General features: G+C 60.7%; 96 protein-coding genes, 1 tRNA gene, 1 other RNA gene, 1 pseudogene and 1 riboswitch (2 of these 100 only partly in view). Of the genes and pseudogenes, 39 read left to right on the top strand and 60 right to left on the bottom strand.

Features of this window, described 5'->3' with window-relative positions; translation table 11 throughout:
* From J7I86_RS09975 to argS, 13 genes are all read right to left on the bottom strand, one after another.
* Positions 1-38 carry the beginning of a hypothetical protein gene (locus J7I86_RS09975; RefSeq protein ID WP_214819312.1) on the bottom strand. 454 nt of this gene lie to the left of the window's left edge, so only the first 38 of its 492 coding nucleotides appear in the window; it begins with the start codon at positions 36-38; its stop codon lies off the left edge, out of view.
* A gap of 119 nt (positions 39-157) precedes the next feature.
* Positions 158-1,270, bottom strand: coding sequence for an MraY family glycosyltransferase (locus tag J7I86_RS09970; RefSeq protein ID WP_214819653.1), 1,113 nt, complete (start codon positions 1,268-1,270; stop codon positions 158-160).
* A 280-nt stretch (positions 1,271-1,550) separates the two neighbouring features.
* A complete protein-coding gene (locus J7I86_RS09965) occupies positions 1,551-2,507 on the bottom strand; it encodes a glycosyltransferase (RefSeq protein ID WP_214819310.1) in 957 nt (318 codons plus the stop codon).
* Positions 2,508-3,293, bottom strand: a complete 786-nt coding sequence (locus tag J7I86_RS09960) for a WecB/TagA/CpsF family glycosyltransferase (protein ID WP_214819308.1) — start codon at positions 3,291-3,293, stop codon at positions 2,508-2,510.
* Positions 3,290-4,207 (bottom strand): L-threonylcarbamoyladenylate synthase, encoded by a 918-nt coding sequence (locus J7I86_RS09955; protein WP_214819306.1) that lies wholly within the window; start codon positions 4,205-4,207, stop codon positions 3,290-3,292. The genes J7I86_RS09960 and J7I86_RS09955 overlap by 4 nt, the downstream gene beginning before the upstream one ends.
* Before the next feature lie 12 nt (positions 4,208-4,219).
* Positions 4,220-5,092, bottom strand: a complete 873-nt coding sequence (gene prmC / locus J7I86_RS09950; protein WP_214819304.1) for a peptide chain release factor N(5)-glutamine methyltransferase — start codon at positions 5,090-5,092, stop codon at positions 4,220-4,222.
* A gap of 46 nt (positions 5,093-5,138) precedes the next feature.
* Positions 5,139-6,212, bottom strand: a complete 1,074-nt coding sequence (gene prfA / locus J7I86_RS09945) for a peptide chain release factor 1 (protein ID WP_214819302.1) — start codon at positions 6,210-6,212, stop codon at positions 5,139-5,141.
* Positions 6,213-6,465: 253 nt separating this feature from the next.
* Entirely contained in the window at positions 6,466-8,667 is a 2,202-nt protein-coding gene (gene rho / locus J7I86_RS09940; RefSeq protein ID WP_214819300.1) for a transcription termination factor Rho, read from the bottom strand.
* Positions 8,668-8,972: 305 nt separating this feature from the next.
* Entirely contained in the window at positions 8,973-9,947 is a 975-nt protein-coding gene (gene thrB / locus J7I86_RS09935) for a homoserine kinase (protein WP_214819298.1), read from the bottom strand.
* A gap of 2 nt (positions 9,948-9,949) precedes the next feature.
* Entirely contained in the window at positions 9,950-11,053 is a 1,104-nt protein-coding gene (gene thrC / locus J7I86_RS09930; protein WP_214819296.1) for a threonine synthase, read from the bottom strand.
* On the bottom strand, positions 11,054-12,370 hold the full coding sequence (locus tag J7I86_RS09925; protein WP_214819294.1) for a homoserine dehydrogenase: 1,317 nt from the start codon (positions 12,368-12,370) through the stop codon (positions 11,054-11,056).
* Positions 12,363-13,835: a diaminopimelate decarboxylase gene (gene lysA / locus J7I86_RS09920; RefSeq protein WP_214819292.1), complete on the bottom strand. Its 1,473-nt coding sequence runs from the start codon at positions 13,833-13,835 to the stop codon at positions 12,363-12,365. The genes J7I86_RS09925 and lysA overlap by 8 nt, the downstream gene beginning before the upstream one ends.
* 4 nt (positions 13,836-13,839) lie before the next feature.
* The gene (gene argS, locus J7I86_RS09915) at positions 13,840-15,504 is read right to left on the bottom strand and encodes an arginine--tRNA ligase (protein WP_214819290.1); all 1,665 of its coding nucleotides are present in this window, start codon (positions 15,502-15,504) and stop codon (positions 13,840-13,842) included.
* Positions 15,505-15,738: 234 nt separating this feature from the next.
* Between argS and J7I86_RS09910 the strand changes: the two genes are divergently transcribed.
* From J7I86_RS09910 to J7I86_RS09885, 6 genes are all read left to right on the top strand, one after another.
* Positions 15,739-16,233, top strand: a complete 495-nt coding sequence (locus J7I86_RS09910; protein ID WP_214819288.1) for a hypothetical protein — start codon at positions 15,739-15,741, stop codon at positions 16,231-16,233.
* Positions 16,234-16,238: 5 nt separating this feature from the next.
* The gene (locus J7I86_RS09905; protein WP_214819286.1) at positions 16,239-17,111 is read left to right on the top strand and encodes an FAD:protein FMN transferase; all 873 of its coding nucleotides are present in this window, start codon (positions 16,239-16,241) and stop codon (positions 17,109-17,111) included.
* Positions 17,108-18,610: an FAD-dependent oxidoreductase gene (locus tag J7I86_RS09900; protein WP_214819285.1), complete on the top strand. Its 1,503-nt coding sequence runs from the start codon at positions 17,108-17,110 to the stop codon at positions 18,608-18,610. Before J7I86_RS09905 ends, J7I86_RS09900 begins: the two co-directional genes overlap by 4 nt.
* Positions 18,611-18,718: 108 nt before the next feature.
* A tRNA-Arg gene (locus J7I86_RS09895) sits at positions 18,719-18,791 on the top strand.
* A gap of 180 nt (positions 18,792-18,971) precedes the next feature.
* Entirely contained in the window at positions 18,972-19,988 is a 1,017-nt protein-coding gene (locus J7I86_RS09890) for a M4 family metallopeptidase (protein WP_214819651.1), read from the top strand.
* An 81-nt stretch (positions 19,989-20,069) separates the two neighbouring features.
* Positions 20,070-20,372: a protealysin inhibitor emfourin gene (locus tag J7I86_RS09885; RefSeq protein ID WP_214819283.1), complete on the top strand. Its 303-nt coding sequence runs from the start codon at positions 20,070-20,072 to the stop codon at positions 20,370-20,372.
* A gap of 109 nt (positions 20,373-20,481) precedes the next feature.
* Here J7I86_RS09885 and J7I86_RS09880 read toward each other — a convergent pair whose 3' ends face one another.
* Positions 20,482-21,450, bottom strand: coding sequence for a GlxA family transcriptional regulator (locus J7I86_RS09880; protein ID WP_214819281.1), 969 nt, complete (start codon positions 21,448-21,450; stop codon positions 20,482-20,484).
* A gap of 81 nt (positions 21,451-21,531) precedes the next feature.
* Here J7I86_RS09880 and J7I86_RS09875 point away from each other — a divergent pair, with 81 nt between their 5' ends.
* The 3 genes from J7I86_RS09875 (at position 21,532) to hrpA (ending at position 26,824) form a co-directional block, all read left to right on the top strand.
* Complete coding sequence (locus J7I86_RS09875; RefSeq protein WP_214819279.1) at positions 21,532-21,702, top strand: hypothetical protein; 171 nt, start codon at positions 21,532-21,534, stop codon at positions 21,700-21,702.
* A 177-nt stretch (positions 21,703-21,879) separates the two neighbouring features.
* Positions 21,880-22,872, top strand: coding sequence for a YafY family protein (locus tag J7I86_RS09870; protein WP_214819277.1), 993 nt, complete (start codon positions 21,880-21,882; stop codon positions 22,870-22,872).
* 13 nt (positions 22,873-22,885) lie between these two features.
* Positions 22,886-26,824 (top strand): ATP-dependent RNA helicase HrpA, encoded by a 3,939-nt coding sequence (gene hrpA, locus J7I86_RS09865; RefSeq protein ID WP_214819275.1) that lies wholly within the window; start codon positions 22,886-22,888, stop codon positions 26,822-26,824.
* A 100-nt stretch (positions 26,825-26,924) separates the two neighbouring features.
* On the opposite strand, the gene J7I86_RS09860 is transcribed toward hrpA, so the two are convergent.
* The 3 genes and pseudogenes from J7I86_RS09860 to J7I86_RS09850 all read right to left on the bottom strand — a co-directional run bounded on the left by J7I86_RS09860 (position 26,925) and on the right by J7I86_RS09850 (position 29,394).
* Positions 26,925-27,353: an HIT family protein gene (locus tag J7I86_RS09860; protein ID WP_214819273.1), complete on the bottom strand. Its 429-nt coding sequence runs from the start codon at positions 27,351-27,353 to the stop codon at positions 26,925-26,927.
* Positions 27,350-28,498, bottom strand: coding sequence for an NAD(P)-dependent alcohol dehydrogenase (locus tag J7I86_RS09855; protein ID WP_286179513.1), 1,149 nt, complete (start codon positions 28,496-28,498; stop codon positions 27,350-27,352). Before J7I86_RS09855 ends, J7I86_RS09860 begins: the two co-directional genes overlap by 4 nt.
* A pseudogene (locus J7I86_RS09850) lies at positions 28,495-29,394 on the bottom strand (sulfurtransferase). The gene J7I86_RS09855 and the pseudogene J7I86_RS09850 overlap by 4 nt, the downstream one beginning before the upstream one ends.
* Before the next feature lie 71 nt (positions 29,395-29,465).
* Between J7I86_RS09850 and J7I86_RS09845 the strand changes: the two are divergent.
* The gene (locus J7I86_RS09845; RefSeq protein ID WP_214819271.1) at positions 29,466-30,548 is read left to right on the top strand and encodes a PLP-dependent cysteine synthase family protein; all 1,083 of its coding nucleotides are present in this window, start codon (positions 29,466-29,468) and stop codon (positions 30,546-30,548) included.
* On the opposite strand, the gene J7I86_RS09840 is transcribed toward J7I86_RS09845, so the two are convergent.
* Positions 30,545-31,198 carry an MBL fold metallo-hydrolase gene (locus tag J7I86_RS09840; protein WP_214819269.1) on the bottom strand — a complete coding sequence of 218 codons (654 nt, stop codon included), beginning with the start codon at positions 31,196-31,198 and terminating at the stop codon, positions 30,545-30,547. The genes J7I86_RS09845 and J7I86_RS09840 overlap by 4 nt on opposite strands.
* Positions 31,199-31,292: 94 nt before the next feature.
* Between J7I86_RS09840 and J7I86_RS09835 the strand changes: the two genes are divergently transcribed.
* Positions 31,293-31,760, top strand: a complete 468-nt coding sequence (locus J7I86_RS09835; protein WP_214819267.1) for a Fur family transcriptional regulator — start codon at positions 31,293-31,295, stop codon at positions 31,758-31,760.
* On the opposite strand, the gene J7I86_RS09830 is transcribed toward J7I86_RS09835, so the two are convergent.
* The 5 genes from J7I86_RS09830 to J7I86_RS09810 all read right to left on the bottom strand — a co-directional run bounded on the left by J7I86_RS09830 (position 31,757) and on the right by J7I86_RS09810 (position 37,129).
* Positions 31,757-32,647: a metal ABC transporter permease gene (locus J7I86_RS09830; RefSeq protein WP_214819265.1), complete on the bottom strand. Its 891-nt coding sequence runs from the start codon at positions 32,645-32,647 to the stop codon at positions 31,757-31,759. The genes J7I86_RS09835 and J7I86_RS09830 overlap by 4 nt on opposite strands.
* A 1-nt stretch (position 32,648) precedes the next feature.
* Positions 32,649-33,482: a metal ABC transporter ATP-binding protein gene (locus J7I86_RS09825; protein WP_214819263.1), complete on the bottom strand. Its 834-nt coding sequence runs from the start codon at positions 33,480-33,482 to the stop codon at positions 32,649-32,651.
* Between the two features lie 134 nt (positions 33,483-33,616).
* Positions 33,617-34,603 carry a metal ABC transporter solute-binding protein, Zn/Mn family gene (locus tag J7I86_RS09820; protein WP_214819261.1) on the bottom strand — a complete coding sequence of 329 codons (987 nt, stop codon included), beginning with the start codon at positions 34,601-34,603 and terminating at the stop codon, positions 33,617-33,619.
* A gap of 106 nt (positions 34,604-34,709) precedes the next feature.
* The gene (locus J7I86_RS09815; protein WP_214819259.1) at positions 34,710-35,780 is read right to left on the bottom strand and encodes a hemolysin family protein; all 1,071 of its coding nucleotides are present in this window, start codon (positions 35,778-35,780) and stop codon (positions 34,710-34,712) included.
* On the bottom strand, positions 35,777-37,129 hold the full coding sequence (locus tag J7I86_RS09810; RefSeq protein WP_214819257.1) for a hemolysin family protein: 1,353 nt from the start codon (positions 37,127-37,129) through the stop codon (positions 35,777-35,779). The genes J7I86_RS09815 and J7I86_RS09810 overlap by 4 nt, the downstream gene beginning before the upstream one ends.
* Positions 37,130-37,615: 486 nt before the next feature.
* Between J7I86_RS09810 and J7I86_RS09805 the strand changes: the two genes are divergently transcribed.
* The 6 genes from J7I86_RS09805 to J7I86_RS23255 all read left to right on the top strand — a co-directional run bounded on the left by J7I86_RS09805 (position 37,616) and on the right by J7I86_RS23255 (position 45,174).
* Positions 37,616-41,410 carry a multifunctional oxoglutarate decarboxylase/oxoglutarate dehydrogenase thiamine pyrophosphate-binding subunit/dihydrolipoyllysine-residue succinyltransferase subunit gene (locus J7I86_RS09805; RefSeq protein ID WP_214819255.1) on the top strand — a complete coding sequence of 1,265 codons (3,795 nt, stop codon included), beginning with the start codon at positions 37,616-37,618 and terminating at the stop codon, positions 41,408-41,410.
* 139 nt (positions 41,411-41,549) lie between these two features.
* Positions 41,550-42,149 carry a GDSL-type esterase/lipase family protein gene (locus J7I86_RS09800; RefSeq protein ID WP_141282482.1) on the top strand — a complete coding sequence of 200 codons (600 nt, stop codon included), beginning with the start codon at positions 41,550-41,552 and terminating at the stop codon, positions 42,147-42,149.
* A 2-nt stretch (positions 42,150-42,151) separates the two neighbouring features.
* Entirely contained in the window at positions 42,152-43,441 is a 1,290-nt protein-coding gene (locus tag J7I86_RS09795) for a serine hydrolase (protein ID WP_214819253.1), read from the top strand.
* Positions 43,442-43,523: 82 nt separating this feature from the next.
* On the top strand, positions 43,524-44,372 hold the full coding sequence (locus J7I86_RS09790; protein ID WP_214819250.1) for a DUF4097 family beta strand repeat-containing protein: 849 nt from the start codon (positions 43,524-43,526) through the stop codon (positions 44,370-44,372).
* Positions 44,372-44,986 carry a PadR family transcriptional regulator gene (locus tag J7I86_RS09785; RefSeq protein WP_214819248.1) on the top strand — a complete coding sequence of 205 codons (615 nt, stop codon included), beginning with the start codon at positions 44,372-44,374 and terminating at the stop codon, positions 44,984-44,986. Before J7I86_RS09790 ends, J7I86_RS09785 begins: the two co-directional genes overlap by 1 nt.
* Positions 44,987-45,099: 113 nt before the next feature.
* Positions 45,100-45,174 (top strand): 50S ribosomal protein bL37, encoded by a 75-nt coding sequence (locus J7I86_RS23255; protein WP_369299106.1) that lies wholly within the window; start codon positions 45,100-45,102, stop codon positions 45,172-45,174.
* Positions 45,175-45,288: 114 nt separating this feature from the next.
* Here the strand turns inward: J7I86_RS23255 and rsrA are convergent, their stop codons facing one another.
* Both rsrA and J7I86_RS09775 read right to left on the bottom strand, forming a co-directional pair.
* On the bottom strand, positions 45,289-45,549 hold the full coding sequence (gene rsrA, locus J7I86_RS09780) for a mycothiol system anti-sigma-R factor (RefSeq protein WP_214819246.1): 261 nt from the start codon (positions 45,547-45,549) through the stop codon (positions 45,289-45,291).
* Positions 45,546-46,343, bottom strand: a complete 798-nt coding sequence (locus J7I86_RS09775; protein ID WP_214819244.1) for a sigma-70 family RNA polymerase sigma factor — start codon at positions 46,341-46,343, stop codon at positions 45,546-45,548. Before J7I86_RS09775 ends, rsrA begins: the two co-directional genes overlap by 4 nt.
* A 180-nt stretch (positions 46,344-46,523) precedes the next feature.
* Between J7I86_RS09775 and J7I86_RS09770 the strand changes: the two genes are divergently transcribed.
* From J7I86_RS09770 to J7I86_RS09740, 7 genes are all read left to right on the top strand, one after another.
* Positions 46,524-47,039 carry a DoxX family membrane protein gene (locus J7I86_RS09770; protein WP_214819242.1) on the top strand — a complete coding sequence of 172 codons (516 nt, stop codon included), beginning with the start codon at positions 46,524-46,526 and terminating at the stop codon, positions 47,037-47,039.
* Positions 47,040-47,045: 6 nt separating this feature from the next.
* Positions 47,046-48,428: a 3-phosphoshikimate 1-carboxyvinyltransferase gene (gene aroA, locus J7I86_RS09765; protein WP_214819240.1), complete on the top strand. Its 1,383-nt coding sequence runs from the start codon at positions 47,046-47,048 to the stop codon at positions 48,426-48,428.
* Positions 48,429-48,430: 2 nt separating this feature from the next.
* Positions 48,431-49,546 (top strand): ribosome small subunit-dependent GTPase A, encoded by a 1,116-nt coding sequence (locus J7I86_RS09760; protein WP_214819238.1) that lies wholly within the window; start codon positions 48,431-48,433, stop codon positions 49,544-49,546.
* A 55-nt stretch (positions 49,547-49,601) separates the two neighbouring features.
* Positions 49,602-50,414, top strand: a complete 813-nt coding sequence (gene hisN, locus J7I86_RS09755; RefSeq protein WP_214819236.1) for a histidinol-phosphatase — start codon at positions 49,602-49,604, stop codon at positions 50,412-50,414.
* A 182-nt stretch (positions 50,415-50,596) separates the two neighbouring features.
* Positions 50,597-50,710: riboswitch (SAM riboswitch) on the top strand.
* Between the two features lie 32 nt (positions 50,711-50,742).
* On the top strand, positions 50,743-52,152 hold the full coding sequence (locus J7I86_RS09750) for an aminotransferase class V-fold PLP-dependent enzyme (RefSeq protein ID WP_214819234.1): 1,410 nt from the start codon (positions 50,743-50,745) through the stop codon (positions 52,150-52,152).
* A gap of 90 nt (positions 52,153-52,242) precedes the next feature.
* A complete protein-coding gene (locus tag J7I86_RS09745) occupies positions 52,243-53,067 on the top strand; it encodes a class I SAM-dependent methyltransferase (protein WP_286179626.1) in 825 nt (274 codons plus the stop codon).
* A gap of 9 nt (positions 53,068-53,076) precedes the next feature.
* Positions 53,077-53,790 carry a metal-dependent transcriptional regulator gene (locus J7I86_RS09740; protein WP_214819232.1) on the top strand — a complete coding sequence of 238 codons (714 nt, stop codon included), beginning with the start codon at positions 53,077-53,079 and terminating at the stop codon, positions 53,788-53,790.
* A gap of 18 nt (positions 53,791-53,808) precedes the next feature.
* Here the strand turns inward: J7I86_RS09740 and J7I86_RS09735 are convergent, their stop codons facing one another.
* The gene (locus tag J7I86_RS09735; protein WP_214819230.1) at positions 53,809-55,263 is read right to left on the bottom strand and encodes an MFS transporter; all 1,455 of its coding nucleotides are present in this window, start codon (positions 55,261-55,263) and stop codon (positions 53,809-53,811) included.
* A 31-nt stretch (positions 55,264-55,294) separates the two neighbouring features.
* On the opposite strand from J7I86_RS09735, the gene J7I86_RS09730 reads away from it, so the two are divergent.
* Entirely contained in the window at positions 55,295-55,663 is a 369-nt protein-coding gene (locus tag J7I86_RS09730) for a hypothetical protein (protein ID WP_257613859.1), read from the top strand.
* A gap of 15 nt (positions 55,664-55,678) precedes the next feature.
* Here J7I86_RS09730 and J7I86_RS09725 read toward each other — a convergent pair whose 3' ends face one another.
* The 14 genes from J7I86_RS09725 to J7I86_RS09660 form a co-directional block, all read right to left on the bottom strand.
* Entirely contained in the window at positions 55,679-56,668 is a 990-nt protein-coding gene (locus J7I86_RS09725) for a S1C family serine protease (RefSeq protein ID WP_214819228.1), read from the bottom strand.
* 177 nt (positions 56,669-56,845) lie between these two features.
* Positions 56,846-57,214: a transfer-messenger RNA gene (gene ssrA, locus J7I86_RS09720) on the bottom strand.
* Positions 57,215-57,312: 98 nt separating this feature from the next.
* Positions 57,313-57,783, bottom strand: a complete 471-nt coding sequence (gene smpB, locus J7I86_RS09715) for an SsrA-binding protein SmpB (RefSeq protein WP_017198498.1) — start codon at positions 57,781-57,783, stop codon at positions 57,313-57,315.
* A 74-nt stretch (positions 57,784-57,857) separates the two neighbouring features.
* The gene (locus J7I86_RS09710) at positions 57,858-59,273 is read right to left on the bottom strand and encodes a M23 family metallopeptidase (RefSeq protein WP_214819226.1); all 1,416 of its coding nucleotides are present in this window, start codon (positions 59,271-59,273) and stop codon (positions 57,858-57,860) included.
* A 55-nt stretch (positions 59,274-59,328) separates the two neighbouring features.
* On the bottom strand, positions 59,329-60,243 hold the full coding sequence (gene ftsX, locus J7I86_RS09705) for a permease-like cell division protein FtsX (protein WP_214819224.1): 915 nt from the start codon (positions 60,241-60,243) through the stop codon (positions 59,329-59,331).
* Positions 60,240-61,004, bottom strand: a complete 765-nt coding sequence (gene ftsE / locus J7I86_RS09700) for a cell division ATP-binding protein FtsE (RefSeq protein WP_017198501.1) — start codon at positions 61,002-61,004, stop codon at positions 60,240-60,242. The genes ftsX and ftsE overlap by 4 nt, the downstream gene beginning before the upstream one ends.
* Positions 61,005-61,189: 185 nt before the next feature.
* Complete coding sequence (gene prfB / locus J7I86_RS09695) at positions 61,190-62,308, bottom strand: peptide chain release factor 2 (RefSeq protein ID WP_214819221.1); 1,119 nt, start codon at positions 62,306-62,308, stop codon at positions 61,190-61,192.
* Positions 62,309-62,401: 93 nt separating this feature from the next.
* Positions 62,402-62,788 carry a pilus assembly protein TadG-related protein gene (locus tag J7I86_RS09690; RefSeq protein WP_396019860.1) on the bottom strand — a complete coding sequence of 129 codons (387 nt, stop codon included), beginning with the start codon at positions 62,786-62,788 and terminating at the stop codon, positions 62,402-62,404.
* Between the two features lie 65 nt (positions 62,789-62,853).
* A complete protein-coding gene (locus J7I86_RS09685; RefSeq protein ID WP_214819219.1) occupies positions 62,854-63,390 on the bottom strand; it encodes a hypothetical protein in 537 nt (178 codons plus the stop codon).
* Positions 63,371-63,799 carry a TadE family protein gene (locus tag J7I86_RS09680; RefSeq protein WP_214819217.1) on the bottom strand — a complete coding sequence of 143 codons (429 nt, stop codon included), beginning with the start codon at positions 63,797-63,799 and terminating at the stop codon, positions 63,371-63,373. The genes J7I86_RS09685 and J7I86_RS09680 overlap by 20 nt, the downstream gene beginning before the upstream one ends.
* A gap of 7 nt (positions 63,800-63,806) precedes the next feature.
* Positions 63,807-64,046 (bottom strand): hypothetical protein, encoded by a 240-nt coding sequence (locus tag J7I86_RS09675; RefSeq protein WP_214819215.1) that lies wholly within the window; start codon positions 64,044-64,046, stop codon positions 63,807-63,809.
* 83 nt (positions 64,047-64,129) lie between these two features.
* Positions 64,130-65,071, bottom strand: coding sequence for a type II secretion system F family protein (locus tag J7I86_RS09670; protein ID WP_214819213.1), 942 nt, complete (start codon positions 65,069-65,071; stop codon positions 64,130-64,132).
* Positions 65,068-65,922 (bottom strand): type II secretion system F family protein, encoded by an 855-nt coding sequence (locus tag J7I86_RS09665; RefSeq protein WP_214819211.1) that lies wholly within the window; start codon positions 65,920-65,922, stop codon positions 65,068-65,070. The genes J7I86_RS09670 and J7I86_RS09665 overlap by 4 nt, the downstream gene beginning before the upstream one ends.
* Positions 65,922-67,145, bottom strand: a complete 1,224-nt coding sequence (locus J7I86_RS09660) for a CpaF family protein (RefSeq protein ID WP_214819209.1) — start codon at positions 67,143-67,145, stop codon at positions 65,922-65,924. The genes J7I86_RS09665 and J7I86_RS09660 overlap by 1 nt, the downstream gene beginning before the upstream one ends.
* A 524-nt stretch (positions 67,146-67,669) precedes the next feature.
* Here J7I86_RS09660 and J7I86_RS09655 point away from each other — a divergent pair.
* From J7I86_RS09655 to J7I86_RS09620, 8 genes are all read left to right on the top strand, one after another.
* A complete protein-coding gene (locus tag J7I86_RS09655) occupies positions 67,670-70,171 on the top strand; it encodes a GH25 family lysozyme (RefSeq protein ID WP_396019859.1) in 2,502 nt (833 codons plus the stop codon).
* 256 nt (positions 70,172-70,427) lie between these two features.
* Positions 70,428-71,774, top strand: a complete 1,347-nt coding sequence (locus tag J7I86_RS09650; RefSeq protein WP_214819205.1) for a hypothetical protein — start codon at positions 70,428-70,430, stop codon at positions 71,772-71,774.
* Positions 71,775-71,878: 104 nt separating this feature from the next.
* Positions 71,879-72,721: a hypothetical protein gene (locus tag J7I86_RS09645; protein ID WP_286179509.1), complete on the top strand. Its 843-nt coding sequence runs from the start codon at positions 71,879-71,881 to the stop codon at positions 72,719-72,721.
* An 84-nt stretch (positions 72,722-72,805) separates the two neighbouring features.
* Positions 72,806-73,333, top strand: coding sequence for a hypothetical protein (locus J7I86_RS09640; RefSeq protein WP_214819643.1), 528 nt, complete (start codon positions 72,806-72,808; stop codon positions 73,331-73,333).
* Positions 73,333-76,416: a chitobiase/beta-hexosaminidase C-terminal domain-containing protein gene (locus tag J7I86_RS09635; RefSeq protein ID WP_214819201.1), complete on the top strand. Its 3,084-nt coding sequence runs from the start codon at positions 73,333-73,335 to the stop codon at positions 76,414-76,416. Before J7I86_RS09640 ends, J7I86_RS09635 begins: the two co-directional genes overlap by 1 nt.
* Before the next feature lie 213 nt (positions 76,417-76,629).
* Positions 76,630-77,385, top strand: a complete 756-nt coding sequence (locus J7I86_RS09630) for a glycosyltransferase (protein WP_286179508.1) — start codon at positions 76,630-76,632, stop codon at positions 77,383-77,385.
* Positions 77,382-78,410, top strand: coding sequence for a lysylphosphatidylglycerol synthase domain-containing protein (locus J7I86_RS09625; protein WP_214819198.1), 1,029 nt, complete (start codon positions 77,382-77,384; stop codon positions 78,408-78,410). The genes J7I86_RS09630 and J7I86_RS09625 overlap by 4 nt, the downstream gene beginning before the upstream one ends.
* 92 nt (positions 78,411-78,502) lie before the next feature.
* Positions 78,503-80,746 (top strand): YfhO family protein, encoded by a 2,244-nt coding sequence (locus J7I86_RS09620; RefSeq protein WP_214819196.1) that lies wholly within the window; start codon positions 78,503-78,505, stop codon positions 80,744-80,746.
* A gap of 278 nt (positions 80,747-81,024) precedes the next feature.
* Here J7I86_RS09620 and J7I86_RS09615 read toward each other — a convergent pair whose 3' ends face one another.
* The 7 genes from J7I86_RS09615 to J7I86_RS09585 form a co-directional block, all read right to left on the bottom strand.
* Complete coding sequence (locus J7I86_RS09615; RefSeq protein ID WP_141282427.1) at positions 81,025-81,756, bottom strand: ABC transporter ATP-binding protein; 732 nt, start codon at positions 81,754-81,756, stop codon at positions 81,025-81,027.
* Positions 81,757-82,614, bottom strand: coding sequence for an ABC transporter permease (locus tag J7I86_RS09610; protein ID WP_201296529.1), 858 nt, complete (start codon positions 82,612-82,614; stop codon positions 81,757-81,759).
* 2 nt (positions 82,615-82,616) lie between these two features.
* Complete coding sequence (locus tag J7I86_RS09605) at positions 82,617-84,623, bottom strand: glycosyltransferase (protein ID WP_214819194.1); 2,007 nt, start codon at positions 84,621-84,623, stop codon at positions 82,617-82,619.
* Entirely contained in the window at positions 84,620-85,804 is a 1,185-nt protein-coding gene (gene glf / locus J7I86_RS09600) for a UDP-galactopyranose mutase (protein ID WP_214819192.1), read from the bottom strand. Before glf ends, J7I86_RS09605 begins: the two co-directional genes overlap by 4 nt.
* 186 nt (positions 85,805-85,990) lie before the next feature.
* Positions 85,991-86,977 (bottom strand): Gfo/Idh/MocA family protein, encoded by a 987-nt coding sequence (locus J7I86_RS09595; protein ID WP_214819190.1) that lies wholly within the window; start codon positions 86,975-86,977, stop codon positions 85,991-85,993.
* Complete coding sequence (locus J7I86_RS09590) at positions 86,977-88,068, bottom strand: DegT/DnrJ/EryC1/StrS aminotransferase family protein (protein WP_214819188.1); 1,092 nt, start codon at positions 88,066-88,068, stop codon at positions 86,977-86,979. The genes J7I86_RS09595 and J7I86_RS09590 overlap by 1 nt, the downstream gene beginning before the upstream one ends.
* Complete coding sequence (locus J7I86_RS09585; protein ID WP_214819641.1) at positions 88,065-88,682, bottom strand: acyltransferase; 618 nt, start codon at positions 88,680-88,682, stop codon at positions 88,065-88,067. The genes J7I86_RS09590 and J7I86_RS09585 overlap by 4 nt, the downstream gene beginning before the upstream one ends.
* Before the next feature lie 183 nt (positions 88,683-88,865).
* On the opposite strand from J7I86_RS09585, the gene J7I86_RS09580 reads away from it, so the two are divergent.
* The gene (locus J7I86_RS09580; protein WP_286179505.1) at positions 88,866-92,270 is read left to right on the top strand and encodes an FtsK/SpoIIIE domain-containing protein; all 3,405 of its coding nucleotides are present in this window, start codon (positions 88,866-88,868) and stop codon (positions 92,268-92,270) included.
* Between the two features lie 177 nt (positions 92,271-92,447).
* On the top strand, positions 92,448-93,023 hold the full coding sequence (locus J7I86_RS22755) for a hypothetical protein (protein WP_286179504.1): 576 nt from the start codon (positions 92,448-92,450) through the stop codon (positions 93,021-93,023).
* A 32-nt stretch (positions 93,024-93,055) separates the two neighbouring features.
* On the opposite strand, the gene J7I86_RS09575 is transcribed toward J7I86_RS22755, so the two are convergent.
* Positions 93,056-93,556 carry a hypothetical protein gene (locus J7I86_RS09575; RefSeq protein WP_214819186.1) on the bottom strand — a complete coding sequence of 167 codons (501 nt, stop codon included), beginning with the start codon at positions 93,554-93,556 and terminating at the stop codon, positions 93,056-93,058.
* Positions 93,557-93,794: 238 nt separating this feature from the next.
* Between J7I86_RS09575 and J7I86_RS09570 the strand changes: the two genes are divergently transcribed.
* Complete coding sequence (locus J7I86_RS09570; RefSeq protein WP_003804966.1) at positions 93,795-94,043, top strand: WhiB family transcriptional regulator; 249 nt, start codon at positions 93,795-93,797, stop codon at positions 94,041-94,043.
* An 89-nt stretch (positions 94,044-94,132) separates the two neighbouring features.
* On the opposite strand, the gene J7I86_RS09565 is transcribed toward J7I86_RS09570, so the two are convergent.
* From J7I86_RS09565 to J7I86_RS09550, 4 genes are read right to left on the bottom strand one after another with little or no spacing between them, the layout of a single operon-like run.
* Positions 94,133-95,602, bottom strand: coding sequence for a sensor histidine kinase (locus J7I86_RS09565; RefSeq protein ID WP_214819184.1), 1,470 nt, complete (start codon positions 95,600-95,602; stop codon positions 94,133-94,135).
* Between the two features lie 31 nt (positions 95,603-95,633).
* Positions 95,634-100,490, bottom strand: a complete 4,857-nt coding sequence (locus tag J7I86_RS09560; protein WP_214819182.1) for an NAD-glutamate dehydrogenase — start codon at positions 100,488-100,490, stop codon at positions 95,634-95,636.
* Between the two features lie 58 nt (positions 100,491-100,548).
* Positions 100,549-101,862: a P-loop NTPase gene (locus tag J7I86_RS09555; RefSeq protein ID WP_214819180.1), complete on the bottom strand. Its 1,314-nt coding sequence runs from the start codon at positions 101,860-101,862 to the stop codon at positions 100,549-100,551.
* Positions 101,859-102,503: an SAF domain-containing protein gene (locus tag J7I86_RS09550; RefSeq protein ID WP_214819179.1), complete on the bottom strand. Its 645-nt coding sequence runs from the start codon at positions 102,501-102,503 to the stop codon at positions 101,859-101,861. Before J7I86_RS09550 ends, J7I86_RS09555 begins: the two co-directional genes overlap by 4 nt.
* 154 nt (positions 102,504-102,657) lie before the next feature.
* On the opposite strand from J7I86_RS09550, the gene J7I86_RS09545 reads away from it, so the two are divergent.
* Positions 102,658-102,879, top strand: a complete 222-nt coding sequence (locus J7I86_RS09545; RefSeq protein WP_214819639.1) for a helix-turn-helix domain-containing protein — start codon at positions 102,658-102,660, stop codon at positions 102,877-102,879.
* Here J7I86_RS09545 and J7I86_RS09540 read toward each other — a convergent pair.
* Positions 102,876-103,463, bottom strand: coding sequence for a hypothetical protein (locus J7I86_RS09540; protein WP_214819178.1), 588 nt, complete (start codon positions 103,461-103,463; stop codon positions 102,876-102,878). The genes J7I86_RS09545 and J7I86_RS09540 overlap by 4 nt on opposite strands.
* 150 nt (positions 103,464-103,613) lie before the next feature.
* Between J7I86_RS09540 and J7I86_RS09535 the strand changes: the two genes are divergently transcribed.
* Both J7I86_RS09535 and J7I86_RS09530 read left to right on the top strand, forming a co-directional pair.
* Positions 103,614-104,390, top strand: coding sequence for a LysM peptidoglycan-binding domain-containing protein (locus J7I86_RS09535; protein ID WP_214819177.1), 777 nt, complete (start codon positions 103,614-103,616; stop codon positions 104,388-104,390).
* Positions 104,391-104,548: 158 nt separating this feature from the next.
* Positions 104,549-104,971 carry an Rv3235 family protein gene (locus J7I86_RS09530; protein WP_286179503.1) on the top strand — a complete coding sequence of 141 codons (423 nt, stop codon included), beginning with the start codon at positions 104,549-104,551 and terminating at the stop codon, positions 104,969-104,971.
* 96 nt (positions 104,972-105,067) lie between these two features.
* On the opposite strand, the gene secA is transcribed toward J7I86_RS09530, so the two are convergent.
* The 7 genes from secA to mtrA form a co-directional block, all read right to left on the bottom strand.
* Positions 105,068-107,809, bottom strand: a complete 2,742-nt coding sequence (secA, locus tag J7I86_RS09525; protein ID WP_214819175.1) for a preprotein translocase subunit SecA — start codon at positions 107,807-107,809, stop codon at positions 105,068-105,070.
* A gap of 42 nt (positions 107,810-107,851) precedes the next feature.
* Entirely contained in the window at positions 107,852-109,141 is a 1,290-nt protein-coding gene (locus tag J7I86_RS09520) for a winged helix-turn-helix domain-containing protein (protein ID WP_214819174.1), read from the bottom strand.
* 29 nt (positions 109,142-109,170) lie between these two features.
* Entirely contained in the window at positions 109,171-109,899 is a 729-nt protein-coding gene (gene hpf / locus J7I86_RS09515; protein ID WP_214819173.1) for a ribosome hibernation-promoting factor, HPF/YfiA family, read from the bottom strand.
* A 143-nt stretch (positions 109,900-110,042) separates the two neighbouring features.
* The gene (locus J7I86_RS09510; protein WP_214819172.1) at positions 110,043-111,071 is read right to left on the bottom strand and encodes a ComF family protein; all 1,029 of its coding nucleotides are present in this window, start codon (positions 111,069-111,071) and stop codon (positions 110,043-110,045) included.
* Positions 111,072-111,155: 84 nt separating this feature from the next.
* The gene (locus tag J7I86_RS09505; RefSeq protein ID WP_214819171.1) at positions 111,156-112,874 is read right to left on the bottom strand and encodes an LpqB family beta-propeller domain-containing protein; all 1,719 of its coding nucleotides are present in this window, start codon (positions 112,872-112,874) and stop codon (positions 111,156-111,158) included.
* Entirely contained in the window at positions 112,871-114,880 is a 2,010-nt protein-coding gene (gene mtrB, locus J7I86_RS09500) for an MtrAB system histidine kinase MtrB (protein ID WP_214819170.1), read from the bottom strand. Before mtrB ends, J7I86_RS09505 begins: the two co-directional genes overlap by 4 nt.
* Positions 114,852-115,343, bottom strand: the 3' portion of a protein-coding gene (mtrA, locus tag J7I86_RS09495) for an MtrAB system response regulator MtrA (RefSeq protein WP_014922244.1). The gene runs 183 nt beyond the window's last position; the window shows 492 of its 675 coding nt (coding positions 184-675); its start codon lies beyond the right edge, outside the window — the gene reads right to left on this strand; it ends in the stop codon at positions 114,852-114,854. Before mtrA ends, mtrB begins: the two co-directional genes overlap by 29 nt.

Here is a 115,343-nt window from a genome sequence, read left to right as displayed (position 1 = left end):
CTACCGGACGGGCGTCCGGTTTCGGCGTTGGATGTCATGGGGATACCAATCCTCGTGGCACAGGTGCCATATTCTCAAAGTGGGGTTACGGGCGAGTGACTGTCCGCAGAAAGAATTCTACATGAGATAGAACTGTGACCATAACCGGCCGTCACAACTACTCCCCCGGCCGCGCCGATTTCCGGGTGAAGTAGGGCCACGCGGTCACGGCAGCCATGACAAGCGCTGCCACTATGAGGACAATGAGCACGATTTGCCAGGGGAACACAGCAAAGGCAACGCCGCCGAACGCGAGAATGCACGTCCAGACATAGAGCATGACGACGGCGCTGCGGTGTGAGTATCCAAGGTCAACCAATTTGTGGTGGAGGTGCCCGCGGTCAGCGGACCAGGGCGACTGGCCCCGGGCCGTTCTTCGCACAACGGCCATCCCCAAATCAAGGAGGGGAAGAGACAACACGGCGAAGGGCAGCAAGATGGGGACGATGGTGGGGATACCGTTGGCGCGGTCATAAAGGCCGGAGCCGATCTGCCCCGTGGCCACCACACCGGCGGAAGCCATGAGCAAACCAATAAGCATGGCCCCTGAGTCGCCCATGAAGATCTTGGCCGGGAACCAGTTGTGCGGCAGGAACCCGATGCAACTGCCCACGAGAATGGCCATCAGGAGTGTTGCGAGATCTGAGTTGTCGGTGGATGGGTTGTTCCGGTGAACCCAGTACGCCGTGAGGAAGAAGGCTCCGCCCCCGATGATTGCCACTCCGGCTGCCAATCCGTCCAGTCCATCAATGAAGTTGACGGCATTCATGGTGGTGACAATGAGCATGGCGGTCAGCACAATCTGGACTACTTCGGACTCAAGGAAAATCGGTTCCGGGATGAAGGGCACAACAGACATCCGCACGCCCCAGACGGCCACAATGAAGGCAGCTGCGGCCTGGCCCAACAGTTTGATCCACCAACGGATGTCCAGGATGTCATCCGCCACCCCCACGGCGACGATCACCACGGCACCGGCCAGGATCCCCCAAGGGGCATCGTTGTGCCGGAAAATGTCCTTGACGAAGAAGGAATTGCTCGCCACCACCAGCGCGGCGAAGAAGCCCACAAAAATGCCCAACCCGCCGAGTTTGGAGATCAAGGCCGAGTGCATGTCACGGCTACGGATGGGTTGGTACAACCGCAGCTTGTTTCCCACCACGCGGGCGCCCCACGTCCCGGCATATGACACAACAGCCGCCGTGAGGGCCATCAGCATGTACATGATCATGAGGCGGCCCCGGAGAGCAGCCTGCACACCAGATGGTAAGAATGGGCCTTCGAATGCAGCCGGCGGGATTGAATGCCGTCGGGTTGTGGGCAGCTCAAGGTGTGGAAATCTGTCTTTGGATAAATGGAACTACTCCGTCGCCATGCCTGCACCGGCTGTGCCGAATGTTGCGGGATTTCTGTGGACTCTAGTCACGATACTAATGCCAATGGCCGTGACCACCCTGTGACGCAGCCGCCAAGCCCCAGCGTGTTTGGCTGGGATTCAAGCCGCGAAACTGCTACCTGACAGGCTCTTGGACGTTACGCAGTGCGTAGATCCCGTTCAGCACCTGGGCGTTGGAGCGTGGGGCTTTCAGGCTGTGGCGCAGGCCTTTGAGAAGCCCGGCCAACAGCACTTTGCGATTTGGCGAGGCAGCAATCGTGCGGGTCCAGTTGCGCAGTGAAGCGCCTGTAAACAAGATCTTCTCCCACGGCGCCAAAGCGTTCGAGCGGGTGTAGACCCAGAGCTTGTTTCGCACTTCGTAGTAGAAGCGCGGACCCGGATCCGCACCGGCGTCGCCGAACACCTTCGTGTGGTGATTGGCCACCGACGCGTTGGTGGCCAATGCGGTCCCCCGACGGGAAATCCTGGCGGTGTATTCCAGGTCGTCGTTCCAGATGAAGTAGTCCGCTATGGGCAGGCCGTGCTGTCTGATCTCCTCAGCACGAATCAACACCGACACGAAAGAAGCACTCCGGATTTGGGTTGCACCCAGCCGGACTGCGGCGCTGCGCTGGTTCTCGCTTGCGCCCATCCGCGGCCGCATGCGGTTCATAGGGTGGTCGCGGCCATCAGTCCACACCACACGGCTTGCGATGAATGCCGGGGCCTCCCCTGTTTCCTTGAGGTAGGACTCGGAGATGTCCATAGCTTCGCGGAGGGCATCAGGCTGCGGTTCGGTGTCGTCGTCCATGATCCACACATGGTCCGCGCCGTGGTCGAGCAGAGCACGTTCCATGCCGACGACGAAACCACCTGCACCGCCCACGTTGGTGTTCAACGTCACCACATCCGTGGTCAGCGGACTTTGGTACTGCTGGAGGAAACCTGCGGTTCCGTCCGTGGAGGCGTTGTCCACGATGACGACGGCGTCCGGCACCTGAGTGCCTGCAGCGATGCCCTCCAGGGTGGTCTGAAGGAGTTCACGCCGGTTATAGGTCACTACGACAGCGACCACGACGGGGTGGAACGTCATTTACTTGCCTTTGGTCTTGGATGGTTGGAAGCGGCGTCCGATCAGCAGACCTGCCAGCTTCCAAGGTTCAACGAAAACTCTGTAGGCCACGCGGTCCGGGTGAAGGAGCAGGCGCCAGGCCCACTCGAGTCCTAAGCGTCCCAGCCAGCGCGGCGCAAGTTTTTGGATGCCCGCAACCTGTTCTATGGCACCACCCACGGCGCAATAAAGGGCAGGGGGCAAATGGGCGAGCCTGCGGTGAAGGACAGTCTCCTGAAGGGGCATCCCCAGTCCCATCAGCACCAGTTGCGGACGGAAATCCGTTAGCCAGTCCACTACCCCGTCTTCCAGGGCGCTGTCCCACCCCTCACCGGGCATGCCGTCCACTGTTGCACCGGGAATCATGGAGCGCAACCTCGCGACCGCCTTCGTATTGGCGGTCCGGCCGGCGCCGACTACGGCGATCCGCTCCAGCCCCTTGACCTTCCCCAGCTCCGGGATCCAGTCCATGGATCCGAGGCGATAAGCCATGGTTCCCTCATCCGGCGATTGGAGTTGACGCTTGTGGGCGAACCCCCAAAGCATCGCTACCGGAGCTCCGTCCAAGAGGACAACCGAGCTGTTCTCATACAAAGAACGGACATCCGGACGGGAGTGAAACAACGTGATGCTGTGAAGGTTGTGTCCAAGAACGGTGGCGGTTGTTCCGGCTGCGATCAGCCCGCCCATGGCATCAATAACCTCGTCGACGCGCATCGGCGTGGCGTCGACGTCAAGGACGGGGACGCGTTGGCGCTCCGGGATCATTCGGATTTTGCTTCGCTGGAGGCCTCCGGCTTTACCGTGTCTTGGGTTGGGTCCTCGACGGCGGCGGCTTCGGTCACTTCGGCCGGCGCGTCGTCCATTGTTGGGGCCTCATCCCGGGGAGCCACAGCGTCAACGGCAGACGCTGATGCACTTTCGGCAACAGCATCTCCCGCGGCTTCTTCGACTGCAGCTTCTTCAACTTGGGGTTCTTCAGCTGCCGCGTCGTCCGCAGCCGGCAACTCTGCAGGAATAGCTTCTCCAACCCCGAGGATCGAGGGAACGATCTCGCGGAGCCGCTCCAGCTCGATGGCTCCTTGGCGCACTACGCGGAAAGGAATGGAGGTAGCGTCGACGATCGTCGAGGGCAAGGCAGCAGTGCCCTTGACCGGACGGAAGCCGCCTTCAAGATAAACCTCAACGGACTCAGCCAGTTGAAGACGGGCCTCGGAGGCTGTCTGCGCCGCTTCCTGACCCGTCCGATTGGCGGAAGAAACAGCCAAGGGACCAGTGAGTCCAAGGAGTTCCAAGGCGATCTGGTCATCGGGCATCCTGAGGGCAACGGTGCCCTTGGTTTCGCCGAGGTCCCAGTCCAGGGATGGCTGCGCGTGCAGGATCAGTGTGAGACCACCGGGCCAAAAAGCCTGAGCCAGCGCCCGGGCATCCGCGGGAACGTCCGTGGCAAGTCCGTCCAAGGCGTTGATCCGGGGAATCAGGACAGGAGGGGGCATCTGCCGGCTGCGCCCTTTGGAGGCCAACAACATGGTCACGGCCAACGGCGAAAAAGCGTCTGCAGCAATACCGTAGACGGTGTCCGTTGGCAGCACGACGCACTTCTTTTCGCTGATCGCGCGTTGGGCATGCTGGAGCCCTTCAGTCCGCTGGTCCTCGGAAGTGCAGTTATAGGTTGTGGTCACAGCGCTATTCTTTCACTCATCAGGAGACGGGCTTGCCAGTATCGCGCTGGTGGCACGTTCCTTGCCGTTCAGGTCGTAGTGGGTGGTGATGTTGTTCCAACGTCCGGTTCGTTGCAGCATCCCGGCGATCCACGCAGCTTGGACTTCCGCGTGCTCCATCACAAAATAACCACCGGGTTTGAGGAGCCGGGAGGCGGAGGCCGCTGCCGCCGTCGGAAGTACCATGCCGTCCGCTCCTCCGCCGTACAACGCCTCCGGTGGATCGTGCAGAGCAACTTCAGGCTCTGTGGGGATCGCTTCGGCCGGAATGTACGGCGGATTGGACACCACGACGTCGAATGTTCCGTTGTGCTCGGGAAGGGCATCCCGCAGGTCGCCTTCAATGAGTACGACGCCAAGCGGTTCGAGGTTCCTGGCAGCCCAGGCATGCGCGAGGGTGCTGTATTCCACCGCGTGAACCTCAGCCCCCGGGACCTCATAGGCGATGGAGCCTGCGATTGCGCCGGACCCTGTGCCCAAATCCACCACTTTGGGGCCAGGAATTCCTGAGAGGTGATCGATGACCAGCTGAACAACCGATTCCGTTTCAGGACGGGGAATGAAAACGCCCGGCCCAACGCGCAACTGCAAGTGCCGGAAGTATGCGACGCCGGTGATGTGCTGCAGCGGTACGCGCCCGGCCCGCTCCTCCACCAGTTCACGGTAGCCCTCGGGTGCGGCGGTATCGCCGAGCATCATGGCGCGAAGGCGCCCGAGGCCGACGCCCAGCAGGTGATCGGCAAGCAACTCGGCGTCCACGCGCGGGCTGGGCACACCGGCTTCGGATAAGACGGCAGTAGCCTCGCGAACAGCGTCCGCGAGGCTCTGGCCTTGATAAAACGTCATGGGTGTACTCTGCTGTGTTTGTCCGGCGATGCTGTTGCGAAGGCCGTTATTCGCCGATGGCATCCAGGCGTGCCTGCTCGTCAGCCTCAATGGCTGACTGGATCACGGGTTCCAGATCACCGTTCATGACGGCATCAAGGTTGTAAGCCTTGTAGCCGGTGCGGTGGTCAGCAATGCGGTTTTCCGGGAAGTTGTAGGTCCGGATGCGCTCCGAACGGTCCATGGTGCGGATCTGTGACTTGCGCTGTTCGGAGTTGGCGGCGTCGATTTGTTCCTGCTGGTGGGCCAAGAGGCGGGCACGGAGAACACGCATGCCGGCCTCGCGGTTCTGCAGCTGTGACTTTTCATTCTGCATGGCCACCACAATGCCCGTAGGCAAGTGAGTGATGCGAACAGCGGAGTCGGTGGTGTTCACGGACTGTCCACCCGGACCCGATGAACGGTAGACATCGATCTTGAGGTCGTTCTGGCTGATCTCAAGTTCTTCGGGCTCATCAACTTCGGGAAGCACCAGCACGCCGGCGGCCGAAGTGTGGATGCGGCCCTGCGATTCCGTCACGGGTACGCGCTGCACACGGTGGACGCCGCCTTCAAACTTCAAACGGGCAAAGACGCCCTGCGCGGGGTCATTGGAGTTGCCCTTTATGGCGACGGCAACATCCTTGTATCCACCAAGATCAGATTCGGTGGCGGAGATCATTTCGGTCTTCCAACCACGCGATTCGGCGTAGCGCATGTACATCCGCAAAAGGTCACCGGCGAACAATGCAGCTTCGTCGCCACCTTCGCCACCCTTCACTTCAAGGATGACGTTGCGGGCGTCATCCGGATCACGCGGGATCAGAAGACGGCGCAGCCGCTCCTGGGCTGCGGGAATCTGCTCCTCCAACTGCACAACCTCAGCAGCGAATTCGGGATCCTCATCAGCCATCGACTGTGCGGCTTCCAGATCATCATTGAGCCCGCGCCACTTGTTGTAAGCCTCCACGATGCCCTGAAGCTGAGCAGACCGCCGCCCCAACTTCCTGGCAGCAGACTGATCGGCATAAACAGCAGGATCACTCAACTGCGCCTGAATAGCAGCATGCTCATCAAGCAATCCCTGTACGGACTCAAACATTTTCAAACCTCTTTCGACTCGCAGACAAGTCTAGTTGCGACGATTGGTGTATTAACGACCAACCGCTCAAATAAGCCGGCCAGCGAAGGTGACGGCAACGCCCAAGGTGACCTGACCGCCGTCGAGTAATTTTGCCGGCCCGGGAGTGGCATCGGGCCTGTCGTAGCGTTGCTGCCGACGTACGCAGTACGTCGGCAGCAACGCGAAGGGGCGGGGCCGGCAAAATTACTTGACGGCCCCACCCCACTTAACGCTATTTGTCGTTGTCCGACTTCGCTCCGAGCGTCGTCTTCTGTACCTGCATGAGGAACTCGACGTTGCTCTGCGTCTCCCGGATCTTGTTGGTCAGCAGTTCAAGGCTCTGCTGCTGCTCCAGACCGGAAAGGACGCGGCGCAGCTTCCACATGATCTTGACTTCTTCAGGCGAGAGCAGGTTCTCTTCGCGGCGCGTGCCGGACGCGTTGACGTCCACGGCCGGGAAGATGCGCTTGTCCGCCAGCTGGCGGGACAGGCGAAGTTCCATGTTGCCGGTGCCCTTGAACTCTTCGAAGATAACCTCGTCCATCTTGGAACCGGTCTCGACGAGCGCGGTTGCAAGGATGGTGAGCGAGCCACCGTTTTCGATGTTGCGGGCTGCACCGAAGAAGCGCTTGGGCGGGTACAGTGCTGCAGAATCCACACCACCGGACAGGATACGGCCGGAGGCCGGTGCTGCCAGGTTGTAGGCGCGGCCCAAGCGGGTCATGGAGTCCAGAAGGACTACCACGTCCATGCCCATTTCCACGAGGCGCTTGGCGCGTTCAATGGAGAGCTCGGCAACCGTGGTGTGATCGTCCGCGGGACGGTCGAAGGTAGAGGCAATGACCTCACCCTTGACGGTGCGCTGCATGTCCGTGACTTCTTCGGGACGTTCGTCAACCAGAACCATCATGAGGTGAACCTCAGGATTGTTGGTGGTGATGGCATTCGCGATGGACTGCAGGATGAGCGTCTTTCCGGCCTTCGGCGGGGAGACGATCAGACCACGCTGGCCCTTGCCGATCGGGGCCACGAGGTCGATGACTCGGGGACCGATCTTCTTGGGGTCGGTCTCGAGGCGCAGACGCTCGGACGGGTACAGCGGCACGAGCTTGGCGAACTCGACACGATCCTTGAGTTCTTCCGGCGTCTTGCCATTGACGGAAGTGACACGAACCAGTGCGTTGAACTTCTGGCGCGCAGACTGCTGGCTGCGGTCTTCACCATCACGCGGTGCGCGGATGGCACCGACGACGGCGTCGCCCTTGCGGAGGTTGTACTTCTTGACCTGTGCCAGGGAAACGTAGACGTCGTTTGCACCGGGAAGGTAGCCGGAGGTACGGATGAACGCGTAGTTTTCCAGGACATCCAGGATACCCGCTACCGGGAGCAGGACGTCGTCTTCGGTGACCTCGACGTCGTCAACGTCCGGTCCCTGCGAGCGGCCACGGCGACGTTCGTTGCGGTCGCGGAAGCGGTCGCTGCGGGTATTGCCGTCACGGCTGTCCTGACCCCCACGACGATCGCTCCGGTCAGTCTGCTCGTTGCGGTCGCGACGGTTCCGGCGGTTCCGGCGGTTGCCGGTGTCGTCGCCGTCGTTGTTGTCTTCACGGCGACCACGTGTGTTTTCGCGGCGTTCGCGCTGCTGATCGCCTGATTCGGATTGTTCCCGCTGCTCACGCTGTTCCGAACGGTCAGCACGCTGCTCACGCTGTTCCGAACGGTCAGCACGCTGCTCACGCTGTTCCGAACGGTCAGCACGCTGCTCACGCTGCTCCGAACGGTCAGCACGCTGCTCACGCTGTTCCGAACGGTCAGCACGCTGCTCACGCTGTTCCGTACGATCAGCACGCTGCTCAGTGGCGGGTGCTTCTGCCGCTTCGGCAGGCGCTGCGGCAGCTTCGCCACGGCGCCGGTTACGGGTGCGGGGCTGACGACGCTCTGTAGCGGCTTCGCCGGTTTCGGCCACTGCCGGAGCTTCAGCAACTGGTGCGGCTGCGGGCTCGGCAGGCGCAGCAACGACCTCAGCAGCTGCTACGACTCCGTCGCTGGTGGCGCGGCGGCTGCGGCCACGACCGCGGCCTCGAGGTGCTTCCTGGGCAGGTGCCTCGGCGGCGGCGGCGTCAGCAGGCGCGCTGCTTTCCTGCGCGGCCTTCGGCTCGGCTGCCGGTGCTGCCTTAACCGCAGTCGCCTTCGCCGTGGCCTTGGCAGGCGCCTTGGCGGTGGACGTTCCGGCACGATGTGCCGAAATGGCCGTTACCAAGTCCCCTTTGCGCATACGGGATCCCCCGGAAATGCCCAGCTGACTGGCAAGAGCCTGAAGCTGGGCGAGCTTAAGCCCTGCAAGGCCGCTGCTCTTGGTGGTTGCTGCAGTTGACGAATCAGCAGCAGAAGATGTTGTGTCCACAGCTGAAGCCAGCTCAGTGGTTTCTGTCACGAAGGATCCTTCCCCCTCGACGGCGTCCAGAGCGAGAGCTGGACGCGATGATTTGTTCTGGGCTGCAGTTCAGATCTGCAGCCGGTGATTTGGGCCGTGCCTGATGGATTGTGGCCAACAGGGCCGGATACTGATCGTCATCACTGGATCCAGTTGCCCGGACAGCCGGCGTAGCGTTCAGGGAACAGAGAGATTTCTGCGGCACCTGAGACAGGCCGGAAAGAGACGACACCACCAACGTTGGCACAGTTGACGAAAGGTACGGCAAAACACCGAGATCCAAAATCAGGGAACTGCCCGCGGCTTTACCGGCGGTGCTCTTCCACTCTAGCACCTTGAACGTCTACAGCCAGCGTCATCACGCGCCAACCGACCCCGGGTGTGTTGGCCGCAGTGAACGCCTCAATGAATTCAACCACCGCTGCAGCCTGGTCAGCACCGTTTGCCAGCACCATTACCGTGGGACCCGCGCCGGATACAACGGCCGCATGGCCCACACCCCGCAGAGCTGCGAGGAGGTCGGCGCTGGGGCGCATGGCCTGAGCGCGGTAGCTCTGGTGGAGGTAGTCCTCCGTGCCGGGGAGCAGCAGAGCGGGATCAGCAGTGAGCGCATGAATCAACAGGGCTGCACGTCCGGAATTCATGGCTGCTGCGTGGTGACCGACTGAAGCCGGCAGGAGTCCACGCGCAGTTTCCGTAGCCAGTTCGTAGTCCGGCACTGCCACCACAGGAATGACTGAAGATGTGACGTCAGCGCGCGTGCTGCTGTACTGCTCGCTGTCCTGCCATGACAGCGCCAGTCCACCGAAAATCGCCGGTGCGACGTTGTCCGGGTGCCCTTCCATCTCGCTGGTCAGCTGCAGGATCCAGTCACGATCCTGCCGGGATTCTGCAGGAACCAGCGCATTGGCGGCAGTAACAGCAGCCACTACAGCTGAGGCTGAGGACCCCAGTCCCCGACCATGCGGGTTCACGTTATCCGCAATGATTTTCAGGCCGGATCGCTGGTAGCCAAGGCGATCCAACGCGAGGTCAATAGCGCGCACTACCAGGTGACTGGCATCCCGTGGAAGCGAGTCAGCACCCTCACCGGAGAGCTCAAACTCAAGCTCTCCGGTGCTGTGGGTTTCCACCGTCAAGGTGTCGTAAATAGACAGGGCCAAGCCGAGGCTGTCGTAACCGGGGCCCAGGTTGGCACTCGTACCGGGGACCTTGACGGTCAGCCGCTGGCCTGCCGCGACGAGTGCACGATCGGTCGCGGTGGGCTGCGTTGATTCCACTCTTAGTTTTCTTCCAGTCCCAGTTCTGCGGCAACGGTGACGACGTCGTTCGGTACTTTGACGGGCTGGACATCGCTGCCGTCTTCGGTACGAAGGGCCCACTGCGGGTCCTTGAGTCCATGGCCGGTAACAGTGATGACAATGGTCTTGCCGGACGGAACTTCCCCTGCCGCGTGCTTCTTGATCAAGCCCGCAACACCGGCAGCGGAGCCGGGTTCAACGAAGACGCCTTCCTTGGCGGACAACCAGCGGTGGGCAGCCAGGATCTCATCATCGGTGACAGCCTCGATCAGTCCGCCCGACTCGTCACGGGCCGCAACTGCAGTCTCCCACGATGCCGGGTTGCCGATACGGATGGCGGTGGCGATCGTGTCCGGTTCAGTGATGGGGTGTCCCGCAACGAACGGTGCGGCACCTGCTGCTTGGAAGCCCCACATGACCGGTGTCTTGGTGGATACAGCCGGAAGTGTTCCATTGGCGGTCTCGAAGGGCGCGGAGTATTCCTTATAGCCCTTCCAGTAGGCAGTGATGTTACCGGCGTTGCCCACGGGCAGTACGTGGATGTCAGGGGCATCGCCCAGGCTGTCCACAACTTCGAAGGCACCGGTCTTCTGGCCCTGGATGCGCGCCGGGTTGACGGAGTTCACCAGGAACACGGGGTAAGCCTCGCCAAGTTTTCGGGCGATGTCCAAGCAGTTATCGAAGTTGCCGTCCACCTGGAGCAGCGTGGCACCGTGGGCGATGGCCTGGCTCAGCTTGCCCATGGAGATCTTGCCCTCGGGTACCAGCACCGCACACTTGAGGCCGGCGGCAGTGGCATAGGCCGCAGCCGAAGCGGACGTGTTGCCCGTGGAAGCGCAAACTACAGCCTTGGCGCCGGCCTCCACAGCAGCAGTCATGGCCATGGTCATGCCGCGGTCTTTGAACGAACCGGTGGGGTTCATGCCTTCGACCTTCAGGTAAACCTCGGAGCCGGTGAGCTCGGAAAGCTTCTGCGCGTGGACGAGCGGCGTGCCGCCCTCTCCGAGGGTGATGACCTTGGTGGCTTCCGTTACAGGCAAACGTTCAGCGTATTCGCGGATTACTCCGCGCCATTGGTGAGCCACTTAGACCCCTTCTACCCGCAGTACGGATGTTACAGAATTGATGACGTCCAGGCCTTTGACGGCCTCAACGGTTGCCGCAAGTGCAGCTTCGGACGCACGGTGCGTCACGATTTTAAGCTCGGCTGACTCAATGTTCGAGGCAGAGTCGCGGTGGATCGTTTGGCGCATTGTTTCAATGGAAACGCCATTCTCGGCAAAGATGTGCGCAATCCTGGCCAACACGCCGGCCTGGTCAGCGACATCCAGGCCGATGTAGTAACTCGTGGTGGACGCGTCGATGGCCAACGCGGGGACGTGGCCCGTGGTTGTCTCCGTGCGTCCGGGACCGCCCAGGACGAGGCGCCGCGCAGCGGACACGAGGTCGCCCAGCACGGCAGATGCGGTGGGGGTCCCACCAGCGCCCTGGCCATAAAACATGAGTTCGCCGGCGTTCTCGGCCTCGATGAACACAGCGTTGAAAGCACCTCGCACAGCTGCCAGCGGGTGTTCCCGCGGCAGGAGGGTGGGGTGGACGCGTACGGAAATGCCACTGCCGTTATCCGACGAGTCGATCTTCTCGGCAATTGCAAGCAGCTTGATCACAAAGCCGGCTTCCTTGGCGGAGGCAATATCGGCAGCGCTGACCTTGCTGATGCCTTCGCAATAGACGTCGTCCAGCGAGAAGCGCGTGTGAAAGGACAATGACGCAAGGATCGCTGCCTTCGCTGCAGCGTCGTGGCCCTCCACATCTGCAGTGGGGTCCGCTTCCGCATATCCCAGACGCTGGGCCTCGGCCAGAGCATCGGAGAACTGCGCACCGGTGGTGTCCATCTGGTCAAGAATGAAGTTGGTGGTGCCGTTGACAATGCCCAGCACGCGCGTGATGCGGTCGCCGGACAGGCTGTCGCGAATAGGGCGCAGGATGGGGATGGCTCCGGCAACGGCGGCCTCGTAAGACAGTTGGACCCCGGCCTTGTCAGCCTCTTCGTACAGCGTGGGGCCATCCTGCGCGAGCAGGGCCTTGTTGCCGGTGACGACGCATGCGCCGTTTTGGATGGCTGTGAGGATCAGCGAACGGGCCGGCTCGATACCGCCCATGAGTTCGATGACAAGGTCTGCGTCCTTGACCAACGTATGGGCATCAGTGGTGAACAGTTCCCGGGGAAGTTCGACGTCACGCGGAGATTCGATATTGCGCACGGCGATACCGGAAAGTTCCAGGCGGGCGCCACTGCGGGCAGCGAGTGCCTCGGCGTCGTCAATCAGAATCCGCGCAACCTGGGCCCCAACGTTGCCACAGCCCAGCAAGGCCACCTTTAGGGTTCGCACTTCAGACATTCGCCACTCCCATGTCGCGGTTCAAGAGATCTTCTTCGGTTTCCCCGCGGACAATCAGCCGGGCGGCTCCGTCGCGTACAGCGACAACGCCAGGCCGGGCCAGGTAGTTGTAGTTGCTGGAGAGGGCCCAGCAGTAGGCGCCGGTACCCGGTACTGCGAGCAAATCACCGGCTGCCACATCCGCGGGCAGATATACATCTCTAACAACTATGTCGCCGCTCTCGCAATGTTTGCCCACTACTCGGGACAGCTGCGGAGTCGCATCCGAGTCCCTGGAAGCCAAAATTGCTGAATAATCCGCGTCGTAAAGCACCGGGCGGGCGTTGTCGCTCATTCCGCCGTCCACCGACACATAGCGCCGCGGATACGTAACGTTCTTTTGCCCGTCTTCACTCTCAGGTGCGTCAACGCGGACCGTTTTGAGCGTCCCTACTTCGTACAGCGTGAAGGTGGTACTGCCCACGATCGCGCGTCCGGGTTCAATGGAGATGCGCGGCGGGGTTATGCCCAACTCGGCACACTTGGAGCGCACGACGGCGGCCATCGCCTCCGCGATCTCGGCCGGCGGCCGGGGAGTATCCACCGGGGTATAGGCGATTCCGTAGCCGCCACCGAGGTCCAGCTCGGGCATGACGATGGAGTATTTGGCCTGCATGGCGGCAAGGAAGCCCAGGAGCTTCTCCGCTGCAACAGCAAAGCCGTCAGGCTCAAAGATCTGCGAGCCGATGTGGCAGTGCAGTCCCAGGAGCTCGATGCTGGCGTAGGAGGTTGCTGCAGCCACTGCTTCCTCGGCTGCGGACAGGCCCGCTTCCTCAGTGGAGTCCTCGGCCATGGAGAGGCCAAACTTCTGGTCCTCGTGTGCGGTAGCGATGAACTCGTGGGTGTGCGCGTGCACACCAGGTGTCAGGCGCAGCATGACCTTGGCAACCTCGCCGCGGCTGGAAGCTATCTTGGCAACGCGCTCCAGTTCATCGATGCTGTCCACAACGATCCTGCCCAGCGACATGTCCAGGGCGCGGTTGATCTCTGCGTCAGACTTGTTGTTGCCGTGCAAGCCGAGGTTGGAGCCCTCGATTCCGGCACGGGCAGCGACGGCGAGTTCGCCGCCGGAACACGTATCCAGGCGGAGGCCCTCTTCTGCTACCCAACTGGCCACGGCGGTGCACAAGAAGGACTTCCCTGCGTAGTAGACGTCCACTCCCCCGCAGATGTCGGCAAAGGCGGCGTCGAAGGCGTCCTTGAACGCCCGCGCCCGGGATCGAAAGTCCGATTCGCTCATGACAAACAGCGGAGTTCCGAACCGTTCTTTGAGTTCACTGACGGAAAGACCTTCAACGGTGATTTCACCGGCGTCGTTCTTCCCCACGCCGGAAGCCCACATGGGCTCCTGCAATGCGTTGAGGTCCGCGGGGACGGCCAACCATTCGGGAGCAAGCGGAGATGCGTGATCGGCGGCTGTGTTCATGGCCCTACATCCGTTCCGGCGCCGAAACGCCCAGCAGTTCGAGTCCGTTGGCCAGCACTTGGCTGGTGGCGTCATTGAGCCACAGACGGGTGCGGTTTACGTCCAGTACGGGATCATCACCCTGCGGCGACACGCGGCAGGCGTCGTACCAGCGGTGGTAGGCCCCGGCAATGACCTCCAGGTGGCGCGCCACACGGTGCGGCTCTCGCAGTTCGGCGGCTTTGGCCACGATGGACGGGTAGCTTCCAAGGTAGGAAAGCAACTCGTTTTCCGTGGCGTGGTCCAGGAGTGAGGCGTCGAAGGCATCCACTCCATCAACCTGGCGCTCCACGCCGGCTTCGGCGGCGTTGCGCGCCGTGCCGCGAGACCGTGCATGGGCGTACTGCACGTAGAACACAGGGTTCTCGTTGCTGTGTTTCTTCAACAGCTCCGGGTCCAGCGTCAGCGGCGAGTCGGCCGGGAAACGGGCCAGCGAGTACCGGACAGCGTCCTTGCCAAGCCAGGAGATAAGGTCCTTGAGCTCAATGATGTTGCCGGCACGCTTGGACAACTTGGCACCGTTGACGGACACAAGCTGGCCGATAAGGACCTCGATGTTGACTTCGGGATCATCGCCCGCACAGGCCGCAATAGCCTTCAGGCGATTAATGTAACCGTGGTGGTCCGCACCGAGCAGATAGATCTTTTCGGTAAAGCCGCGGTCCTTCTTTGAGAGGTAGTACGCGGCGTCCGCAGCAAAATAGGTGGGCTCGCCATTGGCGCGGATCATGACACGGTCTTTGTCGTCGCCGAAGTCCGTGGTGCGCAACCACACTGCTCCGCCGTCGTCGAACACGTGCCCCTGCTCCCGAAGGCGGGCGACAGCGGATTCGATAGCACCGGCGTCGTGCAGTTCCTTCTCGGAGAAGAAGACATCGAACTCCACGCCGAACCCGGCCAGGGTTGTCTTGATGTCCGCCATCTGGGCCTCGTAGGCTGCGCCACGGATAACGGGCAGGGCTGCCTCGTCCGTCAGTTCGCGGATGCCGGGGTGCGCCTTGAGCACTTCGTCGCCGAGTTCACGAATGTATTCGCCCGGGTAGCCGCCCTCCGGAACACCACGGCCATGAAGCCGGGAGAGGACGGAATTGGCAAAGACGTTCATCTGCGAGCCGGCGTCGTTGATGTAGTACTCGGCGGTGACGTCTGCACCGGACGCGCGCAGAACCCGTGCAATCGCATCGCCCAAGGCCGCCCAGCGGGTGTGCCCGATGTGGAGCGGGCCGGTGGGATTCGCTGAAACGAACTCCATATTTACCACACGGCCCGCGAGCGCTTGGTTGGTGCCGTAACTGGTTCCGGCCTCAACAATGGCCTTGGCGAGGGCACCGGCCGTGGCGGCATCCACGGTGACGTTGAGGAAGCCGGGACCGGCGATTTCCACGCCGGTGACACCGGGAATGCCCTGCAGATGGTTGCTGAGGATTCCCGCGAATTCGCGCGGATTCATGCCGGCCTGCTTGGAGAGCTGCAGGGCGATGTTGGTGGCCCAGTCTCCATGATCCCGGTTCTTGGGTCGCTCCACTCGCACGGATTCGGGCACAGCAGATTCCGTCAAGGTGATTTCGCCGGTAGAGACGGCGTCCTTAAGGCAGGCGGATATGGCAGCAGAGAGTTCTTCGGGAGTCACGCTTCTAGCCTACCGGGGGCCCGCAAAGTCGCGGAATTGAGGGTCCCATATGTGGATACCGGGACCCAGGTCACTCACAGGAACGGCAACCTGGCGGCACAGACTGAACCATTACGCTGAATTCGACGTTGTGAACACGTAGGAGGTGGCCTCGTAGGTCATCCCGATACACGCAGTGACCCTGACCGAAAAATGACCTTGACGAATTCTTGTCCAGTTGAAACGAGCAGAACCATGACTACGCCACTCCGCAAGAGCCTCTACGTCGGTTTCACCGGCCTCTCCATCATAGGAACGGCCGCGGCATGCGCCCCCACGACCGAAGCCCCCGCAACCCAAACCCCTGCCAGCCAGGATGGTGGCCAAGCCGCAACCGGCAGCCCAACATCTGCAGGCACGTCGTCATCAGCGGCTGTCGCATCCACCGGCGCGTCCACCTATAAGGACGGGACTTACAGTTCCGACGGCACGTACACCTCGCCCAATGGTCAGGAAACGGTGGGTGTTGAACTGACGCTGGCCGCCGATAAGGTCTCTGCGGTCAACATCACGGTTCACCCTTCCAACCCCAATACCAAGAAGTTCCAGGGTGAGTTTGCCGGTGGCATCGCCGCGCAGATCGTAGGTAAGGACATCGATGAGCTCAACGTCTCCAAGGTTGCCGGCTCTTCCTTGACGTCCGGCGGCTTCAACGAAGCCGTGGAACAGATCAAGTCCCAGGCCAAGTAGCAGCCATGCCGCACCCTGGGTGGAGCACTTTCCGCTTCGAAGGGATCGGTACGCAGTGGGAGATTTCGACGCCGGAACGTCTGGTACCCGCGATCCGCAGCGAGCTGCTGGAGAGCGTTGCAGAATATGACAAAACGTGGTCTCGGTTCAGGCCCGATTCCTTGGTCTCGGGGCTGGCCCGCGCCCCGGGCCGAATCACGTTGCCGGAGCATGCCGTCGCCCTCCAGGAGGTGTATTCCGCTCTGTATCGTCTCAGCGATGGCGCCATGACCCCGTTGATCGGCAGCAGTCTGGAGCGACTGGGCTACGACTCCACTTATGCACTTGCTCCGTCCGGGAGTCCCCTGGCCCCGGCACGGTGGGAGGACGTCCTTGAATGGTCAGGCACGGAGCTGGCCGCTCAAGAGCCGGTGGTCCTGGACGTGGGAGCCGCCGGCAAGGGGCAACTCGTTGACCTGCTGGGTGAAGTCCTGAAAGAGAGTGGCCATACCGATTTCCTGGTGGATGGAAGCGGCGACATGCTGCACGCCGGCATCCATCCAGCCGCCGTTGCGCTGGAGCACCCCTACAACCCGCGGCAGGCCATAGGCACGGTGGAGCTCAGTAACGCTGCCCTGTGCGCCTCGGCTTCGAACCGCCGAATGTGGGGAGACGGTTTCCACCATGTTCTGGACGGGACCACGGGCAAGCCAATAAACGCCACAGTGGCTACATGGACCATGGCGGCGAGCGCCTTGGTGGCGGACGCGCTGGCCACAGCATTGTTCATGGTTGAACCGCCTCGCTTGGAGGAGGAATTTGAATTCTCGTGGCTTACGGTCTCCTCCACTGGTGTTGCCGCGTTTTCGAACCGTTTTGAGGGGAGACTGTTCACATGATTGCCGCTAAGTCCCGAGTGGACACCTGGTTGGGCCGCTTCACCATGTACCGCTTGATTCTCTGGGTACTTGGCGTGCTGGCGGCCTACAGCATGGTCCTGAACCTCTTAGGGTGGTTGACCTTTGGCCTGCCTGAGATGTTGGTCCATTTAGTGCTTTGCCTGGGCTTGACCTACGCATCCGGCCGGCTGCTTGCCTTGCTCTTCGGCGTGAAACCGCATACGGAGTCTTCGCTGATCACCGGGCTGCTGCTGTACTTCCTGTTTTGGCCTGCCTTCGGGGTGATGGATATGGCGGGCGTTGCGTTGGCGTGCGTGCTGGCCAGCGTCTCCAAATATGCATTGGCCTTCCGTGGGCGGCATATCTTCAACCCAGCCGCGGTGGGAGCGTTCATCACGGGTCTGACCGGGCTCAACATCGCCACGTGGTGGGCTGCCACGCCAGCCATGCTCTGGCTTCTGGTTCCGGGAGTGATCCTGGTTCTGTACCGCACCAGGAAAATGCTGATGGCCACTGTTTTCCTGGTGGCTGCCACCAGCATCATTACGGTGGAACTGCTCGGCCGCGATATGACCTTGGGCCAAGCCCTGTGGCAGACCCTGGCGCAACGGCCGTTGCTGTTTTTCGTGGGCTTCATGCTTTCGGAACCCCTCACCCTGCCTCCCCGTCGCTGGCAGCAGCTGGCACTTGCCGGCGTCGTGGGTGTTGTCTTCGCGGTTCCGTATAACTTGGGTTTCGTTGCCAACTCCCCGGAACTGGCACTGTTGCTGGGCAACCTCATTGCTTTCTTCCTGGGACAGCGCGGTGGGGTCCAGCTGACGTTCAAGGGCTCGCGCCCCCTCACTCCTGCCACTACTGAATTCAGGTTCGAACCGCGGAGGCCAGTGCGCTTTGCAGCCGGGCAGTTCATGGAGCTGAACCTTCCGCATGCGGGTTCGGATGGCAAGGGGCGTCGTCGCGTCTTCAGCATCACCAGCCCGCCTGGTGCGGAGGAAGTCACGTTCGGAGTGGGCACGGCCGAGCCCCTCTCTACGGCGAAGAAGGCACTGTTTGCGCTTCGTCCCGGGGACAGTGTTTCCGCAACAGCCGTGGGTGGAGACTTTGTTCTACCGAACGACGCCGGCGAGCCGGTTCTGCTCATCGCCGCAGGAATCGGCATCGCACCTTTCCTGTCGCAACTGGCGACCAAGGACGTTGCACGTGACACCGTGGTGCTGTATCTGGCAAAGGGCCGCGATGAGCTGGCTTGTGTGGAACAACTGCAAGCCTCAGGCGCCAAAGTAATAGCCCGGCTCGCGGACGGGTCCGCTCCCCCGGAGTTCATGCTCGACGCCGGTGCCTCCAGGATCGATGCTTCGCGCCTTAAGGAGCTGGTTCCGGACATTGGGGATAGGGAAGTGTTCGTCTCCGGGTCCCCGGCGAGTGTGGATTCCCTGCGCGCTGCATCACGTGGCGCAGGAGCGCGCCGGGTCCATGTGGACTCGTTCGCCGGCTACTGATAGGCACGTCCCCGGCCGGGGTCGCCGCGGTGGCGTCGGGTTTTCATTTGCGGCGCAGTGACTGCTAAGCTCTAGGACGTCCCACCGGCAACGGAGGGAACCCTGGATGCCCTCGTAGCTCAGGGGATAGAGCGTCTGCCTCCGGAGCAGAAGGCCGTAGGTTCGAATCCTATCGAGGGCACAACGAATACCCCGCCAGCTTTGCTGGCGGGGTATTTTGTGTGCCGGATACTGACTATCAGTTCAGGGCTTGCCGGTCCTGAACCGCAAAAATGTCCGCCCCTCCTCCTAGGCTGAATTCAGTTGGTCATACCGATAGCCAAAGGGGTTTGCCGTGAAGTGCTCGATCGTCCCGCCGTACATGCTTCGCAAGTTAGCCGCCCAAAACGAGCCACGGCTGCGTGCTGTGGCCAGAGCAGCCAAAGAGTCGCTACTGCATATCAAAGGGTTGCAGGCCATCCGCACAGCGCCCATTCCGCCAGCGCCTCCCAGTGCCCGCCAAGCCAAGCCCGGCCCGCCGAAGCGGACCATTTATGATGCTGAGTCTTCAGAAGCGTTGCCTGGACGTGTGGTCCGTAAGGAGGGTGCGGGACCTGTTGGGGACGTGGCCGCCGATGAGGCGTACGACGGCCTCGGGAGCACTCACCGACTGTATGGCGAGATTTTCGGCAGGGACTCCATTGATGATGCCGGCCTCGCACTGGACGCAACCGTGCATTACGGGAAGCTCTACGACAACGCTTTTTGGGATGGTTCCCAAATGGTCTTTGGCGATGGCGATGGCGAGATCTTCCAGCGCTTCACCAAGTCCCTTAGCGTTATCGGCCACGAACTCGCTCACGGGGTTACCCAATACACCGCCAACCTGGCCTACCGGAACCAGGCCGGTGCACTCAACGAGTCCATGTCTGACGTCTTCGGTGTCCTCGTGGAGCAGTACCTGAAGAAGGAGTGTGCAGAACAAGCCAGCTGGCTCATCGGTGAGGGCCTCTTCACGGACCAGGTCCAAGGCGTCGCCTTACGCTCCATGAAAGCACCGGGCACCGCCTACGACGACGACGTCCTGGGCAAGGATCCCCAGCCGGACTCCATGGACACGTACGTACGGACCAGCGCTGACAATGGCGGAGTGCACATCAACTCCGGCATCCCCAACAAGGCTTTCTACATAGTGGCAACAGAACTTGGTGGCAATGCGTGGGAAGCGCCGGGGCAGATCTGGTACAACACATTGACCGGCGGAAGCCTCCCCGCAACGTGCACGTTTGGAAAGTTTGCCAAAACCACCGTTGCTACCGCTGAGGAACTCTTCGGTTCGGGTTCAGCGGAGCATGACGCCGTTCTGAAGGCGTGGGAGACTGTGAAGGTCAAGGTTTAGTCAGGTGGCGGGACCGGACTGTTTGCTTCGGTCCCTGCCGGTCGGCTAACTACGGAACAAAAGAACGAGAAGCAGCCGGTCATGAAGATCACGGTCCAACGCAGTGGGGGAATCGCAGCGATGACTCGCGTCTGGAGCGTGGACGCAGTCTCCCCCGATGACAAGGATCGATGGGTTCCAATCGTGGAGGCGTGCCCTTGGGATGAAGCCAAGAGCCAGGCAAGGGCGGCCAACGAGCCGGACCGCTTCATGTACTCCATCAGGGCGGGCCAACGCCGTGCCACCCTGCCGGACCGCGCCGTCACTGGCCCCTGGCAGGAGCTGGTGGAATGCGCCAAAGCTGAAGGATCAGAGTCGCGGGGCCAGCTGGGCGGCCGCCGCTAAGCAGAACACGTACCGCTAAAGCCGAAGGCCTGCTGCCAAACCTGAAGGCCGCAGCCGAAGCCCGAGGCCGCCCGGCGAAGCCTGTAACCACCGTCTGCCCACAGCTGCCTCAGATGACTTCTGCCAACTGCCCACGGAATGCACGCCGGTAACTTTGTGGACTCGTGTCCAGCACCTTGATGAAATGGTGGCGGAGCAGGACAGAATGTCCGAACCCTGCTTCCCGGGCAATTTCGTCAATATTCAACTCAGTGGTTTCCAACAGCTCCCGCGCACGCAGCACGCGTTGAGAGTTCAGCCAGGCTGCCGGAGTCGCTCCGGTTTCCGCCCGGAATTTGCGGGCGAACGTTCTGGGAGACATATGGAGCCGTGCGGCTAAATCGTTGACGCTGTGCTCTTCGTCGAGGTGTTCTACCATCCAGCGCAGCAACGCCTCCATGGGCGCTGAACCGCAGCGGGGCATGGGCCTGTCGATGAACTGGGCTTGGCCGCCGTCGCGATGCGGAGGTACCACCATGTCGCGGGCTATGGCCGCAGCCACGTTCGCCCCCAACTCCTCACGGACCAGATGGAGGCACGCGTCGATTCCGGCGGCAGTGCCGGCGCTGGTGATGATGGTCCCGTCCTGTACATAGAGGACGTTCTCATCAATGATCGCGGCAGGATACCTGCTTGCCAGGTCCTGGGAATAGTGCCAGTGCGTGGTGCACCGGCGCCCGTCCAGCAGACCTGCGCGGGCCAGGGCGTAGGCGCCGGAGCAAATGGACATCACCCATGCGCCCCTGGCATGGGCTTCGCGCAAGGCATCCAACACAGACTCGGGGACGTGCTGGTCACGGCCGAACGGCGCCATGATGACCAGGTCCGCATCGGCTGCCGCTTCGAGGCCAAGGTTTACATGCAGGGAAAGGCCGGACTTCATGCTGATGTCACCCGGCTCCGGGGCAACCACTCGGAAATCGAAGGCCGGCACCCCGACGCCGCGGTCCGATCGGTCGATGCCGAAGACTTCGAAAGCCGTCCCGAATTCGAAGATCGAGAAGTTGGGTACGACGATCACTGCCACTGATTTCAACATAACGCTAGTGTGGCAGAAAATTGTCCATATAGGGCATTTCTGCCATTGTTTCTTGTCCTTCCTCAGGAACAGGCTTGAGGCATGGAAATCGTCGGAATCATCCTCGTCATCGTCCTCATCACCGCCGTCTCAGCCACCGTTTCAGCCCTGTTGAAGGATGGTCGCGGGCACAACCCGCCCATCAGGTCCAAGGAATCCTGGACGGCACCCGAGGCTCCCGGCACGCCGTACTGGAACCCCCGCATCTACTAGGAAAAGCCAAAACACTGCACCCGTCAGCAAAGACGAAGCACGCCGACAACCCACACTGTCCACCCGACGCCCACCTGTTCACGGAATTCCGCGCAGATTCCCCGAACGGCGGGCGTTCCTATGTCTCACGCCGCGGCGGGCATCCGCGCTAATGGCACATGGACTAGATTCACATGCATGATCCAAACGTCTGCCCGGCTCCTCCAACTGTTATCGCTCTTGCAGGTGCGTCGGGAATGGACGGGCCCGGCACTCGCTGATCGCATGGGCGTGACCGAGCGGACCGTGCGGCGCGATATCGATAAACTGCGCAATCTGGGATATCCCATTCACGCATCCCCGGGAATCGCGGGCGGCTATCAACTTGGTGCCGGTGCGCAGCTCCCGCCGCTGCTCCTCGATGACAATGAAGCCCTGGCGGTGGCCCTGGGACTGAACTCTGTGGCAGCGGGGCCCGTAGCCGGTATTGGTGAGGCTTCGGTCCGCGCGTTGGCGAAGCTGGAGCAGGTCCTGCCGTCCAGGCTGCGCCCCAAGTTCGCCATGCTGAAGGCCGCCGTGACTACCCTCCCCAGCAATGCAGGGACCGTGGATCCTCAACAGCTGACCGTCGTCTCCGCCGCAATATCGGACAGGCGGCAAATCTCCTTTGACTACGTCAAGTCCGACGGTGAAGCCGCACGCCGGTTGGTGGAGCCGTACAGGTTGGTGGACACTGGACGGCGCTGGTATCTGGTGGCGTGGGATGTTGATCGGGAGGACTGGAGAACCTTCCGGGCTGACCGCCTTGCTTCGCTGCCATCGGAACGCAAAAGATACACCCCACGCCCCCTGCCCGCGGAAGACCTCGCCGCCTATGTGCAGCAGTCCATCACCCGCTCGCCGTACAGGTTCGACGTCGTGGTGCGGCTCCGTGCGCCCCTGGCCGAGGTGGCCGCCGTCGTAAATTCCCAGTACGCGACTCTGACGTCCGACGGCCCCCAGGCCACCCTCCTGCGGTCCGGATGGGACAACCTTGCGGCCCCGGCGGCATATCTGGCCGCACTGGACATGGACTTTGAGATCCTCGAACCTGCTGAATTCAAGTCCTACGCCATGAAACTTTCGCACCGGCTGAGTGCTGCAGCCATGACTGTGACGGACACAGCGGACGCGGAACCCCAGCCGCAGTAGACTGGCAGCAGCCATGACACTTCATATTTCCTACCCCGCAGAGCTGCCCGTCTCCGAGCGCCGCGAGGATCTGATGGCGGCCATCGCCGCAAACCAGGTGACCATCATTGCCGGCGAGACCGGTTCGGGTAAGACCACGCAGATCCCTAAGATGTGCCTCGAACTTGGCCTTGGAGACAAGGGCCTGATCGGGCACACCCAGCCACGCAGACTGGCAGCCCGTACGGTAGCTGAGCGCATCGCGTCTGAACTGGACGTGGAGATTGGCCAGGAAGTGGGCTTCCAGGTCCGGTTCACCGGTGAGGTCAGCGCGTCCACCAAGATCAAGCTGATGACGGACGGCATCCTTCTCGCAGAGATCCAGCGGGACAAAATGCTGCGGAAGTACAGCACCATCATCATCGACGAGGCCCATGAGCGCAGCCTCAACATCGACTTCATTCTGGGCTACCTCAAGCGCATCCTCCCCCAGCGCCCGGACCTCAAAGTCATCATCACCTCGGCCACCATCGATCCCCAACGTTTCGCCAAGCATTTCGGCAGCGAAGAAGATCCAGCGCCGATCATCGAGGTCTCCGGACGAACGTATCCGGTGGAGATCCGTTACAGGCCGCTGTCCCAACCGGCCGGCGGGGATGACGATACTTCGGACGACGAACTCGAAGAGGACCGCGATCCCCTGGACGCGGTATGCGACGCAGTGGACGAGCTCGCCAAGGAAGCGCCCGGCGACATCCTCATTTTCTTCTCCGGTGAGCGCGAAATCCGGGATGCCGCTGAGGCGATCAACGGCCGCATCCAAACAAACAGGCGACTTGCCGGGACGGAAGTCCTGCCGCTCTTTGCCCGCTTGAGCCTGCAGGAACAGCACAGGGTGTTCAACCCCGGCGGGAAACGACGCATCATCCTGGCTACCAACGTTGCCGAGACGTCGCTGACCGTGCCCGGTATCAAATACGTGATAGACACCGGCACCGCCCGTATTTCCCGCTACTCACACCGGACCAAAGTCCAACGGCTTCCCATCGAGCGCGTATCCCAGGCCTCGGCCAACCAGCGCTCGGGCCGCTGTGGGCGCGTGTCTGAGGGCATTGCCATCCGCTTGTACTCCGAAGAGGATTTCGAATCACGTCCGCCGTTCACGGACCCTGAAATTCTCCGGACCAACCTCGCTGCAGTCATCCTGCAGATGACCGCCATGGGTGTGGCCCGCGGACCCAAAGATGTAGAGAACTTCCCCTTCGTGGAACCACCGGACTCACGAGCCATCAACGACGGCGTCACGCTACTGCGCGAACTCGGCGCCCTGACCTCACCCAAGTCCGGTGACGCTGGCGGCAACGGTCGCAGCGGCAGTGGCCTGACCGCCGTCGGGCAGAAACTAGCCCAGCTGCCGGTGGATCCACGGTTGGGTCGGATGATCGTGGAAGCGGGCAAGCGCGGCTGTGTCCGCGAAGTCATGATCCTGGCGGCTGCCCTGACCATCCAGGACCCCCGTGAACGGCCAACAGACAAGCAACAGTTGGCCGCGGAAAAGCATGCACGATTCCGTGACGAACTCTCCGACTTCACCGGCTTCCTCAACCTGTGGAACTACATCCAGGAAAAACAGCGCGAGCTGTCCTCCACCCAGTTCCGCAAATTGTGCCGCAACGAGTTCATCAATTACCTGCGTGTCCGTGAGTGGCAGGACCTTTTCACCCAGCTCCGGCAAATGGCCAAACCCCTCGGCATCGCGCTGGACAACAAGCGGGAAGCAGATCCCGTAGGCAACTACGAGGGCATCCACATCAGCCTGCTCTCCGGATTGCTGAGCCACATCGGCCTCCTGGATGAGCGCAAGCGTGAGTACGCCGGTGCCCGCGGAAGCCGTTTCGCGATCTTCCCCGGTTCAGCACTGTTCAAGAAATCACCCACCTTCGTGATGGCTGCGGAGCTAGTGGAGACAAGCCGCCTGTGGGCGCGCGTAGCCGCCAAGTTCGATCCCCTGTGGGCTGAGCAGGTAGCTCCGGATCTGGTGAAGCGGTCCTACAGCGAACCGCATTGGTCATCGCGGCAGGGCGCCGTCATGGCCCACGAGAAAGTGACGCTGTACGGCGTACCCATCATTCCCAACCGCCGCGTGAATTACGGACGTGTCGATCCGGAATTGTCGCGCGAGTTGTTCATCCGGCACGCCCTGGTGGAGGGCGAGTGGAAGACGCACCATAAATTCTTCCACCGGAACCGTGCCCTGCTCCAGGAGATCGAAGAACTCGAAACCCGCATGCGGCGCCGGGACATCCTGGTGGACGACCAGACGCTCTTCGAGTTCTATGACGCTCGCGTAGGCAAGGACGTGGTCTCCGAGAGGCACTTTGATAAGTGGTGGAAGGATGCCCGCCAGTCCGACCCGGACCTCCTGGATTTCGACCAATCGTTGCTGATGAGCGAGGACGCCGAGGCACTGGACGACTCCGCCTATCCCAAGAGTTGGCACCACAAGGGCTTCGAGCTCCCGTTGAGCTACGAGTTCCATCCCGTGGCGCCCGGCTCTGCCCCCAATCCCTCCGATGGCGTCACCGCTGAAGTTCCGGTGCTGTTCCTCAACCAGTTGGACGATGCCCCCTTCCGCTGGCAGATCCCGGGCCAACGGGTAGAGCTGGTAACGGCCCTCATTAAGTCGCTGCCCAAGCAGGTGCGGAAGAATTTCGTCCCGGCCCCGGACGTTGCGCGTCAAGCAACCGCTGCCTTGGAAGCAGACTTTGATCCCGCCACCGATGAACTCGAGCCCTCCTTGGAACTGGTCCTTCGCCGGCTCCGCGGGCACGTCATTCCGCCCGGATCCTGGAACTGGGATGCCGTACCGCCGCACCTGCGTGTGAGCTTCAAGGTGGTGGATAGCAGCGGCAAGGTGCTGGACGAAGGGAAGGACCTTGCCGAACTCCAGGAAAAGCTGGCACCGGCCACCCGCCGTGCAATCGCAGAATCACTCGGCGCCACACCCGCGACGACGTCACGCGCCAAGGGCGGCAAGGGAACAGTTGCTCCCAACGGCAGAACCCCGGCATCCGGAGAAGCTCCCGCCGCGGAAGGAATGCTTGCCGAACGCAGCGGCCTCACCACGTGGGACTTCGGCACCGTGCAGCGCCAAGTAACCCGAACCGTCAAAGGTCACGCGGTCACCGGCTTCCCTGCGGTCGTGGATGGAGGCAAGTCCGTTGCGCTCCGGGTTTTCCAGACCCGGCCGGAACAGGAAGCTGCCATGCGTGGCGGTGTCATCCGGCTTCTTGCCCTGAGGATCCCGCCACCGGACCGCTACGTGCTGGAGCACCTCAGCAACATGGAGAAACTGACGTTCAGCCAGAACCCACACGGATCCGTGAGTGCGCTGATCGCTGACTGCGCACTGGCGGCAATCGACAAGCTGGTCCCCCAGGATCTGCCGTGGAACAAGGAGTCCTTCGATGCGTTGTATGAGGTTGTCCGGGCAGAACTGATCGATACCGTCTTCACGGTGACCGCCGTCGTCGAACGCATTCTGGCCAGTACGCGGCGCATTCAGAAGCAGCTGAAGTCCAACGCCAGCCTGCATCTGATCAGCGCCCTCAATGACATGAAGAGCCAACTGGAGCAACTGGTGTTCCCGGGCTTTGTGGCACAGACCGGCTACGCTCAGCTCAGCCAACTGCCGCGGTACCTCCAGGGGATCGAGAAGCGGCTGGAAAAGCTTCCGGGCAACGTCCAACGCGATGGCCTGAACATGGCAGTGGTACAGGCGTTGGAGGACGACTACGACGACGCCGTGTCCGCACTGCTTCCGGGGCGCCGCGCCGGTACGGAGTTAACCCGTGTGCGCTGGATGCTCGAAGAACTGCGGGTAAGCCTCTTCGCGGTCGAGCTGGGAACGGCCTACTCCGTGTCGGAGAAACGCATCCGCACTGTCCTGAACCAAGCACTGGCGCCCGCATAGCAATACATGCATGAAGAAACCCGGCAGTGCTAAGAAGCACCGCCGGGTTAACTCACGCGAAAATCAGTTACACAGGCAGAGTCTGTTACCTGTAACAGACTCAGCCCTCCGGGACAGCTTCGCTGTGGCCCGCATCGCGTAGAGCCGCGCGAAGCTTTACGGCAGTGGCATCCATGATGGCGGGATCCGGGTTGTGGTCCACATTGTGAAGTTCAAAATCCGCTGTGGAATAGGCCGGCCACACATGGACGTGCAGATGGTCCACCTCGAAGCCTTCCATCAACACGCCAACACGCTTGGCGTCGAAGAGAGACTCCTGCACCTTCCCGATGCGCTGGGCCACGTCCATCACCTTGGCCAGCAGCTCAGGGCTGGCATGCGTCCAGGAATCCACCTCTTCACGGGGCACCACCAGGGTGTGGCCCTGGGTGATGGGCGAGATGGTCAGGAACGCCACCACCTCCTCGTCCCTCCAGACAAAGCGGCCCGGGATTTCCCCGTTGATGATCTTGGTGAACAGTGTGCTCATGCGTCTGCCCTTTCGGCTGGTTCCTGAAGTGTTGCGGTGTCCAGTACGAAACGGTACTTCACGTCCCCGGCCACCATGCGGTCGTAAGCTTCGTTCAGTTGCCCGGCTTCCACCATCTCAATGTCGCTCACAACCCCGTGCTCGGCACAGAAGTCCAACATTTCCTGCGTTTCCTCGATGCCGCCGATCAGTGAACCCGCGTAGGCGAGTCGCCTACGGATGAGCAAGCCCGGGCTGACCGGTGGCATGTCATCTGCGGGAAGCCCCAACTGGAAGAGGGCTCCATCCAGGCGAAGGGTCCGGAAGTAGGGGTTGAGATCATGCGGTGCTGCCACGGTGTCGATGATGACGTCGATGCTCCGATTGGCGGCCTCCATGGCTTCGGCATCCTTGGACAGGACCACGTGGTCCGCGCCCAGTTCCCGGGCGGCCTCGAACTTTGATTCGGACGTAGTGAAGACGGTGACCTCGGCACCCATGGCCTTGGCGATCTTGACGGCCATATGCCCCAAGCCGCCCAAGCCCACAACACCCACGGAGTCGCCTTCTTCCACCTCGAAATAACGCAGCGGAGAGTACGTGGTGATTCCGGCACACAACAGCGGAGCCGCCGCCGCCGGATCCAGTGCGTCCGGGACCCGCAGCACGAAGCGTCTGTCAACCACTACCGACGTCGAATAGCCACCCTGCGTGATCTCATCGCCATGCCGCGGATCAGCAGCACCGTAGGTGCCTACGTTGCCCCGCTCGCAATATTGCTCCAGTCCTTCAAGGCAGCTCTCGCACTCGCGGCAGGAGTCCACCATGCAACCAACGCCTACGCGGTCGCCCGGAGCGAAGTCCTGCACAGCGGATCCAACGCGGGTAACCTTGCCTACGATTTCATGGCCGGGCACCAGCGGGTACGGCGGGACCCGCCATTCACCGCGCGTTGCGTGCACGTCCGAGTGGCACAAACCGCAGAATTCAATGGCGATTTCGACGTCGTCCGCTGTTGGTTTTCGTCGGGCAACCGTCAGCGGCACCAAACCGCTGTCCGGGGAGGTGGCGCCATATGCTGCAGCCAGCGTTCCGGGCCGGTCCTCACTGGTGTCCATGGTGACAGGCTTGGCGAAGGGCGGGGGCACAGGGCGTCCGGGAGTCATGCTCCGACGCTACTCCCGGCAGCGGTGCTTGTGCCACTTGGGCCAGCGGGTTGGACGTCGAACGCCGCGCTGCCCGCAGCAACCTCATTCGCAGCGTTGTTGGACCATTGCGAGAACGAGCCCGGATATAGCGCAGCCCGGTATCCGGCAATCTCCAGTGCAGCGATCTCATGGGAAGCCGTCACTCCGGACCCGCAATAAACAGCCACCTTGGACGACTGCTCCAGGCCCAGCTCCTCAAAGCGCCGGCGCAGCTCCTCCACAGGAAGGAACGTGCCATCAGCGGTGATGTTTCCCGTGGTTGGCGCGCTCACTGCCCCCGGTATGTGCCCTGCCCTGGGATCGATAGGTTCCACCTCACCGCGGTACCGTTCCCCGGCCCGGGCATCCAGCAACACACCGTCGTGGTGCCACTGCCCCGCCTCCTGCTCCGTGATGGCCGGCATGTGACCCTCACCCAGGGTGACATTCCCGACGGCGGGACTCACCTCCCCGGTCTCTACCGGGTATCCGGCCGCACGCCAGGCTGCCAGGCCGCCGTCGAGCAGGTACACAGAGTCAAACCCGGCGTTCCGCAGCATCCACCAAGCGCGTGCCGCCGCCATGTTCCCGCTGTTGTCGTACGCCACCACGGTGTCGTACTCGTTGATCCCCCATTGCCGTGCGGATCCCTGAAAGCGCTCACGGATTGGCAAGGGATGGCGCCCCAGCCCCGGCTGTGCGTGGTCAGCCAGCTCCGTGGGGAGATCCACGAACACCGCGCCCGGAAGATGGGCGCTCTGATATTCACCGCGCCCATCGGTGCGGCCCAGGACCCAGCGGACGTCGAGGATTACGGTACGCTCCCCTTTTTCGAGTCGCTAGTACAGCGCTGAGGCACTCATCAACGTAGCCATCATGTCTCCTTCGTTCCTGCGGCATGGGCTCCGTTGCTGTCGGTGCCTCAATTCCAGCCTAGGCTTATCCGGTGAGCAATTCGTGTATTCAGGACAGGGCATGGGCCAACGAGGCCATCCGTAAGATCGAGGCCGAGAACAATCGCTCCGCCGACACCCACCTCTATGCGGTCCCACTCCCGGACCACTGGGGAGTCCAGCTGTACCTCAAAGACGAATCGACCCACAGATCGGGCAGCCTCAAGCACCGTTTGGCCCGGTCTTTGTTCCTTTACGGCCTGGTTAACGGCTGGATCACCGAGGGCACCACCATCGTGGAAGCCTCAAGCGGAAGCACCGCTGTATCCGAGGCCTACTTTGCCCGGCTGATCGGATTGCCGTTCATCGCAGTCATGACCAAGACCACCAGTCCAGAGAAGATCGCCCTGATCGAAGAGTTTGGCGGTGCATGCCTGCTGGTTGACCACGCGTCGGAGGTCTACGCCGTTGCCGAGGAGACCGCAAAGACCTCGGGTGGCTACTACATGGATCAGTTCACCTACGCCGAGCGAGCAACGGATTGGCGCGGCAACAACAACATTGCAGAATCGATTTTCGAACAGCTCTCTCTGGAAGAGCACCCCATTCCGGAGTGGATTGTGGTGGGCGCAGGCACCGGCGGTACCAGCGCCACCATTGGCCGCTACCTGCGGTATAACCGGCACAACACCCGCTTAGCCGTTGTAGACCCCGAAAACTCGGCCTTCTACCCGGCGTGGCGGGACGGAAACGCGGCCGCCGCCACGGGCCAGCCCTCCAGGATCGAGGGGATCGGCCGGCCGCGGTCTGAGCCGAGCTTCGTTCCGGCAGTCATCGACCACATGATCCAAGTGCCCGACGCCGCTTCGGTGGCTGCCATGCGGCACCTGCGGAAACTCACCGGCCTGCACGCAGGGCCATCAACAGGGACAAATCTTTGGGGCGTCTGGCAGCTGGTGGCCGCTATGGTTGCGGAGGGGCGCCGGGGCAGCATCGTTTCACTCATGTGCGACGCCGGCGACCGTTACGCGGGCAGCTACAACGACGCCGCATGGCTGGCTGCGAAGGGGCTGGACCCGGCACCGCACGAGGCCGTCCTGGAACGGTTCCACGACACAGGACTGTGGACCGGCTAGACCTCTACTGAGTCGCGGGGTGCAAGACGCTCATAACGGGTCCCATAGCGGGCACCGATACGGGTCACATGGCCCTCAACGATGCCTCGTCCCAGTTCGTTGAGCAATGCGTCGTGGACCGGGAATGCCTTGGGAGCACGGACGGAGATGACGAAGTCAACCACCTCCCCCACCTTGGACCATGGAGCATGGATGGGAACCAGGAGGGTTTGGACGTCGATCCCATCGGGGACCACAAACGAATCCCCGGGGTGGAAGACATTGTCATCCACCAGGTAACCGATGTTGGCTACCACCGGGATCTGTGCATGGATGAGGGCATGTTGTCCCCCGAATGTTTCTATGTTGAACCCTGAGGTTTCAAAGCCGGAGCCGGGCTCCACGGTATGCACGCGATCGGCCACATCTCCGTTTTCCGTCAGCGCAGCAGCCACCCCGGCCGGCGCGTAAACCTCCAGCGCGTTGTTGCTCCGCAGGGCTGCCGTCACTGCGGTGTGATCGATGTGGTCATTGTGCTCGTGCGTGACAAGTACAGCGTGGGCTCCACTCAACGCTTCCTCAGACTCAGAGAACGTCCCGGGATCGATCACCAGGACCTTTCCCTCTTTCTCCAACCGGACACAGGCGTGGGTGTACTTGGTGAGCTTCATGGAGACAGCCTATGGGCGCCCACTGACAGTTTCCAAGCCTCCCCTACTGGTAAAATTGGGGTTTGCCAGCATCCCCAGGGAAGTGAGTCTTTCAATGCCACAGGGCACCAATTCCGCCGCGACCGGCAATGAAACGCCGGTCACCAGCGGTGTCAAGGAGCAGCGTGTCACCAAGCAACGCTTGGCCGTCAGCGCCGCCCTGGACGAATTGGATGACTTCGTCAGCACTCAAGAGCTCTACCGGCTGCTGCAGAATAAGGGAATCTCCGTCTCGCTTGCCACGGCCTACCGGATCCTGCAGTCCTTGGCCGACGACGGCCTCATTGATGTCCTTCGAAACGGCGACGGCGAGGCGGTCTACAGGCGCTGCGCGGTCACCGGACATCACCACCACCTGCTGTGCCGCAATTGCGGCAAGGCCGAAGAAGTGGAAGCGCCCGCCGTCGAGACCTGGGCTGCCCGGACTGCTGCTGAACATGGTTTCACCGAGGTGGCGCACACCGTGGAAATCTTTGGGCTATGCCCGGAGTGCACCGCTAATAAAGCCGCCGGGAAACTCTAGAGGGCTCTTGCGGGTTGGTCGCGTGATACACGACCATTCAAGCCCTTGTTGGCGCGGACACGTCCGGTCACCCGGCACACCACGTAGATCAGGAAGGATAGCGTGGTGACATAAGGGCTGATGGGAATCCGGCTGCCGAGAGCCAGGAGGATTCCCCCCACTGTGGCCGTCATGGCGAAGACAACGCTCAACAGCACCACCAGCCGGGGTGAGGTGGTAACCCTCAGCGCGGCAGCCGCAGGCGTGATCAGCAACGCCAGGACCAGCAACGCACCAACAATCTGGATGGACAAGGCCACACTGACACCCAGCAGCACCATAAACCCGATGGCCAGGCTACGAACCGGAACACCCCGGGCCTCTGCCATCTCAGGGTCCACGCTGGCGAAGCTCAGTGGACGCCAGATTGCCACCAACGCGATCATCACCACCACCGCCGTGCCGGCTAGCACCTGAAGTTGCACCGTGTCAACGGAAACGATCTGGCCGGTCAGCAAACCGAATTTGTTTGCCGCGCGGCCTTCATAGAGCGCCAGGAACAGGATGCCCAAGCCCAGCCCGAAGGGCATGATCACACCAATGATGGAGTTCTTGTCCCGCGCCCTGACTCCCATAAACCCCAACAGCACGGCCGCAGCCACGGATCCGATGAGGGAACCGAAGATGATGTCGGCGCCGATCAGCAGGGCAAAGGCCGCACCGGCGAAGGACAGCTCGGAGATGCCGTGGACCGCGAAAGCGAGGTCCCGCTTCATCACGAACGTGCCAACAAGCCCGCCCAGGAGCCCAAGTACAGCACCCGCCCAGATGGAATTCTGGACCAGGACCAACAACTCACCGTAGTTCTCGAAGTTAAAAATGGTCTGCAGCATGCTCTCGAGGTCCAATTTAGAAGTCCTCCCCGGTGGTTGCGTGGGCTTCGTCATGGAAGTGGGTGGTTGCATCGGGAAGACCCACCACCACGATCCTTCCATTGGCGTGAATGACTTCCACGTGGCTGTCGTACAGCTCGGAGAGCACTTCTGTGGTCATGACTTCGTGCGGGGTGCCCACACGAAACTTTCCGCCGGCCAAGTAGAGCACACGGTCCACGTAGTCGATCACAGGGTTGATTTCGTGGGTCACGAAGACAACAGCACTGTTCCGTTCGTGGCATTGCTTGTTGATGAGCGAACTGACCCCCTGCTGATGATGCAGGTCCAGGGAAAGCAGCGGCTCATCGCACAGGAGAACCTGAGGCTCGGTGGCCAACGCCTGCGCCACCCTGAGGCGCTGTTGCTCCCCCCCGGATAACTGTCCTACCGGTACCTTGGCGTAGTCTGATGCACCCACCTGCTCCAGCAGCTGGTCAATGCGCTGGTTGATCTTGCCGGAAGCAAACCGCATACCCCAGCGGTGCCCATCGATTCCCAACCCCACCAAGTCGCGGGCACGCAGCGGGGTGTCCGGAGCAAACGACTTTTGCTGAGGGATGTACCCGATGTTTTTGCTCCCGCGTTCCACCGGGTGCCCGCCCAAGGTCACGGTTCCGCAGTGCAGTTCCTGCAAGCCGAGCAGAACTTTCAGGAAGCTCGTCTTGCCGCTGCCGTTGGGGCCGAGCACGGCAAAGAACTCGCCCGGGTTGATGTCCAGGTCCAGATCCCGCCAGAGTGTCCTCTTGCCGAACTGCAGGCTGGCTCCGCGGAGGCTCACTACCGGTGTCAAAAGTTGTCCTCGATCCATGCGCTCCCTGGAACGCAGTTGTTGTGCCGCTGGTACTGGCCACCGGGCAGGTGGCAACCAAAAGGCCCCGCAGCCATCCTGAATATCTTAGGACGCCGGCGGGGCCCTTTACCCCACATCGGGTGTTGGGAACCCTAGTTCTTCAGTGCGGAAGAAACTGATTCGACGTTGTCCGTCATCCACTGGATGTAATCTTTCCCATCCGGCAGCGTCTCGGTGAAGTTCACTACAGGCACGCCGGCCGATTCTGCGGCGCGCTTGACGGACTCGGTCTGCGGCCCCTCGGTCTGCTCGTTGTACGCCAGCAACCGGACGGATTTGGCGCTGACGAGGTCAGTGGTTTCCTTCAGCACGGAAGCCGGGACATCGGTCTCTTCTTCTATGGCGGCGCTGTATGCCTCAGGTGTCTTGTTGTCCAGTCCGGCTGCTTCGAGGAGGTACAGGGGCACGGGCTCAGTCACGGCCACCGGAGCATGATCGTTTTCCGCCTTGAGGGCAGCGAGCTTTCCCTTGAGTTCGGCGAGTTTGGCCTTGAAGGCGTCCGCGTTGGCGGTGAAGGTGGATGCGGAGTCCGCGTCCAGGTTGCCGAGCTTGCTTGCTACAGCATCGGCGAGCTTACCCATGGTGTCCAGGTTGTACCAGACGTGCTCGTTGAAGTCGCCGTGGTTGTGGCTGTGGCCTTCTTCGCTGTGGGCTTCCTCTTCAGGAGCAAGGCCTGAGATTTCGACGGCGCTGACCATGTTCTCGTGGCCCACCTTCGTCTCGTCAGCAATCTTGTGGAGGAACTCGTCATAGCCTCCGCCGTTCTCCACCACGAGCTTGGCCTTGGAGATCATCAGTTTGTCCTGTGCGCTTGCCTCATAGGAGTGCGGGTCCTGACTTGTCTTGGTGATGATGGAGCTCACCTTGACCTTGTCCCCGCCGATGGCCTTCACCACATCCCCGTAAACGTTCGTAGAAGTTACAACGTCAATGACGCCTGCTGACGACGGATCAGTGGCCCCGGCAGTACCGGCACAGGAGGTAAGCAGCAGTGCGGAAAGAGCTGCTGAAGCGGCCACGGACAGGCGGGTGGCGGAACGACGCACGAAGACCTCGGATCTACTCAAAATGAGAATCAAACACAATAACTAGCAGATTCCAGTGTAGCCACAAATAGGAATCATTCCTATCTAGAAAGGTCTGGCGTCACCCTAAGCGGGCAACGCCAGACTCCCCTACCGCGTTCTACTGCACCTGCTGGCCGCCGAAGCGACGGATACCGGTTGCCTGGGTAGCGTCGCGGATCTCACCCACCAACTGCTCAATGACATCCTCCAGGAACAAGACGCCCTGGGTTTCCCCTCCCGCACCCACAACACGGGCAAGGTGCGAACCGGTGCGCTGCATGACGGACATGGCCTGCTCGATTTCATCATCGGGGGCAAGGTTGGCCAACGACCGGATCCGGCCCTCGGCAATCGGATGTTTCCTGCCCTCGTCCGGAATGGACAGGATGTCCTTCACGTGCAGGTATCCGGCGAGTTCGCCGTCGTCGTCAATCATCGGGAACCGTGAGAAGCCGGTGCGGCTGACCGCCTTCTCCAGATCCACGGGAGTAGATGCAGTCTTCAGCACCACCAGTTTGTCCAAGGGGACCATGATGTGCGAAGCCGTGTGCTCCGAGAATTCCAGAGCGCCGCTCAGCAGACCCGTTTCATCGTCCACCAACCCGTGGCGTGTGGACTCCTGGACGATCGACTGCACTTCCTCAAGCGTGAATGAAGAGGACACCTCATCCTTGGGCTCAATCTTCATTAGCCGCAGGATGTGGTTGGCCAGCCAGTTCAATGACCAAATCACCGGGTTCACCACCCGGGCGATGAACATCAGCGGCGGCGCCAACAACAGGGCCGCCTTGTCCGCAACGGAAACCGAGATGTTCTTGGGCACCATTTCGCCGAAGGTGACGTGCAGGAACGTGACGAACAGCAGCGCGATGGCAAAGGCGATGATGTCTGCCAGTTCAACCGGAACGCCAACCAGCTCAAGGGGCTCAGCCAACAGGTGATGGATCGCAGGCTCCGCAACCTGGAGGATCAGGAGGGAGCAAACGGTGATACCCAACTGCGCACAGGCGAGCATCAGCGAGACATTCTCCATGGCACGCAGCGTTGTTTGTGCGCGTTTGGACCCGGCTTCGGCCAACGGCTCAATCTGGCTGCGACGCGCGGACATGACCGCGAATTCGGCACCCACAAAGAAGGCGTTGCCAATCAGGAGCACCACAAGCCAGACGATTCCTACCCAGTCACTCATAGGGCACCTGCTTCATGACGCGAATCTTCGGCATCCTCGGCAGCCGACGCGTCCGTCTCCACGTGATGGAAACAGATCCTGTCAATCCTTCGGCCATCCATCCTGGTCACAGTAAGCGTGCCACCAACGGTTTCGACGACGTCACCCGTCCTGGCAATGCGACCCAGCTGGCTCATGACGTACCCGCCCACGGTCTCGTAGGCAGATTCGTCGGGAACAGTGAGGTTGGGGATTTGCTCGGATACCTCGTCCGGCCTCAGCAAGCCCGGGAAGTACCAGTCGCCGGATGCGCTCTGCAGCACTCCCGGCCGGACTTTGTCATGCTCGTCAGCGACTTCCCCGACGATTTCCTCCACAAGGTCCTCGAGGGTGGTGATGCCCGCGGTTCCGCCGTACTCATCCAGTACGACCGCGAGCTGAAGGTTTCCTTCCCGCAGTTCAGACAGGAGAGCGTCCAAGTGAATCGTCTCCGGAACCTGCAGGACGTCGGTCATGATCGCACCGGCCTCAAGCTTGGCCCGACGCTCCGCGGGCACAGCCACCGCCTTCTTAATGTGGACGACGCCGCGGATGTCGTCAGTGGAATCACCTATGACAGGGAATCTGGAGTACCCGGTTCGCCGCGCGGCGTCCAGAACATCGGAGACCGGTTGGTCGGCGTCGATGGTTTCCATGCGAATACGCGGTGTCATGACATCCGCCGCCGTGCGCCCGGAGAAGTTCAGTGTGCGGGCAACAAAGTTGGCAGTGCCTGCATCCAACGTTCCCAACTCCGCGGAGCGCCGCACCAAGGATGCGAGTTCCGCAGGGGTCCTTGCCCCCGAGATCTCTTCCTTGGCTTCAAGCCCGAACAGGTTCAGCACCTTGTTCGAGAAACCATTCAGCACCACGATTGCCGGCTTGAAAACTGCCGTGAACATCAGCTGGGGGCGTGCGAGACGCTTACCTAACGGGAACGCGAGGGCAATGGCCATGTTCTTGGGAACCAACTCGCCCAAAAGCATCGACAGGAGCGTGGCGAAAGCCATGGCAACAATCAACGCCACCGAATGAGCTACTTCAGGAGCCAGGCCCAGCAGACCGAGGGGTCCCACCAAAAGCTGACCAACAGAGGGTTCCATCACGAAACCCGTCAATAGAGTGGTGAGGGTAATGCCCAGTTGGCAACTTGAAAGCTGCGTCGAGAGGGACTTGAGGCACTTCAGCAGTGGCGCGGCAGCGTGGTCGCCGTTATCTACCGCACGCTGAACGCTGGCTTGGTCCAAAGCAACAAGGGAAAACTCAACTGCTACAAAGAAGCCGGTGCCAAGAATCAAAGCAAAGCCGGCAAGAAGAAGAATCCATTCCACTTAGCGCATCACTCCAAGAGTGGGCGCGAGCAGTGGTGATAACGCCTTCGACGCGGGGATTCGCCCCGGCGGAGGCTGGTCGGGTCCTGCGGACGCACGGTCCGCGGCACCACCGGCTGTGAGCGCCGGCGCGTGATGGGCATGTGAACGGGTGTTGCCGGCTCGACGGGCACGCTGTGCGGGGTTACCAGTTTGGCTCCCCCGACAGTTCCCAGGCCGGCACCTAGATTTACTGTCCATAAGAATCCCAGTCTACAGTCCGCCGGCCCGGGACGCCTCGCTGGGCTCACGTACGCTTCCAAGAAGAAGGACATGCCCATTAAGTCAGCCGCAACATGATTTAGGTCACCACTATTGGCAGTTAACCAACGATGCTAACTAGACTGACATGGGTCTGAGTTCGCGGGACCCGGACCCTGGCCCGTCATTGTGGAGAGCATCTGTGGCCAGCGGGAAAACAACACTCATGGAAGAGGCGTATTTCAAGTGCCAGAGCAGCCCAGCCACCGTCTACCAGAGGAATTTGGCGGAAACGAGTGGCTCGTTGACGAACTGTACGAGCGGTACCAACAGGACAAGAATTCGGTCGACGCCAAGTGGTGGCCGCTGTTCGAGTCCTTTGCTTCCGGTGACGGCACTTCTTCCAACGGATCCTCCGCAGCCGCTTCGGCTGTCAATCCACCTACACAAGTACTTCCCGTAGTAGCTCCGGCCGCAGCGGCACCGGCACCGACGCCGGCCGCTCCCGCAGCTGCCCCCGAGTCTGCACCGGTGGCACCCGCCCCGGCGAAGAAGGCACCCGCCACGGTTGCCAGGGACGGAGCAAAGAAGCCCGTCGCCGGCGCCACGGCCCAGCCCATCCCGGCACAGCTGCCAAAGAGCACCAAAGCTCCCACAGCACCTGAGGAAGACGTCGTTTCGGTCCTCCGCGGCCCGGCCAAGGCAATTGCCACCAACATGGTGACCAGCCTGGAAGTGCCCACCGCCACGAGCGTCCGGGCAGTTCCTGCCAAGCTGCTCATTGACAACCGCGTGGTTATCAACTCCAACCTTGCCCGCGCCCGCGGTGGCAAGGTTTCCTTCACGCACCTCATCGGTTACGCCGTTGTCCGTGCGCTCTCCCAGTTCCCCTCGATGAACGTCTACTACGACGAAATCGACGGCAAGCCGAGCGCCGTCCAGCCGGCTCACGTCAACTTCGGCATCGCCATTGATATGCCCAAGCCCGATGGCACCCGCCTCCTGATGGTTCCGAACATCAAGAAGGCCGAAACCATGGACTTCGCCGAGTTCTGGCACACCTACGAGGACCTCATCAAGCGCGCCCGCAACGGCAAGCTCACAGCTGACGACCACGCAGGCACCACGGTTTCCCTCACCAACCCCGGTGGAATCGGCACGGTTCACTCAGTACCGCGCCTTTCCAAGGGCCAGGCTGCCATCATCGGCGTCGGCGCCCTTGATTACCCGGCCGAGTTCCAGGGTGCCAGCGAGAAGATCATCGCCCAGAACGCCATCAGCAAGATCCTGACACTGACGTCCACCTATGACCACCGTGTCATTCAGGGTGCAGGCAGCGGCGAGTTCCTGAAGCTTGTCCACCAGCTCCTCCTCGGCGCGCAGAACTTCTACGATGAAATCTTCGAAGCCCTGCGCATCCCGTACGAGCCCGTACGTTGGAGCCCGGACCTCCAAGTTGATCCTGCAGACGAGATCAACAAGGTTGCCCGTATCCAGCAGCTGATCCACTCCTACCGCGTGCGCGGCCACCTTATGGCTGACACCGATCCCTTGGAGTACGTGCAGCGCAAGCACCCGGATCTTGACGTCCTCACCTACGGACTGACCCTCTGGGACCTGGACCGCGAGTGGCCCACCGGCGGTTTCGGCGGCAAGCCGCAGCTCAAATTCCGCGACATCCTCGGCGTTCTGCGCGACGCTTACTGCCGCACCACGGGCATCGAATACATGCACATCCAGGAGCCCGCAGAACGCAAGTGGTTCCAAGACCAGCTGGAGCACCCGTATTCCAAGCCGAGCCGCGAAGAGCAGCTGCGCATTGTCTCCAAGCTCAACGCCGCTGAGGCTTTCGAGACGTTCCTGCAGACCAAGTTTGTCGGTCAGAAGCGCTTCTCCCTCGAAGGTGGCGAGTCGCTGATTCCGCTGCTCGACGCCGTCATCTCGGACGCAGCCGACGACGGACTGGACGAAGTTGCCATTGGCATGGCCCACCGTGGCCGCCTCAACGTGCTGACCAACATCGCCGGCAAGACCTACGCTCAGGTTTTCCGCGAATTTGAAGGCACGCAGGACCCGCGCTCTGTCCAGGGTTCCGGTGACGTCAAGTACCACCTCGGCACCGAAGGCACCTTCACCTCGGACAACGGCAAGCAGACCAAGGTCTACCTGGCTGCCAACCCGTCCCACCTCGAAGCCGTGGACTCCGTCCTCGAAGGCATCGTCCGGGCCAAGCAGGACCGCTTGGATCAGGGCGAGTCCTTCCCCGTCCTGCCCATCATGGTCCACGGTGACGCCGCTTTCGCCGGCCAGGGTGTTGTGGCCGAAACCCTCAACCTCTCGCAGCTGCGCGGCTACCGCACCGGCGGTACCATCCACGTGATCGTCAACAACCAGGTTGGCTTCACCACTGCGCCGTCGTCCTCGCGTTCGTCCACGTATTCCACGGACGTTGCCAAGATGATCCAGGCACCGGTGTTCCACGTGAACGGTGACGACCCCGAGGCCGTGGTGCGCGTTGCGCAGCTTGCCTACGAATTCCGTCAGCGTTTCCACAAGGACGTTGTCATCGACATGGTCTGCTACCGCCGACGTGGCCACAACGAGGGCGATGACCCCTCGATGACCCAGCCACTCATGTACAACCTGATCGAAGCCAAGCGCTCCGTCCGCAAGCTGTACACGGAGTCGCTCATCGGTCGTGGCGACATCACCGAGGAAGAAGCAGAGCAGCTGCTCCGCGACTACCAGGAGCGCCTTGAGCGCGTCTTCGCCGAGACGCATGCTGCGCAGACGTCGCCCATCCCGATCATCACTGCGGACTCCGCGGCTGTCTCGGACATCGAGCGTCCCATTGCACAGCAGGCTGACTTCGGCACGAATTCGCCGGCCTCGACGGCGATCTCCACCGAGACCTTGGCACGCATCGGCAAGGCTCACTTGGAAATTCCTGAGGGCTTCACCGTTCACTCCAAGCTCAAACAGCTCCTGGAGAAGCGTGAGCAGATGTCCCGTGAAGGCGGCATCGACTGGGGCTTCGGCGAGATCGCTGCTTTCGGCTCACTGATCATGGAAGGCGTACCCGTACGCCTGGCGGGCCAGGACTCGCGCCGCGGCACGTTCGTCCAGCGTCACGCCGTGTTCCACGACCGCGCCAACGGCAACGAGTGGCTGCCTCTGGGTAACCTCTCGGACGACCAAGCCAAGCTGTGGATCTACGACTCGCTATTGTCCGAATACGCTGCCATGGGCTTTGAATACGGCTACTCGGTGGAGCGTCCGGATGCATTGGTCCTTTGGGAAGCCCAGTTCGGCGACTTCGTCAACGGCGCCCAGACCATCATTGACGAGTTCATTTCCTCGGCTGAACAGAAGTGGGGCCAGCGCTCCTCGCTGGTGCTCATGCTTCCGCACGGCTACGAAGGCCAGGGGCCGGACCACTCGTCGGCACGTATTGAGCGCTTCCTTCAAATGTGCGCCGAGGACAACATGATCGTGGCCAACCCCACGACTGCTGCCTCGCACTTCCACCTGTTGCGCCGCCAGGCCTACAGCCGCCCGCGGAAGCCGTTGATCATCTTCACGCCCAAGCAGTTGCTCCGCCTCAAGGGTGCCGCTTCGGCTGTTGAGGACTTCACCACCGGAGGCTTTAAGCCGGTTATTAGTGATCCGGAAGTTCAGCCGGCCAATGTGGACCGGGTCATCCTGGTTTCCGGTCGCTTGTATTACGACCTCCTGTCTAACCGTCAGAAGTCCGGCGATACCTCCACCGCAATCATCCGCGTAGAGCAGCTTTACCCGCTGCCTAAGACTGAGATTGACGCCGAGCTCGCCAAGTACCCGAACGCTGACATCGTTTGGGCACAGGACGAGCCCGCCAACCAGGGTCCTTGGCCGTTCATGGGCCTGAACCTGGCGCCGGAGCTTGACCGCAAGCTTCGCCTCGTGTCGCGTCCGGCTTCGGCATCCACCGCTGCCGGATCCATGAAGCGCCACGCCGCTGAACAGGACGCCCTGATCAAGCAGGCGTTCGAACGCAAGTAAACGAAACTGCCCGGCCTGAGGAGCGATGTGCGCGCCTTAGGCCGGGCAGTTCTGTTTAATGGGACAGGTACCCGGTTCCCAAACCGGCTGATCATCCGGCAAACCGTGCAAGGACCGTAACGAGTGTGAAGAGGTAACCGTGGAAGACAGGAAGCTGCGCATCGCAGCTGTAGGAGATGAACTGCTCGCGGGCCTGGGGGATCCCCGCGCCTTGGGTTGGCTCGGAAGAGTGCTGGCCCGCACACCCCAGGACTCCGTTGTGGTGGAAAGTTTCCCACTCCCCTGCCCCATGGAAGGTACCGAGGGCCTTGCCGCGCGCTGGCAGGATGAAGCCGGCAGGCGCTTCAGTGATCAGCACGAGAATCGACTTGTGATCGGCCTTTCAGGACGCGATCTCGAATTTGGACTGTCCACGGCCCGCAGCCGCCTGAATCTTGCCAATATCCTTGACGGCGCCTCGCACAGCAGTGTGGAGGTTTTTGTGGTGGGTCCCCCGCCCACCTTGGATCCCGCCCGTAACAAACGGCTCGCCGAACTGAACACCGCCTTTGCCGACGTCACCACCAGGCGGAACCATCATTACGTTGACACGTTCTCTCCCTTGCTCAATCATGAGCAGTGGAGGACGGACCTCGCAGCCAATGGGGGAACACCGGGCCAGGCCGGCTACGGATTGATTGCGTGGCTCGTCCTGCACCGTGGCTGGTTCCAGTGGCTTAATATCGCTCAACCGGAGTAGCCATGACGCGGAACATGCAGGTTTCTGTCAGAGCAGCATTTACAGCGGTCACCGCAGCGGCTCTTGCAGCCACAGTCTCCTGCAGTTCCGGCCCGCCGGTTCCTTCCGCGTCGTCGTCCGTGGCGGCGTCGACAACGCAACCCTCTGCGACGCCATCAACCGTTTCATCGCCGGCCCCGGCTGTGCTGCAGCCATTCGACGCTGCGACATTGCGTGCGGAATTCGAACGGACGGCCAAGGAACTCCTGGTGCCAGGTGCCATGGTGGTGTTGCAGACCCCCGGGGGGTCGCTTACTGCCTCATATGGCACGGGATCCCGGGGTGCCGACCGCGCGGTATCTGCTGAGGACCATATCCGGGTAGGTTCGGTCACCAAGACTTGGACCACCACTGTGGTCCTGCAACTGGTGCAGGAGGGCAAGCTCGCACTGGGTGACCCCGTGTCCAAGTTTCGCCCCGACGTTCCGAACGGGAGCGCAATCACCATCGAACAGATGCTGACCATGCGAAGTGGCCTGTTCAATTACACAGAGACCCTCGAGCTCAATACGGCTATGGACCAGGATCCGCAAAGAATCTGGCAGCCGGAGGAACTCCTTGCCCTGGCCTTCGCCCATCCGCCCTATTTCGCCCCGGGTCAAGGTTTTCATTACTCCAACACCAACACGGTTCTGCTGGGCCTGATTGCTGAAAAACTTGAGGGAAAGGCCCTTGCAGCCCTTTTCAAGGAGCGGATTTTTGAACCGCTTGGTTTGAAGGGGACGGTCTTTCCCGAGGTTTCTTCCAATGCAATTCCGGAGCCCCATCCTCAGGGATATTTCTATGGGGACAACGTTCTGACCATGACCAATCCGGCCCTTCCCGAGGACATGCAGAAGGAAGCAACGGCGGGAACCCTTGCGCCCCACGACGTCACTAAAGTCAATCCGTCGTGGGCTTGGGCCGCTGGCTCAGGGATCTCCACCGCTTCCGATCTCAAGATCCTAGGCGAAGCTTTGGCTGATGGACGGCTCCTGAAGCCCGAACTCCAGCAGAAGCGGCTTGAAAGCCTCATGCCCACCAACCCGGACAATCCCGGCGGTGCATCGTATGGTCTGGGAATTGCAAAGTTCGGCATGATGTACGGGCACACCGGCGAGTTGCCGGGCTTCAACACCTTCATGGGAAACGATCCCGTCAACTCCGTCACGTTGGTGGTATGGACCAACCTGGCGCCCGCCGCTGACGGCCGTGATCCTGCGACCACCATAGCGCGCACGCTGATTGGTAAGTTGTACCCTCCTTCTCCATGATTTTGCGGGGAGCATTGCCTCCCCGGTATTTGCGATATATCGTGTCTTACATCAACGCGATATATCGCCACCTGGAGGGATCATGTCTGAGGAACTATGGACCGTGACGGGCCCGCAAACCATAGATGTAGAGAATGTCCGCTCACTTAAGCTGGGCATAGTCAAAGGCCGTTTTGACGTCGTGACGCACCACGAGCCATTCGTCCGCATTGAGATCAGCGAGGTTACAGGGGACCCCCTGACCGTAACCCTGGTAGACGGAAGGCTGGAAGTACGCCACCAACTCCAGGGACCGCAGGGTTGGTTCCGCAACCTTATGGGCACCGTCAACAACACGAGCACCAACTCGGTGATCGTCAGCGTTGCGTTGCCATCCGGCGTCGACGTTGAGGCCGGTACCGTCAGTGGTGACGGCATGGTCTCGGGCATCAGCGGCCGCACCCGGCTGAACACGGTCTCCGGTTCAGTCCTCGCGGACGGAACCAGCGGTGAATTGCACGTCAATACAGTCAGCGGCGAGGTCATCGCCAGAAACCACGACGGCGTCCTGACCGCCAAAAGCGTCTCAGGTGAAGTTACCGCCTCCGGAAAGTTCAAGAATGTCCGCGCGAGCACTGTGAGCGGTGACCTCAGCTTTGATCTCCAGGACTACACCAACGATCTCGGAGCAAACTCCGTCTCCGGAGACCTCACCATCCGGCTGCCGCACGACGTCGGCCTGGACATCGTGGCGAAATCAGCCAGCGGAACCGTGGTGATCGATGATCAGATGTACGCTCAGCCAGGCAGTAACGTGCACACTATTGTGGGGCCCGATGAGCGATTGATGGTGGTGAGGACCAACACCATATCCGGCAAGACCTACATCATGCATGGATCTGCGCCAGCACCGGAGAACGGCCGCCCTGCCCCAGGGGAAACGAGCCTCTGATGCCTCCGGTCTTCGCGCACGGGGCCCTGCGCCTTTACCTGCTTGCCCTGCTCGAAACAGGTCCGAAGCACGGCTACGAGCTGATCAAGGCTTTGGGCGACCGATTCGGCGGTACCTACTCCCCCAGCGCCGGCACCATCTACCCGCGCTTGGGTAAGTTGGAGGAGGAAGGCCTCGTGGTCACGGAGACCGAAGGGCGCCGCACCAAGTACCTCATTACGGAAGCCGGCCGCGCCGAGCTGGACAGCCGCCGGCAGGAGCTGGCTGACGTCGAAGACACCATATCCGCTTCCGTCAGGCGGCTGGCCGACAACCTTCGGGAGGACATCCGCACCAATATGCGCGGCCTTCGGGCAGATCTCGCGGCCACTGCCGAAGCTGCCCGCACCAGCGCTTCTTCGACTTCCTTCAGGAGCGGGACGGCGGGTTACACTCCCGATAGCCAGCGCATCCTCAAAGAGGCGGAGTTACTGGTCCAGAGTTTCCGGGACGACATCCGTGTCGAGTTACGCCAACATGGTTCCTCCCAGCCATTGACACCGCTCGCGCTTGAAACCGTCCGCACGGTGTTGGACCAAGCCCGAATATCGATCAGGAATTCGCTGCGGAATTGACCAGCCAAGCGGATTCCGGGCACCACAGCACCGGCCGGTTCGCGGCGCGGCACCCGAATGTGCGAAACTGGAGGGCAGCTTTATTGAGTATCAATCCTTGAAGGAGGCCAGCTATGAGCAAGCGTGCACGTAAGCGTCGTGACCGTAAGCGCGGCGGCGCGAACCACGGCAAGCGTCCCAACACCTAAGCCACCGGCTTAGCGTTACAGGCTTAAAAGCGAAGGCCCCGGAAACCATGCGGTTTCCGGGGCCTTCGAAGTTAAGTTGAACCCAAAAACAGGCTCTTCCACGTCCGGCAGGGATCAGGCGTCTACTGGCTTGATGGCGTGGATCTTGTCGAGTATGGAGTTCTTCAGGTTCTCCGGGGCGGATTCGGTGCATGAGCGCTTGACCATTGTGCGAATGAGGCACTCAAGGTCATACTGCTCGGCACACTCCTCGCAGGTGTCCAGGTGCTGCTTGATCTCAGTGAGATCCTCGCGGGTCAATGCACCGTCGAGGTACTCGTAGATCCGCTGCATTCGCGTATCGTCGCAATCGCCCAATCCCTGGCAGTCGCTCATTTCTCTTTCTCCTGATTTTTGCTTCCGGCCGCGGCCTGATCATCGGTTTGGGCCCTGAAGCCCCGTTCGGCGGCATAGTCCGCCAGCATGTCCCGCAGCATCTTCCTGCCACGGTGCAAGCGTGACATCACCGTGCCGATCGGGGTGTTCATAATTTCTGAAATTTGCTTGTACGCATACCCTTCAACGTCCGCGAAATAGACCGCCAGGCGGAATTCCTCAGGGATCGACTGCAGGGCGTTCTTCACATCGGAGTCCGGAAGGTGGTCCAGAGCCTCAGTCTCTGCGGACCGCAAGCCGGCAGAGGTATGCGACTCCGCCTTGGCCAGCTGCCAGTCCTCGATCGTGTCCGAGTTGGACTGCAGCGGCTCCCGCTGCCGCTTCCGATAAAGGTTGATGTAGGTATTGGTGAGGATTCGGTACAGCCAGGCTTTGAGGTTGGTTCCCGGCTTGTATTGGTGGAAAGCCGAAAACGCCTTGGTGTAGGCCTCTTGGACCAGATCTTCAGCATCGGATGGGTTGCGCGCCATCCGCATGGCGGCCGAATACAGCTGGTCCACGTATTGCATGGCGTCACGCTCGAAGCGCGCCCTCCGCTGTTCGGAAGTCTCCGAAACAGGATCGACGTCGTTTGCCGCCGTCGCGTCGTCATCCGCGCCGGCTGCCTGGTACATGGCCGCTGCGGCCGGTTCAGTGGTGCTCATCGTTGCCAAGTCTACTGTCAGCTGCCGGGATTTCGGCTGCATTCCATATCCAGGCTCCGGAAGCACCACCCGGTCCTTAACCAAAGTCAAAAAACCAACTCCGTTCAACAGACGGCACACACCATGCCGCGGTCCGGTCTCCACCGCACCTGTGGTTCACAACGGTTGCTGTCGGGTAAATATTCCGCAAAAGTGCAAGACTAGAGCAGACTGCACCCCTTGAACACAACACTCATCGAACCAATGTGGCAAGCCATCAGGAGGCAAGACATGTCTGTTATCCGTTTTCTCGCACGTCCCATGCTCGCGTCCAGCTTCGTCGTCGCAGGCCTGGACAAGCTCAGGAACGCTGAGGACACCGCGAAGCAACTTTCGCCCGTCCTTCGCCGTGCCTCCGAGTCACTGCCTTTCAAAGCTGATGAAAAGACACTTGCGCGCGTGATCGGCGGCGCACAGCTGGGAGCTGGGGCCCTCCTCGGACTCGGCAAGCTCTCCCGCTTCGCCGCTACAGTTCTCACCGTGACGTCGGTTTTGAACTCCTACGTCGAGTGGCGTTCTGCAGATATCAGCACCACGGAAGGCCGCAGCGCCCGCAAGGCCAGGTTGCTGAAAAACATTTCCCTCACTGGCGGTGTCCTGTTGGCGTCCGTTGATACCGCTGGTCGTCCGAGCATTGCTTGGCGGGCAGAGCATCTGGCTGCCGACGCCAAAAAGGTGACGGGCAAGCAAATCAAGCGTGCAGATAAAGCAGTTCGCAAGGCCGTTGACAACGCAGTTGGAGCATAAGGAAGCATGACCGGTACCACCGCCGCAAACACTGAATCAGACAAAACCGCCGCCACCTTGCCGTTGTGGCCGGCCCCTTATGCCCAGGGGCCGGTGGATGCAACAGTGACGGTCCCCGGTTCAAAGTCACTCACCAATCGGTTCCTGGTGTTGGCGGCCTTGGCGGATGGTCCCTCACGCTTGCGGGCTCCGCTTCACTCCCGCGACTCTGCCCTGATGATCCAAGCCCTCCGACAGTTGGGCGCCACGGTCACCGAGGTACCCGGCGATGGCCACTTCGGGCCTGACTTGGAAATTTCTCCACTGGATCCGGCCGCATCCGGTGCTGAGACCGCAGTCGACTGCGGGTTGGCGGGCACCGTGATGCGGTTCGTTCCACCATTGGCTGCACTGCGTAACGGCGTTACAGTCTTCGACGGCGATCCCCACGCCCGTAACCGGCCCATGGACACCATCATCGAAGCACTGATCGCCCTCGGCATCCCGGTAGCAGCGGATGGCGGCAGGACGCCGTCGTCCCTTCCCTTCTCTGTAGAAGGTACCGGCGAGGTCCGGGGCGGGCACCTGGTGATTGATGCCAGCGCTTCATCGCAGTTCGTTTCCGCGCTGCTGCTGGTAGGTGCCCGGTTTGTTGAGGGCCTGCATCTGGAGCACGTGGGCAAGCCCGTTCCCAGCTTGGACCACATCACCATGACCGTGGAAGTCCTTCGCAGCGTTGGCGTCGTTGTTGATGATTCTGTGCCCAACCACTGGCGGGTCTTCCCCGGTCCCATTCGGGCTTTTGACCAGCGGATCGAACAAGATCTTTCCAACGCAGGACCCTTCCTTGCCGCTGCTCTAGCCACAGGCGGCACCGTCCGCATTCCCAATTGGCCTGCCGGCACCACGCAGGTGGGCGACCAGTGGCGGACCATCCTGGCGGCCATGGGAGCCGAGGTAACGTTCAAGGACGGAACCCTTACGGTGACCGGCGGGGCCGAAATCAGGGGTGCCGACTTTGACGAAACCAGCGAACTGGCACCCACTGTTGCCGCATTGTGCGCTCTGGCCACCGGGCCGTCGCGACTGACCGGCATAGCCCACCTCCGCGGGCACGAAACGGACCGGCTTGCAGCGCTGGTTGCCGAGATCAATGGCCTTGGTGGCGACGCCGAAGAAACCGCCGATGGCTTGGTGATCCGCCCGGCGGCCCTTCACGGTGGCGTGGTCCACAGTTATGCTGACCACCGCATGGCTACTGCCGGCGCCATCCTTGGGCTCGCCGTCGAGGGGGTCCAGGTTGAAGACATCGCCACGACCTCCAAAACCATGCCGGAGTTCCCTCAAATGTGGGGGGCTATGCTGCAGCGGACCGATGACACTGACGATCTTGATGAGGCCAGCAACTGACCATGGGCCGTGACGCACGCTCCTGGGATGAATCCGATGTCCGGATCCGTCCCAGTAAAAAAGGATCCAGACCCCGCACCAAGGACCGCCCCAGCCACGATGACGCCGTGATTGGCAGGATCATCACTGTTGACCGCGGACGGTACAGGGCAATTGTTGACGAAGATTCCGCGCACGAACGCATTATCATTGCAGCCCGCGCCCGGGAACTGCGGCGCAATCCCGTTGTCCCTGGCGACTTTGTAGCCTTGGTAGGGGACGTCTCAGGTGATCCGGATACTCTGGCGCGCCTCGTCCGGGTGGAAGAGCGGAAGACCCTGCTTCGCCGCAGTGCTGACGACACCGATCCCATCGAACGGGTTGTGGTGGCCAACGCCGATCAGCTCGTGGTGGTTGTTGCAGCCGCCAACCCCGAACCGCGTACCGGATTCATTGATCGGGCCCTGGTTGCCGCATACGACGCCGGCATTGAGCCTCTGCTGCTTATCACCAAGGCTGATGTCAAGGATCCTGCCGAACTCCTGGCCAATTACCTGAGCTTGGATTTTCCCGTGATCATCAGCCGCACGGCTGACTCCGAGGCCGGCGGCATCGACGCCCGCTCCGATGACGGGCTCTCCGCCCGTTTGGACAAGGACGCAGTGTCCCAACTGCGCGCACATCTTGGCGGAAAAGTCACCGTCATGCTCGGCCACTCCGGAGTGGGTAAGTCCACTATGGTCAATGCCCTGACAGGTGCAGAGCGCGCCACGGGCGGCGTCAACGCGGTGACTGGCCGGGGCAGGCATACCTCGTCCTCAGCCCTGGCCCTCAAACTTGACGATGCCCCCTCCGGCAGCTGGATTATCGACACTCCCGGCATTCGCTCCTTCGGTTTGGCGCATGTGGACCCGGACAGGATTCTGCATTCGTTCCCGGACCTCGAGCCCGGCACGGAGACCTGCGACCGCGGCTGCAAGCACGGTGCCAACGCCACAAATTGCGGGCTGGATCCATGGGTCAATGATGGCCATGCCGGCCCATCAGGGGTGCCACGGCTGGCCTCCCTGCGCCGCCTGCTGGGTGCGGACCCAAGGCTCGAGGCGAAAGAGACCAAGGAGCTGGGCACGGTCAACTGATCGTTGCCGGCCTGACCTCCCCACCGCAGCGGGCGATTCAGGATAGTTTGGTGGCATGACCCAACCCGTTTCCACCTACAACGATGACCTGCGTCTTGCCCATGTCCTCGCTGATTCAGTCGACGCACAGACCATGGATCGCTTTAAGGCACTGGACCTGCAGATCGAAACCAAGCCCGACCTCACGCCGGTTACTGACGCTGACAAGGCAGCCGAGGAAGCAATCCGCGGCCAATTGTCCCGTTCACGTCCCCGGGACGCGGTCCTCGGTGAGGAGTTTGGCAGTAGTGGACACGGTTCGCGTCGGTGGATCATCGACCCCATCGATGGCACCAAGAACTTCGTCCGCGGCGTCCCCGTGTGGGCGACCCTGATCGCCCTTGTGGACGAAGGGGAACCTGTGGTGGGCGTCGTCAGCGCGCCGGCTTTGGGCAAGAGGTGGTGGGCTGCCAAGGACATGGGCGCGTACATGGGCCGGTCCCTCGCCTCGGCAACACGGCTCAAGGTGTCCAATGTTTCCCGCCTGGCCGACGCCTCGATGTCATTTTCCAGCCTGTCGGGGTGGAAGGAACGCGGCAATCTGGATGAATTCATGGGGCTCACCGAAGACATATGGCGCACGCGCGCTTACGGTGACTTCTGGTCATATTGCCTCGTGGCCGAAGGTGCAGTGGATATCGCCTGTGAGCCGGAGCTGAACCTGTACGACATGGCAGCACTCGTCCCTATCGTCACTGAGGCCGGCGGCCGCTTCACCTCCTTGGAGGGCGAAGACGGTCCCTTCGGCGGCAACGCTCTGGCCACCAACTCGATCCTGCACTCGGAGGTCCTCAAGCGGCTGAACCCTGGACTGGACGACCTTCTCTGACACCGTTACCGCCCTTGGTGATCAAGCGGGCGGCGGAATTTTCGACGGTGGAGGCCCCTTTCGAGGGGCTTCTGCCGTTTTTTATTCGGTCAAGTGCGGAAATACCATTCGACGTAACAAAGAGCTTAATAATAGGCAGCGACTTTGGAAGGGCCCCCGGACGTGCCTTAGCCTTTTTTACAGGTCACGAGTGCCAGCGCTAAACCCCGGTTTGCTGGCCGGCAACCCTCCATTCGCGGTGGGGTGCCCCGGGTGACGACCCGGCCGGTCCGGAACGGATGCGGCAAGCGCGGATTCCCCTATGGGGATCCCTCTTGAGTGAGGTCCCATGAGCACTGTCACGTTCAACTCAAATACCATTCCTTCGTTTGTTGAAGAATCCCTGCCGGAGGCGGCCGCAGCGGCACGTCCTCTTGCCGCTGTCACAGGCGCTGAGCTGCAGGCACCACTGATCCAAGGTGGTCACGTACGCTACGCCAACCTCGACTACGGTGCATCGGCTCCGGCCCTGACCATTGTTTCGGCCTACCTCAACGAGGTCCTTCCTTACTACGCCAGCGTCCACCGCGGAGCCGGGTACGCCTCCCAAATCAGCACCTCGGTGTACGAGAATTCACGGAACATCGTCCGTGAATTCGTCGGCGGGCGCCCTGATGACTCCGTGATCTTTACACGGAACACCACGGACTCCTTGAACCTCTTGGCTGGATGCCTCCCGCAGGTGGACGGCGAGTTTACGGGCGAGGTCCTGTACCTGGACATCGAGCACCACGCCAACCTGCTTCCCTGGCAGGGAGTCCCCCACCGCAGTGTCGTGGCGGCACCCACCTTGGCCGAAACGCTGGACAAGCTCCGAGGCGAGCTTGCCCAGGGCGGGGTCAGCCTGCTGGCCGTGACCGGCGCCTCGAACGTCACCGGGGAGATCCTTCCCATCGACCGGCTGGCTGCGCTTGCCCACGAATACGACGCAAGAATCGTGGTAGACGCGGCCCAGCTCGCTCCGCACCGCCGAATCAATATCACCGAGGCTGACGTGGACTACGTTGTCTTCTCGGGACACAAGCTCTACGCCCCCTTTGGCGCAGGCGTCGTGGTGGGGCGCCCGGACTGGCTCGACGCCGGGACTCCGCACCTGGCCGGTGGCGGTGCGGTTCGCGAAGCCCGCCTGGACTCAGTAAGTTGGGCCGCTGGACCCGCGCGACACGAGGGCGGCTCCCCCAACGTGCTGGGTGCTGCGACACTCGCCCGGGCAACCCAGGTGCTTGCAGGGCTGGACCAAGACGCCTGGCACGCTCACGAAGCCGCCATTCGCTCCTACCTGGTTCGAGGCCTGGAAGCCATTGACGGTGTGACTGTGCACAAAATCTTCGCTGACTCGTTGGATACCATTGGGGTGGTCAATTTCTCCGTGGAAGGATTCGACGCCGGATTGGTTGCCGCGTATCTGGCTGCGGAACACGGAGTGGGCTTGCGTGATGGCCGCTTCTGCGCGCACCCGCTCCTCAAGCGTCTTGGGCTCCCCTCGGGATCCTTGCGCGCCAGCTTCGGCGTGGGCTCCCGGCTGGAGGATGCCACGCGGCTGCTGGCAGGCATCGAAGGACTCAAGCGCAACGGACTTGGCTGGGACTACGTGGTGGACGAAGGGCGCTGGGTTCCGGCCAACGACCACCGCAGCTACCCCGAGTGGGCACCGAACACCCCAGGTACAGCAGGCGCAGCTCCCTGCACTGTCGACTAAACAGCGCAAGCAGAAACCGCGACGGCAGGATCCAATGCGGTAAATTCGTAGGGTACTTTTAGCCACCCTCTGAAGGAGTTCCGAGTGTCCCTGCCTTCCCAGGGCGCCGCAAGCGATGCGGCCGGCATCCCCGGACCAGCTGGACCGCGAGGTCCAAAGCTTCATGCCACCCGCAGGCTCGAACTCGGCCAGAGCTTTCAGGACGGCGGGGAACACTACGATCTCGTGCGTCCGGGCTATCCCGCGGATTCGGCAAATTGGCTCGTTCCTCCAGGGGCGCAAACCGCGGCCGACCTCGGAGCGGGCACAGGCAAGTTCACGGCCCTCCTGGTGGAACGCGGACTGGAGGTCGCCGCCGTCGATCCTTCCTCGGACATGCTGGAGCAACTGCGAAAGGCCTACCCCCACGTCAACGCGCTGGAGGGAACGGCAGAGGCAACTGGACTGACGGACTCAGCATTCGACGTCGTCAGCGTTGCCCAAGCCTGGCACTGGTGCGAGCCGCTTGCAGCGAGCACGGAGATCGCCCGGATCCTGCGGCCCCATGGAGTTTTGGGGCTGATCTGGAATCAGCTGGACACGTCAGTTCCTTGGGTACACCGCCTTTCCCGCATCATGCATGCCGGCGATGTCCACAAGCCCGGCTTCCGGCCACTCATCGGCCCGGACTTTGAGTGCCTGGAAAGCCACCTGACCAGGTGGGAGGACGCCCTGACTCCGATGGACATCATGGAACTCACCAAGACCCGGAGTTACTATCTCCGCGCCAATGACGCCACCCGGGCAAAGGTCATGGGGAATCTCCAGTGGTACCTCTACGACCACCTTGGTCATGCCCCCGGTGAAGCCATCGGATTGCCCTACATGACGCAAACCTGGCGGGCATTCAAGATTCAGCGTCAGACGCCGCGGTAGGCTTGGGATGTGAAGACCAGTACGCCCTCCTCCTCCATTGAGGACTACGTCAAGGTCATCTACTCCTACACGGAGTGGCAGGACAAGCCAATTACCTCGTCCCAGCTCGCCCAGCGTCTGGGAGTGGCTAATTCATCAGTGTCCGAGATGGTGCGCAAGCTCAAGGACCAAGGCCTGGTTGACCACCAACCCTACAGCGCCATCAGACTGACCTCAGAGGGCATGCGGCTCGCATTGTCCATGGTGCGGCGGCACCGCCTCATCGAGACGTACCTGGTGGAGAAACTCGGCTACAGCTGGGACGAAGTCCACGACGAAGCCGAGATGTTGGAACATGCGGTGTCTGACACCTTCATCGAACGCATGTCCGCCAAACTTGGCCATCCTGTCCGGGACCCCCACGGGGACCCGATTCCTTCGGCCGACGGCTCGGTTGAGTTGCCGCATGCCTACCGCATGATCGAGCTGGATCAGGGCCACTCTGGCCGCATCACGCGGATTAGTGACGAGAATCCTGACCTGCTCCGGTACCTGGCCGCAGAAGAGATCGCTTTGGACGCTCCCGTAGAAGTGCTGGGGCGTAAACCCTTCGGCGGCGCCTTGGTGGTGCGCATCGGCAGCGGGGCCCAGGGCCGGGTATTCGACCTCGCGGACGAAGTCACCTCGGCGTTATGGGTCCAGAGCGCCGAAACACACGAAGGATGCGTTCTTCCAACCCGGTGAGCCCAAGCGCGCCTGAGGTCAGCTGAGCTGCCCGCTCGCACCGCCGTCGTCGGATGCTGCATCAGGTTCGCTGAGAGCGGCAGCCGCGTCTCCCCGCACAGGGTTCCGGATCCCTACCGCAGACGCCAACGCGCCGAAAAGGAACAGGCCCGCAGTCACCAGCAAAGCGTTGTACAGACCATCCCGTGTGAAGACCGGACCTACAATGACTCCGGCGAAAGCGATGGAGATCAGACCCGCAATACGCGCCACGGCGTTGTTCACTGCCGAACCAATCCCTGCCTCCTCGGAAGGGACAGCACCGAGGATGGCAGCTGTGAGAGGCGCCACCAAGGTCGCCAGGCCAATACCAAAGACTATTTGGCCCGGCAGCACCTGCGTCCAGTAGTTCAGCGGCTCCTGAACAGTCAGCGACATCAGGAAGCCCGCACCGCACAGTAACGGTCCGATTGTCATGAACCATCTTGGGCCGTGCTTACCTGCCAGGCCACCAAAGTAGGACGCCCCCAGCATCAGGATGACGGTGCCTGGAAGCAGCGCCATACCTGCCACTGCAGCTCCCATGCCGCCCACCTGCTGCAGATATATACCCAACACGAAGAAACCCAGGGAGATCGCGGCGTAGATGGCCAAGGTGGCAAGATTGCCCCAGGCAAAGTTGCCGATTGTGAACAGCCTGAGTGGCAACATGGGCTCAGCAGTCCGGGCCTCGTGGATGAGGAACAGAACCATTGCCGCAATGCCCACCAGGAGTGGAACCCACACTTGAGGACTCCCCCACCCCATCCTCCCCTGTTCGATGAACGCATACACCGGCCCACCCAAGCCGACCATGGCCAGGAACGCTCCCAGGTAGTCGATGCTCTTGCTCTTGTCCCTGGCGGCGTCGGATGCCCGCAGACCCGCAAGCATCGGCCAGATGGCAATGGCCGGGATGACATTGATGAAGAAGATCACCCGCCAGGACAAAAGATCCACGGCGACGCCGCCGATCAGCGGACCCACAATGGCCGCAGCACTGGTCCACCCGGACCACTGCCCTATGGCTTTGGACTGCGCGGGTCCAGAGAACGAGGAGATGATCATGGCAAGTGAACTCGGGACCAGCAGGGCGCCGGCAACCCCTTGCAGCGCCCGGGAAACCACAAGCACTTCGCCGGTCCATGCCAGCCCGCACATCACCGAGGTAACAGCGAAACCGGCCAGTCCCCACTCAAGAATCCTTGCCCTGCCGAAATGGTCGGACAGCGAGCCCGCCACCAGGATCAGCGCTCCGAGTGTGAGCAGGTACGCGTCCACCACCCACTGCTGGATGACCAGGCCACCACCAAGTTCACGCCCGATGGCCGGGAGTGCGAGATTCACCACAAATCCATCAAGGATTGCGATGAATGAAGCCACAATTGCCACCACGAGGACGCGCTTTTGGAGCGGGGTACTCGGGAGCAGGGCCGCTGCGTCAGTCATGTGCACAGCCTACGCCGGGAAAGTCCCGTATCGTTGAATGGTGATTAGCAGACGTGACGCCGCATTGGCCCTGGATATTTCGATGGAAATGGCCCAACGCCACGGCATTCCGTCCCGCCTCTCCGAAGCCGACCTCAGGGACATGCAAGACAATCCCCCGGCGTGGCTGGTACAGTCCCGGGCCAACCGCACCGGAAAGCGACCCGTCTGGGTCCACCTGACGTGTGCCGTATGCGGCTACACCGAGGCCGTTCGCCCCAAGAAATGGTGGCCCGACTTCTCCTTCGTCTTCTGTGGCACCCATCGGAACAGCGAACTGCCCGAGCTCTTCCTCGGTGACGTACGCAGCGAATATGAAGGCGTTGGAAGCCGGTTCGTCGGTGTGGTGGACGTTCGCAAAGATTAGCTTGACCAGGACGGATCAGCCGTAAGCCTGCTGACTCATTTCGGACGGGACGGCAGTGAGCTTCAGTGCTTTCCCATCCCGGAGTACCGTCAGCGGGAACGGCTGGCCGATAGCCTCGGCAAACAGCAATTTCTGCAGGCTTTCAGCGCTCCATACCGTACGGTCCAGAGCACGCAGCACCATATCTCCCGGCTGGAGTCCGGACAACTCCGCCGGTGAGCCCGGGATCACTTCCACCACACGCAGGCCTTCCTTCTGGCCCGTCCGCACCACTGCACTGGCATCCAACGGAATCGGAGTGCTCACCAAGCCCAGGTAAGCCCGGCGGACCCGTCCATCCTTCAGCAATGAGGCAATGATGCGTTGGGTTGTGGCGTTAATAGGTATAGCCAGTCCCAACCCGAGACCCGCAACTGCCGTGTTGATGCCTACGATGCGTCCCCTGGTATCAGCCAACGCGCCGCCGGAGTTTCCTGGATTGAGCGCAGCATCGGTTTGGATGACATCCTCAATCACACGCCTGTGCTCGCCCGCCCTGACGGGAATGGATCGCCCCAATCCACTCACCACTCCGGCAGTTACCGAGCCCGCCAGGCCCAGCGGATTCCCCACAGCAATCACCAACTGACCCACTCTGAGCGTCTCTGCGTTGCCCAACAACGCCGGCGGCGGGGCGGACTTCACTCCACGGACAATGGCGAGGTCTGAAAGGGGATCAGCGCCTACCAGCTCCACCTCCGTATGCTTTCCGTCCGCGAAGACAGCCCGGCCGGACCGGATACCGGCTACCACATGGGCGTTGGTCAGCATGTAACCGTCTCCGGTGAAGACCACAGCTGAGCCGCTACCACCCCTAACCCGGCCACGGCGGTCCGTGCTCGTCATTTCGATGGCAGCAACATGCGGCGTCACGGACTCCGCAACTCGTATGACGATCTGCGAGTAAGCGTCCACGGCCTCAGAGTCGCCTGACGATTGTTCTTCGAACGCCGGATTCGTTGTCATCACGTGCCTCCTGCCAACAACCTGCTACGCCTCACCTCAAACCTCGCCGAGGCGCCTACAAACTACAACTGCCAAGTAGGTGCCGGTAGTCCGGAACTCGCTACGCCGTAGGTGAACGCTCGTTGTGAACACGGCACAAAGAAAGCCCCCGGATCACGAGGATCCGAGGGCTTTCAGGGGTGGAGATGGGGGGAATTGAACCCCCGTCCGATGTCGTTTTGTCAGGGCTTCTCCGGGCGCAGTTCGCGTCGGATTTTCTCGGCCCCAGCCATCCTGCGAACAAGTGGCTGATCCGGGCCCAGTCATCTAAGAGTCCCGTTTACCACAATGACGAAGGCAAACAGCAGTGGCTATCTAAATGACGCCAGGAACCGGGGCGATAGCAACCCCGGGCTGACGGACTGTCTTACTGCTTAGGCAGCGAGAGCGAAGTCAGTGCGCTTAGATTCGGCACTTATTGGTTTGCAGACAGCGTTTACGAGATAATTCTGCATCCTCGGCCCGCTTCACCTGTCGCGACTAACATCGTCGAAACCGATCATCCCCGTATTTTGTTACCAAACCCGGCAAGAGTCCTTGAACTCTCGTCGGACTACCTATCATAACGCATTCATCCGGTGGATCATTCCCCGGACACACGCCACCTAGCGGCGGTTACGTTCCCGCAACTCACGCAGTGACTCACGCTTGTCCTGCTGCTCACGAAGGGTCTGACGCTTGTCATAGTCCTTCTTACCGCGGGCAATGGCGATTTCCACCTTGGCCCGACCATCCAGGAAGTACAGCTGAAGAGGTACAACCGTAAATCCGGACTCGCGGATTTTCTGCGAAATCTTGTCCAGTTCATCGCGGTGCAACAAGAGCTTACGACGTCGTCGGGCCGCGTGGTTGGTCCAGCTCCCCTGGTGGTATTCAGGGATGTGGATGCCCTCCATCCACAATTCGTCGTTGTAGAAGGTGCAGAAGCCATCGACCATCGAGGCATGTCCTTCACGGAGGGACTTCACCTCTGTTCCCATGAGGGCGATACCTGCCTCATAGGTGTCCAGGACATGGTAGTTATGCCGGGCCTTCCGATTGGTGGCCACTACCTTACGGCCACTTTCCTTGGGCACGGTAGAACTCCTTGTTAGATGCGGATTTCAACTAGTGTACGCCAGCGCGGCGGAGCCTCCGCGCTGGCTGCACACTACAGGAGGGTCATGGGGTCCACTGCGGCACTGTTGAGCCAGGTTTCGAAGTGAGCGTGGCAACCTGTCGAGTTACCCGTGCTGCCCGAGTATGCGATGAGCTGCCCCGCCGATACCTGCTGGCCGTTCGCGACCACAATGCTGCTGTTGTGGTAGTAGATGGTGGTGAGCGAATTGCCCTGCACCACACCATGCGACAGTTTCACGCGCCACCCGCCGCCGTCGGCAGAGTTCCATCCCGAGTTGAAGACTTCGCCCGCCGCCGCTGCATAAACGGGCGTGCCGCACGCCGCTCCGAAGTCGATTCCTGTGTGCATGTAACCACCAGTGCCGTAGAAGTCGATGGTGCCTGGTGGTGTTGCACGCCAGCCAAAACCGGAGGTGATGGGGACAGCGCTTGCGAACGGGTGACGAAGACCGAAAGCTGACGGTGAACCGGCGGGCGGAGGAGAATACGGCGGTTCAGGAGGCGCAGGCCTTCCTTGGGCTGCGGCAGCAGCAGCGGCCGCAGCCGCTGCTGCTTCTGCGATCCGACGCTGTTCAGCTTCCCAGGCTTCCCTCAGCTTCCGGTCGCGCTCCACAATTTCGGCGGCGACCGTACTCTGTTCTGCCTTTACCCGGGCAAGGTTGGCTTCGATGCCAGGCTTGGCGGCTTGTAGTTGTCCGTTCAGCCGTGTGGTGTCCTCAATCAGCTTGTCGACTTCTGCCTTCTTGCTCGCAGCTTCATCCCTTGCCGACTTCTCGCGCTCAAGCGCGGCATCCGCTTTGCCCTTCAGGTCCTGGATTTCTTCCTCAACAGCAACAAGTCTCGCCTGGGAGTTCACATTGGTGGCGTTCTGCTGGGTGAGTTTGGTCATCGCTGCGTTTTGGCTACGCATGGCCTGATCAGCCAAGTCCATGGACTCGGTGAGGCTACCGGATTCACTGGAGCCGAACAGGAGCGCAATGTTCGTAGGCACTCCACCGGACTTGTAGGCCTGGGAGGCGATCTGGCCGATCAGCTTCTTGGTGTCGGTGATCTTCTGCTTATCGCTTTCCAGCTGCTCCGTGATCTTGGCCTTGTTCTGCTGGGCAAGCTCAACCCTGGCAGCAAGTGCTTCGACTTCTTTGACCGCACTCGCTACCCGGCCCTGAGCCTCCAAGAGGGCCTGCTGGGCGCCCGGAAGGCGGCCTTGGTAGATGACCAGATCACCGGCAGCTTTGGCGATGTTTGAGTCAACAAACTCCAGTGATGCCTGAACGCGGGCCGATTCTGCTTCCAGAGCAGCTTGCTGGTCCTCGAGGCTGTCGGCCGTGGCAGTTGGAGCGCCCGACAACAGACTGACTGCCAAGCCCACAGCAAGAACCACCCCCAGAAACCGAGCATGGCCAGACGCGAAGCGCCGGCGCAGAGGGTTCGGGTCCAACGTGGTCATCAGGAGTCCTTTTCGCTTGTGGGCATGGCTGTTGTTTCGTTCATTGCGTCCACGGCTACACCTTCAGGTAGCGCCGAAGGGTCAGCAGCGAAGATATACCAGCCAGTCCGGCACCAAGTGCAATCAGCACCGGCGCTATCACCAGGACCTGGGTGGAAGAGATGAACGGCGTATTCAGGAACTGTCGCGACAAATCACCGTTGAGCCAGAAGTGTGCCATGAGCCAGAGCGTAACGGAGGCCAGCAGTGCACCCACAACGGCCGCTATGACACCTTCGAGGATGAACGGCAATTGGATCACCATTTTTGACGCTCCCACGAGCCGCATGATTCCGGTCTCGCGCCGTCGGCTGAACGCTGACAAGCGGATGGTGGTGGTAATCAGAAGGACCGCGCAGAAAATCATCACCGCCGCCACGCCTATGGCCGCAACTGAGGCCCCGTTCATCCAGGAAAAGATGCGTTCCAGCACCTGCCGTTGGTCGCTGACCGTCTCAACACCCGGCTGCGAGGAGAACGTCTCGCTGATGATTTCGTACTTCTCCGGGTTCTTCATGTTGATCCGGAAAGAAGCCGGCAACTGGTCTTCAGACACGGAATCCACAATTGGCGAGTTGGAGAACTGCTCCTTGAAATGCTTGTACGCCTCAGCTTGGGACTCAAACTGGAAATCGTTGATATACGGCTTGACCGCCGGGGATTCCAGCATCGCCTGAAGGTTCGCCTGCTGCTCCTTGGTGGCCGAACCCGAAGCACAGCCAACCGCCGTCGAACCGTCATTGCAGAGGAACACTGCCACCTGGACTTTGTCGTACCAAAAGCCCTTCATCTGGTTGATCTGCATCTGCAGCATTCCTGCCGCACCGACGAACGTCAGGGAAACGAAAGTTACAAGGACCACAGAAATGACCATGGAGAGATTTCGGCGCAGGCCGCTGCCGATTTCCCCCAGAATAAACAAAAGCCTCACAGCTGTGCCCCCTGCGCACGGTTGAGTTCCTCGCCGCTGGCATCCCTCAACCGCCGCGACTCGCCAACCACCGGAATCATAGAGGTGTACAGTGCCTTCGCTTCGTCGCGAATAACCTTGCCGTTCTTGAGCTCCACCACGCGGCGGCGCATCTCATTGACGATGTCGTCGTCGTGCGTTGCCATGACTACCGTGGTGCCGTTCTGGTTGATTTTGTCCAGGACTCCCATGATTCCCATCGAGGTAATGGGGTCCAGGTTTCCGGTCGGTTCGTCCGCCAGCAAAATGCCGGGACGGTTTACGACGGCGCGGGCGATCGCCACCCGCTGCTGCTCGCCACCGGAAAGTTCATGGGGCATACGACGTTCCTTGCCCTCCAGGCCAACGGTCTTCAAGACCTCCGGCACTGTCTCCCGAATAATGGAACGGCTCTTACCTATCACCTGCATCGCGAACGCCACATTCGCGAAGACGTTCTTCTGCGGCAGCAACCGGAAGTCCTGGAAGACAACGCCGATTCCACGCCGGAGCTTCGGGACGCGCCAGCTCGATATGTTGGCGACGTTCTGGCCGGCGACATACACCGAGCCGGATGAGGCTTTGTCCTCTTTCAGGATCAACCGAAGGAAGGTGGACTTGCCTGAGCCAGAGGCGCCAACCAGGAAGGTGAATTCGCCGCGGTTGATCTCAAGGCTCACAGAGTCGAGCGCCGGTCGGGCATTCTGCTCGTAGACCTTGGTGACATTCTCAAATCTGATCATGGCCCTTTAGAACCCCGCCGGACATGACGTAGCCGCCCAGTCCAACAGCCGGAGCACGGGCTTTCGATGGGGGAAGTGAGAGCACCGGCCACTCGACTATACGCATGTGGCAGCTATGATTCCGCGGCTTTCAAAGGCGTGTCGCGGAATCCAAGCCTCACAAGGCGCAATTCACGCTGCAGGCTCTAGTTGGCTGCTGCGTTTCGGTTGCCGGTACGCCAACGGATGCCTGCGTCGATGAAGTCATCAATATCGCCGTCAAGTACTGCCGAGGTGTTGCCCACTTCGTGTTCCGTCCTCAGGTCCTTGACCATTTGGTAGGGATTAAGGACGTAAGAGCGCATCTGGTCGCCCCAGGACGCCTTGACGTCTCCGGCCAACGCCTTCTTTTCGGCGTCCTGTTGTTCCTTCTTAACCAGCAGCAATCGCGACTGGAGCACACGCATGGCGGCCGCACGGTTCTGAAGCTGCGATTTTTCATTCTGCATGGAGACCACAATGCCCGTAGGGATGTGCGTCAGCCTTACGGCGGAGTCTGTGGTATTGACTGACTGACCGCCCGGACCCGAGGAGCGGAAGACGTCAACGCGGATTTCGTTGTCCGGTATTTCAACCGAGTCGGTCTGCTCGATCAAGGGAATGACCTCCACTGCTGCGAAGGATGTCTGACGGCGCCCCTGATTATCAAAGGGACTGATGCGGACCAGTCGGTGCGTGCCGGCTTCGACGCTCAATGTGCCGAAGGCGTAGGGCGCCTTCACTTCGAAGGTGGCAGATTTCAAGCCTGCTTCTTCTGCGTAGGACGTGTCCATGACGGTGGTGGGATAGCCATGGCGTTCAGCCCAACGCAGGTACATCCTCATCAACATCTCGGCGAAATCGGCAGCATCGACGCCACCGGCTCCAGCCCTGATAGTCACTACGGCCTCGCGCTCGTCATACTCGCCCGACAGAAGAGTTGTTATTTCGAGCTCCGCCAATGCTTTACGGATGGAGGAAAGTTCTTTGGCCGCTTCCGCCATGGAATCCTCATCGCCCTCATCCTGGCCGAGTTCCACCAAGACTTCGAGGTCGTCAATCCGGGAAGCAAGCTTGGACAGGCGCTCAACTTCAGACTGCCTGTGCGACAAACGTGAGGTGATCACCTGGGCAGAAGCAGGATCGTCCCAGAGGTCCGGAGCCCCGGCCTGCTCGCTCAGCTCAGCGATCTCAACCTTTAAGGCATCAACATCGGTGACATTCTCTATTGAGCTGTACGTTGCTCGAAGTGCGCGGATTTCCGCGGGAAAATCAATTTCAGCCATGATCATCCCAGCGTACGCTATTCCCTGCACTCCCTGACGGCCCCCACCGCGGCCCGTGAGTTACCTCCGAACAGTTCCCTGCCATGCGGACGATTATTGGATGAGTCGGGATCTGGCCGTTGCCTTTGCCTCGATGACAATCCCGTCAGGCAGCAGAAAACTGACCACGGGAGGGTGCACGACGGCACTGAGGACCACTACCGCTGTGCCGCCGGGCTCGCTCCCGGTACCTCCTGCGATAGCCAGGTGATCATGGCGGAAAGAGGCGCTACTGGCTTCGAGATAAGAATCCGTAGCGGCCAGCACTCTCACGTCCACCAAGGACGTGGAAGGGAGGCTGCCTCCCCCGATATCCCCTGCCGTGTAGGAATCCGCGGCTGCGAGCGCCGCGCCGTCAGCCAAGGACAGCAGTTTCTTGTGCTCCAGATAGACCGTTGACGCAGCCATCACCACTGAAGCCAGGAGGAGGGCCAAAAGCACGAAACCGACGATGAGAACCGTTATTTGGCCCTCTTCCTGCGGCCGACTCTTCGAGGACGCCACGGTCACCGGTGACGCCCCACAACCTGGGATGCGGACGCACTGAGTCGCCCCGCCTTCAAGTCCAGCGAGTCCCCGAACGGCGTCAACGGCAACGAAACGTCCAGGCGCACCGTCACAGTCACCGTTGTACCGGCCGACAAACAACCCGCCCGATCACACTCGATCGTTACGCTGGTTGATTCCGGCGAATGACCGTAATCCTTGAGGGCAACAAGCACGCTGCGCTCCGCGGCAATCCTCGCGCTTGCAGGGTCCCCTTGAGTCACGAAGACTTTTGCTGCTTGATCCGCAGCACCCACCACGGCAAACGAGCCTCCTTGGATCTGGCCTACGGTCACGACAAAATAGACCACAGGGACCATGAGCAGCAGCGCGAGAAACGTGAACTCCACTACGGCGCTGCCGCGTTGTGCTTCAGGATTCGCAGAGCCACCAGACGCTCTGCCGTCAGACCTGGCCGGCAGGCACAGGGCCTCGCGCACCCTTTGCCTGAAAGCGGTCAGCAGTGCCTCTGGCTCGTCAACCCGGAAGATCTGCATGCCCCTTGACCTCCAATATTTCACCGGGACCAATTAGACCAACAACCGGCAATGGGGCCCTTACTGTCACTTCCAGGGTGCGAATCCCATCAACGGTGATTTCAGTCGACGTGACGTCGCGGGCAAAATCGCTGTTCAGAGCACCACCGATTAACTCAGCAGTCCTGACCCGGGCATCCAAGAACGTGCGGTCCGATAAAGCTCCGTACCGCGCTCCTGACGCGGCTGCATCAATGAGTGTGTTTCGAACATGCAGGACCAGCATGAGCTGAACAATCGACATAAAAAACAAGGTCAGCAATGCGCCGACCAACACGAAGTCGACCACCGCGGATCCGCGGTCGTTCGCGTCTCCGGTTGGCTCTGAGGGAACATGGTCGTGGGCGACGACCCATGCATGCTTCTTCATCCCGCGCCTACTTGCCTACCTTGCTCATGGCCTGATTGAAAAGGTCGCTCAATGCCGGTGTGGCGATGGCCAGTAGTCCTGCCACGAGGATCGCGGACATGAGTGTGATCATTACCCAACCCGGTACGTCACCACGTTCGCGGTCCTCCCGCGGAGGCAGCACCCTCCGTGCGACCACCACGAACAACCAAGAGGAGCAGAGCAGCAGGAAGGAAATGACGGACAGTTTGCTTGCGATTTGTTTCATGAGTTTCCCCAATGTATTTGAGACGTTGCTGGCTTGGCGAGGCTTCCGAATGGATTGGCCATGATGGATCGATGGCTGGGACGTTAGAGACTCATTTCCAAAGCGGCAATGGCAGGAAAAGCGGCAAAGATAACAGTCAGAGGGAGCACGCCGAAAACGAGCGGGACCATCATGGCAATCTCTTTACGGCCAGCGGACTCCATGAGGTCCCTCTGTGCGGCGTCGCGGACGTCCGCCGCCTGCGCCCTGAGGACATCTGCCAGCGGCGTCCCGCGCTCCACAGCCACCACAAGGCCGTCGATGAACCTGACCAAAGGCGGAAGTTCCGCCCTTGATGAGAAGGCTTGGAGCGCTTCCGTAAGCGGCTTACCGGATCGTGTATCCGCCAGGATGGTGGCGAACTCCCCGGAGAGCTCACCGTTGGAACTGCGGCTTACCCTGTCCATGGCACCCATTGCGCTCTCCCCCGCAGCGACGGCGAGCGCCATTAGTTCCGCGAGGCTGGGAAACTCGGACAACATCCTCGACTCCCGTCGTTTGATTATCTGCCCCAACAGGTAATCGCGAAGCAGGTAGCCGCCCAGTGCGCTACCGATGACTGAAAGGAATGACACGGCCGGACTGAAGCGGCCTGCGCTGGCACCGGCAACAACCACGATGACAGCAAGAACAAAAGCGACACCGGCCCATAGAAACTGCTCAGCCCTGAAGTCCAGCGTTGATTTTGTTGAACCGGCACGAGCAAGCCGCTTCGCAAGCGCTGCGGAGCCTACGTTCAAGCGGGACATGGAGGAGACTGCATCGCGGATAATCGGCCGAACTATTCGTTCCAGGGGCCCGAACGGCGTGAGATTGTGTACGGGACCGCGGAGAAGGCGCGACTCCAGATTCTGCGACTTCAATTGCGGTTCGATGCGATCAGCGAATGTCGTTCCGCGCATAAACGGCAGCCTCACCAGGATCAACCAGCATCCGGCACCCAGAAACAGGCCGCAGAGCACGGCGAGAGCGGTTGATGTATTCATCCAAACACCCGTTCGTCCTCTGGCAAGGCGCCGACGCGAAGCATGATGGAGTAGCAGAAAACCGACACCAGGAGGCCTCCAAGAAGCACCATGGCACCGATGCCGGAGTTGAAAGCCAGCATGGCTTCCGGCCTGCTTGCCATAACCACCAAGACAATCCAGGGCGCAGCTACAGCAAGCCGGGCCGCATTGACGGTCCATGACTGACGGGCTTCAAGCTCGCTGCGCGTCCGCGCACTGTCACGAAGGAAACCGGACAAAGTTCCCAACATTCGCCCGAGATCGGAGCCACCCACTTCGCGGGTCATTCGCAAGGCCTCTATTATGCGGTCGGCCACGGGATCAGCGAGACGGTCTTTGAGTTTGTTCACCGCGGCCTCGAAATTGCCGGCCGCTCTGTAGTCTGCCCCGAAATCCAGAAACAAGTCCCTCAACTCTTCGGGTCCGTTGTGTCCCAACTGAATCAGGGCTTCCGGAAGTGCGAGGCCGGCACGGATCGCCGAGCGCAAGTGATCCACCACGTCCGGCCACAGCTGCCGAAGCGCGTTCCTGCGCTTCCGCGCCCGCCAGCGCACCGTGGCGAATGGAACCCAGGAACCAAAGATTGCAAAACACAGTGCAACTGGCGGGGATCCTGTCAACACATAGAACGCAAGCAGAGCAAAGAGGCCACAACCGCCGCAGGTGGCAAGAAGCCCGCCACCGGAGACTTTCTCGATTCCTGCTGACATCAGGAGAAGGTCCAAGCGCCGGGGCCTCTTCCTTTTAGGCTCAGTGGGCGGCTGGACCCAGGTGGACCACCATACGAGAAATACTCCTATACCCCCGGCGATCCCCAGGAGTGGCGCCATCAGTTCAGCTCCAGGAGGGCAGCCACGTCAAAACCTGCCCGCGCAAACTTATCCGCTGCAGGCATGGAGTTGGCCCTGGGCTGCAACTGCCCCGCAACCATTCCGAAGACACCAGAGGACTCGATGATCCCGTTCTCCACTCGGCGTCCCAGGGAAAGGATCTCGGTCACCTGCCTGCGCCCTATTGCATGGCGCCCGCAATGCACCACGAGGTCTATGCACGATGCGACCGTGGGCACTACGAAAGCACTGGAGATGTTCGCCCCGGCAAGGAGGGGAAGGGTGCAGATCTTTGTGACGGCGTCGTGGGCGGAGTTTGCGTGCACGGTACACATCCCGGGCAACCCGGAGTTCAGTGCAATGAGCATGTCCAGGCTTTCCGCCTCACGAACCTCTCCTACTATCAGACGATCCGGACGCATTCGAAGCGCTTCCTTGACAAGCCGCCGCAGAGGAATTTCGCCTTCACCTTCGAGATTGGGTTGGCGGCACTGCAATCCCACCACGTCGCGCAGAGGCAGCTGCAGTTCAAAGATCTCCTCAACCGTGATGACGCGTTCACGGGAACCGATGCTTGCAGCCAGGCAATTCAGCATGGTGGTCTTTCCCGCTTGGGTTGCCCCCGAAACCAGGATGTTGAGTCCGCTGGCTACCGACGCACCAAGGAATCTGGCCGCCTGGGGCGTCAGGCTCCCAAGCTCTACCAGGTGTTCGAGCCGGCTCGCCCTCGCGATGAACTTTCTGATGTTGACGGCCCAGTGTTTCCGGGTGATGTCCGGGATTGCTACGTGCAGCCTGGACCCGTCCGGAAGGGCCGCGTCCACGAACGGGGACGAGACATCCACACGTCGCCCCGAACTCTTGAGCATCCTTTCAACAAGATCACGCACCTGCTGCTCTGTGAGGCTTATGGCCGTTAATTCGGATTCCCCGTTGCGGGCAACATAGATCTCATGCGGCGCGTTGATCCACACCTCTTCGATTCCGGGATCATCCAAAAGCGGCTGCAGCGGACCAAAACCTGCCACGGCATCAAAAATGTGCTGCCGGGCGGCGTCCAAGTGTCCGAGGGATGGCAGCGGGCCCAAGAGCGCCCGTTCGTCGTAATCATTGACCGCAGCGTCCACAAGGAGCCGTACATCCTTTGCTTGCTCCGACGGATCCAGGCCGCGGCGACGGATAAGTTCCCGGACTTCGCTTTCGACGATTTCTACAGCATCCACTTCTCTCCCCGATGATCACGAGCGCGTAAACGAGAGGCGCATCTCGAGTTCCTCACGCTAGGCGAGCGCATTCAGTGCCTCAAGTTGCCGTGAGGCACATGTGGATAACTGTCACCACTAGTCACATCAGCATCGTCGATCCCACTAGTCACTCCAGTTTCCGAATGTTAGGGTAAAGCCCGTTAGGAGCTGGCCTTTGGTCCCATGCGCAAGCGCCCGCCCCGGAGCTTGTCCGCAAGCCACCCCATGCGCCGCTGAGCCGCGGTACAGGGCCGGATGTGAAGATGAAAACTAATTCGATGGACCCGGTTCGGCGCATCCCGCTGGCGCGTGCAACCCTGGCGCTTACTATTGCCTTGGTGGGGGGCAGTTGCCTTGGAGCGCCCGTGTGGGCCCAGACTTCCGGACCGCAACCGGCCCCGCAGTCGGACACCCAGGCTAATCCGCCATCCCAAGGGCCCCGTCCGGCCGGAAATGGCTCCGGTTCAGCGGCCCCCGGCAGCGAGTTGCCGAACCATACGTCGGTGCCCAACCAGCAAGAGCCGCTGCCCGCCGTCGAACCTTCACCAACCGTTACACCGCCGCCGGTCTCAAAGGCGTCGGGGCAGGCTGAAGCGCAGAGGCCAGCGCCACAGGCAACGCCTGGTACCGCGCCCGATGCCGACGCCATGAAGGCGGCCATGAGGGCGGCTATTCCAGCCGGTGGCGCTGAAATGGGCCAGCGATCGCCCAGAGTGTTATCGGCAAAGCAACAGAACGAAACCGCACCCCCTGCCGGAGCCCGGGGAGTTGGCGGATCAGTGAATTCAGCCGTACCCATGGCGGCTGATACTTCTCACTGGCGCCCTACCATCGGCATCGCGGGGCAGGATGTCAGCGCCCATCAAGGCAACGTCAATTGGCAAAGTCAATGGAACTTGGGCTCCCGGTGGGCCTACGTCAAGGCGTCCGAGGGCAACTACTACCTTAATGAAAACTACACTCAGCAGTACAACGGCTCCCGGGACGTAGGCATGGTCAGGGGCGCCTACCACTTCGCGATCCCCAACTGGTCCTCTGGTGCAGATCAAGCCAGATACTTCGTGGCCAACGGTGGTGCGTGGACGGCCGACGGCTACACCCTCCCGCCCGTCCTGGACATCGAATACAACCCCTATGCCGGACGCACCATCAACGGCTTCTACTTCGGAAACACGTGCTACGACATGTCCAAGGCCCAGCTCGGACAATGGGCAGCTGATTTTGGGAACACGGTCAAGGCTCTCACCGGCCGCTTCCCGGTCATCTACAGCACCACCGACTGGTGGAACACCTGCGTGGGGAACTCCACCTTCGGAAACTATCCCCTGTGGATCGCGTCCTACTGGAACAACCCCACCAACTCGCCCGGGGATATGCCCCTCAGCTGGGGCGATTTCACCATGTGGCAGTACACCAGCACCGGCCCCTTTGAAGGCGATTCAAACATCTTCAACGGCACATATGACCAGCTTCGGACTTTTGCGCGAGGTGTTTCCCGGCCTTCAAGCCCCTCGATCCGGTCCGGGGCCGACGTGCTCGCTGCCATGCCCTCCGGACGCCTGAACAATTTTCCGGCAGACGGGCAGGGCCGCATCACAGGACCAGTGGCCATCGGCTCAGGATGGGGAACTGCACAATCCGTGCACGTCGTTGACTGGAACCAGGACGGCGTCCAGGACATCCTCGCCCAATGGCCGGACGGTTCGCTCCAGGTCTTCCGGGGAGCATCCGGCGGGGGCTTCCTCGCTCCCACACTGGTAGGAACCGGGTGGCAGGAGATGTCACTCACCGTTGGCTGGTGGAACTCCAGAGACGCATACCCCGGTGTCATCGGTCAGGATGGCAAAGGAAACCTCTACCGCTATACGAATGCTGGCGCCGGTGCGCTCAGCGGAGGCGTGTTGATCGGGACCGGATTCGGGGGGCACCAGTTCAACCAGCTGGACTTCGACGGCGACGGTAACCAGGACATCGTCTCCCGAACGAACGATGGCATCATGCGCCTCTACCGTTCCAATGGGTTGGGATCATTCCTCTCCGAACCAAGCCGGGTGATTGGCAACGGCTGGTCCGCCATGACGTCCGTAAGCTCGGCGGCCGGTTTTAGTGGCTCCGGTTCGCAGGGGCTGCAAGCCCGGACTGCCAACGGCGACCTTTACTACTACCCTGCAGTATCCGGGTCCTGGGGTAACCGTTTCCTCATCGGAGTCGGTTGGAATGACGCGAATGTCATCAGTGGCGCGCCTGTCAACGTTGAGTCCACCCTGGGCGTCGACACACGAGACGTCGTGGCTGCCCGCCAAGACGGCAACCTGTACCGCTACCCGGGGTCAGGTTCCACGTCCTTGATGCCTGCCGAACTCATCGGCACGCAGTGGAGTGGCATGAAGGCGGGCTTCCTCACTGACTGGAACGACGACGGCGCCTTGGACATCCTGGCGCAGTGGAGTGATGGTCGACTCAGCGTCTACCCGGGATTCAAGGGCCGAGGCTATGGAGCGCCGATCAGTCTTGGAACCGGCTGGAAGGACTGGACACTCACAGTTGGTTCGTGGAAGAAGTCCGATCCCCGGCCGAGCATCGTGGGATACGACCCCTCAGGTCGCTTGTTCCATATCAGCAACCCGTCCGGCACCGGCTTGGGAACGCGTGTCCAGATTGGTACGGGCTGGGCTGGATTGAGCATCCTCCAGATGGACTTCGACAAGGACTCGAATATGGATCTACTGGCGAAAAATACAGCCGGCGATTTGGTGCTCTACAGATCAAACGGCAATGGAGCATTCATTCAGGAGGCGGCCGACACCGTAGGGATCGGCTGGAACGTGATCAACAGCTACGGATCCATCCGCGGATTCGCCGGAGCCGGGTCCACCGGAATCCTCGCGCGGACAACCGGCGGCGAGCTGCGCTACTACCCTGTCCAACAGAATGGAAGCTGGGGTACTCCCACGAGGGTCGGCACCGACTGGGGCGGCCTGAAAATCCTTACCCCCGCCAGTTAGACGCTCCGGCTCAACGCCCGGAATTCGCTAAGGGCCTGCACACTTTCGAAAAGGAGTGTGCAGGCCCTTTCGCATTTGCCAAAAACTCCGTAAAGGAAACAAATAATGTTTAGGTCGAAGGACTGGCTTAAATCACAGGATTGCGTGATCTAATGAAGGTGGTCTCACGTATTGGCTGTTCAGCGCATTCGGGAAACGGGCTTTGTTTGGGGGCAAGCGAAGGTCACCAATGCGCACAATCAAGGAGTGATCTTTCATGGCGTTTACCGTTTCAACGGCCAAGGTCAGCATATCGCCGCCGCTTGACGTCAATCCCTATATGGCGGGGTACGGAACCCTCGACGGCGGCCGGGAGGCTACCAGCAGTGCACCCTACGAATCGTTATGGGTTCGTGCGATTGTGCTGTGGGAAAACGGCTCCCCCAACCTCATCATGAGCGTTGACATTCTGGCCCTGCCCAGATCAATCCACCAGCGCGCCCGGCAACGGATCCTGGCGCTGGCGGGTTGGTCCAACGGCGACATCCTCATTCAGTCCACGCACACGCACAACGGGCCTGCCGTCGTCGACACCCTCCACCCGTTCATGTGCTACGGACTATCGGACCTGTCAATGGTGGAGACCTACAGCGAGCACCTGGAGAATGATCTCGTGGAGGCTGCCAGCGAGGCACTCGATGCAGCCCAGACGCCGGTCACGTTGGACTACAAGGTCACAACAGCCAGCATCGCGTACAACAGGGTAGGACTGCCCTACCTTGAAGACACCGTTCCCATCATCGTCGCGCGCAAGTCCAACGGAAACGCCGTAGCAGTCATCTTCAACTACGCTTGCCACCCTGTGGCGGCTGGCATGCGCACGCTTTTCGACGGCGATTATCCCGCCGGAGCTTGCAACTACATCGAAAACAACAACCCGGAGTGCTTTGCCCTGTTCCTGCAAGGAGCAGCTGGAGACCAGAACCCTATGGGAGTACCCAGCTGGGAGTTGAGGGACGAGTACGCCACCACGCTGGGCGCTGCTGTTGACGTGGCCATACAGACACCGGGCAGATCCATTGGCAGCCCCCTGCAAACCAGCTACCAGGAAGTGCAGATTCCGCTGGACATCACGCCCACGGCCGGGAACATGGCAGCTGTCCGCGCCGCCTATGTGTCTCGGTTGCCCAACCTGGACGGCAATCCGGCTTGGTATGGACGCCACGCCCAAGTCATGATTGGTCGAATCGACAGCGGCAGCTATGCAACGACGGTCGCCTGTCCCTTCCAGGTCTGGAAGTTCGGGGGAAGCCCACAGCTGAGGATCGGAATCGTAGGTGGTGAGCTGGTCAGCGGTTATGCCGCGTATTTCCGCGCAAGGTTCGGCGGCGCAAATGGCGTCATCGTTGGTGGCTACGGAAACGAGTCGTGCTACTACCTACCCAGTGCCCAGTTCCTGCCGCCCTATTCAGCCGGGGGCAGCTACGAAGGCGGCTGGGACCCGGACCATCCGGGAATCGCGGGGGGCGCCATGACCGTCTACGGACACATCGGTCACTTCAGGGGCGGAACAACGGGCGTCGAAGCAACTGTCATCAACACCCTGAACTCAATGTTCGCCTAAGAACCAACAACGTCGAAGGCCTTGGTCACCGGATCAGGGCCTTCGACGTTTTGCACAGCAACACTTTTGTAGCGGTATTGATACCCGAATCGCGGGAAAACTCATTGACCAGCACTCGGGTTCTGACAACCATGGAGGTGGAGGTCACCATGCGAACCCTGTACCCGGCCGCTGCGGCGCTGATACTGCTGATTGCCGGATGCTCCGGCACAACAACACCCGCGCCCACCACTTCATCCCTTTCCTCCGCATCGACAGCTCCGACCACCAGGCCTTCATCATCGGCGTCGTCGGACCCCGAACCGACAACGCCCGGCAATGGCAGCGGACAGGGCGCCGGAGCCCCCGACGATTCGGGCCGGTTCTCTTACGTATGCTCAAACCTTAACGAGGCGGTTCCGGATGTTACCTTCACAAGTCTTGCGGAGGTGTGGGCTTCTACGGAATATGTCCGGCTGTCTTCCTGCACTGCGAGCTATGAAGGGCTGGTTCCCTTCGAACCCACTGAGGATGAGTCGAGGATCATCTCCATAGCAGAGCCCAACGTCACACCATCCGACGGCCTCGACGCGTATTTGACGGCCCTGGGGCTCTGCACACGCGTCAGCGACGACGCCGCTTCCGAACTGTTCGGACGCAGCAGCCGGCAGATGCTGCAAGCGGCCAGTGAGCTCTGCCCCAAGGCGCCACAAGGAAAAATCATAGGACTCTGGGCGTCCGGCGAACGGGCTGGAGACGGTGAGTACGCAGTAGCGAGCGGTGGCCTGGTTCCCGGGAAGTTCCATCTCCGAAAGACCCCGCCTGAGGGCTGCACGTGGTCAGTGTCTGCCTCTGACGGCAGCAAAAAGGCCAGCGGAGGGGCAGTAGAAGGTCAATCCGGAATAATCCTTGAAGAAAAAGACGTCCTAACTAGTGACAAATGCGGAATTTGGGAGAAGATGGAGTAATGCAGCCGGTAACGGCTGGGGCGAAAATCCAACTGCATGCGGAGCTGGGGAGCATCCGAATGAAGTGGGGATCCCTCGGTGGACATGCCAAGACGCGTTGTCGTCCAGCTTGGCCTAGCCGGTCTCGTTCTTACAGGCTGCTCGGTCAAGGTCGTAGAAAATGTTGAGCCCTTCAAACTGGGCGTCACGAATGCCGGCGATGCCGACAAACCACGCGTCGAAAGACCCGAACCAGTAAAGCGCTATCAATTCGAGTGCCGCGGAGCCAATGGAAATCCGCTCATCATCTTGTCGAGCCTTGAAGAGGTTTGGGCAAACACTCAATACAAGAAATTCGCCGACGTCGTAGTGACTTATGTCGGCCCACAGCCCCAGACATTGGCAGCGGAAGAAAATGCCGCAGTAAATGTCGCTATAGAAGCGGGCGCCGCTGGATCACGGAATGACATTTGCCTCGCAATTGTCAAAGCCTGCACCAGGAACAATCCACCGACCATCAGTACGGCACTCTACGGGCTCGGCGGTGTTCCCATCGTCAAGGGGGCTCTCACGCTGGCGCCCATGGCACCGCAAGCCGCTGTCCTGACCAAGTGGTTGAAGGAAGTGGCGTAATGGAACAGCAAACAAGGCCCGACGCCGGTTGGCGGCTTCGCGGACACAAGGTCGTCACGGCACTCGCAGCAGTTCTCCTGACGGTTGCAGGCATGACAGCGGTGGTCTCAAGCACTCCCGCCCATGCGGACCAACAAAAACAAATCATAGGGGTTGGGCTCACCAAGCCGGCGGGGACTGTTCTGGACCCCATTGGCCGGATGTGGGTTTCAGACAGTGTGGCCGGATTCTGCCGGATGTCCGAACCCGTGAACGGGAATGCAGGCACCATCGAGGGAGACACATGCTTGGGGGGAAGTCTGCCAGGAGCAGGGCCGGGACCTAAGGTGCCAGGAGTTTCCATCATGCTCGATCCGACTCCTGGGTCCATCGGCAACGGCGATGAAACAGCCTTCATTCCGGACTCAGCTGTGGGGAGTTCTCATCTTGTACGGGCAGTATGGAATCCGCCATTGGACCTCTTCGAGTACAGCAGTACGCTGACGGTCCTCGATGGCGACGTCCGTCCGAATGCGGTTTCCGACGGCCCTGACGGCAACATCTATATGTCGTTCGCCAATGCCCGCTCCATCATCAAAATCGTTGATCCCACAATCATGCACCCAAGTATTGAATCCATTGCGTCGGTCACCACCCGCGCACTGGGCCTTGTGGCAGCGGGCTGGGACAGCAACGGACACGTCAGTGTCTATGTTCTCGAAACCACTGGCCTCAGGGCGTTCTCTGCCCCGGACAACGGTGAAATGACAGACTACGTGCCGTTGGCTTCCTACAACGTCGGCATCGCATCGTCGATCTTCTACGACTACGACGCCAACATTATCTACACCGGAACGAACAGCGGCACCACAGCGGGCGCAGACAAGGTGTCACGCCTCAACCTCGCCACCGGCGCAGTAGACAACCAATGGGCCTTGGGATTCAGCAAGATCAGCGGCCTGGGAATACGTGGCGGTCAACTTCTGGTCCTCGACGATCCCGGACAGCTGGGCTCCACCCCGGGGACCGGACGGGGCAGTATCAGCCTCCTCGGCGGCGCAGTGGCCAAAATTACTTCAGGTCCCACGCTGGCAAACGGCGCACAGGCCCCCAACCCCGAGTTCACCAATGACACCACTCCGACGTTCGTTGTGACCGCAGAACCGGCCGGCAGCGCCTTGGAGTGTTCCATGGGCGGGACGTGGGCGGACTGCACTGGCGGAACCTATACGTCAACTGCACTTCTCAACGGACCGCAGACCTTCTCCGTAAGGCCTGCCCCAGGCGGAGTTCCGGTTTCACGGACCTTCACGGTGGATACAGTCGCACCTGCTACCCCTGTCTTCACTGCTCCAAACAGTGGTCAGGTGGTCAACGGTAAGCCTGTCTTGGGTGCCACTTTCGAGCCAGGAACGACACTCACCTGTTCAGTTGACTCCACTGCAGATACCGCTTTCAAGGCCTGTGTACCGGGCGACACCTTCACGCTCACCACAGCCGGTGTCCATACTTTGCGGATCCGCAGCACCGACCAGGCGGGCAATGTCAGCCCCGTTGCTGCACAAACAGTCACAGCTGATCTGACGGCCCCCCAGGTGGCGATCACGGCTCCGGCCAGCGGAGCCACCGTCGGCGCCGGCTACCAGTTCCAATTCAGCTCCACCTCCTCGGACGTGGTGGGATTCCGTTGCCGATTGGGAACCGATGCCTTCACCGCATGTACCTCGCCGAAGGTCTATGCGGACATCGCGAACGGACCAAACAGGTTCGAGGTAGAGGCCAGGGATGCTGCAGGCAACACCACCGTTGCAGGCGTCAACTTCACGGTCTTCGTAGCTGACACCACACCACCTACCGTGACAGCCAGTCCCGTAGGCGGAACGTATGGTCCTACCGCCAAGGTCACACTGACCGCGAGTGAGGCCGACGCCAAGATCTACTACACGGAGAATGGCACAACTCCCACCGCGACCAGTACCCTCTACACCGGTCCCATCACCATGGGAAACAAGACCATCAAGTACATTGCCGTGGACGCAGCCAACAATGCTTCCGCACCCCAATCCCAGGTGTATGTTCTGGACAACGTTGCCCCAACGGTGGCTGCAAGCCCCTTGGGTGGAAACCTCACCCTTGGTCAAAAGGTCACGTTGACAACAGAGTCCGGGGCGAAGATTTACTACACCACGGACAACTCCACACCGACGGTTTCAAGCCCTTCAGGGACCACAACGGTGACAGTCACTCCGGCGGCCACCACCACGGTCAAGTACTTCGCCGTTGATGCCGCCGGAAACCAATCCGCAGTGGCATCACAGACGTACACTTTGCCTGCGGCGCCGGCTAATACTTGGAAGGATTACAACTCCGACGCCAAGAATGACGTCCTCGCCAGGGACGCTGCAGGTACCCTGTGGCTCTACCCGGGCAACGGCACCGGCGGATGGTTGGGCAAGGTCAACACAGGTACATCGTGGAACAACTACAACCTGATCGTCCCAACACGGGACTTCAGCGGCGATGGACGAAGTGACGTCCTGGCCCGGGACGCCTCCGGCCAGATCCTGCTCTTCAAAGGCAACGGTGTAGGCGGATGGCAGCCTCCTGAGGTTGTCGGCTCCGGTTGGAGCGGCTTCACGGCTGTGGCAGCACCGGGCGACTTCAGCGGAGACGGAAAATCGGATGTCCTCGCCAGGGATGCTTCCGGAGTCCTGTGGCTCTACAAAGGTGACGGATCGGGTAAGTTCAGCACCGGCCGGACCCAGGTCGGAGCAGGCTGGAACGTCATGAACGCCATGTTCAGCACTGGTGACTTCAACGGCGACGCGAAGACCGACGTCATTGCCCGCGATACGGGAGGCGTCTTGTGGCTCTACCCCGGCAACGGCAGCAGCGGGTGGGGCACGCGCTCCCAGATCGGCAGCGGGTGGAACGGCATGACGGCCCTGCTCGGACCAGGCGATTTCAACGGCAATGGAAAAGCTGATGTCCTGGCCCGGGACGCCAGCGGCAATCTGTGGCTCTATCCAGGCAACGGTACCGGCGGCTGGCTGGCTTGGGGCCAGATAGGCAACGGATGGCAAGGATTCACCTCGCTCCCCTGATAGGGGCCGGACGTAGCTTGCTGTTTTGAGGGGTGCATCGGAGAATATCCGGTGCACCCCTTTCGTCTGCCGCCAGCGGTGAAGCTGCTGCCCTTCCACAGAAGGCATCCAACAATGAACTAGACTGAGGGTTTGCAAGGAACTCGTGACACCAGCGTTGCGGGCTGCGGCTGGCGTTCAAGAATTCGTCGGCACGAACTACCGAGGAGAGTCTTGACTTTCGACCAGGCAGGCCAACCGGATCTCTCCGTTGTGATCCCGGTCTATAACGGAGAACGGATTTTGGCGGCAACAATGGCCCGTCTTTCCGGCTACTTGACCAGTGGCACCTCCGAGATCATCATCGTGGAGAACGGTTCTTCCGACAAAACACTCGAGGTCGCCCTCAAGCACGCGGTGGACACTCCCAACGTGACGTTCCAGGTTCTCCAGAGCCAAAAGGGCATGGGAAATGCCTACCGAAGGGGCATCGAAGCCAGCTCCGGCCGCCGGGTACTCCTCACGGCCGACGACCTCCCCTTCGGCACGGACGATCTTGACGAAGACAAAAAACTAGCCACCAAACCGCATGTCGTTATCGGTTCGAAGGCCCACAAAGACTCGATCACTGAACGCAGTACAATCCGTGGAATTACCACCTTCGGATTCAAGACCCTGCGACAGGTTATTCTCGGATCCAAGATCGGCGACTCCCAGGGGACCCTGATTGTCGACGGCGAGTGGCTTCGGAGCATGGTTGACCGCTTTGACGACCCCGGATTCCTCTTCAGCACGCAAGTCGTCTATGCCGCTGAAAAGCAGGGCTTTACGATCGTCGAAGTGCCCGTCACGCTGGCGCCCGACGACGAACCGGGCGAAACCACCATCCGGACTGCCGACGTCGTGAAGATGTTCAAAGGACTCGTGGCCATGCGCCGCCGTCGGCGTGAGTTCGCGGCGGCACCCAGCGCGGGGACGCACGCCTCATGACGGATTCAATCGCAGAAACACCTTCGAACAACAACGATCTCAATCAGGAACAGCCGCCTGCAAAGACCACCAAAGCCAAGCTGGTGGACTTCGCACGGCGCGCACTGGTAGTGATCGTGTTCGCCGCCGCAGTGTATTTCATTGCAGTCCAGTGGCCGCAAGTCCAAGCCACAGTTTTCGCGCTGTACTGGTGGCAGGTGCTGCTGTCCCTGCTGGCACTCATCCCTGGTGTCCTTCTGGGGATGTACATGTGGCGGGTCGTTATGGCGAGCCTGTTGAGGTCGGTTGACATCGAGCCCCAAGGTTTGGTGCTCAACCAGATCTACCTCGTCGGCCAAATCGGCAAATATCTTCCCGGTTCCGTATGGGCATTCGTGCTGCAGATGGAGCTTGGCCGTAAAAACGGCATCGCGCGTGGGCAGGTCTTCGTGGCATCCCTTGTGAGTACAGGAATCACCATTGGAGCGGCTCTGGTAGTTGGAGCTTCAGCTCTTCCGATCCTGGTCCAACGGCAGCCCAATCTGCAGTGGTTGTACGTCATACTTCCTGTGGTGATCCTGGCGATGAACCCGAACGTTGTGACGTTCCTGGTCAACATCGTCCTGCGGGTCTTCCGCCGCCCCCCGCTTCCCGAGCGTATTCAGGCCACCACCATGGTGAAGGCCTTCATCCTCGGCGTCCTGATGTACCTGTGCTTCGGCCTGCACCTGTGGATCCTGGTCGGCCACGAGGCCACCCTTGACCTCGCAACGTTCCTTGTGCTGACTGGTGCTCTGGCGCTTGGCATGACCCTGGGTGTACTGGCATTCCTGCTTCCTGCCGGAGTTGGTGCCCGGGAAGCGATCCTCATCCTTGCCTTGGCCGGAATGATGAGCGCCGGTGCTGCCACAGCAATCGCAGCCCTGTCACGCATCATGTTCACCATTGCGGACCTGCTGTGCGTCGGTATCGCTTTTGTTCACTTCCGGTGGCGTCAACAGTCCGCCTCCAAGACCCCCGCCGACTCCGCCTCCGAGGCCAAGTAGCGGGTTCCGGATCCCCGGGCTTTCCGTGATCCCGGCAGTCCCTCGGGCCAATATCCAGACTTATGCCGCGCGCTAAGGAGCAAGCCAAAACCATGACAGCAGGAACATCCGGGGCTTCTGCCCAGCGCCCGCCGGTTGCCCGGCGGCGCTACTTCTTGCAGCACGACTGGCATTGGGGCATAGTCACTGCCGCCATAGCAGCCGTCGCCTCCATCATTCCCCGACTCTTCAACCCCACGTTCTATTACTGGGATGACATGATGCAGTCCTTCCTCCCGTTGTGGAGGCACATGGGTGAGGAGATACGCTCCGGCCGATTCCCGTTGATGGAGCCAGGCGGCTGGGTGGGCGGCAACATCGTGGCGGAGGTGGGCTACGGTATCTTCAACCCGGTCAACATCGTCAACTCAGTTATCGTTTCGAACTTCGAGAACCTGTCCCTCGCGAGCTACTTCATCATCGTCCAGTTCATCGGGTTACTGGCGTTCGGTACGTTCATGCTGGCCCGTGACTACGGTTCCAACAGGCCGCTTGCCCTGGCCGTCGGCGTAGCCATCCCCTTCAGCGGCTTTACGCTCTTCTATGAGGCAGCCCGCTGGCCGGGCGGTCTGATGGCCTTCGCCTGGATCACCGTTTTCTGGTGGTCGGTCCGACGCTATGCTCGTCGCAACACGTCACCGTTCCTGCCGTTCCTGCTGGGCTTCCTCACCATGACTGCCGGGAACCCCTACGGAGCCATAGGCGTCATCCTTGTCCTCGCAGCAGTCGCCGTCGAGTTGATGCTGATGAGGCACTGGCGTCGGCTTATTCCCATCGTCATCGTCGGCGCCTTGGTCGGTCTGACCGCTGTCCTGGTCTACTTCCCTTTGCCCCTCAGCTCTGCCGTGACTGTACGCCAGCAGAACGAAATTTTGAATGACCTCTTCCTTTCCCCGGATATGTCATCGCTGCTGACAATGAGCACGTCCTCCATGAGGCCCCGAATCAACAACTTCTGGGCTCCCATCGACAACGTGCCTTCAAGCTATCTGGCATGGTTCGTCCTGCCGTTGCTTCCCTGGCTTGATTTCCGGAGCTTCCGGAACCGCTCGCGCCAAATTTTCAGCATTTACATCATCACTGGAATCTATTTCCTGCTGACCTTCGCTCCTTCCCAGGTGCTTGTCTTCCGTTGGCCGATTCGACTCATCGAGTACGTGTACCTCGGCGTCATCGTGCTCGTCGCAGTGGTGGCCTCAGCCGGTCTGAAGACCACGTCTTGGAAGAAACGGTTGTTCATCACCGTCGCCATCCTGGGTTTTGGAACCTACCGGGCCTGGTCCATGGTGCCCGACGGCGGCAAATGGCAGATCTTCACTTTGGCCGTGACGCTCGTACTGGTGGGGTTGGCCGTTCTTGGCTGGAAGCGGTTCGGCTACCGAGGCCTCGCAGCAGTGATGGTGCTGGGAATAATCGCTACCCTGGGTATGCAATCCCGGCAGTTTGTCCCTAACAATGCCGTGGCCGGGATCGGCTCGCCCGTGGACGCAGACACATTGCGTGACTCCACCAGTCATTACCGGGGTAACACAATTCAGATCTTCAACACCATGAAGATCACCGGTGAGGAATTCACTGAGGGCCGCCTCCTCTATGGCAACCAGATCCTCAATGCCGACGTTAATAACAGCATGGGCCGTTACAGCGGAATCAGTTTCACCACCTACGTCAATGCCTTGTGCATGAATTACCGAGGTGAAACCTGCCCGCTTGCTTACACTGAACTGTTCAAACAGGCCTCCGGGGAAATCGACGCCACGCTGGCGGACGTCCTGCAGGTTGAGACCGTGGCCGTTCAAAAGACGATGATCGCCCCCGAGCAACTCAACATCGCCCCCGGCTGGTCAATTGTGGCCTTGGATGAAACCAGGACAATCCTTCAGCGGGAGAACCCTTTGCCCTACCCGGGCACCGTTTCCTGGGCCTCGGACGGCATCTCCGTGAAGGATGCGGTCAGGAATGGCAATGATGAACACATCACCCTGTCCGGCGACGGCAGTGCAGGCAAACTGACCCTTGCCCGCCTCGCATGGCCGGGTTACACCGTCACGGTAGATGGCGAACCGCAGAAGCTCACACAGGGTCCGGCCGGAGTGATACTGGTGGACGTACCGGCGGGTGCCACCTCGGTGGACGTGAGCTTCACGACGCCGGGCCTCACCATGGGCCTGGCAGCCCAAGCAGCCGCGTGGTTCGGGATTCTCGTGTTCACTGTTTTCCACTACGTTCGACGGCATCGCCGCAAGGCGTCGGAAGAACAAGTGATTCCGGAGTCGGTTGAAAAGGTCTCCGTCTAGCCTGCTGGCATAGACCAAAGCGCCTGCAAGGCACAAGAGCGTCCGTCCTAACAGGGACGGGCGCTCTCTTCTTGTGAGGCCGCCCAAATGCCCTGCTCACGTCTTACAGGGAACAGATGCGCGGGCAGTTTGGATGCCGCGAGCACACCAGACACCAGGTAGCGCCACACCTCTTTGGACTACTTCAGCTCACATACGCAAAGGCCACCACACATCCTCCAGAGGAGACGTGCGGTGGCCTTGTTACTGCCGCGCTTGGATCACATACGGAACATCGCTTAGTTACTGTCGCGCAGCCAAGCTACAGCTTGGTCGGCCGGGCCTTCGAACTGCACCGTACCGGAAGCGAGGACGACTCCCCTGTCGCAAATACGCGAAATCATGTCCAGATCGTGGCTGACCACAACCAAGGTCCGTCCCTCATCCGAAAGTTGTTTGATTTTAGCCAGGCACTTCTTCTGGAACGGTTCGTCGCCCACGGCAAGAATCTCATCCACAAGGAAGATATCAGGCTGCGTGTGGACAGCTACTGCAAAAGCCAGCCTCAGAAACATACCGGAAGAATAGAATTTTACTTCGGTGTCGATGAACTGTTCTATCTCGGAGAAGGCAACAATTTCGTCGAACTTCTCGTTGATTTCCTGCTCAGTCATGCCCAGAATCGCAGCGTTGAGGAAAACGTTCTCACGCCCGGACAGGTCGGGATGGAAACCCGCGCCAACCTCGATGAGCCCGGCTACACGTCCCTTCGTGCGGACTGTTCCTTTGTCCGGGAGGATAACGCCGGATATAAGTTTCAACAGCGTGGACTTGCCTGAGCCGTTGAAGCCTAACAGAGCCACGGTTTCGCCCGGCTGAATCTCGAAGCTCACATCGTGGAGGGCATCGAACTTCTTGCTGAGATCGCTTTTCCGACCTTTCACCAACCAAACCAGAGTCTCCTTGAGGGAGTGCGAATGGCGAAGATTGAACGTCTTCTTAAGGCCTTTGACGATTATTGCGGCGCCCATCTAGACCTCCTGCGCAAAATGGCCCTCAAGTCGTCGGAAGACGAGCTGGCCGATAATAAGGAACAGGGCTGCCATTCCGAGACCGATGAGTCCCGTCCACATAAGATGCGGGGGCAGCTCGACCGGACGATCCACAGTGGGATACCAGAAGGCCCAGTGGAACAGTTCAACAGCCACAGTGATCGGGTTGAGCTGATAGATGACCAACACCCACGGGGGCGCCAACCGGCGGATCATTGTCCAGTCATAGAGCACCGGCGATGTCCACGTAACGATCATCATCAGCATATCGACGATATTTTCCGCGTCGCGGAAGAAAACATTGATCGCCCCTGCCAAGAGGCCCAAACCAGTCGCCGTTACCGCCACGATGACGAAGCCCAAAGCAGCTCCAATGAGCTGCATAATGTCCGGTTTCCACCCGTTCAGCAGCGCGGCCGCCAACAAGACCACCAGTTGTGGGAGGAAATGAACCGCTGCCACCCACACGGAGGCAACCGGGAACAATTCCCTCGGCAGGTAGATCTTCTTGACCAAGGCGGCATTGGACACAATTGATCTCGTAGCATTCGAGAACGCTTCAGAGAAGAAGTTGATGACGATGACGCCGGAGAACATGTACAGCGCGTAGTTGGGAATCTGATCCCCCACGCGAAGGACAATCCCCAACGCGAAAAACAGCACAACGTACTGGACCAGCGGCTTGACGTAGGACCAGGCAAGGCCGAGGACAGAACCCCGGTACCTGACCCGGAGTTCCTTACGGACTATCAATTTGAGGAGGTACCGGCGCCGATAAACGTCCAGCAGCCCCGCACCTACTCCCGGAACAGCATATGTATCAGTGGAAGTCGTCATTGCTACTTGCTGGGCTCCGAAGCTTCGAATGTTTCCCGCCACGATTCCATGGAAGTGATCTGAGGAAGGGCATCCCGGTACTGAGCCCGGAGGGTCTCCCAGTTGGAGAATAGCTGAGCATGGAGTTTGGCCGACTCGACCACCAGCTGTCGGGCCATCTTGGGATCCCGCAAATGCCAGGAAGCGCCTGTACCGTCCGCATTGGACACCACGGCACTGTCCAGGTGGGCCAAGCTCCACCACTTGCCGTCCTGATGGGCTACGTGCGCCTCAGGGTTGGCCTTCGCGGTATCACGCACGGGGGCCAGGGTTTGCTTGAGGACAGTCTTCACTGCCCAGGGAAGCAGGCCCAGCGCGCCGGGCTGCTTGTAGGACTCTGGCTTCTTGGGGGGACGCTTGCGGAAGACCTCCGGGAACGCCGCGGGGTCGGTCTTCACCTGTGAGTCCGGGAACTCCTCGCGCATTGCACGGAGCTTCGGCATGGTGGTGGGCAATTGCTTGTGCAAATTGCCCGGTCCGGCAAGTACATCGCGGAGAGCCATCACTCGGGCCTGCTCCGGGTAGTACTGCATGGACACCAGGTGTTTGACGTCCGTGTTCAAGCTCTCCCGCAAGATCCGTCCACCCTTGGGGAACGGGGAATGCAGGAGAGTCGCGATGAGACGGTTGCGTTCGTGGTAGTAAGCTTGCCAGTCCACTGAGTCGTCTTTATCGGCCCAAGAGACGTGCCAGACTGCTGCCCCGGGAAGGGTCACTGTGGGGAACCCGGCTGCGCGGCCCCGAAGGGAGTACTCAGCGTCATCCCACTTGATGAACACAGGAAGGGACAGGCCGATGGTCTCCACCACGGTCTTGGGGATAAGGCACATCCACCAGCCGTTGTAGTCCGCATCCCATCGGCGGTGGAGCTGCGGCGTGGAGCGCAAACCTGCATTGGAGAAGTCGTGATTGCCGAGTCCTTCCACCGGACCCCAAAGGAACCGGTAAAAGTTGACGACCTCTGAGTAAGCATGCAGGACCGACTTGTTGTACATGTCGAACATGTGGCCACCAACAATCGTCGGCTTGCGGCAGAGGTCGGCAAAAGCCACTGCGCGCATAACGCCCTCTGTTTCCAGCTCAATGTCGTCGTCCAGCAGCATGACATAGTCGCTCTTGTCAGAAACAACCATCTCGTACATGTTCCTGGCAAACCCTCCGGATCCGCCCAGATTTCCCTGGTTGATAATCCGGAGTTGGTCACCCATGGATTCTGCAACGGCGTCGAAGCCAGCTTCGTCAGCTACCTTCTTGTTGCCCTGATCCACGATGATGAGTTCGGCAAGGATTTCCCGGAGACCCGCGTCAGCATCAATGGACTTGATGGTCTCGAGGCAGTAGTCGGCGCGATTGAACGTCGTGACGCCGAGCGTGACGCGACCCTGCGCGCGACCCTCGTCAGGGACGGCCCAATGAGCGCTCTTGAGCGTCATGCCGTCGCCGCCGGCAATGAGGTCGAACCAGTACCAGCCGCCGTCGCCAAAGGGAGCCAATGTCAGCTCGAAATCATTGGTGGACGAGCCCTCCACCAGAATCGAATCAACACGCTGCGCCGCACCACGAGCGTTGGAACGGTACACGATCACCGTTCCTTCGCCCTCAGTTTCAATGTGAAGAACGGTCTTCGCAGCGATGGTCCACTTGCGCCAGTAGCTGGCGGGGAAGGCGTTGAAGTAGGAACCGAACGAAAGACGCTCACCACGGCGGACCTGGACGGAGCCTCGGCCCAGGATGTCCTCGGGGTGGAGTTTCCGTGCCATGCCGATGGCCTGCACGTCGGCACTCCCGCCGCCCCTTTGGACCTTGTTGGTGTCAGGATCCACGTACAGCGGCAGAGTGTCGAGGTCGCGGTTGGCCGGGAAAATCACGCGCTGGACAATCCGCAGGTTCTGTTCCGTCGATGCCGGGGTTTCAGCGGCAGTAGTGGCCGTCATGGCGATCTCCTGGCTTTCGTTTGTTGTAGCGGTCATGCGTCCACTCCCCCGCTTTCAAGCTTGGCGCCGCCGGTGAAGTGCGGCTTGATCTTGTTGTCATACATGGACAAAGCCGAACCGATGGCCATGTGCATGTCGAGGTACTTATAAGTTCCAAGACGGCCACCAAACAGGACCGACTTTTCGCCCTTGGCAAGGTCGCGGTAAGCCAGCAGCTTCTGACGGTCATCAGAGGTGTTCACGGGGTAGTACGGCTCATCGCCCTTTTCCGCAAAGCGCGAGAATTCACGCATGATGACGGTGGCGTCCTTGGTGTAGTCACGCTCAGGGTGGAAGTGACGGAACTCGTGGATGCGTGTGAACGCGGCATCAGCGTCCGGGTAGTTCATTACTGAACAACCTTGGAAGTCCTCGATCGGCAGGACCTCTTCTTCGAGATCGATGGTGCGCCACGAGAGATCACCTTCGGCGTAGTCGAAGTAGCGGTCAACCGGACCCGTGTAGATGACCGGCACCTGACCGAGGACAGAAGACCGCCCAAACTCGCCGTCGTCGAAGAAATCCGTGTTCAGGACCACTTCAATGTTCGGGTGATCCGCCATGCGTTCAATCCAGGCGGTGTAGCCGTCTACCGGGAGACCCTCATAGGCGTCGTTGAAGTACCGGTTGTCGTAGTTGTAGCGCACAGGAAGTCGGGAGATGATTTCAGCCGGCAGGTCCTTCGGGTCCGTCTGCCACTGCTTTCCCGTGTAGTGCTTAATGAAGGCCTCGTACAGGGGACGGCCAATAAGTTGGATGCCCTTGTCATTGAGGTTCTGGGGATCAGTGCCCGCCAGCTCGCCAGCCTGCTCGGCAATGAGAGCCTTTGCTTCCGTGGGGCTCATAGCCGAGCGGAAGAACTGGTTGATGGTGCCCAGGTTAATGGGCATGGGGTACACCTCACCCTTGTGGCTGGTGTAAACCTTGTGCTGGTAGCTCGTGAACTTGGTGAACCTGTTCACGTATTCCCATACACGCTCGTTCGAGGTGTGGAAGAGGTGGGCACCGTAGCGGTGTACCTCGATTCCGGTCTTCGCCTCATTCTCGCTGTAGGCGTTTCCACCAATATGGTGGCGGCGATCGAGCACCGCAACCTTCAGCCCCAACTCGGTAGCGGCGCGTTCTGCAATGGTCAGGCCAAAGAAACCCGAGCCGACGACGACGAGATCAGCGTTCACAAACTCTCCTGTGTATTGGCGTGCGGGCACAGAGATGCCCACGTCTACTGGTCAAGGCTACCCGACGTTATGATCGTTCCCCGATTCGGCGGTACGCGGCAGCAGGGCAGCCATTGTCCGGAAAAAAGAACGGGAGGCTTGGCCTATATAGCCAGCCTCCCGTTCAACACTGCTGAAAGAACAAAGCTAAAGCGAGATCACGGAGCCTGTACCTGCTGACTCGAGCACAGCCTCAGCAACGCGAAGGGTCTCAAGACCTTCGGCCATTGTGACAATATTCATGGACTTTCCGAGCACAGCGTCACGGAATGCCTCATGTTCCATTTTGAGTGGTTCGCGCTTTGCCAGGGCAAAACGCGTGGACGAGCCCTCGGAAACGCCACGGAATGCCGCGACGGAGTCCCAATCGGTCTGGAAGGTGCCATTCTCGATGAATGTCAGGTCCGCCGAGATGGTATCTGCGATGTACGCACCCCGCTCACCCAGAACGACGGTGGTGCGCTCCTTCATGGGCGAGAGCCAGTTGACAATGTGGTTGGTGACTACACCGCTCTTGAGGTGACCAATGGCGGTAACCATGTCCTCATGCTCGCGGCCACTCCTGGACGTTGTGTGCGCCACCACGTTCACAAAGTTGCTCTGTGCAAGCCAGGCGGTGAGGTCGATGTCGTGAGTTGCGAGGTCCTTGACCACACCTACGTCAGCGATGCGGGAAGGGAACGGACCTTGACGGCGTGTCGAAATTTGGTAGACCTCGCCGAGGTCGCCGTTCTCGAGCCGCTCGCGGAGGCTTTGCAATGACGGGTTGAAGCGCTCGATGTGGCCTACCGCCCCAATCAATCCCCGCGAGTCGAAAGCCTCGGCGATACGTCGGCCGGACTCGGAATCGTTGGCAATGGGTTTTTCGACCAAGCAGTGCACTCCGGCTTCAGCCAGCTGCAGGGCCACTTCTTCATGAAGCACGGTTGGCACTGCGGCCACAGCCATGTCGATTCCCTGCTCGATGAGCTGTTCAACCGAGCTGCAGACCTCAAGTCCACTGGCTACGTTGTGAGGATCCCCGAAGGAGTCAGCCACGGCAACGAGGTCGACGCCTTCAAGCTCGCGAATAACACGGGCGTGGTGGCGGCCCATCATCCCCAGTCCGATGAGGCCTGCACGCAAATTTGCCACTAGCTTCCTGCCTTCGCAATGGCGTTGACCGCGGAAACGATACGGTCAAGATCGTCCTGGCTCAACGACGGATGTACCGGGAGCGACAAGACGCTGGCCGCGGCTTCCTCCGTGACGGGCAGGTCATCCGAGGTTTGGAAAGGAGCGAGGCGGTGGTTCGGAATGGGGTAGTATACGCCGCAGCCCACGTTGTATTCCTCACGCAGAGCCTTCGCGAAACCATCACGGTCCTCAGCGATGCGGATGGTGTACTGGTGGTACACGTGCTCATAGCCCTCAGACACCTTGGGAGTGACGACGCCTTCAATGTTGGCGTCGAAGAAGGCGGCGTTCTCCTGACGGGTCTTGGTCCAGGCGTTGATTTTGGTCAACTGCACGCGGCCAATTGCAGCGTGGATGTTGGTCATGCGGGCGTTGAAGCCAACAAGTTCATTCTCGTACTGGCGTTCCATGCCCTGGTTACGAAGCAACCGGAGGCGGCGCTCGACGTCGGGCAGGCCTGTGCTGACCATGCCACCTTCGCCGGAGGTCATGTTCTTGGTGGGGTACAGGCTGAACATGGCGAAGTCACCGAATGTACCCACTTTTCGGCCGTTGACCGCCGCACCGTGCGCTTGGGCTGCGTCTTCGAAGATCTTCACGCCGTGCTTGGAAGCGACAGCGCCGATACCGTCCACGTCGAAGGGGTGTCCGTAAAGGTGAACGGGCATGATGGCGGCCGTGCGGTCCGTAATTTTCGATTCGACGGACGCGGGATCAAGGGTGTAGTGGTCCAGGTCGACGTCGGCGAAGACAGGAGTCGCGCCTGTCAAAGCCACGGAGTTGGCCGTGGCGGCGAAAGTAAACGACGGCACAATAACTTCGTCGCCGGGACCGATGCCCGCAGCCAACAGACCAAGGTGCAGACCGGACGTACCGGAGTTGACCGCTACCGCTGCCCTGCCATCGAGGAGGACCTGCGAAAATTCCTGCTCAAAGGACGCCACCTCCGAGCCCTGTGCGAGTTGGCCGGAGGCAAGGACGGCCTCTACTGCCTTGCGCTCGTCTTCACCAATGATGGGTTTAGCGGGGGGAATGAATTCGGGGCTCATGCCTCTACCTCTCGAAGGGTCTCGTTCTGTTCAACATATGTGGCGCCGGTCTCCGGGCACACCCAGTTCTCGCCTTGGCGCTGCAGCGGGAAACCGGCTTTTCCGACCCAACCGTGGCGTCTGGCCGGAACTCCGACCATCAGGGCAAAATCAGGGACGTCTTTTGCGACAACAGCACCAGCAGCCACTGTGGCCCATCGACCGATTGTCACCGGTGCGACGCAGACTGCACGGGCACCGATTGATGCGCCTTCACGAATGGTGACACCAACGGGTTCCCAGTCGTGGGCGCTCTTCAAGCCGCCATCCGGGCCAACCGCCCGGGGGTAAGTATCGTTTGTGAGTACAACAGCCGGGCCGATGAAGACGCCGGCCTCCAGCACCGCGGGCTCGTAGACAAGTGCATAATTCTGAACTTTGCAGTTGTCCCCCATCTTGACCCCGGTGCCAATATAGGCCCCGCGCCCTACGATGCAATTGACGCCCAACTCGGCCTGCTCGCGGACTTGGGCCAGATGCCAAATCTTTGATCCATCACCAATTACCGCCTTGTCTGAAACATCGGCGCTCTCCGCAACCACTATCACCGGTGAAGGTCCTTCCTCATTGAGCACACGCGACAACGAGATTCATCTTAGCTGAGACACCAAGCCACGGTGTCAAGGCGGCTCGCGTATGAGCTCTGCCAGGAGTTGTCCACATAAGCCACTACGGTCGAGGCGGTTTACTTCTCAGGGCCGTAGCGTCATTTGCATCAGCCATACAACTGATGTCCGCCAAGTCGCAGAGGAGGAGCCATGGCCTTGGAGTGCACTTTGGTACGCGCCCCTGGTGCCGCTCAAACAGCGGAACCGGAGGAACTCAGCATCGCTGTCCCGGAAGGCACATCCGGCACACGAGTGCAGCAGCTTCTCACAAGTGCGCGTGGAACAGGCCTCCTCTTCGTCGACGGACGGCCACTAAACACTCTTACAGTGGGAGAAGCACCTCTTATCCCGGGCGCCGTTCTTGTCGATGATGCTCCGCCTCATAGGGCAGGGAAGAAGATGTCCTCTCCCCTGATGCTGCTCACCCACTCAGGACCTGACGCAGGCTCAATTTTCCGGATTCAACGAGGCCGTTACCGAATCGGTAGGGCTTCGGCCGAAATTTCAGTGGCAGATCCCGGGATGTCCCGGGAACACGCCATTTTGGAAGTGTCCAGCACGGCCCTCGCGCTGAGGGCGGTGAGCAGTGCGAACCCGGTGATCGTGGACAATCGGTCTTCCAATCGCACTTTGCTGACGTCCTCGTCCACGATCCAATGTGGAAACACCACCTTCACTGTCGTCACGGACTCCGGTCGGTACCCGCAGATTACCGGCGACGCAGGGCTGTCTATTGAAGAACCACTCGAAGTACGTCATACCCGTCGTCAGGGCAATCGGCTGGCCATGGCTTTAGGGGCCGGCCTGCCGCTGGTAGCCGGGATCGGCCTCTCCTTGGCTACCGGAATGTGGATGTATTTGGGATTCACTGCAATTTCGGCGTTCAGCCTACTCGTCCCGTTATTCGCAGGGCGGAAAGGCCGCCTGCAGGGCAAAATGGCCATAACGCGTGCAGTTCAGGACGACATCGATCGCCGACGCCGATGCTCGCCATCGGCGGCTGACCTGGTTTTGGCAGTTAATGGCCCCTCCCCGGTGGATCAGCCGGCGATGGAACCTGTCAGGGGAGAGGCAGCACCCATCCCGACTGCGACTTCGGCTTCGGCTTCGGCTTCGGCTTCGGCTTCCAGCGTTCATGGTCCTGGTGTATGGCTCCGTCTCGGAATCACGCAGACAGTGGCAAACATTCAGCTTGTTCCTGACGACCCACACTTTCGCCAGCCTCCCATTGGGGCGGCTGCGATGACTTTGGATCCCGGCTATCCCGAAGTGACGCTTAGTGGACAGCCCCACCATACAGATGCCTTGCTTCGTTTTGTCTTGATGCAGCTAGTCAGTTTTCCTGGTGCCGCGGAGACGCCTGTCATCGTTCTCGGGCGGATCGGAAGGTTGCCGTTGAGTGCCCGGTTCCTCCCCCGGGTTACCCTCACAATCAGCCCGAACATTGTCCTTGCCGCCCTGCAGCAAGCAAGCGGCAAGGTGAGAGGCAGGCTCCTCATGGTTAATGACCTTCCGCCTGATGACGCGGATTTCCAGTCATCCCTCCTGAAGGCCGCACGATCCGCCGGGTGGCAAGTACTCCGATGCTGCGTTTCGTCTCAACGTTCCGCGGCGGGTATCGAACTTTCCCCGTCAGGAACAGCGGGCTACCTGGAGGCGAGTGGCCAGCGCCGGACGTTCGTGCCGGACTTGGTGTCCGCCGAAGTTTTCGACAGTTTCTGCCGTAAGACACCAGCCACGTCTTTAGAAGGAGGCCCCGGTACGGTCGCCTCTATTCCGGAAGTGTCTTCACTGGCCGAGATGCTTCCCCGGGGGCAGCGCAGAGTGCTCCGCAGGTGGACCGAGGCGTCCGGGCAAACTGGTCCCATCGCTGTGCTTGGCGCGGGCCGTGGTGGTCAGGTGACCTTCGACTTCAAGCTCGATGGTCCTCATCTACTGGTTGCCGGCACCACAGGCTCCGGCAAATCCGAACTCCTCAGGACGCTTGTGGCTTCCATGGCGCTGACCCATTCTCCGGATCACACAACTTTCCTGTTCTTTGATTTTAAAGGCGGCTCAGGCTTGCAGCCACTCGCGCGTCTTCCGCACTGCGTCGGACTTCTGACGGACCTCAGCAAGCACCATTTGGAGCGCGCCCTAGTTTCGCTGCGTGGAGAGATCCGGCACCGCGAAGAGTTATTCGCTGCGGCCAGCGTGTCTGATCTTGCGCAGTATCGAAGCGCAGCCACGCCCAGCGACCCAATTGTGCCGTACCTGGTCCTGGTGATTGATGAGTTCCGCATGCTGGTGGACGAAGCTCCAAACACTCTCCGTGAGCTCATGCGCATCGCGACCATCGGGCGGTCCCTGGGCATTCATTTGGTGATGGCCACACAGCGGCCCCAAGGGGCTCTGACCGCAGATATCCGGGCAAACGTGACCTCAAGTATCGCCATGCGTGTGCAAACGGAAGCAGAGTCCATGGACATCATCAACACGAAGGGTGCCGCCTCCATACGCCTGGAGACTCCGGGACGGGCCTACCTTGCCAAAGCTTCGAGCAACCCCGAAGAATTCCAGACAGCCTCCCTCTCGCTCTCGCCTAAACGTGCAGTATCCGGCTCAGGGCTCGGCGGTTCCCAGCAGGCCGTACAGTCGGCCTCCCGGGCTTTGCAGCAACGCTCCGTCGCACGGAATCCGGCCAGTGAGCAAGGATCGCTCCCGGACGCTGGTCCCGAGTGGGTCGTTTCAACAGCCCACGACGCTTGGCGGTCGCTTGGCAAACCGCTCCCCAAGCGTCCGATAGCAACGCCGCTGCCCACATCGATTCTCTGGCATGAACAGGTTCCTGCGTCGGAGGGAAAGAGGTCCGGCGTGAAAGACCAGTGGACGGTGGGACCGTTGGCGATGATGGACAGGCCCACGCACCAAATTATGGAACCGCTGCTGTGGTCACCGTCCGAAGACGGCCATCTGGCAATGATCGGCAGCGACTCGAGTGGCATGCGGGACTGCTTTAGGGCTGCGTCCGCGATGCTTGCCATCGGGAAACCCCACCCCCCTCTCTATATCCTCGACGCCACGGGCACGCTGGGCCATCTTGGAGACGACGTTCGGATCGGCGCAGCGGTGGGCCTGCACCAGCTGCACCTCGCAACGCGGGTCTTGCAACGCCTCGCCGCAGAGATGGAACGTCGACGAAGCCCCGGGGTATTCGGGGTTGGCCATACACCTTTGGTCCTCATCGTGGCCGGGTGGTGTTCGTGGGCAACTGCACTCCGGACCGGGCCCTTCGGATATGCAGAAGGAATCCTGCAGGACATCGTCAGGGACGGTTGTTCCCTTGGCGTCACCGTTCTCATCTCAGGGGAAAGGGAACTCGTCAACTCACGCTTTTTTGCCGCAATACAGAATCGCGCGTATTTCCCATCGGGGTCCACCGAAGAGTCGCGGTTCCACTGGCCGCGCCTCCCGGACGTGGAATCACGTCCCGGGCGGGCTGTCGTGATGGGGAACTTGGCTAAAGAGGACGGTACCGTGGCTCAGTTTCGTGCGGCTCCAGTGAACGGGCGGTAGCCGTTCGATGACCTCGGGCCATCCGAAGCGCCGTTCCGCGTACGGCCACTCCCCGATCTTCTTCACGCTGAGAATTTTCAGGCCTTGCTTGCTGCATTCCAGGCAGAGGATGAGCTGGCAGGATCCCATGCCGGGCCAAGGAGCCGCTCAGGGGTCCCCCGGGCCTCTCACGGCCGCATGCAGGCGCCAGTGTGGATCGGCGTCGGCGGAGATGAAGCCCTCCCGGTGTCCATGCCTCTGCGCGAAAACGGAGTAAGCGCCATCCTTGGCGGGCCTCGTTCAGGCAAGAGCTCGGCAATGGCGTCACTTCATGCCTTGAACCCATCGATTCCATGGGTTTTCCCGTCGGATGCGTCGACGGCTAGCGCCTTCTGGATTGCAGTCGCGCGTGAGGCTGCAGCGGGGAGCCTTCCCCCCAACGGCATCCTGCTCGTGGACGACGCCGATTCACTGGATCCTCAAGGCCATCAGGCCTTGGCCGGCTTGGTTGGAAAAGTCCGCAGCATCATTCTGGCAGCAACACCAGGTCCATCTCTGCTTCTACATCTCCCCCTTGCGAAGGAAGCGCAGGCCTCCGGCATGGGTTTGGTGTTGGCACCCGGGACACCCCATGACGGCGATCTCCTCGGAGTAAGACTTGAAGCCGATCGGGCCGGGCGCCCAGGGCGGGGCTTTCTCATCAACGGGGCGGAGATACTGCCTTTTCAGGGCGTGTACACCACAGCTTTTCCGCCACAAGACAAAACCCATTGAATCGCAGCCAAGCCGCGTCTGAGCCCCGGTTTTCAGAGTGCCGCGGACGTTCCCCCGGTGCGTGAGGCATAGGCCACGACCTCCTTCTGAAAGAGGAAAACAATCGCAGCCAGTGCCGGAAGCAGCATCGCCAGTCCCTGCCACAGCAGCCCGCCGGTCATGGTAGGAAAGCCAATGGTGAGGACAAATAATTGGGCCACCAAGGCTGCCGCTCGCGTCCATCTATAGCCGCGGAATAAGAAGTGGCCTACGGCGAACAACCACACGGAGAAGGCCAGCAGTAGCCCAAGTGTGAAGACTGCCCCCCAAAAAGTCAGCACAGGAGCACCGCTCAGTAGTTCAAATGCGTACCATGCTGCGGCACCGAGGAGGGCGAGTGCTTCAAGCAGAACAACCACAGAGATAATGACGATTCCCAAGGGCCGGCGAGCTGCGTCACGTATGTTGGCATCGAGGTTCCCCGTCACTCCGGAATCATCGCTTCCGTCCGGGCCGGAGACGGGCTGGGCTGGGTTTACGGGAGGTCTTGACACACTGGCACACTACCGGACATAGTCATCTAGCAGTGAGGGCACTGGCGGCTGATGTGATGCATCGCTCACGGATTCCGAGCATTTCGACCACTAACACCCCTTGTTTACAAGGCGTTAACATGAAACGCTTGACTCAGACGACCAAGGGGGCCCATGCGGGCCCCTTTCCTTTGGAGCCTCTCGTGAATGTTTTCACAAAAGGCCCTTCTAGTTCTCACGAATGGAGTGACTGATCAGCATGGATTGGCGTAATCGCGCAGCCTGCCTCGACAAGGACCCGGAGCTCTTCTTCCCAGTAGGCAACACGGGACCAGCACTTCTGCAAATCGAGGAAGCCAAGAGCGTCTGCCGCCGCTGCCCCGTTGTGGACACCTGCCTTCAGTGGGCCTTGGAGTCCGGCCAGGACGCCGGTGTTTGGGGCGGCATGAGTGAAGACGAACGACGCGCACTCAAGCGCCGAGCTGCACGCGCACGACGCGCTTCCTAGCCCAAGGACCGAAAAGGCCGCGGACCGTATGGTCCGCGGCCTTTTCGTTGGCTTCTGTTCGCCGGACTCGTCGGCCCGCCTTTGGGAGGCTATGCCCTGGCGAGGTTAAGGACGATCTCGACGGCAGTTCCGCCTCCTTCGCGCGGGATCCATTGGATGGACCCACCGAGCTCACTTGTCACGAGTGTGCGAACGATCTGTAGTCCCAACCCCTCGGTGTACTGGCCGTCCGGCAGGCCAACGCCGTCGTCTGCAATGGTCACCGTCAGGAATTCATCGTCGCCTTCGCCTTCTGCCCTGTCGGCCAGCAACCACACCGTTCCTGTGCGTCCCTCAAGTCCGTGCTCGACCGCATTGGTGACCAGTTCATTGATGACCAAAGCCAGTGGAGTGGCAAAATCGCTGGGCAACTCGCCGAACATGCCTGAACGTTCCGTCCGCACTTGCTGGGATGGGGAGGCAACTTCCGCAGACAGGCGGAATTGGCGCCCAATCAGTTCGTCAAAGTCCACGCTCTGCGTCAGCCCCTGCGAGAGAGTTTCATGGACGAGCGCAATAGTGGCGACGCGTCGCATCGCTTGTTCCAGGCCCTGTTTGGCTTCGTCGCTCACCATTCTCCGCGATTGCATTCGCAGGAGAGCCGCCACGGTCTGAAGGTTGTTCTTGACCCTGTGATGGATTTCCCGGATCGTTGCGTCCTTGGTAACGAGCTCCATTTCCCTGCGTCGCAATTCCGAGACATCGCGGCAAAGGACCAGGGCTCCGAAACGGTGCTGTTCATCGCGCAAAGGGATGGCTCGAAGTGAAAGACTGACACCCCTCGACTCAATTTCGCTGCGCCAAGGCATGCGTCCTGTCACCACCAAGGGCAGCGTCTCATCCACCATCCGCCGGTCCTTCAGGAGGCCGGCAGTCACTTCCGCTAACGAACGACCTTCAAGGGACTCCACTTCACCAAGACGGCGGAAGGCGGAGACGCCATTCGGACTGGCGTACTGCACGATGCCGTCGGCGTCGAGCCTGATGAGCCCATCTCCGACTCGCGGGGCACCTCGACGGGAACCTGTTGGTGAGGCAAAGTCGGGCCATAGGCCCAACGTTCCCATCCGCAGGAGGTCGTAGGCGCACTGGCGGTACGTAAGTTCCAGCCGCGACGGCATACGCGAACTGGACAAGTCCATATGCGACGTCACAACCGCGAGTGTCCTGCCGTTGCGCACCATCGGCACAGCCTCCACCCGGAGTGCCATCTCACTGCTCCAGCTCGTTTCGCTGGAGCGCTCGATCGATCGGCTGTTCCACGCCTTATCTACTAGAGGGCGTAGATCCGAGCGGATGCCCTCGCCCACGAAGTCCGCGTGGAACACCGTATGCGATGTCGATGGACGGACGTGGGCGAGGGCGATATAGCCGAATTCCGGGTGCGGAAACCACAGAGCGAGATCCGCGAAAGCCAAGTCAGCGACCATTTGCCAGTCACCGACCAGGAGGTGCAGCCATTCGGCATCTCCAGGCCCGAAATCAGCGTGTTCCCTGATGGGGTCTGTAAAGATTGCCACTGCACCTCCATTTGCGACGCCGGGACTAGCCCTAGCGTCGAACGATTGACCTCAAGAGCCTTAATGCTACCGACAGTGAAGCCATGTCGTCGGCTTCGAGCGCGTTGACCTCGTCGAACATGGTCTTGGCTCGTCCCAGCTGTTCGGCATTTTGCCCTTCCCATTCCTTGAGACGTTCTTCCGCCGCGGTGCCTGACTCAGTCGACTCAAGTACCGACGTCGTCATATCCGCCACTGTGGAGTACAAATCGTCCCGAAGAGCTGCCCGTGCCAAAGCCTGCCATCGGTCATCACGAGGCAAGGAGCTGATCCGTTCCAGAAGCGAATCCACGTGGAAGCGGTTGAACACCGTGTAATAAACGTGAGCGACGTCCTCCACGCCTTCATTGCCGGTCTGGGCAATTCGTGCGATGTCCAAGAGCGCGTAACTCTCGAACAACTCCGCCCACCTGTGTGCGAGATGATCCGGCAGCTCCCAGCCACGGGCTTTGTCCAACCAACCGGAGATGCGGATCTTGTCCTCCCCCCGGAGGTATTCCAGAAGCTTGGCCCGCAGAGGAGCCAACATGGGCTTGAAGGATTCCACGACGTCGGCAATGGGCTGAGACGCCATCCCCTGCCCGAGCACCCAACGCACTGCCCGGTCAAGCAAGCGCCGAATGTCCAGGTGGACTTCGCTCCAGTGTTCAGTCGGGAATGATGCCGGAAGCGCATTCAGCTCAGCCACCATCGGATCGAGATCGTAGATTTCACGCAAGGCAACAAAGGCCTTGGCCACCGCTACCTCGTTGGCCGACGTTTCTTCAATGGCCCGGAAAGCGAAGGTGATGCCGCCCAGATTGATGATGTCGTTGGCAACCACTGTGGCGATAATCTCGCGCCGCAGCGGGTGGGTATCCAGCTCAGCGTCGAACTTCTCCCGCAGCTGCTTCGGGAAATAGTCACGGATGGTGTCCGCAAACCACGGATCATCGGCAAGGTTGCTGTCCCGCAACGCTGCTGCGAGCTCGATCTTTGCGTAGGCTGCCAGGACGGCCAGCTCGGGCGAAGTGAGTCCCTGTCCTTGCTCCAGCCTCGACCGGAGAGTCTCTGTGGTGGGAAGGGCCTCGAGATCGCGCTTGAGGTCAGCGGACTTCTCCAGCCAGTCCATGAGGCGCTCGTAGCTTGGGCTCCAGTCCGCCACCCGCGTGCGGTCGTTAAGAAGCAGGATGTTCTGGTCGATGTTGTCCTGCAGGACAAGCCGTCCCACCTCATCGGTCATATCGGCCAGGAAGCCGGCCCTTTCCGCGGAGTCAAGCTTGCCGGCCGCTACCATCCGGTCAACGAAGATCTTTATGTTCACCTCATGATCGGAGCAGTCCACGCCGGCGGAGTTGTCGATCGCATCCGTATTCAGGATGACGCCTTGCAAAGCGGCTTCGATACGGCCCCTCTGCGTCAGGCCCAGGTTGCCGCCTTCACCCACAACCTTGACGCGCAGATCACGGCCGTCCACGCGGATAGCGTCATTGGCTTTGTCGCCTACGGCAGCATGGGTTTCGGTGCTGGCCTTGACGTAAGTACCGATGCCACCGTTGTAGAGAAGGTCCGCTGGCGCCAACAGAATCGCACGGAGAAGTTCGGGCGGGCTCAGCTGAGTGGTTCCATCCGGCAGTCCCAACGCCTTGCGTACCTGCTCCGAGACCGGGATGGTCTTGGCCTGACGTGCGTAAACTCCGCCGCCTTCGCTGATGAGCGTGCGGTCATAGTCGTCCCAAGAAGACCGGGGCAGTTCGAAGAGCCTTTGCCGCTCCGCAAACGACGCCTCAGCGTTGGGTGTGGGATCCAGGAAGATGTGGCGGTGGTCAAAGGCGGCCAACAGCCGGATGTGGCGGGAAAGCAGCATGCCGTTACCGAAGACATCCCCGGACATGTCGCCAACGCCAACTACCGTGAATTCCTCGGTCTGGGTATCGAGGTCAAGTTCACTGAAGTGCCTCTTGACTGATTCCCAAGCTCCGCGCGCGGTGATGCCCATGGCCTTGTGGTCGTAGCCCACCGACCCGCCCGAGGCAAACGCGTCACCGAGCCAGAAGCCGTATTCGGCAGCAAGCCCGTTGGCAGTGTCGGAGAACGTCGCGGTGCCCTTGTCAGCTGCCACTACCAGGTATGAGTCGTCACCGTCGTGCCGGACAACGTCCGACGGCGGCACGAGCCTTTCGCCCTCTGCTGAGGTAACGAGGTTGTCCGTGATGTCCAGCAGTCCCCGAATGAAGGTCTTGTAGCTCTCGATTCCTTCGGCCATCCACGCTGCTCTGTCCACTGCCGGGTTGGGAAGCTTCTTAGCGAAGAAACCTCCCTTGGCGCCTGTGGGTACGATCACGGCATTCTTGACGGTCTGTGCCTTTACGAGGCCCAGGATCTCGGTCCGGAAGTCTTCCCGGCGGTCGGACCAGCGAAGGCCGCCACGGGCTACCTTCCCGAAGCGAAGGTGCACGCCTTCAACTCTCGGAGAGTAAACCCAGATCTCGTACATCGGGCGTGGGAAAGGAAGACCATCAATTGATGTCGGATCCAGCTTGAAGCTGAGGTATTCCTTGTTCTGGTAGTAATTCGTGCGCAGAGTCGACTCAATAAGGTTCACGAAGGTACGCAGGACGCGATCGGCGTCCAACGTGGCCACCTGCTCGATCGACTCCGCGAGGGCTGCCCGCGCAGCAGCCTGACGTTCGGGCCGCTGCTCTTCATCAACAGCGGGATCGAAGCGCGCGGAGAAGAGCTCGTTGAGCCCCCGCGCAACATCCGGGTTGCCCAGGAGTGTATCAGCGATGAATCCGAAGGAGTTGGTGTTGCCCATTTGCCGCATGTATTTGGCATAGGCGCGGAGCACCACCACCTGACGCCAATGAATGCCTTCACGGAGCACCAGCCGGTCAAAGTTGTCCGACTCGACGGCGCCGGTGATGGCTGCACCGAAGGAATCGCTGAGAAGGTCTCCTGTGGCCAGGGGGTCGACGCCCGCGGGGTATTTGAGTCCGAGATCGTACAGGAAGAAGTCGCGATGATCTGAGGTTTCAATCTCGAACGGCCGCTCATCCAAAACCTCAAGGCCCAGATTGTGGAAATAAGGAAGGATCTGGCTGAGGCTCTTGGGCTCCATCAAGTAGAGCTTGACCCGGGCATCCTCTTCCAAAGCCTCGCCGGCGCCCTCGGGAAGATACACGTGAACACCAGGCCTGATCTGCTTGGTTACCCGCCCTGCCCGCTCTGCCTCCGCACCGTATTTCTCGAAGCGTTCAATGTCCTCAAGAGCGTCTTCCACTTCGTAGTCGACCCGGTAGCCCGCAGGAAATGCCTCAGCCCACAGCGCAGACAGAACATCAGCATCCGCCGAAGACCGGTGCTCGCGGAGAACCTCTGAGATACCTTCGCTCCAGGACCGGGACGCGCGCATGAGACGTTGTTCCAGCTCTTTGACGTCCACTTCGGCCAGTTCAGCCGTTCGGGGCAACCTGATCCTGAAGAAAACGCGAGCCAATGCAGATTCGGTGATCCTGGCTTCGTAGTCGATGCTCTCGGCGTGGAATGTTTCGCGAAGTTCCTGCTCGATGCGAAGACGAACACTGGTGGTGTACCGGTCTCGGGGCAAGTAGACCACTGCAGACATGAACCGGCCATAGATGTCCGGGCGCAGGAACAGCTTGGTCCTCCGGCGCTCTTGGAGTCGCTGTATCCCGGTGGCCGTGGCGGCAAGGTCCGGAATCTCAATCTGGAAGAGTTCGTCGCGGGGATAAGTTTCGAGGATTCCCAAAAGATCCTTGCCCGAGTGCGAGTCAATGGGGAAGCCTGCGTTCCGAAGAACGGCGTCCACCTTGTCCCGAACGATCGGGATGCTGCGCACGGACCCCGTGTAAGCACTCGTGGCGAACAGGCCGATAAAGCGGCGTTCCCCGTTAACGTTGCCTAGCGCATCGAAGCTCTTGACGCCGATGTAGTCGAGATAGGCAGGTCGGTGCACAGTGGAGCGTGAGTTTGCCTTGGTAATCACCAGGGCACGCTTCTCCCTTGCGCGCTTTCGGCCCGCATCCGTGAGGTGCTGAACTTGACGTGTGGTGTCGCCTGCGCGCAGGAGCCCGAGGCCGCTGTCTTCGCGGAGCTGAAGAACGTCCTCGCCGTTCTCATCTACGAGGTCGTATTCGCGGTATCCCAGGAAAGTGAAGTTTCCGTTGTCCAGCCATCGCAAAAGGTCTTGTGCTTGCCTGAGCTCGGCCACTTGCTCAGGGTGTGTGACGCCCCCCAACGCATCGGCCAGCTCGAGCGCTTTGCTACGCATCTTGGGCCAGTCCTCCACTGCCGCCCTGACATCGCCCAGGACGCGCTGGAGCCCAGCGATCAGTTCGTCCCGCGCATCATCACCGACCCGGTCAATTTCAACCGCGATCCATGACTCCATGTGTGAGGCGTTGTCGCCATCGCCCAGGAGATGAGCCACGCTGGGGAGTGCTGCGGTGTCGCCGCTCGAAATGCCGACGTTCGAGGGGACCCTGGAAATATTGCTGAGTTCGCCGGATTCCCGACCACGGGCAACCACGAACAAGGGGTGCATCACCAAACGTATGGCGCAGTTCTGGCGAACAAGTTCTGCATTGACGGAGTCGACGAGGAATGGCATATCGTCTGTGACGATGTAGACGACGCTCCGCTCGGGTTCGCCGGCGATTTGGACGACGGCGTTTCCTGGTCGACGGGACTGGGCAACGGTCCTGTGCTTAGTTGCCCGCGCAATCAAGACTTCAGGCGAATACGCCCGTGCATCCTCCTCTGCGAGGTGTTCATAGTAGTCACCGAAGAACCCTTCACGGACAACTGCTGCATCGGACCGATCCTCTACGCTGGATCCTGACGACATCGACAAACGCCTCCATCAAATGTTGATTGCTGCGACTCTGCAGCCCCACATGTCGACCCTAGCGCTTTAGAAGGTGCAAAGCTCTGATAGTTCGACCAAAGGGATTGCGGTTTTGCTGGACGGGTGCACAGACCAATGCTGCTATCGCCGTTCGCAGGGGCGAGTCGGGCGCTATCTCCAGCAGGACCGACCCGGCAAGTAGAGCGGCATCGCACACCACGGGGTCAGCTGGAAGGTAGGCATCCACGCCCACTCCGGGGCCGTACCGGCCCCATGCATCATCGAGTTGCTGCTTGGGCGAATGGCCCACTGCCGAGCGTTTCACCTTGTTCAGCACGACGCGGGGAGATGCATCCGGTACTGCGGACTCAAGCTCCGCCAGGCCCCTCACCAGACGCGGCACTCCAATCGCATCCGCAGCACCTATGGCATAGACGACGTCAGCCATTTCCAAGCTGCGCAGTGTGGCAGCATTCCTCCGCGGAGCCAACGTGTCGAAGCTCAGCTCTTCATCCGATTCCAAGCAAAAGCCTGCGTCCACAACAACATGATCCGCTAATTGCCGGGCCACATCCAAGACCACCGAGACGGCCCCCGCCCTCAGCTCGGTCCAACGATCCGCCCTGGTGGTGCCCGTGAGCACTCTGAAAGTCCCACCCTTGGTGAAGACAGGAATGGCCACTGCCCTGAGGGCCTCACCATCAAGCAGGCCTTGGTCCGCCAGCCGGCATGCCTGAGCCAGGCCCGCCGACTCATCCAGGAGGCCGAGAACTGCCGACACGCTTGCGCCGTAACTGTCTGCGTCCACGAGCATGACCGACTTGCCTTCCGCGGCCAGCTCCGCGGCGATATTTACAGCAAGGAGCGTCCTTCCCGGAGCCCCGATCGGTCCCCACACGGCGATGACCTGGCCCCCTCCCACCGGCGTCTCCACACCAACAGGGTGGGTCACGGGCATCAGAAGCAGATCCGCCCCCGGATCTGCAAATCCGGCGCCTCGAGCGGTCGCAGGCCGGTTTTGCCGGTTCTCCCGCCCGACCGCTTCCGAGATTTTGGTCGCGAGCTCGGCAGGTTCAATGCTCGTCGGCGCCGGCACGGCGCCTATGGAGTACAGTCTCTTGGCCTCCGCCGGGTCATCGGTGAGCGCAATGATCGAGACGCCCACAGCCCCGAGGCGATCTACCAGCGTGGTGGTGAGTTCCTCGCAACCTTCGGCCACGACAGCGGCCACCGCAAGGCCGCTTTGGCAGGCAGCCATAAGCTCAGCAAGCTCCGAACAACGTCGTACCACGGTTACAGGGCCGTGCAAGCGTTCCAATCCGTCGACCACAGCCTCCTGCGCCGAACCGACGGTAACAACGGGGATGCTCATCGGACCACGCCCGCAGGGTTCCAAACCACTGAGACCTTAGCCTTGTGCGCTTGAGCACCCAGCAGTTTTGGCATTTGCTCATCTGTCACCAGCACCATCACCACCGTGGTTTTGGCCGAGCCCAAGCTGGTACTTCCCGCCGTCATCCCCGCGATTTCCGCGCTTGGCAAAAGCAGTTCCGGTTCTTCAAAGGCGCTGCTGGAGCCTGGCATTGAAATCCAGACGTCTACCCTGGCGCCCGGAACGGCCTGCGCGGGGAGTTCTTCTTCCAGTGCAATGGCCACGGGTTTGCGGTCCAAGGCATCGGCAACCCCAAGACTTTCCCGAGGGATCAACTGATTCTTTGCCACCCGCTGCAGTGCAACCTTGCCCTCAGCAAGCCCGCTCTCCACAGTGACGTAACCCGCCTCGACGTCATCCAGACGGACCTTGACAACGGAAAGGTCCCCCTCCGTAACTGTCTGACCTACCGCGATGTCTTCCCGGGCCGCGAACACCTGCGTCGTCTTGTCGGCGGTACCTACCAATGCAATGACGCCTGCGACTGATCCCAGAACCAGCAGAAGGCCGATAAGAAGCCGGGGATCTTTCCACGATGGTTTCTTTAGCCTCGCGGCGGCGACGCTGACACTTTGACCCATTCTTCTGCTCCCCCGCTATGAGTTCGGCATGGTGGAAGCACCTGCCTCCTTATTCATACCGGCCCATTTTCGTGTAGACAAAGCCAACGGCCCCAAAGAGGCTGAAACTGTGGATAACTACACCAAACGGAAGCAACGGTGGCAAAATGAAGCCATGCCCCGATTCCTGACTCTTGCGGACGTCGCAGAACAATTACAAATCAACTCGCCTCAGGCCTATGCCTTGGTACGAAGCGGTGAGCTGAAAGCCATTCAAGTGGGTGGAAGGGGACAATGGCGCATCGAAGAAAAGATGCTGGAGCAATATATTGAGGACCGCTACGCAGAAGCCGGCCGCATGATTGAAGAGGCCAAGGGCAAAAACAGCCGGCTCTAATCCCGGCCGCTCCTGATGTCCGGGTGACCCGCCGAGCAAAGGGCTGCCAATGAACTGAAAGGGATGGTCATCACCGCTGCCACGTTGCCGGCCCTGCGCACTTCGCCGTGCAGGACGACTGCAAGGTCAAAGAAGTCCCGACCCACCCTGTCCATGACTCCTTGCAGCTTGTATCCATCGGCAGCTGCCACCTTCAGGTGAACAACCACTTCACTGCGATCCTTGGCCAAAGCCCGCAGCGCCGAGGCGATTCCCAGCGACCGCTGAATCCGTGACTCAGGCTTCAGCGCCACCCTCCCCAGCCCTTGGCAGGACAGTACGGAGGAGTATGGCAGCAACCACTGCCGTGCACCCTCCGTCAGGACCAGCCACTCGCCTCCCACATGGCTCAGCCGTCCACGTATGACCCGGCCGTCCACCAGGACGATCTTGATTTCCGCTCCAAGGGCGCCGCGGAGACGGTCGCCCAGTTCGATCCCAGCGACCTCAACCCTTGCCCGCTCGGATATCTCGAATTCGGCCTCCAAGGTGCGTGCGTCCGAGAATTGTCCTTCCAAATCGCTGAAGAGAGAGTCCCATCTCATGTGGTCAGACTAGGCTGCAATAAGGCTGCGCGGCGAATCCGTGAGGTACATCGAGGTTGGAAGTGGACAAGCTACAGCAAATGCGTTCAGAATGGGTCAACTAGATCAAACTGCATCAAAGTGCATCAAATAAGGCATGGGGGCTTTTAAATGGTAAGAGTATTGCGTAGTGACTCCGCCCTCGCCGCATTTATTCTTGGCCTGGGGCTGTCCTTGGTACTCGCAGGCCACGTGCTCCTCGCGCAGTGGCAGGACGCTGAGCGGCACAGGCAAAATTTCACCTTCGAACATCTCCTCGGACTTTTCGCCAGCGCCGTGGGCCTTTCGGTCGTGTGCTGGTGGGCGCTGACTTTCCTCATCGCATTCCTGGCCTCGCTGTTGCATCGGATTGGACACAGGAAGGGTGCCGACATCCTCTCGAAGTTCAGTCCGGCGTTTATGCTGCGGCTGGCCGTGGCTGTCATGAGCCTGAGTATTCTGGGCACGGGGGTAGCCCAAGCAGATACTTCGCCACCGGAGCCAAGCTGGCAGAGCGCTTCGCCCCTCAACAGGGCACCAATGCAGGTGGCGTGGACGCCAGTTTCCTTGGATCGCGCAAGTTCCGCCCTGCCATCAGTCGAAGACCCCCGTGAGGCAGCCTCCCGGCCCAGTGATCCGCGCTGGCACCCTCGGTCACCAATCATTGATCCAGGGCTGCTTAGCCGTCAGTCGACACGTTCAACGACGCCACCGGGAGAAGTCGCCGTGGTGGTCAAGGATGGCGACTCGCTCTGGTCGATTGCGGCCTCAAGACTGGGGCCCTTTGCCACCGACGTAGACGTCGCACTGACGTGGCCCAAGTGGTACTCCGCCAACCGGGCACTTATCGGAAGCGACCCGGCCGTGCTGCGTCCGGGACAGGTTCTCCAACCACCGGCACCAAGCTAGCAGCGCAGGGCCTTCAGTGCCCATCTTCTTCACAAGGACAGTCCGCTCAGGGACAACTTCCTCATCTCAAAGCCATTTCCTAATGTCATCCCAGCAGAAGCCATCGAGCAAAGCGTCCCCACGCTGTAGCTCATGTAGTGAATGCCTGAGGTATGACCATGACCCTTGCAACGACGAGCCGACCAGCAACCCGTCTGAGCCCACAACGCACCACGCCTGCGGCGGGCCAGGGCGGTTCAGACATCGACGTGCGCCTAGTAGCCAGGAGCATCGCGCAGGCCGCCCTGGAAGTTCTGGCGGGCACCCGTCCGGTGCATCAGCTCTCCCGCTCATTGGATTCGGAGTGCTACCTGTCCCTCCAGCATCGGGCAGCATTGACGCGAAAGCACGCCGCCAGGAGTCGGGGTACTGCTCAACCGCATCGTAGCCCCATGGTCCGTTCCGTTCGGGTCTGCTCCATTTCCGATTCCATATGTGAAGCAAGCATCGTGGTGGCAGAAGAGCAACGTTGCCGCGCCGTCGCCATGAGGCTGGAGCGACTGGAAGGTGTCTGGCAGGTTACCGCTCTGGAAATTGGGTAGGTGCAACCAATCAACTTTTCTACGGGTAATAAAAGGGTGAAGCCCGGACGTTCAGTCCGGGCTTCACCCTTTTCATGGCCGTGTTTCGGTTGCGGTCTAGCGACGCTTCTTTTTTGCCTGTTTCCGCTGGTCCTGGTTTGCCGCTTTGGCAGGATTGCCGGAGCGCCCCGATGCACGGCCCTCAATGCGAGTCTGGGTGGCGCCGTCTTCGCCGGGCGCAGTGTACTGTAGCTGCGCAGGCTTGTCAGGCGCTTGAAGGCCCGCCGCGCGGATTTGAGGATCGTGATGCTCAGTGTGTGCGCCGGAATCCGAATCGTCTGCCACCACAACATCTTCGGCGGGTGTTACCTCGACTTCCAGGTTGTAGAGGAAACCGATGCTTTCCTCGCGAATGGCTTCCATCATGCTCTGGAACATGACAAACCCTTCGCGCTGGTATTCCACCAGGGGATCACGCTGGGCCATTGCACGAAGCCCGATTCCTTCTTTGAGGTAGTCCATCTCGTAGAGGTGTTCCTGCCATTTGCGTCCAAGCACCGAGAGTACAACCCGGCGCTCAAGCTCGCGCATGCTCTCGGAGCCAATGGCTTCCTCCCGTGCCTGGTAGACGAGTCGGGCGTCAGAGAGGATTTCGTCCCTCAGGAATTCTGTAGTGACCCGGGACTTACCGCCGGCTTCGTCAATGATCTCCTCGGCTGTCACGGTTGCCGGGTACAGCGTCTTCAGGTTTGCCCATAGCTGGTTGTAGTCCCAGTCATCGCCTGAACCCTCGGCGGTAGCGGCATCAATGAGTGAGTTGATGGTATCTTCCAGGAAGAACTGGACCTTTTCGTGCAGGTCATCGCCTTCAAGGATCCGACGACGGTCGCCGTAGATGGCTTCACGCTGGCGATTGAGGACATCATCGTACTTGAGGACGTTCTTGCGCTGCTCAGCGTTGCGGCCCTCTACCTGGCCTTGCGCCGATGCAATGGCTCGGGATACGAGCTTGGACTCCAGAGCGACATCATCAGGTACGGAGCTGTTCATGAGCCGTTCGGCCGCACCTGAGTTGAACAACCTCATGAGGTCATCCGTGAGAGAGAGGTAGAACCGGGATTCACCGGGGTCACCTTGGCGGCCGGAACGTCCGCGCAGCTGGTTGTCGATCCGACGGGATTCGTGGCGCTCGGTGCCAAGAACGTACAACCCACCAAGGTCAAGAACTTCTTCGTGCTCGTCTTTGACCGCCTGTTTGGCCGCAGCCAGCGCCGCGGGCCATGCGGCCTCGTACTCTTCGGAGTTTTCCTCAGGATCCAGGCCACGCTTGGCAAGTTCGGCAATGGCTGTGAACTCGGCGTTGCCGCCGAGCATGATGTCAGTACCACGGCCTGCCATGTTGGTTGCGACCGTAACTGCGCCCTTTCGACCCGCTTGCGCCACAATGGACGCTTCCCGCGCGTGGTTCTTGGCGTTCAAGACTTCATGCCGGATGCCTTCTTTGGCCAAGAGATTAGAGAGGTACTCACTCTTTTCAACGCTGGTGGTACCCACCAGGACAGGCTGGCCATGCTCATGCCGTTCAGCAATGTCCTGAACAACAGCATCGAACTTAACCACCTCGTTCTTATAGACGAGGTCCGGCTGGTCGATGCGCTGCATATCGCGGTTTGTGGGGATGGGAACGACGCCGAGTTTGTAGGTGCTCATGAACTCGGCGGCTTCGGTCTCGGCAGTACCGGTCATGCCTGCAAGCTTGGAATACATACGGAAGTAGTTCTGCAGCGTTACGGTGGCGAGGGTCTGGTTCTCAGCCTTGATCTCAACATTTTCCTTGGCCTCAATGGCCTGGTGCATGCCTTCGTTGTAGCGACGACCGGCCAGGATTCGCCCGGTGTGCTCGTCAACAATCAGGACTTCGCCGTCAAGGATGACATAGTCCTTGTCTCGTTTGAACAGTTCCTTGGCCTTGATCGCATTGTTGAGGAAGCCGATCAGCGGGGTGTTGGCAGATTCATAGAGGTTCTGAATTCCCAGGTAGTCCTCTACCTTTTCAATGCCTGCTTCCAGCACGCCCACGGTTCGTTTCTTCTCGTCGACCTCGTAGTCGATGTCAGGCTGCAAACGAAGGACCACTTTTGCAAATTCGCTGTACCACCGGTTGGTGTCGCCTTGCGCAGGACCGGAAATGATCAACGGTGTACGTGCTTCGTCGATCAGGATGGAGTCGACCTCGTCCACGATAGCGAAGTTGTGCCCGCGCTGGACCAGTTCACTGGCGTCCCACGCCATGTTGTCCCGCAGGTAATCGAAGCCGAATTCGTTGTTGGTTCCGTAGGTGATATCAGCGGCGTACTGCTCCCGCCTCACGGTGGGGTCCTGGTTGGACAGGATGCAACCACTGGTGAGACCAAGGAACCGGTAGACCCTGCCCATGAGTTCAGACTGGTACTCGGCAAGGTAGTCGTTCACGGTGACAACGTGGACACCCTTGCCAGACAGCGCGTTCAGGTAGGCCGGAGCTGTAGCGACGAGGGTCTTGCCTTCACCGGTTTTCATTTCCGCGATGTTGCCAAGGTGAAGCGCGGCACCACCCATGAGCTGGACGTCGAAGTGCCTCATGCCCAAAGTTCTGGAGGAAGCTTCACGCACAGCGGCGAAGGCTTCCGGGAGGAGTGCTTCCAAGGTTTCGCCGTCTTGATGGCGGGACCTCAACCGGTCCGTTTCCTCGCGGATTTCAGCGTCCGAGAAGGACTTGAAGGTGTCTTCCAGGGCATTGATGGAATCGGCATAGTTCCGCAGTGTCTTGAGTGTTTTTTTGTCACCCGTGCGGAGAAGTTTTTCGATTAGTGATGCCACGTGAAATTGCTCCCAGTCTCATGCTGCCGAATTCTGGCTGTTTCAGTCTACGGGAGAGACCAGCGCCACGTTGCCGGGTTCACCTCTGAGCGGACTGCCCGGCTGGAGGTGTTCTCCCGGGGCAACACCATCTCTTGCCACGGCCTCTGACAACTCTGCGGCGAGGTCCCCCACCGGCCAGACGAGCACTTCCTGAAGCCCGAGCCACGTAGCCATCAACCTGAGTTCCGCGGCAAGCTCGACGGCGGTATCCGCCGGAGCGTTCAGCTCAGCAAAAGCGGAGCGCACCAGAAGTTGGCGGGATGCCCGATCGGCTTTCAAGTCCACTCTGGCAACGATGGCTTCCCTAAGCAGGAACGGCAGGACGTAATAGCCGAAACGCCTCTTAGCGGCGGGGGTGTAGATCTCAATCCTGTAGTGGAATCCGTACAACTCCTCCAGCCGCCTCCTTTCGAAGACCAGGGAATCGAAAGGACTTAGAAGTGCCCGGCCTGCGGCCTTTCGCGGCAATTTGGCATCCACATGCCGGAAGGTTTCCCTGTCCCATCCACGAACCTCAACGCGTTCGAGGCGGCCTGCCCGGACCAAGCGTTGCACTGAATCCGACCCCGCTTTCAGGGGAGTCCGGAAGTAGTCGGAGAAGCACCTTACTGTGCCAATGCCGTGGGCTTGCGCGGCTGCATCCATCAGACGGTCAAGAGACGCATCAGCATCGACGTCGAAAAGTCGGGTGTCTGGAACCACACGTGAGGTGAGGGTGTACTTTCTTTCGAATTGCGACGTCCTTGAAGCAGCGGAGATCCGGCCCTCCTCGAAAAGGTGCTCCAGTACCCGCTTGACGATGTTCCAGTTCCAGCCCCAGTTATCCCGGCCCTGGGCTTCGTCATGGCCGAGCTCTGCAGTCAACTCGGATGCTGTCATGGGTGGACCCGCAGTGAGGGCCATCAGGATACGGTCTTCCATGTGCTGCCGTACGGCAGGATCAAGACGATGTGCTCCCACCCACGCCCGCTTTTGCCATATGAGCAGATCCTGGAAGTGCTCCGGGCGGATAAAGCTTGCCTCGTGCGCCCAGTACTCCATCATCTTGCGTGGCTTGCGGTTGGCCATCGATTGGAGGATCAGGGGATCGTAGTTGCCCAGCCGGGAAAAGAACGGAAGGTAGTGGCTCCGTGCCACAACGTTGACAGAATCGATCTGGACAAGCTGGAGCCGGGCAAAGGTCCGGCCCACCGCCCGTGAAGTTACGGGGCCGGTGGGCCGGACCTTTGCCAATCCTTGAGCTGCCAATGCGATCCGCCGTGCCTGTGAAAGGCTCAGCGAAGCGGTCATTGAAGTCCCTTCGTACCTATGGGGAAGCTTTACTTGGCTGTGGCGGCCTGATCATCAGAGCGGTAGGCATGGATCTTCTCTTCCACGGCTTCCTCGCCAGGCTCGCAGGTGGAGTCAAGGGTAATGACGCCATAGGTCCAGCCACTGCGTCGATAGACAACCGACGGTGCGTTGGTTTCCTTGTCCAGGAACAGGTAGAAATTGTGTCCGACAAGCTCCATGTTGTCCACAGCGTCATCAAGGGTCAGCGATGCTGCGGGGAAAACCTTCCGGCGGATCAGGACAGGTGAGTCGCCTGCCGGAATGTCGTTGTCAATGTCGTACGGAGACCTTTCATCTACTGCTTGCGCAGACTCCTGATGATTGCTTGCCTCGACGTAAAGTGGCTCGCTCGCACTGGCTGGCTCAAGTGTGGCCGTAGCTTCCCGCACAGCCTTGGGCGTGTGGCGGCCGTGGTGCACCTTCTTACGGTCCTTCGCACGACGAAGCCGCTCAAGCAGCTTGTTGTACGCGAGATCGAAGGCAGCAAACTTGTCAGCGGCTGTGGCCTCGGCACGGATAACGGGGCCTCGGCCCAGGACAGTGACTTCTACGGTGAGCTCGCCAGGCGTCTGCCTGGGATTGGTTTCCTTGGAAACCTTTGCGTCAACCCGCTGGACCTTATCCCCCAGCGATTCAATCTTTGAGATTTTTTCGCCGGCGTATTCGCGAAAGCGGTCAGAAACTGTCAGATTTCGTCCGCTGATCATGAACTCCATGGTGCCCTCCAAATAACTCAGGTGACACGACAACGGCGCTGTTGGGGGCTTGTCTGACGGACAGTCGAGCCCCTTTCCGAGCCGCTATCGACAGGTACATCTTTTCTTGGTACCCACAACCGACGTTAGTTCATCCCCACCGGTTATTCATCCTTTAGCCACTTATTTTTTGATTGAGTCTTAATGACCGATCCGGGATCGTCCGTACCAGCTACGGAAGCGTAGGCTGGTGGCCTCGTGGCCGCCAGCACCACCGCGCCGGAGACCATGCCACCGGCAGCCGTGACCGCCCGTGCTGCCTCAGCGAGCGTGGCACCGGTGGTCAGGACATCATCAACAAGAATGCATTTCCGGCCCTTTAGCTCTTGGGTTCGTCCACGCCTTACTCTCATGGATCCTCGTACCCGACGGGCGCGCTCACCCCTTCCCAGGCCTTTCTGGCCTCCACCGCCACCTCCATGTTCGATTGAGGCGAGTCCCAAGACTTCGTCAACAAACCGGGCCGTCATCTGTCGGACAGCATCGGGGTATGCCATAAATGGCGGCGACTCCCCCGATTTCTCAAGCACGTCAAAAATTGGGCAAAGGGGAAGCAGCCGGCGCGTGCGGATGAAAAAGAGCAAGAGATGTACAGGGCTGAATCCTCGCCTGCGGTAAGCCTTGGCGCTGCTGGGTACGGGGACCAAACAGTAGCCGGATCGGCCACCGATGGCAGTGTCCACGGCTTTGCTGAGGCAGTGAGCCAGAACAGCCGCAAGACGCCATTGGCCGTGGCTTTTATAAGAGAGGAGGCACTGGGCCAGCTCATCCCTGTATGGCCCCGCCGCCACCACCCCGATCTTCGCAGTTCCATCAACATCTACCAACGCGGGTGATTCCAGTTCGGCCCGGAACGGCTGCCTGCACAGCTGACGGACTCTTCTTGCGCAACTGCCGCACAGTACTGCATCTTCCATCTCACAGCAGATACAGTCGACGGGAATGAGCACTGCCAGCAGGTCAACCATGGCGCCTTGCAGTGCGGCAATGATCCTGCCCGTTCTTCGTTGGACCGGGCCACGACGGCGCGCCCCAACAGGCTCGGGATTGACGTCGGGATCAAAACGGCGGAGCTGCCCGGCACGGAACCACGGGCCAAGGAAGGAGCATCGGCCAAAGAAAGAGAAGGTCACTCTGGCAGTTTGAGCCTGAAGTTCTCCCTGAGGAGGGCATGGTGCGAGCTATGTGGATAAAGGCCGGAAAAAGACACCGGGAACTCAGCCCGGGAAGGCCGGCTCGGTAGGTCCTTTCAGTTGGAGCTCCCAGCCATTTCCGACTCGTTGGAAAATCCCGGCAGCTGACTGACCGTAGATTTGCTCTGCACCGTTTCCAACGCTGAGGCTGGTCAGTCCGTCCCAGGGTGCCAACTGCTGAGGTTCACCGGATGCCAGCGACAAGAGCTCCGGAACCACCGTTGAAGAAGCCGAGCCGGACATCACAGCCACCGTGGACCCGTTGACCCACGCGCCTTGATCAGCGGCACTGTTACCGAGCAGGGTGATGGGAAGGGTGAGGTCCTTTGGAACGCCGTCCGGGTTCCGGACTATGCCTGTAATCTGCACGGCGGATTTACCGTTAGCCTCGGAAATGACCAGCGCCCTGGTTCCCTCGCGGGAGATCCTGAAATCCTTGACTGTTCGTCCCGTCAGCCAGGACGGCGTCATGGTGACGCTGGGAACCGTGGCGCCAGGAGCTATGCCTGTGGGCTTGTAAGCCACCACTTCGGCAGCTCCGGTGGCACCGGGACCCGCTGTCCACACCCAGTCGTTTGGGCTGAATGAAGGACCGGTCAGCGTGCTTCTCGTGGTTAGTTGCCGAGCCGCCTGCCCCGGTTCGATGGAGTAAAGAGTGGTTTTGTCGCCATTGAGGAAAGCTGCGGTCTGGGAGACCGGCGACTCAGCGGGTGAGTGCGGGCCAAGCCCGGCAACCGGCTGTATGTCCGGCAGCTGAGTTACCCTGTTGTTCTCGTAGCGCACCAGGTCGCCGTTGTTCACTGCGATCTGGCGGGCGGGAACACTCTTGTCCAGGACTGGAGGCAGCACAGTCCCGTTGTCTTCGACGCGTACCAGATCCTGATCAGCGCGAAGCTGAACGTTGATCACATCGGGCTGACTACGAAAGGTCAGTGCCAACTGGTTCTGCATCCTCTGACGGTCCTCAGCGGAGGCGTCGAACAGCTCCTTGGCGGAGAGGTCCACCTGTGCTGCGCCGGAGACAACCGGCACGGATTCCCGGGCGAGCTTCATCCCCGAGGGGAAGGCACTGACCACGGCCCCTCTCAGGTATGGGGCCGGGCCTGCAAGCAAAGCACTGGTCATGGACTTTACGGTGTTCTTCTTAATGAACCATCGGTAGTCCGGCACTGCGTAGGTAAACGTGGGGTCGTAGAAGTAGATGGGATTGGCGCCGTAGATGACCTTGAACGTTTCCTCCGGTATGGCTGTGCCATCAGGGACCTTGGAAATCCGCCATTCTCCCTCCACCTGCTCGAGCGTTAAGGGGATGGTTTCCTTGGTGCCGGGAGGGAACTGAGTTGCAACGCCGTCAGCATCCACCGAATATGCGAGGTCGAGTTCGTAGAGGTATTCGTTCTCCCCTACTGTTTTGACCACTTGTGCCTCGCGAAACACGAGGGCCCGTTTGTCCGGCTTCCACGTCACGGACTGGGCTTGGGTCAGGAACTGGCGTGCCACAGGGTAGTCGTCCTCATACCCGCTGCCGGCCATGTAGAAATCTTCAATAACAGTCTCCGGACTGGAACCGGCTCTCGGGGCAGCAGGAAAAAAGACGGGAGCATTGGGGTTGCCTGCGCCTTCGTCTTTGCTCTTGCCAACAGGTCCGGAGCGGGGAATTTGTGCACAGGAAGCCAGCAGGATCATCAGCACGGCCAACAGCGCCGCTGCTGCCCTGCTGCGCCTTGAACTCAGCGTTCTCACGAGCTCTCCTCTGCTCCTTCGTCGACGGGCAGTGGCTTCCCGCTCACCATTTGGGGCCGTGGCGACGTGCCTCCGGATTCCGGACCCAGTACGAGCATCTGCCGTTCGCTTGCCGCTCCAGGGAACTCAATGTCCGCAGGTTCCAGCTGAAGCGGAGACTTCACAATGGTGCCGCCTTGCCGCAGGGGAAGCGTCAAGCGGAAGTTGGAACCGGCCCCCTTTCGTCCCCATGCTTGGAGCCAACCATTGTGAAGCTTGGTGTCTTCGGCAGCAATGGAAAGGCCCAAGCCGCTTCCCCCGGTGGTGCGGGCCCGGGCAGGATCTGCCCGCCAGAAACGATCGAAGACCCGGGCAGCTTCAGTCTGGGTCATCCCGATGCCGTGGTCCCTTACTGACACTGCTACGGCATCATGGTTCGCCGCAACGGATATATGGATTGGCTGCCCCTCGCCGTGTTCCAGGGCATTGAGCAACAAATTGCGGAGAATGCGGTCGATCCTGCGGGAATCCATCTCCACAATGATGCTCTTCTGGCGGGCGTTCAGCCGTACTTCGGAACCGTACTCCGCAGCCACCGGTGCCGCGCCTTCCATGACATGCGAGATTACCTGGAAGATGTCCTGCGGTTCTGCATCAAGGACTGCAGCGCCGGCGTCAAACCGTGAAATCTCCAGCAGGTCCGAAAGCAGGGACTGAAAGCGCTCGACCTGGTGATAGAGCAACTCTGCCGACCTCTTGTTCATGGGGTCGAAATCGTCCCGCGCATCGAAGAGGACTTCAGCCGCCATGCGTACCGTCGTGAGCGGGGTCCGCAGTTCATGGGACACATCGGACACGAAGCGTTGTTGCATCTGCGACAGAGTCGCCAACTGGGTGATCTGTTCCTGGAGGCTTGCGGCCATGTGATTGAAGGACGCGCCCAATCGCGCGACTTCGTCTTCTCCCTTGACTACCATGCGTTCCTGCAGCTGGCCCGCAGCAAGCTTTTCCGACACCACAGCAGCGTGGCTTACCGGGCTGACCACGTTACGGGTCACGTACCAGGCAATGGCACCGATCATGAGCACAAGGGCCGCGCCGCCCGCCCACAGGACGTTTTGGATCTCGTCCAGTGTTTGCTGGGCCGTGTTGAGGTCGTAGATCAGATACAGCTCATAGGCCGTTCCGTTGAAGGTGACCATGTTTCCCACGGCGATGCCGGGCCTGTCTTCGTTTCCCACCGGGAACTGGGTGGAGGCCCAAAACTGTTGCTTGCCTCCGTTTTGCACGGCCTTACGCAGTTCGGGGGGAATGACGCGAACCGTCAGCTGGTCCGAAGCGCGTGACTCAACCCAACGGTTACGGGGTTTTGTTTGTTCGGGAGCCGCTTCGAAGACGTATCTGCGCTGGATGACCGAGCCGCGGCCTTCCACGGCAGTCAACGTGTCATAAACCAAGGTGATGACGCTTGATTGGTCGGTGACCTGGGCGCCGTCGAACGTGTCCTGGACTTGTTTGACGTTGAAGCGTGACTCGGATTCGGCCTGCGCCAGCCGCTCCTGGAAGAGGTTGTTGGCAATTTGGTTGGACAGATATGCGCCCACAATCGCAAACGACGTCACTGCCAGCAGCAAAGTGGTCAGGACCGTACGGAACTCCAAGGACCGGCGCCAGCGCCGCAACAATGAACGCCAAAGGAAGCGCAATCCCGGCCTGATCTGGCGCACGCCAATGGACACCAGCCGCGAAACGCGAAGGACCAGGATCAAGCCGCGGCGTGTCCAGATACGAGTCCGGGACAGAAGCCAGGAGAGACTCCGGGCGTCCCTGCTGGACCGCTCCAATGGCGCTACCGGCTGATCAGGCGGCGCTTCCCCTTGCTCCGGGGAAACTTCCGGGAACCCTGACTGCACCGGGGTCACCTGTTGGACACCGGCGGGATCGGGATTGTTCGGCCCCGGGTTTCCGCCCTCCGCGCCGGTCTTGCCGACCGGGGATTCAGGAACCTGCTTTATATCCGACACCACGCACCGTCAAAACGACCTCGGGCGCTTCAGGATCACGTTCAATCTTGGAGCGCAGCCGTTGGACGTGGACATTAACCAGCCGGGTGTCAGCGGCGTGGCGGTATCCCCACACCTGTTCGAGCAGTAGTTCGCGTGTGAACACCTGCCACGGCTTCCGCGCCAAAGCAACCAGAAGATCAAATTCAAGGGGCGTCAACGAAATTCGTTCTCCGCCCCGGGTCACCAAGTGACCCGCGACGTCGATCGTGACGTCTGCGATACGCAGGGTTTCAGGGGCCTTCTGGTCGCCGGGCCGCAACCGCGCACGAACCCGCGCTACAAGCTCAGCGGGCTTGAAAGGCTTGGGCACATAGTCATCCGCGCCGGATTCCAGACCACGCACCACATCCGAAGTGTCAGACTTAGCCGTGAGCATGACGATGGGAACATCCGATTCGCCACGGATTTGCCGGCATACCTCAAT

This window comes from Arthrobacter sp. ISL-95 (assembly GCF_018613695.1).
GTDB lineage: Bacteria > Actinomycetota > Actinomycetes > Actinomycetales > Micrococcaceae > Arthrobacter.
The sequence above is the reverse complement of the archived record's forward strand: the minus strand, read 5'-3'. Positions and strand labels throughout refer to the sequence as shown.

What these genes read in the sequence shown, in the direction of transcription:
- J7I86_RS09970 (WP_214819653.1), bottom strand. Translation starts at nt 1,270, where the DNA reads ATGATCATGTACATGCTGATGGCCCTCACGGCGGCTGTTGTGTCATAT.
- J7I86_RS09965 (WP_214819310.1), bottom strand. Translation starts at nt 2,507, where the DNA reads ATGACGTTCCACCCCGTCGTGGTCGCTGTCGTAGTGACCTATAACCGG.
- J7I86_RS09960 (WP_214819308.1), bottom strand. Translation starts at nt 3,293, where the DNA reads ATGATCCCGGAGCGCCAACGCGTCCCCGTCCTTGACGTCGACGCCACG.
- prmC (WP_214819304.1), bottom strand. Translation starts at nt 5,092, where the DNA reads ATGACGTTTTATCAAGGCCAGAGCCTCGCGGACGCTGTTCGCGAGGCT.
- prfA (WP_214819302.1), bottom strand. Translation starts at nt 6,212, where the DNA reads ATGTTTGAGTCCGTACAGGGATTGCTTGATGAGCATGCTGCTATTCAG.
- J7I86_RS09925 (WP_214819294.1), bottom strand. Translation starts at nt 12,370, where the DNA reads ATGTCTGAAGTGCGAACCCTAAAGGTGGCCTTGCTGGGCTGTGGCAAC.
- lysA (WP_214819292.1), bottom strand. Translation starts at nt 13,835, where the DNA reads ATGAACACAGCCGCCGATCACGCATCTCCGCTTGCTCCCGAATGGTTG.
- J7I86_RS09910 (WP_214819288.1), top strand. Translation starts at nt 15,739, where the DNA reads ATGACTACGCCACTCCGCAAGAGCCTCTACGTCGGTTTCACCGGCCTC.
- J7I86_RS09905 (WP_214819286.1), top strand. Translation starts at nt 16,239, where the DNA reads ATGCCGCACCCTGGGTGGAGCACTTTCCGCTTCGAAGGGATCGGTACG.
- J7I86_RS09900 (WP_214819285.1), top strand. Translation starts at nt 17,108, where the DNA reads ATGATTGCCGCTAAGTCCCGAGTGGACACCTGGTTGGGCCGCTTCACC.
- J7I86_RS09890 (WP_214819651.1), top strand. Translation starts at nt 18,972, where the DNA reads ATGCTTCGCAAGTTAGCCGCCCAAAACGAGCCACGGCTGCGTGCTGTG.
- J7I86_RS09885 (WP_214819283.1), top strand. Translation starts at nt 20,070, where the DNA reads ATGAAGATCACGGTCCAACGCAGTGGGGGAATCGCAGCGATGACTCGC.
- J7I86_RS09880 (WP_214819281.1), bottom strand. Translation starts at nt 21,450, where the DNA reads ATGTTGAAATCAGTGGCAGTGATCGTCGTACCCAACTTCTCGATCTTC.
- J7I86_RS09875 (WP_214819279.1), top strand. Translation starts at nt 21,532, where the DNA reads ATGGAAATCGTCGGAATCATCCTCGTCATCGTCCTCATCACCGCCGTC.
- J7I86_RS09870 (WP_214819277.1), top strand. Translation starts at nt 21,880, where the DNA reads ATGATCCAAACGTCTGCCCGGCTCCTCCAACTGTTATCGCTCTTGCAG.
- hrpA (WP_214819275.1), top strand. Translation starts at nt 22,886, where the DNA reads ATGACACTTCATATTTCCTACCCCGCAGAGCTGCCCGTCTCCGAGCGC.
- J7I86_RS09860 (WP_214819273.1), bottom strand. Translation starts at nt 27,353, where the DNA reads ATGAGCACACTGTTCACCAAGATCATCAACGGGGAAATCCCGGGCCGC.
- J7I86_RS09855 (WP_286179513.1), bottom strand. Translation starts at nt 28,498, where the DNA reads ATGACTCCCGGACGCCCTGTGCCCCCGCCCTTCGCCAAGCCTGTCACC.
- J7I86_RS09840 (WP_214819269.1), bottom strand. Translation starts at nt 31,198, where the DNA reads ATGAAGCTCACCAAGTACACCCACGCCTGTGTCCGGTTGGAGAAAGAG.
- J7I86_RS09835 (WP_214819267.1), top strand. Translation starts at nt 31,293, where the DNA reads ATGCCACAGGGCACCAATTCCGCCGCGACCGGCAATGAAACGCCGGTC.
- J7I86_RS09825 (WP_214819263.1), bottom strand. Translation starts at nt 33,482, where the DNA reads ATGGATCGAGGACAACTTTTGACACCGGTAGTGAGCCTCCGCGGAGCC.
- J7I86_RS09815 (WP_214819259.1), bottom strand. Translation starts at nt 35,780, where the DNA reads ATGAGTGACTGGGTAGGAATCGTCTGGCTTGTGGTGCTCCTGATTGGC.
- J7I86_RS09795 (WP_214819253.1), top strand. Translation starts at nt 42,152, where the DNA reads ATGACGCGGAACATGCAGGTTTCTGTCAGAGCAGCATTTACAGCGGTC.
- J7I86_RS09790 (WP_214819250.1), top strand. Translation starts at nt 43,524, where the DNA reads ATGTCTGAGGAACTATGGACCGTGACGGGCCCGCAAACCATAGATGTA.
- J7I86_RS09785 (WP_214819248.1), top strand. Translation starts at nt 44,372, where the DNA reads ATGCCTCCGGTCTTCGCGCACGGGGCCCTGCGCCTTTACCTGCTTGCC.
- rsrA (WP_214819246.1), bottom strand. Translation starts at nt 45,549, where the DNA reads ATGAGCGACTGCCAGGGATTGGGCGATTGCGACGATACGCGAATGCAG.
- J7I86_RS09770 (WP_214819242.1), top strand. Translation starts at nt 46,524, where the DNA reads ATGTCTGTTATCCGTTTTCTCGCACGTCCCATGCTCGCGTCCAGCTTC.
- aroA (WP_214819240.1), top strand. Translation starts at nt 47,046, where the DNA reads ATGACCGGTACCACCGCCGCAAACACTGAATCAGACAAAACCGCCGCC.
- J7I86_RS09760 (WP_214819238.1), top strand. Translation starts at nt 48,431, where the DNA reads ATGGGCCGTGACGCACGCTCCTGGGATGAATCCGATGTCCGGATCCGT.
- hisN (WP_214819236.1), top strand. Translation starts at nt 49,602, where the DNA reads ATGACCCAACCCGTTTCCACCTACAACGATGACCTGCGTCTTGCCCAT.
- J7I86_RS09750 (WP_214819234.1), top strand. Translation starts at nt 50,743, where the DNA reads ATGAGCACTGTCACGTTCAACTCAAATACCATTCCTTCGTTTGTTGAA.
- J7I86_RS09730 (WP_257613859.1), top strand. Translation starts at nt 55,295, where the DNA reads ATGGTGATTAGCAGACGTGACGCCGCATTGGCCCTGGATATTTCGATG.
- J7I86_RS09725 (WP_214819228.1), bottom strand. Translation starts at nt 56,668, where the DNA reads ATGACAACGAATCCGGCGTTCGAAGAACAATCGTCAGGCGACTCTGAG.
- J7I86_RS09710 (WP_214819226.1), bottom strand. Translation starts at nt 59,273, where the DNA reads ATGACCACGTTGGACCCGAACCCTCTGCGCCGGCGCTTCGCGTCTGGC.
- ftsE (WP_017198501.1), bottom strand. Translation starts at nt 61,004, where the DNA reads ATGATCAGATTTGAGAATGTCACCAAGGTCTACGAGCAGAATGCCCGA.
- prfB (WP_214819221.1), bottom strand. Translation starts at nt 62,308, where the DNA reads ATGGCTGAAATTGATTTTCCCGCGGAAATCCGCGCACTTCGAGCAACG.
- J7I86_RS09685 (WP_214819219.1), bottom strand. Translation starts at nt 63,390, where the DNA reads ATGCAGATCTTCCGGGTTGACGAGCCAGAGGCACTGCTGACCGCTTTC.
- J7I86_RS09680 (WP_214819217.1), bottom strand. Translation starts at nt 63,799, where the DNA reads ATGAAGAAGCATGCATGGGTCGTCGCCCACGACCATGTTCCCTCAGAG.
- J7I86_RS09675 (WP_214819215.1), bottom strand. Translation starts at nt 64,046, where the DNA reads ATGAAACAAATCGCAAGCAAACTGTCCGTCATTTCCTTCCTGCTGCTC.
- J7I86_RS09670 (WP_214819213.1), bottom strand. Translation starts at nt 65,071, where the DNA reads ATGAATACATCAACCGCTCTCGCCGTGCTCTGCGGCCTGTTTCTGGGT.
- J7I86_RS09665 (WP_214819211.1), bottom strand. Translation starts at nt 65,922, where the DNA reads ATGGCGCCACTCCTGGGGATCGCCGGGGGTATAGGAGTATTTCTCGTA.
- J7I86_RS09650 (WP_214819205.1), top strand. Translation starts at nt 70,428, where the DNA reads ATGGCGTTTACCGTTTCAACGGCCAAGGTCAGCATATCGCCGCCGCTT.
- J7I86_RS09640 (WP_214819643.1), top strand. Translation starts at nt 72,806, where the DNA reads ATGCCAAGACGCGTTGTCGTCCAGCTTGGCCTAGCCGGTCTCGTTCTT.
- J7I86_RS09635 (WP_214819201.1), top strand. Translation starts at nt 73,333, where the DNA reads ATGGAACAGCAAACAAGGCCCGACGCCGGTTGGCGGCTTCGCGGACAC.
- J7I86_RS09625 (WP_214819198.1), top strand. Translation starts at nt 77,382, where the DNA reads ATGACGGATTCAATCGCAGAAACACCTTCGAACAACAACGATCTCAAT.
- J7I86_RS09620 (WP_214819196.1), top strand. Translation starts at nt 78,503, where the DNA reads ATGACAGCAGGAACATCCGGGGCTTCTGCCCAGCGCCCGCCGGTTGCC.
- J7I86_RS09615 (WP_141282427.1), bottom strand. Translation starts at nt 81,756, where the DNA reads ATGGGCGCCGCAATAATCGTCAAAGGCCTTAAGAAGACGTTCAATCTT.
- J7I86_RS09610 (WP_201296529.1), bottom strand. Translation starts at nt 82,614, where the DNA reads ATGACGACTTCCACTGATACATATGCTGTTCCGGGAGTAGGTGCGGGG.
- J7I86_RS09605 (WP_214819194.1), bottom strand. Translation starts at nt 84,623, where the DNA reads ATGACCGCTACAACAAACGAAAGCCAGGAGATCGCCATGACGGCCACT.
- J7I86_RS09590 (WP_214819188.1), bottom strand. Translation starts at nt 88,068, where the DNA reads ATGAGCCCCGAATTCATTCCCCCCGCTAAACCCATCATTGGTGAAGAC.
- J7I86_RS09580 (WP_286179505.1), top strand. Translation starts at nt 88,866, where the DNA reads ATGGCCTTGGAGTGCACTTTGGTACGCGCCCCTGGTGCCGCTCAAACA.
- J7I86_RS22755 (WP_286179504.1), top strand. Translation starts at nt 92,448, where the DNA reads ATGCAGGCGCCAGTGTGGATCGGCGTCGGCGGAGATGAAGCCCTCCCG.
- J7I86_RS09570 (WP_003804966.1), top strand. Translation starts at nt 93,795, where the DNA reads ATGGATTGGCGTAATCGCGCAGCCTGCCTCGACAAGGACCCGGAGCTC.
- J7I86_RS09560 (WP_214819182.1), bottom strand. Translation starts at nt 100,490, where the DNA reads ATGTCGTCAGGATCCAGCGTAGAGGATCGGTCCGATGCAGCAGTTGTC.
- J7I86_RS09555 (WP_214819180.1), bottom strand. Translation starts at nt 101,862, where the DNA reads ATGAGCATCCCCGTTGTTACCGTCGGTTCGGCGCAGGAGGCTGTGGTC.
- J7I86_RS09550 (WP_214819179.1), bottom strand. Translation starts at nt 102,503, where the DNA reads ATGGGTCAAAGTGTCAGCGTCGCCGCCGCGAGGCTAAAGAAACCATCG.
- J7I86_RS09545 (WP_214819639.1), top strand. Translation starts at nt 102,658, where the DNA reads ATGCCCCGATTCCTGACTCTTGCGGACGTCGCAGAACAATTACAAATC.
- J7I86_RS09540 (WP_214819178.1), bottom strand. Translation starts at nt 103,463, where the DNA reads ATGAGATGGGACTCTCTCTTCAGCGATTTGGAAGGACAATTCTCGGAC.
- J7I86_RS09535 (WP_214819177.1), top strand. Translation starts at nt 103,614, where the DNA reads ATGGTAAGAGTATTGCGTAGTGACTCCGCCCTCGCCGCATTTATTCTT.
- J7I86_RS09530 (WP_286179503.1), top strand. Translation starts at nt 104,549, where the DNA reads ATGACCCTTGCAACGACGAGCCGACCAGCAACCCGTCTGAGCCCACAA.
- J7I86_RS09520 (WP_214819174.1), bottom strand. Translation starts at nt 109,141, where the DNA reads ATGACCGCTTCGCTGAGCCTTTCACAGGCACGGCGGATCGCATTGGCA.
- hpf (WP_214819173.1), bottom strand. Translation starts at nt 109,899, where the DNA reads ATGGAGTTCATGATCAGCGGACGAAATCTGACAGTTTCTGACCGCTTT.